Consider the following 112,651-nt stretch of genomic DNA (forward strand, 5'->3'; position numbering starts at 1 on the left):
AGTGCCTGGACGATGGCGGAGGCGCTGTTCGGTGCGTCTCGTGGTGCGCGGGACGTGATTCAGGTAGTGATCGACCATAACGTAGGGGCCGGGGTGATCACCGATGGCCGCCTGCTGCACGCGGGCAGCAGCAGCCTGGTGGAGATTGGCCACACCCAGGTCGATCCCTACGGCAAGCGCTGCTACTGCGGTAATCATGGCTGTCTGGAGACCATCGCCAGCGTCGACAGCGTGCTCGAACTGGCACAGCTCAGGCTCGGCCAGTCGATGAGCTCAATGCTGCACGGACAACCCCTGACGGTAGAGTCGCTCTGCGCGGCTGCACAGCAGGGCGATCTGCTGGCAAAAGATATCATTACCGGCGTCGGCACCAACGTCGGACGCATTATTGCCATTATGGTCAACCTCTTTAACCCGCAGAAGATCCTGATTGGCTCGCCCCTGAGCCAGGCCTCTGACGTGCTCTTCCCGGCGATCGCCGACTCGATCCGCCAGCAGTCTTTACCGGCCTACAGCAAGCATATCGTGGTAGAAAGTACCCAGTTTACCAATCAAGGGACGATGGCCGGGGCGGCGCTGGTAAAAGATGCGATGTATAACGGTTCATTATTGATCCGTCTGCTGCAGGGTTAACTGTTTTTTACAGTCTTACCAAAAATTGCGCTATCTCAAACCGGGCAGATAGCGCATGCCTTAGACTTCCTCCACTGAATTATTTCCTTGACTTATATTTTCAGAGCATAACCGTGGAGTAAGTGATGCTTAAGCGTTTCTTTGTAACGGGTACTGACACCTCTGTCGGCAAGACGGTGGTGTCCCGCGCCTTGCTGCAGGCCATGATGGCCAGCGGAAAGCGTGTTGCAGGGTACAAACCGGTAGCCAAAGGGAGTAAAGAGACGCCAGAGGGATTGCGCAATAAAGATGCGCTGGTGCTGCAAAGCGTCTCCTCTCTTGAACTGCCTTATCATGCCATTAACCCTATTGCCCTCAGCGAAGATGAGAGCAGCGTGGCGCACAGTGGGCGGGTGAATTACACCCTGTTGTCCAACGGGCTTGCGAGCCTGAGCGAGAAAGTGGATCACGTGGTGGTAGAAGGCACCGGCGGCTGGCGCAGCCTGATGAACGATCTGCGTCCATTATCAGAATGGGTGGTGCAGGAGCAACTGCCGGTGCTGATGGTAGTGGGCATTCAGGAGGGCTGTATCAATCACGCCCTGCTGACGGCGCAGGCCATCGCCAATGACGGTCTGCCGCTGGTGGGCTGGGTGGCGAACCGCATCAATCCGGGCCTGGCGCACTATGCCGAAATTATTGAGGTACTGAGTAAAAAGCTACCGGCTCCGCTGGTGGGCGAGCTGCCCTATCTGCCGCGTGCCGAACAGCGCGAGCTAGCGCACTATATCGACCTCTCTGCTTTCGGCGGTGTGCTGCCCGTAGATAGAGTCGTGGCGTAACGTCCGCGACAGCACCGAGGCCACCACACAGGCAATCAGCAAACCGGGCAGCAGCTGATACTGCCCGGTCATTTCACAGACCATCAGTGCCGACATGATCGGCGCATGCGTGGTAGCGGCGAGCAGCGTCGCCATTCCTGCCAGTCCCAGCAAAATCGCGATTTCTGAACCGGGCAACCACAGCGAAAAGAGTTGGGCAAACAGCATCCCGGTCGCCATGCCGACAAACAGCGTTGGCGTGAATACCCCACCCGGTGCGCCAGAGCCGCTGCTGGCCAGTACCGCCAGCAGCTTGCAGAGGAGTACGCCCGCAATCACCGACAGCAGCGGCGGCGCCAGCAGAAATCCTTGTACCACGCTGTAACCATTCCCCCACACCTTCGGCGTCAGCAGCGACAGCAGCCCGACAATCAGCCCGCCCAGCGCCAGCTGCCACGGCGGGGAGAGCTTCAGGCGCAGAAAAAGGGTATGACTGAAAGCCATAAGCCACATCAGCGCGGGACCGCAGATCCCCGCCAGCAGACCGATTCCCAAAATCAATGAATAATCCATCGCGGTCAGGGTACCGCTGAGATGCACCTCATACAGCGTACTGGCACCGGGGCTGAGCAGGCGAGTGGTAAGCAGCGCCACCACGGCGGCAATCACCACCGGCCCGAGCGAGGCCAGCATCAGGGTGCCAAATAAGATTTCGGCGATAAAAAGGCTACCGGCTAAAGGGGCATGATAGGCGCTGGCCATCCCGGCGGCGGCACCGCAGGCGATCCACAGTTTCCACTCGGTTTTTGGCGTAAAGCGCTGTGCAAAAAACGAGGCGGCGAGGGCGGCCAGCAGGATCATCGCCCCTTCGCGGCCAATGGCGCTGCCGCTGGCGACCACCAGCAGCGAGGCCAGCGATTTAATCAGGCTGGCGCCGTAGTCAAACTGCCCGTCGCCCGTTTCCAGCGCTTCCATATAGTCGGTGGGCGCATGGGGGCGCTGAGCGGTCATTCGTTGCCATCCCCACAGCAACAGGCCAGCAGCCAGCCCGCCAAGGGTCGGCGTCAGCACGCGTCGCCAGGGCGAGAGGGCGCTGGCGGCATTGACCAGGCTGCCGCTGTCGTTACTCAGAAACAGCCACTCCAGCAAGTAGAGAGCATGACGAAACAGCGCCACGGCCAGCGCCGCCAGCACGCCGGTGACGCTGGCAATCAGCAGCCGGCGAAACATCGCGCGGATGTCAGGGTAAGCATGAAGTCGATGCATGGGCTACGCGTAAATGGGAGAGATACAATATTCTGGCGGGAAAACGCGGGGTTAGCAATGCGAATAGCCGGGCGTGGCCCGGCTCTGTAGATTAACTCTCGCTGTGAATATTCAGTGCCCGGCGCGTGCGCCCGGAACTTAAGTATTCTGCGATATAGTCCTGGGAAATTTCGCCGTTATAGCGTCCGTCCTCATCGACAATCGGCATCCAGCTGGTATTGCTCTCATACAGACGCGAAAGCACCACGCGCAGGTTATCCTCCGCTTTACCGGTCATGCGGAAGGCGTGGAGCAGATCCGCGCAGCTGCCGCTGGCATTACGTGCTTCCCGGCGCTTAACGAAGCCCAGCGGCTTACCCTCTTCATCCACCACGGTGATGGCGCGAATATCGTTATCATCCATAATGGCGAATGCCTCCGGTAGCGGGGTGGCGGGGCGCACGGTAATGGTCGGTTGCCGATCGGTGACATCCCCTGCGGAAACCAGCAGCAGACGCTTCAGGGTGCGGTCCTGGCCGACAAACGAGCCGACAAACTCATTCGCCGGTTTCGCCAGCAGTTCATCCGGGCTGGCGCACTGGACGATGCGGCCCTGGCGGAAGACGGCGATACGGTCGCCCAGCTTCAGCGCTTCGTCGATGTCGTGGCTCACCAGCATTACCGTTTTTTTCAGCTTGCGCTGCATCTCCAGGAACTGGTTCTGGATCACCTCGCGGTTAATCGGGTCCACCGCGCCGAAAGGTTCATCCATCAGCAGTACCGGAGGATCCGCCGCCAGGGCGCGGATCACGCCGATACGCTGCTGCTGGCCGCCGGACATTTCGCGCGGATAGCGATTGAGAAACTTATGCGGATCCATCGCTACCATATCCATCAGCTCTTCGGCGCGGGTTTTACAGCGGGCTTTATCCCAGCCCAGCATGCGTGGCACCACGGTGATGTTCTCTTCGATGGTCATGTTGGGGAACAGACCAATCTGCTGGATCACGTAGCCTATGTTGCGGCGCAGGGTCACGGTGTCCATATCGCTGGTGTCCTGGCCGTTAATCTGAATAGTGCCGCTGCTCGGGGCGATCAGACGGTTAATCATCTTCAGGGTGGTGGTTTTACCGCAGCCGGACGGGCCGAGCAGGACGCACATCTCCCCTTCAGGCACGTTCAGGTTAACGTTATCTACGGCTTTAAAAGTCTGGCCGTGCTTCTGTGAAAATTGTTTGGTGAGGTTTTCCAGTTTTATCATTATCGAATCCCCTTTGGAGTCAGTACGATCTGCAGGCGGTGCAGTAACCAGTCGAGCACAATCGCTAACAGACAAATCATCAGCGCGCCCGCAATCAACATACGAATATCGCTTCCGCCGATGCCGTTAAGCAGCAGCAGGCCAAGCCCGCCCGCGCCGATGACGGCGGCAATGGCCATGACGCCGATATTCATCACCACTGCGGTACGGATGCCGCCGAAAATTACCGGCAGCGCCATCGGAATTTCTACCCAGCGCAGGCGCTGCCAGAAGGTCATGCCGATGCCGCGACCCGCTTCGCGCAGGCCGGGTGGCAGGCTGTCCAGCGCGGTGTGGGTGTTACGCACAATCGGCAGCAGCGAGTAAAGGAACACCGCAGTAATGGCCGGCAGGGCGCCAATACCCTGACCGATCAGCGAAAAGAGCGGGATCATCAGGCCGAACAGGGCAATCGACGGGATGGTCAGGACCAGAGTCGCGATTCCCAGCACCGGCGTCGCCAGCCATTTGTGGCGCACGATCAGAATCCCCAGCGGTACGCCGATGATAATGGCAAGGCCCACGGCCAGAGCCACCAGCCATAAATGCTGTAGCGTCAGGCTTAACAGATAGCCCCAGTTATCCATGATGTAGTGAACGGTATCCATAGCGCCTCCTTACAGCAGCTGCTTGCTACGCAGGAAATCACGGGCGACCTGCTGCGGTGACTGATGATCGATATCCACCCTCTTATTCAGTTCGGTGATAACGTCGTTATTGAGCTGGGCGGAGAGGGTGTTCAGCGCCTCTTCCAGACCCGGGTTAGCCTCCAGCGTGTCCTTACGTACCACCGGGGTGACCGCGTAGCTCGGGAAGAAGCCTTTATCGTCTTCCAGCACCTTCAGGTCGAAGCCTTTTACCCGCCCGTCGGTAGTGTAGATAAGACCGGCATCAACGAAGCCGTCGCGCACGGCGTTATAGACCAGACCGGGGTCCATCTGGCGGATCTGCGGGCGATCCAGCTCCAGGTTATAGGCCGCCTGCAGCGGCTTCATGCCGTCGCTGCGCCCGGAAAATTCAAGATCGAGGCCCAGCATCCAGTTGTTATCCGGATCGGTTTTGCGCACCTGCTCAATCTTCGCCACCAGCTCCGACATGGTGTTGATATGCTCCGCTTCGGCGCGCTTGCGCTGCATGGCAAAGGCATAGGTGTTATTCATGTCGGCGGGTTTGAGCCACACCAGACCGTGCTTCGCGTCCAGGCGTTTAACCGTCTCGTAAGACTCCTCGGGCGACATGCGTTTGTTGATATGGTTGAAGATGATTAGCGACGTACCTGTGTACTCCCAGGTCATATCAATCTGCTTGTTGATCATCGCATTACGGGAAATCACGGTCGCGATGTTGGTCTTGGGCTGAACCTGAAACCCTTTCTTTTGCAAATACTGCACGGTCATGGCCGAGAGAATGTGCTGTTCGGTAAAACTTTTGGTCGCCAGGATCAGGGGCGCAGCGAGCGCCTGGCTGGTAAAGAGCGCGGCGGTACATAACGCCGCCAGGCCGGTAAACAGTCTCATACAAGCTCCTTGTTATTGTTATCGCGCAAGATGCGGGCTCATCAGACGACCCAGCGCCGCCAGCAACGTATCCAGGATCAGGGCGAACAGGGCGGTGGCCGCCGCGCCGAGGATCAGGGTCGGGAAGTCGTTCAGGTAGATGCCAGGGAAAATCAGCTCGCCGTAGCTGCTGGCGCCAATCAGGAAGGCCAGCGGTGCGGTACCCACGTTAATGGCGGTGGCAATGCGAATGCCGGAGAGCATCACCGGCCAGGCGTTAGGCAACTCTACCTGGCGAAGACGCTGCCCTTTGGTCATGCCGATGCCATTTGCCGCTTCCAGTAACGATGCCGGGACCGAGCACAACCCGGCATAGGTGTTACGCACAATCGGCAGCAGCGAGGCGAGGAACAGGGCGATGATAGCTGGCGTATCGCCGATGCCAATTACCACCATCGCCAGCGCCAGTACCGCCAGCGGTGGCAGGGTGTTGCCCACGTTAAAGATTTGCATTACGTATTCGGCGATACCGCGGGCGGCGGGGCGGCTCAGTAAAATACCGCTTGGGATCCCCACCAGCAGGGCGAAGAACATAGATGAGAACACCAGAATCAGGTGCTGTTGTCCGAGATAGAGCAGGTCAACCTGGCGCGCTTTGATCGTCTCAGGCCCGATCCCCCATATGAGGAGGGCGATAACCACCAGAATAGCGCCGACAAAAAGCAGCGAGCGTTTGAGTAATGGATGCATTGCGGTGTGTCTCCCTGTGCGCATGCGTTATAGCAACCATCGGTTGCCTGTTGTTATGCCATGTTTTGGCAGGGGTATTTCAGCTATAGCAAGGTATGGGGAAAGGTTCCAGCGAAGCGGTGAAAAACGTAACCCTATGAAAAAAGCGGAAATCCTGGGTTACGCCTTATGGGGTAAGGGCTGGGTACGGTGCAGGCAGAATTATCTTAAAGAGTAATTCTCTAAGTGACACTGTCACTTAGAGAATGGTCGGCGTTCGTTATTTGCTAAGCGCAGTGCGGACTTTTCGCACACGCAGGGAGGTACTGGTGATGGAAAAGAGGGCCACCAAAACCAGCATCAGCCCCAGCGCCAGCATCGTATTAAAGCCAAACGCTCTGAACAGAATAAGCCCCGCTATCCCCCCGCTGATAAACGAAATAAGGGTGGTGAGATGGGTTGTAAGCTGGCTTCGCTGTGCTGACGTATCTTTGGAAAAATCCCGGCGTAGCATCGCCACCATAACGGAGGCCAGCGAAATGCCCGCGTCGGTTAAGGTGCCGGTAATATGGGTGGATCTTACCCGTCCGCCGGAAAGCTGGGTTGAGGTGGAGTTATGGATCCCCATCAGGCCGCAGAGGAACACAATAATTTCACGATTTGTCGTGAGCGTATGAAAAAAAATTTCATACAGGGATACACCGGTCAGTAGTAATCCTTCAATAAACAAAACCTGACAAAAAATTAACCGCACATTATGAATGGTGCCCCATAAAACGATTATCCGCGCAATGATTGCCCCTGTTACAAAGGCCAGAATAATGGTGGCGAAAAAAATGATATCGTTCAGATCCGTTGAGGAGACTTCGCTGGAAAATTGTGAGGTATTGCCTGTCATGTGGGAAGGGAAGAAGCCGAATGCCCCCAGCGCAATGGCATTCAGCAGTCCTGCGGAGGTGGCCAGCCACAGCGCAAGCCGGCGATCCTCCTGATGGGTTCGCGCTTTCTTGAGTTTAATCAGCAAAGAATACCTCCGGTTTGAGCTTTGCCTGAATAATCAGGCTAGCAAAGCGAAATGCTCGATTGTCCAGGATAGCGCTTAATTATTAATTCACCGGAGGAGGCTGTGGATTAAGTAATTAAATAAATTAACCTTGATAACAAAGTGCTTATTTACCTCGACGCGTTATGCTCACAACATGCCATTATTTCCGTGGCGCAAAAATGCCGGGCGCTGGTTTAAGCGTTCAAACCAGGCTTCAATGGCGGGCATCTCCGGATGCTCAAAGGGCGTCATCTTCCAGCGGTTAACCGACAATCCCAGCACCACATCCGCCAGGGTGAAGGTCTCCCCCGCCGCCCAGGCGCCGGTCTTCTGCAGCTGCTGCTCAAGGATGGCGACGCAGTGGTTCCACTCTTTAATTCCCGCGGCAATACGATGCGGATCATTGAAGTCAGGATTTTTGCGCCCCAGCGCAGGAACCACATACCGCCAGGCGTTGTTAAACTCCGAGGCCTGCCAGTCCATCCAGCGTTCAACGTTGGCGCAGGCCTGCGGTTCAACGGGGAGCAGATCTTCACGCCCGGTTTTACGTACCAGATAACGGCAGATAGCGTTGGATTCCCACAGCACGAAATCATCGTCGATTATCACAGGCACCATGGCGTTCGGGTTCAACTGGCGAAACTCATAGGTTTGGGTGGAGGCAAAGCCGCTGCCGTAATCTTCCTGCAAATAGTCCAGGCCCGCTTCTTCGCAGGTCCAGAGCACTTTGCGCACGTTGATGGAGGTGGTTTTGCCGAGGATTTTTAGCATGGTGCAGGTGTCCTTTTTATCAGCGTATAAGAACATTACAGCAGTTATGCAGGAAGTTTGGGGCAAAATTTGGTGGGGGAGTGGGGACATGCGGTCAGTCATTATTTATGTAATAGTGGAAATTCAATAGAAGTATTAAAAGGATTAATGATGAAAAAAGTATCGGGATTGTTATTTGCTTTAATGCTTGTGGGATGTTCCACGCCCGGTAAACCCGCTTTCTATTACCCCTGGACTCAGTACCGTACCGGCATTGATATTAACCTCCCTAAAGAGCCCAAATATGATGATTCCTTTCATGGAACCTTACGGCAGGATGATGATGGCGAATATGCCATGATAGTGATCTATAACGGCGGCAACGTCGTAAGCCAGTTCGGTTATGCCACCAAAAATACCCTTGAAAGCTGGATTAGCCTCTATTCCGGATTCCTGGCATGGGACCCAAAAGATACGGGAGCGAAAACCAGATTCACGGTTCCGGATACAGGGTCGTTGACGCGCAAAGAGTACGATATTGAATATCGCCTCGTTCAGGGGAAAAAACTTTTTGTCATCAACAAGCACAGCTCTGATGCCCTGTTCACCGATTTCTCTGAGATGTCGATGGATGAAGAGAACGTAGCCAGGGCGCTGAATGTCTACGAAAACCTGAGAACAGCGCTCAGATAGTCAGGCTGTTTAGTTTTCCACGTCGTTTTCTCCAGACTGGGCAGCGCTGCATCGGCCAGAGCGGTTTGCGGGATTTGTAGCGTCAGAAGCTCCCGTCCTGATGAAAATTCACGATTCAGGCACTATAACAAAACAGTCAGTGATAAAGTGCCAGACAAAGATCTCAGGAAATTATCAGAATGAAGATTGTTTTTGTGCCCGCTTTAATCGTGGTCCTGATTGATAAAGAGCAGGAGATGGGGCGGGAATTAACCCGGGAAGAGGTCGAGACGATCCGCGATGGCGCTACGGCTATCCGGCTGCCGGACGAGGCGGCCAACGATATGATCAGAGAGCGCGGCTATCGCGATATCAATCCTGAAAATGTCTGGCGCGAGTGGGTGGCGTACAAAGCAGGCTGACTCAATAACGTCAGGTCAGCCTGTCTGAGTGATAAAGCCTATTTCACCAGAGCAAACAGATCGTTTAACGATTCGCTCATGGTGGGGTGGGTAAAGATCTGATCCCGCAGCACCCTGTATGGCAGCCCGGCATCCATGACCGTTTTTACAATATTGATCACTTCATGCGAATCTGCGGCCAGTAACGATACGCCCAGTATCTGCTGAGTGTCATTATCGACCACGGCCTTCAGCATCCCCCGGGTATCGTTGATAACGCGCGCGCGCGGAATAGCCGCCACCGGCAGTGAGACCACCTGGATATTTTTCCCCAGCTCCCGCGCCTGTGCTTCCGTTAAGCCGATGCGGGACAGCGTTGGGGTCATAAATACCGAATAAGGGATGTTCACCCGATCATCCGTGGTACGCCTATCCTTACCCAACAGCTGATCGTGCACAATGCGGTAATCATCGAGGGAGACATAGGTAAACTGCGGCCCGCCAGTGACATCGCCCATCGCCCAGATGTGGTCTGTCGAGGTTTTTAGTCTCTTATCAACCCGGATGGCGCCACGCGCGTCCGTTAACACCCCGGCATTTTCCAGCTTCAGCTCCCCGGTTGCCGGGCGGCGTCCGGTGGCGACCAGCAGGACATCCATCGGACGATCCCCCTGCGGGGTGTGCAGGGTCACGCTGTCTCTGCTGCTGGTAACGGACTGCACTGACGCGTTCAGCTCTATGGTTACACCCTGATCCTGCAGGATAGTGGCGACGGCCGCGCTGATATCATCATCTTCACGGGCCAGAAATTTTGGTGCAGTTTCAAAGAGGGTGACCTTGCTACCAAACCGGGCAAACATGGAGGCGAACTCGACGCCGATATAGCCGCCACCAAGAATACCCAGACGTTCAGGCAGGCGGGTCAAATCCAGGATGCCGGTGCTGTCAACAATGCGCGGCCCGGCGATCAGACCCTCAATTTCCGGAAAACGGGCTTCAGCGCCGGTATTAATGAATATGCGGTCTGCGCTGAGTGTGCGGATCTCCTCCTGTGAGGTGATTTTTAACCTATGGGGATCGAGGAATTCCGCCTGCCCGTCAATAACGTCAACTGTCTCCAGAGTAGCCAGATTGAGATAGTTTTTTTCCCGCAGGAATTCAACCACTGACGCTTTACGCTGCGCGGCTTCACTGAAGTCAGTGGCCGTTTGCGCATCATGGACCAGCGCCTTAGTGGGTATACAGCCGATGTTAATGCAGGTGCCGCCATACATGGTTTTCGATTTTTCAACAATCGCCACACGCCAGCCCGCGCGGCCCAGCGCCGCTGCCAGCGTTTTGCCTGCTTTGCCAAAGCCAATAATGGCCGCCTGATAATGGTTCATGGTGTTCTCCGCTGTAGAGGCGTTAAAACGGTGCCCGCCTTCACTTACCATTCAACTGTGATTTTCCCGAAGTGCTTTCCGCCCGCAAGGTGGCTGAATGCTTCGCTGACAGAGGCCAGCCCTTCAAACCTGTCGGAGATGACGGGGCGGATCCCGGTCTGATTCAGCGCTCTGACAAACTCCTGCTGCATACGATTGCTGCCGACCACCAGCCCCTGGAGACGAGCCTGTTTCGCCATCAGCGCGGCGGTGGGGACAACGCCTTCCATACCCGTCAGGACGCCAATCAAGGCAATATGGCCGCCAATACGTACCGCTTGTATCGACTGCGCCAGCGTTCCCGGCCCGCCGAGCTCAATGACCACATCCGCCCCTCGGCCACCGGTGATCTCCTGGACCTTTTCACCCCACTGCGGCGTTGAGCGGTAATTGATAACGTGATCGGCGCCCAGCGCTTTCACCCGCGCCAGCTTTTCATCAGAAGAGGAGGTGACAATCACGTTCGCCCCCATACTTTTCGCTATCTGCAGGGCCGTAATGGAGACCCCGCCGGTCCCGAGGGTCAAAACCGTATCGCCCGCCTTTAATCCTGCATCCACCACCAGCGCGCGCCATGCCGTCAGACCAGAGGTGGTGAGCGTGGCGGCTTCAGCGTGACTCCAGCCGGCAGGCGCAAGGGTGAAATGCGAGGCAGGACGAACAACGTATTCCGCGGCAAACCCCTCGGCCCCATCCCCGGGCGTCTGCCCGAAATCACCGACGGCCTCCATGGCTGTCCCCTCTGTCCACTGGGGGAAAAAGGTGGATACAACCCTGTCGCCGGGCCTGAACTCAGTGACACCCTCGCCAGTCGCTTCAACCACACCTGCGCCGTCAGCCATCAGGATGCGCCGATCGGCGGTCGGAACTTTTCCGCTGGCGACGAGTAAGTCGTGGAAGTTTAAAGATGTGGCATGGATGGCCACGCGAATCTGACCGGGGCCAGGTTGTCCGGGGTCTGGCAGATCTTTCAACGCAATGTGATCGAGTCCACCGGGGGAATTCAGCACTATTGCCTTCATGGGTTATCGCTCCGGGTGAAAGACGGTTCAGCAACCGTCATGGTCATTAATGAAGGCCAGCATTCCAGGCTGGCCGCCGGGGTTACTGCAGATGGCTTCTGAGCTGGGAGGCCGCCTGGTTGATTGCCGTTCTTACTGCAGGCTCCTCGCTCAGGGCGTTTAACAGACCATAGTCATGGATTAAACCGTTATAGCGCGTGACGGTAACCGGCACGCCAGCCTTATCGAGCCTGCGTCCGAATGCTTCACCTTCGTCACGCAGCACGTCCAGCTCTGCGGTCTGAATAAGGGTGGGCGGCAGCCCCTGGAGTTCTTCAATCGTCGCGCGTAAAGGCGAGGCCAGAATAGAGCTTCGGTCTTTTTCGGAAGTGGTGTAGTTGTTCCAGAACCACTTCATCATGTTCCGGGTAAGAAAATAACCTTCAGCGAACTCATTATAGGAGGCGGTTTCGAAGTGCGCGTCCGTTACCGGCCACAGCATGACGTTATAACGAATCGCTGGGGTGTTAAATTGTTTTGCCTGCAGCGCGACGGCAGCGACCATATTGCCACCGACGCTATTTCCAGCTAGCGCCAGGCGTTTTCCGTCAACTCCGATTTCTGCGCCGTGTTCAGCCACCCATTTCGTGGCCTCATAAGCCTGCGTGATGGCAACAGGATAGTGCGATTCAGGCGATGGATCGTAATTGACGAAAACAGCCGCCGCGCCCGAAGCGTTTACCATATCCCGGACCAGCCGCTCGTGTGTTGGATAGTCTCCCAGCACCCAGCCACCCCCGTGAAAGAACATAAACACCGGCAGCGTTTGCCCCGCGGCATGTTCAGGTTTGACCACCGTCAGAGTCAGGGGCTTGCCCAGAACGGTAATCGTTTTTTCGCTGACCTGCGCCGGAGGAAGTTTTGCGCCTTGCTGGGCTGAAACCAGTACCTGACGCGCTTCCTGCGGGGTCAGGGCTTCCATCGGTTTTCCGCCGCTGCTGTTCAGCACCTTGAGAAATGCCGCAACCCCCTCAGTAGGCTCCGGTCTGTTCTGCACGGGGGCGCCCGATGCGGCGGTGATCTGCGTCGCTAATAACAAGGCACTGACGCTCAGTTTCGTTTTCATTATTTTTCCTGAGTTAAAGGTTGAAGGTGAATTTCCGATGAAACCTGTTGGTAACTCTGTTTCCTTTGGCATTACCCCTGAGAAGAGGAGGCGCGATAGCGCGCCGCCGGCACGTTGTGAGAAAAGTCGGCCATGATCGCCTGACGGGCCTGCTCCCACTGCTGGAGACGGCTTTCGTCATGCAGCGACGGGATGGTAATAAGCTCACCCCGCTGAAACCCGACCAGCGCCGCATTAACCATCTCTTCTGCCTGCATCACGATGCCCGGATCGAGCTGACTCAGCGGCAGGCCGCCGTTATCCCAGAACGGCGTGGCTGTTGCGCCGGGCAGTACGGCCTGAACCTGAATACCTTTGTCGGCTAATTCACGATGAAGAGAGCGGGTGAATGCCAGGACATAGGCTTTACTGCCGCCGTACACGCCATTCAGCACTTCAGGTGCGATACCTACGATAGAGGCAATATTGATGATGGCTCCCCGGCCACGCTTAACGAAGCCCGGCACCACCGCGTAGGTCAGCCGGGTAAGGGCGACAACGTTCAGGTTGATCATGCTGGTCATCTGCTCAACGTTACTGTCAACGAGCTGAGTATGCGTGCCCATTCCGGCGTTATTCACCAGCAGCGTGATGCTCGCGTCACTGCGAAGCCGCTCCTCAAGGGCCGCCAGTTGCTGAGTATCGTTCAGGTCGGCCGCCATAACCTCCACGTTACGGGCGCTGTCGGCGGTGATATGGCTTGCCATCTGATTAAGCCGGTTATGATTGCGGGCAACAATGATCAGGTCGTAACCCATTCTTGCAAGCCGGGCTGCATACAGCGCGCCCATTCCGGTTGATGCGCCCGTGACGACTGCCGTTCCTTTCGCTGAATCACTCATTTAATTAACCTCGATAGGGTGTATGGGATGCATTGAGATTACGTGAAGTCGCCAGAGAGAAAATGACGTAAAGGGGCACGATTTCGGACATCGTTGAAGGTGCGTTGATAAATCGGACAAACGCCGGTTGGATGTCAAAAATTAACGTCTTGCCTGATGATTCATTTTTTTGGTAAATCTTTTGCGTAAGAAAATAATGACAACCGGCGTCGACACAGAGGTGCTATTAACCCGCAATTGATAAGGGTTATTAAGACGTTACTGATAGAGGATTAATTACATGCATCGGGTCGGGCTCCTTATTACCGAACAGTTTCAGTCCCTGGCGTTATCGACGCTGACTATTTTTGAGTTTGCTAACCTGGTGTTAGGCGAACCCTTCTATCAGTGCACCGTCTATTCAGAAAAGGGGGGAGAAGTTGCGTCTTCTTACGGAATAAGCGTCATCAGCCAGCCTCTGTCAGAAGAGACCCCGGTAGATACCTGGCTTGTAGGGGGCGTACTGACGCCCGTGACCTTACCCGCCACAGCGGGCGTGGTACATTTTTTACAAACTCACGCCAGCTGCGCGCGCCGTATCGCCGGTATTTGTACCGGCGCCTTCGTGCTGGCGCAGGCCGGGCTGCTGCAGGAGAAGCGCGCCACCACGCACTGGGCTTATACGCATAGTCTGAAGGTTCTGCACCCGACCATAAGAACAGAAGACGACCTGATCTACATTATCGACGATCGGATCTGGACGTCTGCGGGCATGACCGCCGGGTTTGATATGGTCCTGGCCATGGTTGAAAAAGATCATGGTACCGAAATCGCACGTAATATCGCGCACCGTATGGTCATGAACCAGCGCCGGACAGGTGGGCAGCGCCAGCATTCGGAACTGCTGGCGCTCTCTCCTAAAAGCGACCGCCTGCAGATGGCGATTGAGTATGTCCGGCAAAATCTGAGCAAAACGCTGACCGTTGAACACCTTGCACATGCCGTACATTTGAGCGCCCGTCAGCTCAATCGCCTGTTTTTAAACGAGACGGGTAAATCCCCGGCGCGCGTTATAGAACGATTACGGCTTGAGGCTGCACGGCTGATGATTGAGAAGAGCCGCCTTCCGCTGGAGGTAATCGCCCGTGAATCTGGCTTCCGGGACCGGCGTCATATGCGCAATGTCTTTATGCGCGGATATGGTATCCCCCCTCAATCACTCCGTACAGGCAAGAGCGCGTTGCTATCCTGATGTTCGGCCATGCCGGCTACTTTCCGTAGCAGCGGCGACGCACCGAACCTGGTTAAAGGCGGCTGCTCCTGTGTTTTCCCTGCGCGCACTGTGCCACGCCAGCAGCGCCAGCCCAAGGGCTATCACCGACAGCAGCGCACCCGCCCAGTTAGGGGAGGCCAGACCAAACCCGGCGGCAATGGTGGCCCCACCGGCCCAGGCGCCCAGCGCATTCCCCAGGTTAAACATACCGATATTGACTGAGGCTGCCATGGTGGGGGCGCCCGCATGACTGGCGCGATCCATTACCAGTTTCTGAATGGGTGACACCGTAGCAAACCCAAACGCTGCCATCAGGAATACGCAGGCCGCAGCGATAATCTGATTGTCCACGCTGAACCAAAAGACCAGCAGAACCACGGCCTGCGCCGCAAGGGTGATGAACAGGGTGCCAAACAGCGAACGGTCCGCGAAGCGCCCGCCGATCCCGTTTCCGACGGCCAGCCCAAGACCAAACAGCACCATCAGCCACGCCACGCCGCTGGCGGAAAAGCCCGCTTCCTCGACCATCATCGGCGCGATATAGGTAATAGAGGTGAAAAACGCTGCCGGACCAAAGACGGTGATGCCCATCACCAGCAGCACCTGCGGATCAACAAAGGCGCGCAGTTCCGTTTTCAGGGCGATGGCTTGTCCTTTCTCAATGCGAGGCACCAGCAGAGCAATACTGACCATCGTCAGCAGGCCGATCCCGGCGATAATCCAGAACACCAGTCGCCAGCTAAAGGTCTGCGCAAGCCAGGTACCCACCGGCACGCCCAGCAGATTCGCCAGCGTCAGCCCGGAAAACATAAAGGCGATGGCGCTGGCCTGGCGTCCGGGCGCCACCAGCGAGGCGGCGATGATTGAGCCAATGCCAAAAAATGCGCCGTGATTGAACGAGGTGATCACTCTGCCCACGACCGCCAGCGCCAGCGTGGGGGCAACCGCCGTCAAAATGTTACCGAGGGTGAAGACCATTGCCAGCACGATCAGCATGGTTTTGCGCGGCACTTTCGCTCCGAGCACGGTCATCAGTGGCGCACCGACAAAAACCCCCAGCGCGTAAGAGGTGGCCATCAACCCGGCTGAGGGAATAGTGACGTCAAATTCAGCGGCGATTTGCGGCAGGATCCCGGCGATGACAAATTCGGTGAGACCGATCCCGAATGCGCCGACGGCGAGGGCGAAAAGTGCGATGGGCATAGCAACTCCATTAATGGTTGTATGGTTAATTTTATTAAGTAGAATCGAGTATATTCGTACTTTTATTCTGTTATCGAGGCTGTATGAGCGAGTTTGATAAAGAAAAAGATGGTGTTAAGCCGATGAGGCATAAACCTGCGGAACTGGATGCGATTGACCGAAAAATATTAAGCGCGCTGGCCGAGGATGCCGGGCGGAGTTACGTCGAGTTGAGCGAGATCGTACATCTTTCGGCCCCGGCGGTGCACGACCGGGTGAAGCGGCTGAAGCGTGACGGGGTGATTAAAGGCACCGTGGCGGTACTGGATGGTTGCAAACTCGGCCGGACGCTGTTGACGTTTCTGGTCATTGATACCAGCAGCTATCAGGCAACCCGGGCGCTGCTGCAGTTCACCAGCCGCAAAGAGGTGGAGGAGCTGCATACCGTTGCGGGCGATGGCTGCGTGCTGATTAAGGTGAGGGCGGCAGACACCGAATCGCTGGAAGACTTCCTGATGGAAATTCAGAGTGTGGAAGGTGTCCGCTCCGTGCGCAGCTATATAGCGCTGTCCACCTTCCTTGAGCGGGGGCCGTCTCCGGACTGAACAGGGTGGATCTACCGTGACCTGTTTCAGCCCGTAGCGGTGGCGATCAGCGATGACTTTAATTTATCAATAAACATACTGACCCGCAGAGGAAGGTAACGTGTTGTTGGCAGTACGGCCCAGACCGATAGCGCCTGCGGCCTGACATCAGAAAAATTAATCTCAACAAGCGTGCCTTCGCGGAGCTCTTTCATGACATCCCAGCGGGTAAGCTGCGCAATGCCCAGTCCGTGAGAACACAGTTCTCTTATTCCTTCGACGTTGTCGGAGCTGAAACGCCCATCAACACCGATCCTGATAACGTCACCATCACGTTCAAACAGCCATTGAGGCACGCTGCTGAGCCTGAGACAGCTGTGCTTCAGTAAATCTTCAACAAAATGAGGTACGCCATTCGCCTGCAGGTAATCGGGTGAAGCGCAGACGATCCGCGGATTATCAGTAATTTTGCGGGCGATGAGCGTTGAGTCTTTTAATGGCGCGATGCGGATGGCAACATCGAACCCTTTCCCAACAATATCAACTACATTCTCGCTGAGTTGAAGGTCAATATTCAGCTTTGGATTGTCCGCTAACAGTTCAGAAACAAGAGGCAAAATATTTCGTCTTCCGAATCCTGATGGGGCAGTGATCCTCAATAATCCAGCCGCGCCCTGGGTTGAGGGAGAGAATAGCGCCCGGGCCCCCGACTCTGCATCAATAAGCGCCCGGGCGTAAGGCAGAAATTCCATTCCTTCCTGAGTTAAAGAAACAGAGCGCGTCGTTCGCTGTAAAAGGCGCGTTCCCAGCTCGTGTTCAAGGGAGGCGAGGCGTCTTGAAACTGCCATGGCGGAAACGCCCTGTTGTTTCGCTGCCTGAGTCAGACTGCGCGTTTCGGTGATAACGAGAAAGAGTGAAACATCCTGCAAATTCATAGCGGCTCCGGTATCAGAATCAGCGCAAATGTTATCCATCGGCCATCGGGATTATAACGATAATCGTTATGCAACCTTATCATTTTGCCCCGTTTAAGCCCGGTTAAACAATGATTATAGTGCGCTCACGATTTAATTAATCAGGAGTAACTTATGAACAGATCATCCCTTTTTACCCCGGGGCATATTGGAAAGGTTGTCTTAAAAAACCGTCTGGTCGTGGCGCCCATGACCCGTGTCACCGCCTCAGAGGAGGGTATCGCCAGCGAACGTATGAAGTTTTACTACGAAGACTTCGCCCGGGGTGGATTCGGCCTGGTGATATCAGAAGGTATTTACATTGATAAGAAATGGTCACAGACCTATGCCTTTCAGGCTGGCTTAACCAGCCCGGAACAGATTGCGGGATGGCGCAACGTCACCGACGCAGTCCACAAGCAGAAAGGCCGTATTTTTGCCCAAATCCAGCACGCTGGCGCATTGTCGCAGGGGAACTACTTCAGGACGGGAACAGTGGCACCAGGCGCCGTGCGTCCATCGGGCCAACAGATGTCATTTTATCGTGGGGAAGGTCAGTATCCTGTACCACGTGAACTCAGTGAAGAGGAGATCCAGGAGATTATTAAAAGCTTTGCCGATGCGGCTGCCTATGCCGTGTTCGACGCTGGCTTTGATGGTGTGGAGATCCATGGCGCAAATGGCTATCTCCTCGATCAGTTCTTCACGGATTACACCAACCCGCGATCTGACCGCTGGGGCGGTAACATCGCTGGTCGCCTTCAACTCAGCCTTGAGGTCATCGGGTCTGTCAGAGATCGGGTAGGCAGGGATACTCCGATCGGGATCCGTATCTCTCAGGGAAAAGTGAACGACTTCTTCCATAAATGGGCTAACGGGGAAGACGATGCCCGGGTGGTATTTTCGCTGCTTGCGCAATCCGGTATCGATTATCTGCACCTGACGGAGTATGAAGCCTGGCAGCCAGCATTTGCTGATAACCCGCTCTCACTGGTCGAACTGGCCCGTAAATATGCGCCACAGCTGACGATTATGGCTAATGGCAGTCTCCACGATGAGGCGCGGGCAATACAGGTCATGGAGACGGGAGCCGATTTCATTGCCCTTGGGCGCGGCGCGCTGGCAAATCACGACTGGCCTGAGCGTGTTGCCGCAGGCCGAACCTTACGCGAATTTGATAGTGCGATCCTGGGCCCCATTGCCAATATTAAAGATTCTGAGCTTTCTCTCTGAACCTCCAGCCCCGGCGCGCGTTCCGGGGTATTTTCGTGATTCTATTTATTTTTAGATGCCGTCAAAAACGTCAGCGCCCCCGCGCTCAGCAGTAAAATGCTGCTCATGCCAAAGGTGCTCTGCCAGCCCAGGCGATCAAATACCATGCCGCCCATCGTGGAGCCCAGGGCAATGGAGAGCTGAATGACCGCCACCATCAGCCCGCCGCCGGCCTCTGCATCGTCGGGCAGGGTACGGGCAATCCACGACCACCATCCGGTTGGCGCTGCCGTTGCCAGCAGCCCCCATAATCCCAGCAGCAGGGCGACGATCCACAGGCTGTGCCCGGTCAGGATTAGCATTCCGGCGATGGCGGCCATCAGCAGCGGGATAGCAATTAACGTCAGGTAAAATCGCGCATTTAACAAGGGGGCAATAATCAGCGTGCCGACAAAACCCGCGATACCGATGGTGAGAAGCGTCAGCGATAAGCCGGAGGCGCTCACGTGGGTGACGCTCTCCAGAAACGGGCGCACGTAAGTGAATAATGCAAACTGCCCCATAAAGAACAGACCGCAGGCAAAGAGCCCAACGGAAATAACCGGCTGACGGAATAACCGTAATACCGTCCCGCGCGATGGCTGATTATTCTCCATCCCCGGCAGGCTAATGCATTGCCAGATGAACGCCACAACCGCAACCGGAACCAGGCACAGGAAGGCGCCGCGCCAGCCGATGGTTGCTCCGAGATAGCTGCCGAGCGGGGCGGCCACCACCGTCGCCAGCGCGTTTCCGCCGTTGAAAATCGCCAGCGCGCGGGAGACCCGATGCGGCGGCACAAGGCGCATGGCCGTTGCCGCAGACAGCGACCAGAACCCGCCGATCGCGATCCCAATCAGGGCCCGCCCGGCCATGTAGACCAGGTAGCTGGAGGCGAGGGCGATAACGAGCCCCGACACCGCCATCAGTGTCGTCATGCCCAGCAGGAGCGTTTTACGGTTGATCCGCCCGGCAAGCTGAGCGAGGCTCAGGCTGGTCAGTACCGCCAGCGCGCCAGAAATGGCAATGCCCTGGCCTGCCAGCCCTTCGGTTACGCCCAGGTCGTGGGCAATGGGGGTAAGCAGGCTGACCGGCATAAATTCCGAGGCGATCAGGAGAAAGACGCACAGGGTCATGGCAAAAATACCGCCCCAGTACGCACGCTCGTTACTTTGTGTGGTTTGGCTCAGTGCAGACATATTCAGATTCACGAAGGGGAGACGTAAAGCCACCCGTCAGGGACGGGCGGCCTCGGGGGTTATTTCAGGCTGGTTTTAAAGAACTGCTCAAACTGAGCAAAGGGGATCTTACCGGCAGCGTTGTCGTATAAGTCCACGTGGTTGGCGCCTGGCACCACCACCAGCTCTTTTTGTTTACTGCCGACGGCTTTGAACGCGTCTTCAGCAAAGTAGCGTGAATGCGCCTTTTCACCGGTGACGATGAGCGTCGGAATAGTGATTTCGCTGGCGTAACTCAGCAGCGGCATATTCATAAACGACAACGGCATGGTCGCAGTCCAGGCGCCGGTAGAGTTCACGGAACGCTCATGGAAACCACGCGGCATCCGGTAGTAATCAAAGAACTCCTTCAGCACCGGATGCGGGTCCGCCGGTAATGCCTCCGGCAGAATGCGCTCAGCCGCGGTCGCTTTGCCGTTCTCGACAGAAATATCGTGCCCGGCATGCGCAAAGGTGCCACTCTCCGCGTCCTTCCAGCGCTGTTCGTTCAGATACTGCAGCACGGCATGGCGATCGGCGGCAGAGTAACGATCTTTGCCATCACCCACGCCGTGGCCCATCGCCCGGCTCATGTCATACATCACGCTGGTGGCGACCGCTTTCACGCGGGTATCCATAGAGGCGGCATTCAACGCCATGCCGCCCCAGCCGCAGATGCCGAGGATGCCGATCCGGTTACGATCCACCTCTTTTTGTAACCCGAGGAAATCCACTGCCGCGCTAAAGTCCTCGGTGTTGATATCAGGGGAGGCGACATTACGCGGCTGGCCGCCGCTTTCACCGGTGTACGAGGGGTCGAAGGCCAGAGTCACAAAGCCATTCTCCGCCAGGGTCTGCGCGTAAAGACCGCTGGACTGCTCTTTCACCGCGCCAAACGGACCGCTAACCGCAATTGCTGCCAGCTTGCGGTCTCCACGGTCTTTCGGTAGATAGAGATCGCCCACCAGGGTGATGCCATAGCGGGTCTGGAAGGTCACCTTTCGGTGATCGACCTTGTTGCTCTCGGCAAAGGTTTTGTCCCATTTTGTCACCATCGATACGGGGGCGTTAGGATTGGTGGTCTCTGCATAACTCATTGTCGTAACTCCACTTAAAGATGCGCATAGCAGCATTGCAGGTATAGCCGCTGCCAGTTTTCCAGTGAACGTTTTCATATAAGAGGTACCGTGCTGTGTTGTGGTGAGGCCAGTATAGTCAGCAGAAATAGTGCTGATTAGGGGGCCAAAGCTGCTAGGATTCATACCATATTGTTATAAATTGGACGGGGCGTAATGGCGAAGCGAGAAAACTACAACGAGCTGTATCTGTTTATGCAGGTGGTGCGGGAGGGGAGCTTCACCGCCGCAGCCCAACGGCTTGCGCTGGCTCAGTCGGGGATCAGCCGCTCGGTACGCGAACTGGAGGAGAGGCTGGGCGTGCAGCTGCTGGTGCGCACCACCCGCAGGCTCTCCCTGACCCAGGCGGGGGAGCAACTCTACCAGGCGACAGAATCTGCCTTTGATGCGCTGGATAGCGGGCTTGCTACCCTCGCGCATTATCGCGAGACCCCCTCCGGTACGGTGCGCATCAATGCCAGCCAGCATGCCATTGATAAATGCCTGCTGCCGAAGCTGGCGGTGTTTAAACAGCGCTACCCGGATATCCGGCTGGAGCTGATGAACGAGAGCCGCTTCGTCGATATCATCGCCGAGCGGTTCGATGCCGGTGTCCGGCTGGGGCCGGAAGTTGGGCCGGGGATGATCGCCACGCGTATTACCCCCGATATGGAGATGGCGGTGGTGGGTACGCCCGATCATTTCCGCCGTTACGGTTTTCCCCAGACCCCCGCTGATTTAGCCGCTCACCCCTGCATTGCCTATCAGTTTGCCGACGGTAGTCTCTACCAGTGGGAACTCGTTCAGGACGGTAAGAGCATCAGGCATCGCCCCGAGGGGCAGTGGGCTTTGTCCGACAGCTATATGGAGGCCGAAGCCGCCCGGCTCGGTCTGGGGCTGGCCTACGTGCCGGTAGAGCTGGTGGCGGATGATTTAGAGCGCGGCCTGTTGATCAGAGTGCTACAGCGCTACAGCCTGCGTATGGACGGATTGTTCCTTTATTATCCCCATCGTAAGGTGTCGCCCGCCCTGAGAGTGGTGATCGATACGCTGAGAATATAGCGTTGCGGTCGGGCACGCGAGGTGCCTTCCACGCTCCTTTCTGGAAGGCGCCTCGCAAACCTTAAAGTAACCCTGTGTAATTAAGGGCAAAGTCTTTCGTTAAGGTTATCAGGATCGTAAAGTGACGGCGTTGCGGCACGTCTGCAATCGGGCGTAGGAACCCGTATTCTACATAGCGATATTTATGTCGCGGCAGCGTCTGTCTCTTCAAACTCACGGTGGCGCTGGCGGAGCAGCCGTAAGGCTGGCCGTTTTCTATGTGGCGGTATTCCTACCTCCGTCAGCGCTACCCCCCGAGCGTAGGAACTTACGGGGTGGTTAACAAACTACATGTAGAGGATGTTTATTATGACTACTGTCCCAACCCTGACTTACCTCCAGTCTGACGAAAGCGTTATTCAGCAACTTATTGCCCAGCCGGTTCCGGCTGAGGCGAACCTTTTCGAAACCGCCGATCGTAGCGCCGCGCTGGTCAGCGTGCTGCTGGAAACCGGAGATACCGCAACGCACGGTGTACTCTGTGAACGCCTGCTGCAAAGCCTCCGCCAGCTGCGGACACTCTGCGATGCCGACCTTCCGCCGCACCTGATTGAGCAATTAATCGTGGGGGAAAAACTTACTTCCTGCGTACCGGACTGCTGGCAGGACACAGCCATTCAGGTGGACCATGCCCTGGCCCTGACGCAGGCGATTATGGGGGGGACACTACCTGCCAGCGTGGCGAAAGAGCTGACCGGGCTGCTGCACGATCTGGTCTGGCTGCTGGCCGAGTTTGTGAAGGAGCCCTGTATTACGGCGCACTGATTGCAGGCAATGTCATTAAGGGGCGCTGAGCCCCTTTGCGTTATTTACGCGAATAAGGGATGCACAACTTCCACCAACGCGTGCGCGGCCAAACGATTCGGGGCCCCCCAGGCTTGCTTAATTTATGAAAAAGATTAGGCTAACACCTGATATTTAATTCCTGATGAAAGGTTAAAAAATGACAAAAATAAATCCTGAATATTCAGTTGTTGACTTATCTGGTTGGCCAAGGAAGGAGCATTTTCAAGTATTTCAGTCGTTTGCTGAATGCACAATTAACCAAACTGTTCTGATAGACATTACCGCGCTGCGAAAACATATAAAAGAAGTCGGCTGGAAGTTTTACCCGACGATAATTTTCCTGCTTACTAAAGTTGTTAACAGGCATGCTGAATTCCGTATGGCCGTCAAGAACAATGAGCTTGTCGTATGGAATGAAGTTCATCCCAGCTATACTATTTTCCATAATGAAACGGAGACTTTTTCATCATTATGGAGTCCCTGTGATGACAATATTGAACGCTTCCAGAAGGTTTATTCAGAAGACGCTGCCCGCTACGGTAATAACCTTGCTTACTGGCCTAAGGGAGAGTCGCCGGAAAACATATTTTTCGTCTCCTCTATTCCCTGGGTAACTTTTACCAATTTCAATATGAACGTGGCCCACATGAAGAACTTTTTTTCTCCTATGTTCACCTTTGGGAAATACTACGCCCAGGAGGGAAAAATATTATTACCTCTCGCCGTTCAGGTACATCACTCCGTGTGCGACGGTTTCCATGTGGCAAGGATGTTCAACGAGTTTCAGGCGCTGTGTAATGACTTACCGCACCATGCAGAGGAACATAATGCCTAACTAGATTCATTTCTCCTCTGAGCTAATAAAAAGATATAGCATAGTCGGCTGAGGTATACGTTAGTGGATAAAAAACCCGCCGAAGCGGGTTTATAAATTTATGATCTTTTCAGGCAGCCATCTTTCTGCATTGTTCGGCGCAGTGATGACAAGCTCTGGAGCAATGCTGACAATGCTCATGTTCATGTTTTGCACACTCATCGCCGCACTTCTGACAAACATCAGCGCATACCTGGCAGAGTTCCCGGGCAGATTCGCTATTGAGTGTCATGAACTGAGCAGCCAGGCGACAGATATTTGCACACTGCATATCCAGCTTTATGCATTCGCGCATCATCTCCAGGTTCTCTTCTTCGAGACATGACGCCGCACAATTATCGCAGGCAGCAGCACACAGATAGCAGGATTCGATGCATTTTTTAAATTCGTCTGTCATTATCCCTCCTTAACTAAGATTACCTGTTAAGCCTGGAAGAGATAAAAGATTATGCAATATGGAATGAGTTAATAACTTTTTCAGCGTTTCACGTCGTTGATTTACAGTGCGTTCTGGTAATTACCTAACGCGTAAACGTCCGCTCCCGGCACAAAGCATACACCCAGGCGCTTTGCGGACCTGAACCTCAATCCGAAACCAGCCACATGTCGGCCTCTTCAAACATCTCCTCCAGCATGCGATTCAGCTTTTCCCGGTCGCTTTTACTGGCATCGCTATTCAGACCGTTCGCCTGCATCGGCTTAACCCTTACGTCTGCCTCCGGAAAGATCCGGTGCACACGCCGTGTTAACTCCGCCAGGATGATCTCCCTTGCACCTGCGAGCCCCTCGACATTTCGCTTGTCGTAAACCAGTTCAACGAACATAACAGAACTCCATAAATACTGTTTTAATGTACAGCATTCTCACCAGAGTGATGAGATCTGTCAAGGCTGAAGGTGAGGGCGCGTTTATAGTACTTTGATTGCGCTTTCTAACCAGCCAGGAAGATGTTCCTGGTACCATTTCTGATACAGATGAAATGCGCTTTTTTGTCGCGCATCAAGTAGCACGATGACTTCGGTAACAATCCATGCTTTGGCAATGGCTATTTCTCGCGCCAGGCCATTAACATTATGTTGGCAGGATAGCAGGCAATAGCGTTCAGCAAGGTCCATAAACGCTTGCGTTGTTCCCATCCCCTTTATAAGCGGCGCCAGGTCGATAGCAGGGCTCCCTTTGCCAAACCTTTCCCAGTCGAAAAGCACTAACTCGCCGTTGTCTCTTCTTCCCCAGTTACCCGCGTTGCTGTCGCCTGAAACCAACCCGGCGTAACCAAACAATGCATCACTATACTGCTGAAATCGCCGTAGCTGCCGTGCGCTTGTTTCAGGTAATGCCAGCAGCATCAGCGCTTTTTCAAGGGCTCTTTCTGACCATGAGTGAGTGTGGTAGCGCCATGCAGCATTGCCAGGATAACGATGCAGGCGTCCCAGCATCGTTATGGCGTCATCACTGGCGACGGCCGACTGTTCAACCGGATGAGGAATATATTCCATGCTTAACTTGCGCAGGGAGGCATCAGCAGACACGAGCTTTGGCGTCGCAATGCCTGCCTGATTAAGCGCCGTCGCAGCGGAGTGATAAAAACCGTACTCCACATCTCCAACAGGACACTTTTCAATAACGAAATGTCCGCTACTACTGACCCTTATCGCCACCTTAGCGGTGCCCATTCTGGATAAATCCCTGGCAGGCATCTCTTTTCCCTTCAGAATTCGCGGGTGGGTTGTTATGGTTTTAAAGTGTAATGCATACGGATAGTTGCGCTAACAGGAGTGAAAAATGAAACAAGAGGGCAGTCTCTTTGACACGATAATTAACAGGGCAGATTCGCCTTCTGTTAAGTGGGGAAGATATCAGCAATCCGGGATCCTTTCCTTCGGTACCGCGGATATGGATTTTACGTCTCCGCCCTGTGTACGGGATGCGCTTATTAAGAAAGCGGAGAGCGGGCTGTATGCCTACGAGTATAAAACGGATGAGTACTACCACGCGATCGCAGAGTGGTTTCGTGAACGCCACGACTGGCATATTGAGAACGAATGGCTGACCAACTGCCCCGGTATGTGGGCCATGCTCTCTCTGTGTCTGCGTGCCTTTACCAGGCCGAACGACAACGTTCTCATTCATGTGCCTCATTTTCATCCTGCCGTCAGCGTGATTCTGGGGGCTGAGCGTAACGTCGTTACCCAGGCTCTGACGTATGACGGGGAGCAATATCATTTCGATCCCGTGAGTTTCGAAGAAATTATTGTCAGAAAAAAGGTCAGATTGTTTTTTCTGGTCAATCCACATAACCCCACCGGGCTGTTATTTACCCGGGAGACGCTGTCTCTCATCGCGGATATCTGCGAAAGACAGGGGGTGCTGGTTGTGTCTGATGAGATCAACAGCTACATCACCTACGATGACGCTGCCTTTGTGCCCTACGGCAGCGTATCTCCCCGCAGCAGCCTCAACTCAGTGACCTTAACCTCGCCTTCAAAAGCGTTTAATCTTCAGGGGCTGACCTATGCCATCGGCATAATTCCGGACAAGGAAAAGTGGGCGCAGCTGGAGAGGGTGCGCGTCAGTATGGACTTTGATTTTGCCACCAATATTTTCAGCGTTGCCGCCACCACGGCTGCCTACCAGCAAGGCGCGGCGTGGCTCGCACAACTGAACCGCTATCTGCAGTGCAATCTGGATTATATGGACGCGTATTTAAAGGCCAACCTGCCGCAGGTTACCCTTATCAGGCCTGGCGGCGGTTATATCGCCTGGCTGGATTTCCGGGCTTTTGGGTTCACGCCTGACGAGCTCAGAGAGATTATCCTCAACAAGGCCAGGATTGGGCTGACATGGGGAGAAACGTTTGGCCAGGAAGGCGAGGGCTTTGAGCGGTTTAACTTTGCCTGTCCGCGAGCGATGCTGCATCAGGGACTTGAGCAATTGAAAGCGGCGTTTTCCTGAGGATCGCACTGCTAAAAACTGCCGCCCGCGTAGCAGGCGGCAGCGACTGTCAGAACAGGACCGAGTAGTTCAGGCCGAAGGTACGGCCTCGGCCTTTGTAGGTATACAGGTTTTCAGCACCGTAGGTTGGACTGTACAGACCCGGTGCGCGCTGTCCCCATGTGGTGGTGTAGTCTTCATCCAGCAGGTTTTCTACGCTGAAGCTCAGCTTGCCCACAGGCAGAAGATAGCTCCCCAGGAAATCAACGGTGTTATAGCCATCAATCTTCTTGCCGGCTTCATCAGACAGATCGAACGTCTGCGTACTCTGCACGCGCAACGTCCAGTCGCCCGGCGCCCAGGTGACCCATGCGCTCATTTTGGACGGGCTGGCGCTGTCTACCGTCAGCTTTTCCCACTTCCCGTCGACGCGTGTTTCCGATTTGATGACGTTGAAGTTTGTGCCGGTGCTCCACTCGCTGTCGGTGAAGAAATAGTCGATCTGGCCTTCAACCCCGTAGATGCGACGCTCGTCATCTTCGACGTTGATGGTCATGTCGCTTTTGTTGATGTTGATGGTTTTGTCAGAGAGCGAGTAGTAACCGGCAACCTGCGTGCGCAAATTATCCCCGGTGTAGCGCCAGCCCAGCTCGTAGGCATCAACCTTAATCCCGTCGAGTTTGGAGTCGTTCACGTTCACGCTGTTAACCAGGCGATAATGGCCGTTCACCAGCTGATAGGTGCCGGAACCGTAATACTTCGCCAGATCCGGGATCTCAAAGCCCTGGGAGAAGTTAAACCACAGCTGCTGGCGTTCGGTCAGATGGCCCAGAATACCGGCGTTAAACAGCAGGTTATTGTAATCGGTTTTCCCGCCCGGTACCGCGTCTGCCGAGGTGGCTCTGCCCGTGGCGATCGCCTGTTGTTGGGCATACCCCACAAAATCATCGACCTTGTTTTCCGTGTACTGGTAACGCACGCCGCCGCTCAGCGTAATCGCGGAGAAGTCGTAGCTGCTCTGCAGGAACGGGGCGAGGTTGGTAATGCTGTAGCTCGGGTAGCGTCCCACGTTATAGGCGTTATCCAGCTTCATGCCACCGCTGGCCGCGGCCTTGTTGAGGTCGAAAAATTGCTGGTTGGCGTCAAAGGTTTCATGCTCGGCGTCCACACCCCATGTCAGCGTCAACGCATCCAGCGGCTTGCTGTTGATGGTGAGCTTGCCGCCGTAGAAATCGGTTTTCTGCTGTGACGCGCCGATGCTGGTCACCCGACCGCCCGAAAGCGTAGGGAAGGGGTAATACGTCAGGCTTTCATCACGGTAGTAAATTTGCGCGAGCAGATCCTGGCCCCAGAAATCGGTATTGGAATACTGCAGGTTGATCAGGTGACGCTCGGTGCCGGGAATACGGTCGGCGTCGAGATTATTTTTGTTATAGGCATTGCCGTCACCCGTCACCGCAGAGAAGTTCTCGCCAAGATAGAGGCCGTGCTTACCGTCGGATTGGCTCTTGTAATACTGGGTGGTGAGCTGCAGCTGCTGATGATCGTCGATGTTCAGCGTGCCGGTGCCCATCACGTCCAGACGGTCAGAGTATTGCAGGCCGGTCTGGGTGTTATCGATGATCACCTCGTCGCCGTTGCCGTCATACCAGCCGCCAAAGCGCTGATACGCCACTGACAGGCGGCCCGAGGCGTTGTCGTTACCGCCGCTGACCGCCGCCGCGATGTTCTCATCATTGTCGTTATGGCTGTTAAAGCCGGTTTTCAGGCCGCTCTGGAACTCAACTTCCGTTTCCGGCTGGCCCTTTTTGGTGACGATATTGATTAAGCCGCCGGTACTGCCCCCGCCGTAGAGAGAGGTGGCGCCGGAGATGACCTCAATGCGGGAAATATTAAACGGATCGATAGAATCCAGCTGGCGGCTGTCGCTGCGCGAGGAGTTTAAACGTACGCCGTCGACCATGACCATCATGGAACGACCGCGCATGTTCATACCGTAGTTGGTACGTCCCTGGCTGCTGACGTCCATACCGGGGATCAGCTGCGCCAGCACCTCTTTAAGCTCTTTTCCGCCCTGAACCTGCTGTTCAATTTCAGCCTGATCAACAACCCAGGTGGTCTGTGCCATGTCGGTAATGCTGTGATTAGTACGGCTGGCGGCAACCACCAGCGTGTCATCCTTTTGAGTTTCAGCAGAGGCATTAGAGGCTAATGTTAAAAATAAACAAGAGCTTAGCGCGCGATAGCAATGCGATTTCATTATTATAATCATCCTGAATTTTCGGGGTGTCGGTGGCGTTAATGCCCCGTACCGCAAGAACATCACCCTCTGAGGTGATAGTGATTATCAAGATGATATGAATAATCATTACAAAGTAAACAGGTAGTGTTAAAAAATGTTTCTGCAATGACATGATAACCATAGGGTTTTTTGGTGTTCAGCTATGAGAAAAAAGCGAGCCGTGAAAGAATGCGTCAGTAAAGGGAAGGGAGGGCGTTATGCTCCTGAGACGGGACATCAGGCGGACGATCGTTGTGTCGGCACCCTTTTGGCCACCTCCCTGATCAGGGGGGGAACCTGTCCTCGCGTCAGAAGAGAGCCGAATGTTACCATGGGCCTCGCTTGATTCTCGCCAATGCGGCAGCTTTTCGTGTATTAACAAGTAGTGAAAGCAGGCCCGCAGCAGACAGGTTACGGGTGTGAGTCCCGAGCGGGATAAACCTTGTACGTTTTTGAACATGAGTCACTTTTACAATCCCCGCCTGTTTCCAGGCGGGCAATTCAGAACGGAAATTGCTATGCCTGAACTAAACACAATTCGCATTGCTGCAGCGGTCATGATGGATGAAAAAGGGCGCTTACTCCTGGTCAGGAAAAGAGGCACCGCATTTTTTATGCAGCCCGGCGGAAAGATTGAACCGGGAGAAGACGCTCAGTCAGCGCTGATTCGCGAGCTCAGAGAAGAGCTGAATATTGAACTCACGCCTGAGGAATTGATACCGCTTGGCGAATTTACAGATATAGCCGCCAATGAGCCCGGTCATCAGCTTCATGCCTGTATGTTCAGAACAGAACACCGCATTCAGGACGTTCAACCCGCCGCTGAAATTGAGGAAATCCTCTGGTTATCCCCTTCGGATATCGCCTCTGAACAACTGGCGCCGCTAACGGCAAACAAAATTGTCCCTCGCGTATGGCCATCGGCACTGTAGAAATCCTTCGCCTGGTCGTTTAGCCCTCTCCATTATCTGGAGAGGGATGTTCTGCACCTGTGAAGCCTGAGCGTTATCATGAAGCGCTTAGCCGGTTTTAACCGCCGTTGCCTCTGTCCGGTTTTACTCCGGGCAGGTCTGGTATACAGAAAAAACACGGATCCGGGCACCAGTGACATCGTCGCGCAATTCAGCTTCATCCCCCCAGTTTTTCGCGAGTTGGACCGTCAAAGTAGATGCTACTGATATGGCAACTACGTGGTTGAGCCAGCACAAAGCGAATTGTTTCCCAGACCGAGCGCCCATTCATCAGACGTTCCCCCATTTTGGGTTGGCTATCGACAAACGTATCTAATCCTGTCAGTTCAAAATCCGGGGGATACAGCCCCGTCACGCGTATATTTTCTGCAGACAACTGGTGTGACAGTTTAGTTGTAAACCCGCTAAGCCCGTGTTTGCTGGCAAAAAAAGCGGGGTGCGCAATTGAATCTGTAAAATTCGGAATTCCGCATGAAGATATAATTGAGACGATATCCGCACTTTCTGAACGTCTTAACCCGGGCAGTAATGCCTGAGTCAGTAGAATCGAACCTGTCAGTCCTGAACTGATGGTATTAATGATTTCTGCGTCTGGTTGATCGTCTAAGGTTCCTGACAGCCACTGAGCAGCATTGAGAATTAAAATATCTATGGGCTTGTATGAAGTTAATAACAGTGAGGAGAACTGAGAAAGGGATTCAGGCTGGGTCAAATCACAGATATATCCTTTTGCCATTCCGCCTTCAGCCGTGATGATACTGCAAGTTTTTTGAATATCGTCAGCACGCCTCGCGCAAAAATCCACCTCGACGCCTTCTCGCGCCAACCACACGCTCAGCGCCTGACCAAACCCCGCACCGCCTCCGGTAATCACTGCTCTTTTACCTCTCAGCATCTTCATCCATCCTTTCTTAATGACTCAGTGTGGCTGTAGATATACATGAGGAGACAGACTGGCATCTTTCAGTTAGTGCCATTTTACATGAGAGGGAAGTGCAATCTGTTTAATAGCATGTCAGGGACAGGCAGCGTCCGCTTCTGGCGCAAGAGGCACAACTGCGAGGTCCGCTGTGAGCGAAGAGCGGACGTAACGTCATCGTTCGGCATTAAGGCTGGCGAGCGTATTCATTTTAGCAAGCAACCAGCGTTCAAAACTTTCCAGCGCAGCCTCATTAATTCCCGTTTCCGTCGATTTTATTAAACAGAATTTTTTGCTCAGGCAGTCTGAGGCTGGCCAGGGCGAAACAAGCATGCCACAACTCAATTCATTCTCGACATACATACGTGGAACCAATGCTACGCCTTGTCCCGCGATGACTGCAGCAATGGCCATTTCATGAAGATCGTACCGCACACCCTGAGCCGGATTATCGAGGCGTATTCCATTTTCCCGGGCATAGTGATGCCATGCATCTGGATTCTGTCGACGGTGAATCCGCGGAAGTTCGTTTAGCTGTTTATTGACGTCATTATTTGTTAACAATGCCGGATGGCACACGGGCACCAGATTTTCCTGAAACAGAAATTGCATACGCATGCCTGCCCATGCGGAATGTTCAAAATGAATCACAGCGTCAAAGCCACTTCCGGGCAAAATGAAAGGATCGGTTCTGGCAGCAATATTTAACGTTATGTCCGGGTACAAAGATTTAAAGCCGTTCAGGCGGGGAATAAGCCACCGACTGGAAAAGGTTGGCAGGACGGCGATATCCAGACTTTTACTGCCCTCAGTCATCCCCATTATGTACTGAGTATCTCTTTCGAGCCGATCGAGCGTTTCACGCACGTGATGTGCATAGCGTGCGCCGACAGGGTTAAGCTTTACTCGGCTTCCCATACGGTCAAACAGTTTACAGTTCAGCAACGCTTCGAGACGCGCAATCTGACGGCTAATCGCCCCTTCTGTTAACGATAACTCCTCTGCGGCCCTGGCAAAATTACCGTGCCTTGCGGCGGCATCAAAAGCCTGCATGGACGCACTACTAGGTATTTTTCTGCGCATAAAACCTGTTCCTTGCTCTGTGCCTGTAACGTGCTTTCAATGACTTAATGTCACTAAACCGTGACATATTATCGTTTTTAAGCGACCTAAACAGTCTATAGCATGATGAAAAATCATTGAGAAAATGTATTTATTTGCATTTATAACTCATTTAGAGGTGGGCTTATGTTCTATACCGTGGAATGCTCGTATAACGATCCTGAAACTGAGGCAGAATGGAATGCCTTTTACAGCCAGCAAAAATTACCCGCATTGATATCTGTTGCTGGCTTCACTACATCTCAACGCTTTCGCGCCGTCAAATCTGGATGCCCTGTTTACCTTGCCATTCATACGATTAATGATGCGGATATTCTCAGCAGTGAGGATTACCGTTTAAAAGGAGGCGGTAATTTCTCTCGTTGGCAGGTCTGCATTACTGACTGGCATCGTAATCTCTATGAAAGTGAAGGCCTTGCTCCAGCCATCTCTTCCGATGGAATTCTGCTATTGAGCGCAAAGGCAATAGACTTTTTAGAGACAGAGATGGGATATCGGGGTCTGGAAATGAATGCGGTGGGGCTGGATAAATCCCCTGACTATCGCGTTGCATATGCCTTGCCTGTTGAGATGGCCTCGCTGTTTATAGATATGTCTGGTGTATATCTCTACGAGCCACTGACCCTGCAGTTGCGGAGTGCTGAAAAAGGGAAGCCATAACATCATGCCTAATCTGACTTTTTATATTTCTGAAAATTACTCTGACAAGTTTAAAAAACTTGGTGATTTTACCCATAAATGCAGCGCCCTATGCTGTGAGATCCTCGACGCAGAACCCAAAAACGTTCATATCATTTTTGTCGATGTAAAGCCGGGATGCGGGCAACCGGTCTATGCCGAACTCTTTTATCGCCTGACAACATTGCGAACCCATGAAGTGATGGAGAACTTTATGCGTGAACTGGATTTTGCTACTCAACAGGCCTCTGGTCTGATGCCCCGTATTCGCTGTTTTGGCTCCCCAGCAGAACACCTATTCGCCCGCAACTAACTTCGAGGTAACGATGAGCCATTCCCTTCCGTTCCGTCAGATTGGCGATTTTGAGATAACTGCGCTGAGTGACGGTAATATGTCAGCGAGTCTGGATTTACTGTCAGGCATCGAAAAAGCTGATGCGGACGTTATTCAATACAGTGCCGGAATCGATGAGTCCGGCGATATTCATATAAACTGTTACCTTATCCGCGGTCTGGGTCGAATAATTTTGGTTGACGCTGGCACAGGCCCGCTGAACAACATGGCGGGACAACTCAACGCAAACCTTGCCGCAGCGGGTGTTAACCCTGACGACGTCGATACCGTTTTACTAACGCACTGCCATCCGGATCATATTGGAGGCCTGCTGGATGCTGAGAAACAGCCGGTTTTTAAACACGCTGAAATTATTCTTCATCCTCTCGAAGCACAACACTGGCAGGATGATGAAAAACTCAACATAGCGAATGAGCGCGGGCAACGTAATTTTTGGCTGGTCCGCCAAACGTTAAATGCTTACGCCCGGAAGGTGCGTTTTTTTAACGGCGATAAAATAGCAGAAGGCATTCTGCCGGTATGGCTACCGGGTCATACACCCGGGCATACCGGTTTTCGCATCGATGCAGATGATAACTGCTTATTAATATGGGGAGACGTTGTCCATTATCCTCATATTCAGTCAGCGCAACCGGCTGTTTCTATCTTATTCGACACCGATCCTGCTCTGGCCGAGGAAACAAGAAAGAAAATTATGGAAAAAGCTGTCAGCGAAAAACTGATCATTGCTGGCATGCACTTAAGTCAGGTTGGGTTTGCCAGCGTTCTCAGGGAGGGCAGTGGATACCGCATTTCCTACTCTGAAAAATGATGGGTAGAACTGACGGGTTGTTATTGATTAGCACCGCTCAAGGTCATCAACGTCCGCTCCTGGCACAGAGCGGACTAGCTCACCAGGTTCAAGGTCAGCTATGAGCGAAAAGCGGACCCTGGCGTTCTTTATAAAAATCCGGTTTGTGTTGTTTTGCATTAGTTTAGAGACGAAAAATATTGCGTCGGTGATTTACCCAGTGCTTTTCTGAACATCGTAATAAACGCGCTGACCGAATCATATCCCAGCATTCCGGCGACGCGCTGTACGGACTGACCTTCTGCCAGATGGCTCAGGGCTATCATCAAATGCAGTTGCTGACGCCAGCGACCAAAGCTCATTCCTGTTGCCTCTTTTATCCGTCTGGCCAGAGATCGCTCGCTGATGGCCAGATGAGCAGCCCACTGCTTTAACGTTCGCCGGTCATCAGGCTCATTAAAAAGTGCCTCAGCCATTTTCCGGATTTTAGGATGATCCGATACGGGAAGATGGAGCGCTTTAACCGGCACATCCGGAATATGTTCCAGCAGCACTACTGCGAGCCTGGCTGTTTTACTGTCAGGAGAATAAACCTGTCCCTGCTCTGCAAGATACAGAACAAGCTCGCGGACCAGAGGCGTAATCGCCAGGGTACAGCAGATTTCCGGCATCACCGCCGCGCCGGGTTCGATAAACAGAAAGCAGGTATCTGCATTCTTCGTAATCCGGCAACTATGAGGGATTTCACCCGGAACCCAGACTGCATGTCCCGGTGGAACAAGCCACAGCGCATCCTCAACCTCACAGCTCACTGCACCGCGCAAAGAGAGAATAAGTTGTCCCTTGCGATGAGTGTGCGGACTCTGCCCGGCATACTCGCCTGACGATGATACATGCAGGGCAATAGCAGCCTGACTGAAAGCATCGGCGTTAAACTCCTCCGGCGAGGTCACGGTTTTTTTATTAACTGGCATGATTTAGCTATATGTTGTCAGGTTATCTATATTCTGTAACTCATGCTTTCTTTAAAGTCTTTCTTTTTTCCAGAGAAAGCAAAATTTATGTCCCACACGACGAACAAGTGGTCTTCAGTCATACTTGTGACCGGCACCCTTTTTATCGCCATTAACCTGCGTGTTCCTTTTACCGCTATCGCACCCGTTTTAGAGTCTATTCGCCATGATTTTGGGCTAAGTATCACAGCCGTTGGGTTGCTTAACTCGCTACCTTTACTGGCCTTTGCCGCCTTTTCTCCCCTGAGCGCATCCATCTCCCGCAAGTACGGCCTGGAACGCACCCTTTTTGGTGCTCTGGCCGTGATTTCTGCAGGCATCCTGCTTCGCTCCACAGGCAGCGTCTGGGCGCTTTATGGCGGAACCATATTAATAGGTATCGGGATTGCCCTGGGCAATGTCCTTCTGCCAGGTCTTATCAAACGTGACTTTTCCGGCAACGTGGCTTCCATGACGGGGGCGTATTCCATCACCATGGGTGCCGCGGGTGCCATTGGTTCAGCCATTGTCATTCCTCTGACGCAGAGCTGGGGCTGGAACATCGCGTTAGCCATGCTGGTTATAGCACCGTTCCTTGCGCTGCTTTTATGGTTGCCCCAGTTAACGAACAAGCATCAGCTGCCAGCAGCGGGTGAGAAACAAGCGGCGTCCGTCGCGGTCTGGCGCTCGCCTCTGGCATGGCAGGTCACCCTGTTTATGGGCCTGAATGCGATGCCGTTTTATGTTGCGGTGGGCTGGCTTCCAGCCATTCTTACGGACAGTGGACTCTCCTCAGCTCAGGCTGGCGAGGTACACGGCATCCTTCAGCTGACCACCGCCATTCCCGGCCTGATTCTGGCGGCCACGCTGCGTCTTCTCAACGATCAGAAATTAGCTGCTGCTGGCGTCAGCCTGTTAACCGCAGTGTCCTTTATCGGCATCCTGTATCTGCCGGGTATGGCGATGCTGTGGGCCGCGCTTCTCGGCTTCGGCTCAGGTGCCAGCATGATGCTGGGTCTGACATTCATCGGGCTGCGTACTAAAAACGCGGGTGATGCTGCCGCCTTGTCAGGCATGGCGCAGAGTGTCGGTTATCTGATGGCAGCGATGGGTCCGCTGTTGCTGGGCAAAGTACAGGAGTTGTCCGGAGGCTGGACGGTGCCATTACTGATGACCGCAGCAATCGCAGTCGCAGGCGCCTGCACCGGAATGGCTGCCGGACGAAACGCTCACCTGGAACCTGCACTGCAGCCGGGCTGAATTCACAGACACAGCAGGGGAACGTTCGGTTCCTCTGCTGAGGGGGTTATTAATTGTCGTACTGAAGAGCCGTCCTCTTACCGGAGCCGTCTTTTACCGGAAAGACCTTTCTCACCTGCGCCTTCGTTGAAAAGTCCGGAGATCCAGTCAGCAAAAGCACGCACGGCGGGAGAGAGAAAACGCTGATGCGGATAGAGCATCGTTACCGGCACGGAGGGGGGCTGCCAGTCTGCCAGAACCTCGATCAGTTTGCCTTGCTGCAGATTCTCCGAAATCACATTCTCAGCGAGCTGCGCCAGCCCAAAACCTTCAAGACACAATCTGATGTAGAGTCCCGTTTCGTTAACGGCTGCATCCCCCTCAACCGGAACAGAGAAGGCCTCAGTGCCTCGTGTAAAACGCAGTTCACTAGTGCGTCTTCCAGAACCGGAAAAGTAATGAATCGCCCGATGTTGTGACAACGCTTCAGGCGTCTCAGGGACACCGAACTTCCTGAGATAGTCCGGCGAGGCGCAGGTCACCCAGCGAAACCGGCCAAGCGGACGGGCAACCAGTGTGGAGTCCGTTAATTCACCGGTTCGTATGACGCAATCCACCCCTTCCTGCACAAGATCGACCTGCCGATCGCTCACACCAATCATCAGGTAAATATCCGGATAAAGCCGGTAAAAGTCTTTCAGGTGGGGCATGACGATGAAATGGGCGATCCCACCAGGCATATCAACCCGCAGCCGCCCCTGAGGGCGTCTGAGGGAATCAGTCAGGCTGGATTCACTATGCTCAATCAGCGACAGGATCTCTCGGCACTGCGCCAGATACTGCAAGCCTTCAGGAGTAAGGCTGACCCGTCTTGTCGTGCGGTTCAGCAGGCGCACCTGCAGGTATTTCTCCAGGTTTTTAATCGTGCTGGTAACGGTGGAAGAAGGCAGTGAAAGTGTTTCTGCCGCGCGAACAAAACTCCCGGCTTCAGCAACCCGCGTGAAAACCTGCATAGCCTGAATACGATCCATCGTTCTGCTCCGGGTAAAAGTGAGTCTGATTGTTCGAGAATTATGAATTATGAAAACACTTTACGCATCTTTTTCAGGCTAATGGTGTGGCGTATCGTTTCCCCATTGATCAGGAAAGAGGCAAGTTTATGGCCGGTTACATCAGAAATATTGTTAACAATCAAAATGTCACTTCACAGGCTACGTTGGTTCGTGGCGCGACGATACTGAGCATGGACGAGAACGTCGGTAACATTGAGCGCGGTGATATTCTCATCAACGGCTCAACAATTACCGCCGTGGGCCAGAATCTTGATGTGCCGGGTGCGCATGTCATTGATGCCACCAACATGATTGCCATGCCGGGAATGGTCGATTCTCATCGTCACGCATGGGAAGGACAGCTGCGCCGCATTAACCCAAATGCCACCTGCCTGGACGACTACAGCAATGCCACGCACTTCTCGTTCGCTAAATATTACCGTCCTGCCGATATCTATGTCGGCAACCTGCTGACGGCGCTGGGCGCTGTTGATGCGGGCATCACCACAATGATTGATAACTCGCACAACAGCCGAACTGCAGCGCATGCCGATGCCGCCGTCGAGGCCCTGCTTGATACCGGTATTCGCGCCATTCATGCCTCCGGTGCACCGGTAGCCGGCGAATGGGATAAAGCGCACTGGCCAGGAAACTGGCAGCGTCTGCAGGAGAAGTATTTCACCGACAACCCTGAAAGCCTGGTCACTCTCGCCGTCATGGCCCAGCTGGAGCCAGAGTTGTGGGCCGAGGCCCGCAGGCTGGGGCTGTCGATTGTCACGGAGTTCTTTGGCGCTGAGATGGGGGCTGAACTTGAGTCGCTGCATCAGCAGGGGCTTCTGGGGCCGGACAATATTTTCAATCACTGCACGGCGCTGCCTGACCGGGGATGGGAAATTCTGCGGGAAGCGGGTGTGCGGGTAAACGTCTGCCCACGCTCGGATTCGCACTATGGCATCGAAAGCGGGATGTTTGCCATTGAGGCCGCACAGCGTCATGGCATCAAGCCTGGCCTGAGCGTGGACAATGAAACGTCGTACAGCACCGATATGTTTATGGAGATGCGCGTCGCCTTTTACCTGCAGCGGGTAATGGGCATGCATCAGCAGCAGTGCTGCGATGCTGAACAAACGCTGAAAACGCTTCCGGCGGCGCAACTCCTTAAAGCCGCGACTCTTGATGGTGCGGCCTGTGCAGGGCTGCAGGACAAAGTGGGCAGCCTGACGCCAGGCAAGCAGGCTGACCTGGTGCTGATTAACGCCAGTGATCTCAACCTGTACCCGTCCGGAAATGCCTTTGGCACGGTGGTACATGCCGCCGAGCGCAGCAACATCGATACCGTCATGATCGGCGGGCGCATCGTTAAACAGAACGGTAAGGTGCTGGGCGTAGACAGCGCGCGACTGCGTGCGGCGATTGATGAGTCGCGTGAGCACCTGTTTGCCGCCTCTGGCTACCAGCCTGACATTTTTGCTGACGCCTTCCTGCCGCTGGAGCAGGCAGACTGACCGGGATGAAAAGCATGATTTATTACGTAATCGCGTTTGCCGCAGGTCTGGGGATCACCCTGCAGACAACCCTGAACAGCCAGCTGGCAAGGGGACTGGAAGGTGATCCGGTCACTGCGGCGCTGTTTTCCTTCACGGCGGGCGCGTTCAGTCTGGGGATTTACGCACTGCTCAGGGGCGGGCTAATGACATCGCTGGCGGCGATCCCGTCACAACCTCTCTGGAGTCTTGCGGGCGGCCTGATAGGGGCATGTGCCCTGTTCAGCTATGTCGTGCTGGCGCCGAAAATCGGATTTTCAGCTCTGCTCGGGCTGGCGATTGTCGGACAGTTACTTTCCTCGCAGATGATTGACCATTTTGGCTTGCTGGGCGCTGTGCAGCGCCCGGTTTCGTTAGTCAGGCTGGGGGGAATGGTTGTCATGCTGCTCGGACTTGCTGTCATGCTTTTCGGCGATCGGCTCTCTGCACGTTTTCTGCACTAACTGCGTTATCCACTTTTGCCATCGTGCAGTACGATCTTTTATATCCGGAGGATTAACATGTTTTCAATTGCAGCTGAGGTCAGGAATACGCTGGGAGAGTGCCCACTGTGGTGTGAAAGAACCCACAGGCTCTACTGGACTGACATTGAAGCCAGTGAACTTCTCGTCATAGAAGAAGGTAATGATGTTGTGATGCGCTGGTCGCTGCCTGAACGTCTTGGCTCCTTTGCCCTGACTGAACAGGATCACATTCTGCTGATGGGATTCGCGTCAAGGCTGGCTTTCTATGATCTCAACAGCGGATTAATTACCCCAGTGGCTGCTTCACCGGGAGACACCGGCACCCGCATAGGTGATGGACGGTGTGACCGTGCCGGTAATTTTGTCTTCGGGACGATGGATGACGGTTATCCCGTTAAAGTCATCGGTAAGTTTCATCGACTCAATGCGGCAACGCTGACTGTTGAGACGCTTGCATTGCCCGATGTCACTATACCGAACAGCATCTGTTTCAGCCCCGATGGTGGCACGCTCTATTACTGTGACTCGATGCAGGGTCGGATAATGTGCTGCGATTACCCCTCGCTGCAAAACCAGCGCGTGTTCACCAAAATCGAAGGCGGCGGCGCGCCTGATGGTTCCTGCATTGATGCGCAGGGCTATCTGTGGAACGCAGAATGGGGCGGCAGTCGGGTTGTCCGATACAGTCCGGGGGGAGAAATACACAGCATTCTTTCTGCTCCAGCCCTCCAGACAACCTGCCCGAAGCTTGGTGGTTCGTCACTCAACACACTTTATTGTACCAGTGCCCGGGTAGGTCTCGCAGAGCCAACCGCTTATGACGGTGCGCTTTTCAGCATTCGGTCACCTTTTTTTACCGGATTACCAGAAAGCCGTTTTGCAGCGCACAAAATATAACCTTTGGCATTTGATCAGATTCAGGCTGAGAGAAACCGTCCGCTTCTGGCACACAGCGGACCGCCTGCAGTGTTGCGAGGACTGCTATGAGCAGGAGCGGACATCTTGAAGGCAAATTCAATTTTTTGCCAGGCTGGTTTTTATCCCAACTAACCATTCGTTAGGCATGCCACATCAGTTTTGTTAACCTTTAAAACTTATAACCAGAATGGATTTTAGGAAATGAGTGAGCAGTTAAAGATTGATATTCCAGCACAGGAAGGCCGGGGCTTTTGGGTTACTAAAGGTCAAACGTTCCGTGTTATTGATCCAGAAGGTCAGCAGGTTGCTGACTTGTGGGCGATTTCCGTTGATGCTGGAGAAAAAGACTGGATCAGCACATCACAGACACGGGACATAACTGAGCGATTATTTCCCGCCACCGGGGAATCTTTTTATAGCGAGAAAGGCAGGCCCCTCCTCACCTTTATACAGGATAATTCACCGTGCCCGCATGATATGCTTTTCCCGGCGTGTAACCCAGGCCTTTACGAACGTGCAGGCCTGCTCGATCATCCCAACTGTCGCGACAACATGCTTTCAGCTCTCCTGAAGGTGGACATCTCACTTCCTGTTGTCCCGGACCCGGTTAATTTCTTCCAGCGTTCAGAACCGCAGGCAGACGGTAAGCTTGAGGTACTGGCTTCTGACAATCCCCCTGGAGGGAATGTAATATTGCTGGCAGAAACGGATCTGTATGTCGTGGTTACAGCCTGTTCTGTTGACTTCCATCCGACCAACGGGGGCCATTGCACTGGTATCCAGATTATTGTCGGTTGAGCTCCAGACAGTTCATTACAGAGCATTTACCTGCTTTAATATTATGCAGCCAGGGTGTAAATATCCTTAAAGGCGCAATCAGTGAGGTCAACAGTGGAATTAATTCCTTATTTTCTGTTTGCCGGTGCTCTCTTTTTAAATGCAGGAGTACCTGGCCCCAGCATCGCAGCCCTTGTTTCCAGGGTGATTACGAATGGCTGGCGCAATGTAATACCTTTTATCGCTGCAATGTGGATAGGTGAGGTTATCTGGCTCTCTATGGCTATGGCTGGCCTTACAACCCTCGCACAAACATTCCAGACAGGCTTTTATATTCTGAAATGGGTCAGCATCGTATATCTCTGCTGGCTTGCGTTTAAAATGTGGCGTAAGCCCGTAAATGAAAAAGCAGACGAACTACCGCAACGGACATCTTCATGGTCAATGTTTAGCGCTGGCATGGCATTAACTTTGGGCAACCCTAAGATCATGGTTTTCTACCTTGCGCTTCTTCCATCATTTATCGATTTGCCAAAAGCAGGTGTAAGTGAATGGGCAATTCTGGCAAGCATTACACTGGCTACATTAGCGGCAATCGATCTTACCTGGACTTTCATGGCACACAGGGCCCGAGTTTTATTACGTACTCCTAAAGCTGTGAAAATGGCTAACCGTCTTGGCGCGGTTGCTATGGGCGGTGCCGCTGCGGTTATTGCAGCGCGTAACTAATATCCTAAAAAATCTGCTGGCCATTGGCTGGCAGATTTCTGAAGCCGGAACGTCCGCTTCTGGCACAGAGCGGACCATTACTGAGTTCAGACCCTGCACCGGATCGTTTGACTGAGCAGATTTTGCTGGAAGCCTGCCGCATAGTGCTTTACGGCTCAGGCGCTCTCCTGCAGAGAGGATTTCAAGGGTAGGCTGACCCAGCGTTTACTGCTGAGAGGGCAGCGAGGCACGGGCAATATAACCCACCGCGGCGGAAGTGGTTTGTTGGTTGAACGCAGTCTGATGATATAGGGTTTAAAATAAGTTCAGCGTTATTCCTTTAGGAAATAATAAATGGAGAAAAAATATTAATACCAGAGCTATATTATTTGTAATAAGCAGGAGTGAGGGTAAATAAGGGCGCATAATAGAAAGCCCGTGATAAAAGCGCTAATTATTCGACTTAAGTCAAATTAACGCCGGTTAACTGATCCACAGGCGCAACGTAGTATAAGTGGTTGTTAAGACTAATCTTAGAATTAACGGAAATAAGGACGAATAATTAGGGATGCCGAATGTTTTGCCGTAAATTAATCCGCAAAAATTATGTTACAAATCCTGCGAATTTATTCACAACCAAGGACGTTTAGCGTATGGGGATCTTAAAACCTGGTTTATTACTGACCGCTTTTGTGCTGACTGCATGTGGTGGTGGCGGTGGCGGTGGTGGTGGTGGCGACAGCACGCCCCCGGTAACCACTGCGCCTGTGCAAACGGATAACGGCAATACGGATACCACACCGGAAACCCCTGCCACGGCACCGGTCAGCCTGACCACCGGCGGTACTATTTCTGGTTGGACCTACACCACCCCTGAGGGCCGTGAATATGTTATGCGCGGCACCGGGATCTCTGCGGGCCTGGTGCAAACCCAGCGGCTCACCCGCGACGACCATACCCCGGTCTCTTCAACAGCATGGTGCTGTGGCCGAATGAGTTACACCACGTTCGGTACCTGGACACAGTTTGAAACAGGTCAGCATGACGTCTTCTACACCGGGGATGCCACGCTCGCAGCTAACGTGCCAACCCAGGGAACGGCGACCTATGTGGGCCACGGAATGCGTGAAAGTACCCTGAGTGATGCGCGCTTTGACATTGATTTCGCGGCGAAAACCATCAACGGCACCATTAGCGGAAATGATACCTTTGGTAGCGAAGTTGCGATGCAGGGCAACATTGCCAACGGTGGTTTCACCGGTAATGCGCAATCCGGCGGGCAGGCGGGGACGTTCACCGGACATTTCAATGGTCCCGCGGCTGAAGAGTTAGGCGGTCTGGCGCAGTTTGCAGACACGACTAAAAACGCTTCCTTTGGCGCGACGCGTCAATAAATCGTTTTCCGGTCAGCCTGGCTGACCGGACCTTCAGATGGTAAGCCATTCTATGAATATTTTGCGTACTGGCGCACTGAGTTTGCTGTGCCCGCTCAGCATTGCGTTTGCTGCGCCGCCGGAAATCGACTCGATTCCGGCTGCTCCCCACTTTGAACGACTGACCACGCCGGACAAGCGCGCCGGGCCTGGCGAAAAAACGCTGCATGTTACCAATGCTCAACTGGCGGAACAGCCACAGCTGGCGATGGCGCTGCTCGATCAGGCCATTCGTGAAGAAAAGTGGCCGATGGTTCGTGCCATTTTGCCTGTCTATGCGGCGTCACCCGATCCGGATCCTACCCTGATTCATTTTGCAAAAGCCGGTCTGGCGCGCAGTCAGGGGGATTATGCAGAGGCGATTGAATACTATCGCGCTATTCTGAGCAGGCATCCTGAGTTTGCTGCGGTGCGTCTGGATTTAGCGCGTGCCATGTTTGAGAATCGTCAGTTTGACGCGGCTGATTATCAATTTCGTCGTGTATTACAAAGCAATCCGCCTGAGAATATTCAGCAGGTCATTGCACAATATCTTGAGCGCATTCAGAAAGGCAGCGCACTAACGGGATCATTCAGCGTGAGTTATCTGAATGACAGCAATGTGAATAATGCGTCATCGGGTAAAACCATTCGGGTTGGCGATCGTCTGTTTATTCGAAATAAGGATAGTTTCCCTCAGCGCGGAGAAGGTTTCTGGTTCAATGGCGCTTTACAAAAAGATGTTCAACTCTACGACCAGCATGGCTTGCGATTTCTTGGTACGGTAAACGGAAAGAGTTACTGGAATAACCATGATTTTGATGATATTACCACCCGTGCATATGCTGGATATCAATGGCGTAATTTCCGCCAACAATTTGCCCTGTTGCCTTTTTATGAAAAAAGATGGTATGGCACCGAGGCGTATTCTTCTGGTCCTGGCGTCCGCGCCGAATACAGTTATTTACTCACGCCCACCTGGCAGGTGAGTCAGGCGCTGGAATACCAGAAACTGGATTATGATGATGAAGATTATCGATTCTTGCGCGGGCAAAATCGTTACTCTTCCACGACCCTGTCCCATGCCTTCAGTAACCGGGTGTCAGGATTTGCCGGCTTCGATCTGCTCGATCAGCAGACCTTCACTCGCAGTGAATCTAACCATCGGGTAGGTTTGCGCAGCGGGGTGCAGGTTGATATGCCCTGGCAACTCTCTTTTGCCGCCACCACGGCCATTGCCAGACGCAATTACCAGGCCGACAGCGACATCTTCTCGACGCGACGCAAAGATAACGAACAGATCTATAACCTCTCGCTCTGGCATCGTAACCTCTATTTCTTTGGGGTTATGCCGAAACTGAATTTCACCTGGAAGCAGGTCGACAGCAATATCGATTTCTATGATTATCGACAGAGGAATGTCACGCTTTCTCTGGATAAGAATTTTTGACAGACGTTTGCCAGGCCATTTTACTTAGTATGCAGAAAAGATCTAATACGAAAGAATGAAATTAGCATGAAAAGCACGCTGCGGCGTGTTTTTTTATTTTTATGTGTTGGTAAAAGGTAAGCGTGGCTGCTAAATTTTTTGAGCGGTATTCAGGTGTTTTTGTAAATATACAGTGCTTGCCTGGATAAAAATAAATACGAAAAAGCATGACATTTTAAATTTACCTGTACTTTTTTGTTCCTTGTTTAGCTATTGAATTTTCGTCATCTTTTAGCCATGAATAAATGAAAAGCTCACGTTAAAACAGAGATAAAGGCATAGCTATGCTCAGAGTTTTCTGCTCCTCTTGCGTTATTAAACCCTTGCGTTCAGGACGATACTTATTAATGGTGAGCATGTTATTCCCGACATGGGTATACGCCCAGACGTCAGATTACGACGAACTTATTATTCAGGCACGGGATGGCGACCGCCAGCCTTTATTGCAATATCTTGCCGTGCGGGAAAAGCAAACCCAGTTAACGGCGGGCGAGATTGCTGACTGGCTTCAGGTTTCCTCATGGGCCAATAATGACGTTGAGACGCTGGCGGTGTGGGATCGTTATCGCCAAAACATGGCTATACCTGCCAGAGGGCAAGTCGCTGCCGCCCGCGCGCTGCGTAACCAGAAGCAGTGGAATGCCTCGCTGGCCGTCTGGGAAACCGTTCTGCATGATGATCCCGGCAATAGCGACGCCCGCACCGGCTGGATAATGACGCTCGCAGATGCCCATCGCAACGAGCAGGCCGTTACCGAAGCCCGGCGCTGGGTAGAAGAGGAGCCGGGGCCAGAGAGAGAGGCACTGCTGGCGTATGTTTATCATGCTCAGGGGAAAAACTGGGATTCAGTACTGGCGGCCAGCCACCTCGATACCGATTCAGACCACAACAAAAACGTGGTGCCCACGCTGTTGGCTGCTATGTCCGCCAGCCGCATTGCCGGCCCCGCGCTGACCCTTTCTGAGCGCTTCCCGCAGTCTGATGCCATTGCACGTCAACTTGAACTGGATGCGGCGGCGCAAACCGTCCGCGCTGCGTTCACCCCCACCCGCAATGAAGACGAACGATTTCTGGTGGCAGATAAAGCTCTGGCTCGCTATGACGCGCTGATTGCCGCATGGAAAGAAAATCCCGAGGCGCAAGCTGATGTGCGACGCGCCAGAACTGACCGGCTGGGGGCGCTGGTGATCCGTAAACGCACGGATGAAGCGGTCGCCGAATTTGAATCGCTCGAGGCGGAAGGAACGCCTGTTCCTGACTACGCCAGAAGATGGGCTGCTTCTGCATACCTTGCGCAGAAGCAGCCGGACAAAGCCGAATCGCTGCTTGAAAGCATCTATTTTCCGCGTGGCTCAACCCTGGCATCAACGCCGCTGACCATGGACGATCAACAGGAACTGCTGTATGCCCGGCTCGATAACAATCATTTCGACGAAGCGAAGCAGCAACTGGATGCATTCAGTAACGAGAGCCCTTACTTGCGACGGTTCTATGGTTCTCCCACGCCGCAGCCCAATGACAGCTGGCTGCTGGCCAGAACCTTACAAACCGATTATCTGGTGGCCATTAATAATTTGCCGGCAGCCGAGAAGCATGCGGAGCGATTGGCGCGTACTGGATCGGGTAACCAGGCACTGCGTATTGCCTATGCGTCAGTGCTGCTGGCGAGAGGATTACCTCGTGCCGCAGAACGCGAACTTAAGCTTGCCGAAGTCATTGAACCCAGCAACCTGGCGCTGGAAAGGCAACAAGCATGGGCAGCCATGGAGCTACAGGAGTGGCAGCAGGCCGACGAACTAACGAAAGATGTGGTCACCCGCAGCCCGGATGACGTCGCCACGTTACAGCTTGAACGACTGATGGCGGTGCATAACAAAGCTGAACTGCGGATAGCCGGGTCTCAGGGCATCGCATCCGATAACCCGGTCAGTGGCAAACATGATTTTACCCTCAACACTGCGCTTTACAGCCCGCCTGTTAACCAAAACTGGCGACTGTTTACCGGCTACAACTTTGCCCGCGGCGAGTTTGAGGAGGGGAAGGGAATAAGCCGGGATCTGCTGGCGGGCGCGGAATGGACGTCAAGGGATATCTGGGCCGAAATGGAGATCTCAGGGCGCAACGATGGCTCCGATCAGAAAATCGGCGGACGCCTCTCCGGCTGGTACGATTTCAGTGACAGCTGGCGGGTCGGAGGCTCGGCGGAGCGGTTATCCCGTAACACGCCGCTGCGTGCCCTGCGCAATGGGGTCAACGCCAACGGTGGCGATCTGTGGCTACGCTGGTATCAGAACGAACGACGAGAATATCAACTTTCGCTTTTCGGCGCCCATTTCACCGACGGCAACGATCGACTGGAGTACGGCCTCAGCGGTAAAGAACGCCTCTGGACGCTGCCACGCTTTACGCTCGATTTTATCCCTGGCATCAGCGGCAGCCATAACAGCAAAGAAAATGTGCCTTATTACAACCCCAAACGTGATGTTTCGGCGGTTGCAGGGCTGCGCGCCGAGCAGGTGCTGTACCGCCATTACGACACGGTCTGGAAGCAGCAATTTGAAGCGGGAGCGGGCGGTTACTGGCAAAAAGGGTACAGCGCTGGGGCCATCAATCAGTTTGGTTACGGGCAGCGTATTCAATGGAATAACGTAGTGGATGCCGGGGTGAAACTGACCTGGGATAAGCGTCCTTACGACGGGAAGCGGGAGCGCAATATTGCCCTCGCATTTGATCTGAATGTCAGGTTTTAAGGGCGCTTCATGATGAAACGATGGCTTCTCGCCGCGAGGGTAATCGTCGGGTGGATGATGATGAGCATGTGTGCATTGGCCGCGGCACCGCGTTACCTTCCTCCCGCCGAGCGTCCGGCGCTGTATGCGGACCAACGCTGGCCCACAAACAGCTTTCTGGTGCTGGGCTGGCATGACGTGGAGGACGGTGCCGCCGATCAGCGTTATCTGTCCGTACGCACCAGCGCCCTGAACGACCAGTTTGCCTGGTTGCATGACAACGGCTACCACCCGATTAGCGTGCAGCAGGTGCTGGATGCCCATGCCGGAAAAATCACCTTGCCTGAAAAGGCGGTGATGCTGACCTTTGATGATGGATACAGCAGCTTCTCGACGCGCGTTCTGCCGCTGCTTCGGTTGTTCAAATGGCCTGCTCTGTGGGCGCCTGTCGGCAGTTGGGTGGATGCACCGGAACATTCGCGGGTGGATTTTGGCGGACTACAGACGCCGCGGGAAAAATTTGCCACCTGGAAGATGGTACGCGAGGCCAGCGAGTCGGGGCTCGTGGAAGTGGGTGCGCACACCTGGGCATCCCATTACGGCCTTCAGGCCAATCCGCAAGGCAGTAAGGAGCCCGCAGTCGCTAACCGTTTATACAATAAAACCAGCGGACAGTACGAAACGGATGCACAGTTTGAAAAGCGTATAAATGCCGACCTGTCGCGCATTACGGGCAAAATCAAAGAGGTCACCGGGAAAGCACCGCGAGCCTGGGTCTGGCCCTACGGTGCGGCGAGCGGGACAACGCTGAAGCTCGCGCATCAGCATGGCTACCAGATGGCTTTCACCCTGAATCAGGGGCTGGCGAATGCCGCCAGGCTGGAAGACATTCCCCGGGTGCTGATTTCCAACAACCCTTCGCTGCGTAGCTTCGCCAGCCAGATAGCTCAGGTCAGAGAACCTGAAACCATGCGGGTTATGCATGTCGATCTCGACTATGTGTATGACAAAAATCAGGCTCAACAGCGTAAAAATATCGATCTGCTCATCCAGCGTGTTTTCGATATGAAGATAACCCATGTCTTTTTACAGGCCTATGCCGATCCGAAAGGAGACGGCAACGTCAATGCACTCTATTTCCCCAGTCGCTGGCTCCCTATGCGGGCGGATCTGTTTAACTTCGTCTCCTGGCAGTTGCAGACCCGCGCCGGGGTGAAGGTTTACGCCTGGATGCCGGTCCTGGCGTTTGGGTTAGACCCTTCGGTGCCTCGCGTCGCGGCGTGGTCGGAAGAAAACGGACGCATTGCGCCAGATAATCGCCATTATTTGCGCTTATCACCCTGGAATGCGGTTGCCCGGCAGAGAATCAACGACATCTACGAGGACCTGGCGCGCCATGCCAACTTCAGCGGCATCCTGTTCCATGATGACGCTTTTTTGACCGACTTTGAGGATGCCTCCCCGGATGCGCTCAAAGCCTATCGTGCAGCAGGCTTCCCGGATAACCTCGCGCAGATCCGCGCCAACCCGCAACTGCTGGCGCGCTGGACGCGCTTTAAAAGTCGCGCCCTGATTGATTTTACCCGGGAACTCACGCAAACCGTGCGTGCCGTGCGCGGCCCACAGATCAAAACCGCCCGCAATATTTACGCCATGCCGGTACTGGATCCGCAGAGCGAAACCTGGTTCGCGCAGAACCTGAATGATTTTCTCGGCACCTACGACTGGACAGCCCCGATGGCGATGCCGCTGATGGAAAATGTCCCGGTCAACGATGCCAACGCCTGGCTGGACAGACTCGTTGGGCAGGTAGCCCGTTTCCCTGGCGCGCTGGATAAAACGGTTTTTGAACTTCAGGCACGTGACTGGCGTAAGGGGGCAGGGCAGGACGATATTAGCGGTGAAATACTTAACGGGTGGATGCGGCAGCTCAAGCTGAGTGGTGCCAGAAACTATGGCTACTACCCGGACGATTTCATTAACGATCAACCCCGGATGGCAGAGATCCGTTCTGCTTTTTCCTCCTACTGGTATCCGCAAAAATGACCGATCGTCTCATCGCCTTCCTGATCCTTTGCCTGATGTTCAGTTTTCCGCTCGGCGTGGCGGTGATTTTTACCGGTGAAGTGATCCTTGATTTCGTCTTTTTCTGGCCGTTATTTATGTCGGCCCTCTGGATAAGCGGTGGACTTTACTTCTGGCTTCACCGCGAGCGCCACTGGCCATGGGGGCCGGGCACACCGCCACCTGTGCTCGCAGGCAATCCGCTGATTTCCATTCTGGTGCCGTGCTTTAACGAAGGGCTGAATGCACGTGAGACTATCGAAGCGGCACTGGCGCAACGTTATGAAAATATAGAAGTGATTGCTATCAATGACGGTTCTATAGACAACACCGCGTCCGTGCTGGACAAGTTAGCGAGTGAATATACGCGGCTGCGGGTGATTCATCTGGCAGAAAATCAGGGCAAAGCGGTAGCCCTGCAGGCGGGTGCCGCGGCGGCGCGCAGTGACTTCCTGGTGTGTATTGATGGTGATGCGCTGCTGGATAAGGATGCGGCGGTTTATATGGTCGCACCGCTGCTCAATCACCCTCGCGTGGGGGCCGTTACCGGTAATCCGCGTATCCGCACGCGCTCAACGCTGATTGGACGAGTCCAGGTGGGGGAATTTTCATCTATCATCGGCCTCATCAAGCGTACTCAGCGCGTCTATGGTCAGGTCTTTACCGTTTCCGGTGTCATTGCTGCTTTTCGCCGTCGCGCCCTGGCGGAGGTGGGGTACTGGAGCCCGGATATGATCACGGAAGATATTGATATCAGCTGGAAGTTACAGCTGCGCCACTGGTCAATTTTCTTCGAACCGCGTGCGCTGTGTTGGATTTTGATGCCCGAGACGCTGAAAGGGCTCTGGAAGCAGCGTCTGCGCTGGGCGCAGGGGGGGGCGGAGGTGTTTATTGTCAATATGCGTCGCTTGTGGAACTGGGAGTACCGGCGCATGTGGCCTCTGTTTCTTGAGTTTTGTATGTCAACCGCATGGGCCTTTGCCTATGCCGTCAGCATCCTGTTGTTTCTCATCGGGCTGCTTATTCCGATGCCCGATTCTTTATATGTTCAGCACCTTTTCCCACCGGCTTTTACTGGCCTGATGCTGGGCGTGATCTGTCTGTTGCAGTTCGCGGTCAGTCTGTTTATTGAAAGACGCTACGAGAAAGGTATTGCGGCGTCCCTGTTCTGGGTTATCTGGTTTCCGGTGGTGTACTGGATGCTGAGCCTGTTCACTACGCTTGTGGCTTTCCCGAAAGTCATGCTGCGCCGCAAACGCAGCAGAGCTCGTTGGGTGAGTCCCGATCGCGGTATTGGGAGATTAAAACCATGATCCAACCATTAATTTTTACTGAACAACGGCTGTTTCCACGCGTTCTGGATTACCTGTTAACGATTGTTGCCTGGCTGGGGTTTAGCTGGCTGATTTACAGTGGTCTGATAACCGCGATTGGACATGATCCTTTTATGGGGACCAGGCCGTTCTACACCACGCTGAGTACGTTGAGTATCTACCTGCTGGTGGCCTGCCTTATAGATCTGGCGCTGATCGCCTGGGCAAAATACAACCAGCTGCGCTTTCGTATTGAACGTCGTAAGCGTCGGCCTGAACTTGAGCGCCATGAAGTTGCGGCGAGTTTCAATATCACCCCCGAACTGGCGCTCATGATGAGTCAGGCCCAGGTCTTTACTCTCGCCCATTATGATACGGGAGCAATTGGCCGCGTGTGGATGGTGAAAACCCGTCACGGACGTGCAGAGCGAGTAACGAAAAACCTGCCCAGGGTGTTGATGAAACAGGAAAGCGCATGGAGTAAGAAGCAGCAGAATGGATAATCTGGCTGTGGAAGCGTTTATTTAGCTTAAACAGGATACAAAAAAAGAGTCCATGTATTTCATGGACTCGTTCTGAGATGCCTTGATTATTCTGTCCAACTTTTGGTGAGTAGATCAGGATCAGGCTTCATTTTTACAGGGCTCCGCGAGCATCACGGGTTATCTGAGCTTTTCCGACCGCCGCAGGCTGGCCAGCGCCAGCAAAATAAAGGCTACAGACATACCTGCCAGCCCGTAAAACCCCGCGACCGGATAAACCCAGGACGCTGCCGCCCTGCCAAATCTAATCCCGCCAAACATAAAGGCACTGGTCAGCGCCAGAGCAATACCGCGATGTCGGACAGACGACAGTTCGACGATCCTCCGCAGCAGGCGGGGGCAGAATATAAAATCACCGAAAGCTATAGCGGCAATCAGGTTCATATGACCGCAACTCTGTCAAAATAAGTCCGGGAAGGCCGTTTCACTGAAATGGCCTTTACTTATGCGTTCTGGTTTGCGGGTTGGGCGTTCTGAGCGTCTGGTACAAAAGCAGGATGCGTATGCATCAGCGCCGTTACCGCTTTCAGTTGTTCACGCAGCTGCGCGTGCAGTTCGCGTATGGCAGGCGAGAACTGCTTACGGTGAGGACAGATTAAGTTGAGCGGTACCCCCTCTCCGGGCTGTTCCGGCAGCAGGATCTCAAGCCGGCCTGCCACCACGTCCGCGCTGACATCGATCCATGATTTATACGCAATCCCCATCCCCGCCACGGCCCAGCGTCGGGCAAGATCCGCATCGTCACACAGCATGCGGCTGCTCACTGTCAGCTGGCGTCTGACGCCATTTTCCGGGAAGGTCCATTTGTCATAAACGTGGCCGTTCAGCGTGTAAAGCAGACAGTGATGCAGAACCAGATCGTCGAGCTGCCGGGGGCGGCCATGCTTATTCAGATAGGACGGAGAGGCAACCAGCACGCGCCGGTTATCCTCAGCCAGAGGCAGAGCAACGTAGCTGCTGTTTTCCAATACGCCGTAGCGAATGGCCACGTCCACCGGATCGCGGAACACATCGCTGACGTTATCGGACATGAAGATGCGCAGCGATACCCCAGGATGTTTTTCACAGAACGCGGTGATCACGGGCAATAAAACATTACGTCCGAGATCTGACGGAACGGAAATTTTCAGCTCACCCTGGATTTCATTTTCGCCGCCCTGAAGTCGTTCAGTGCCCGCCTGCAGGATATTCAGCATCTCCTGCGCATAGGGCAGCCAGGCTTCGCCCTCGGCGGTGAGACGAAGGCTGCGGGTTGAGCGTGCAAACAGCCTTTTGTTCAGATCCCGCTCAAGGCGGTTGACCGCGGCGCTGACCTGGCCGGGGAGGATATCGGCTTCACGGGCCGCGCTGGAAAAACTGCCCAGCGCGGCGGAACGGACGAACAACGTAACATCTTCAAGACGTATCATGCAGGCTCCAGAGTACTGACGTTTTCAGTTCCGCACGGACAGAGGGCTTATCGCTAGCGGGCAGGCTTAAGAAATTGCAGAAGACGAGCGACACGCTGTTGCCATGCCTCTCTGTCGAGAACATCGTTCGCCTCAAGGCAGGCTTCAGCCAGGGTAGACCAGATAATATCAGCCATCACGTCGCGGTTCTCGCCGGCGTCCTCCTCAGGAACGTTCAACCCTATCTGCGCCACGACCGCGTCGCGGAAGTTGCGCACAATGGTCAGCGCTTCGGCAGGGAGCGCACCCACCTCACGGGAAGAGTTGACCAGAAAACAGCCGTCAACGGCGGGGTTGTTGAAGGGCGCAGCCAGCAGGAAGGCTTCAATGTTGTCCCAGCCATACGGTTGTTTTTGTAGTAGAAACTGCGCCGGCGCGCGACTGACATAATGTTGGAGCGCGCTCACGAACAGCTGTTCCTTACTGCAGAAGGTCGCATACAGGCTGGAGCGGTTGATATCCGTAGCGTCCTCAAGCTGCCCGAGGCTGGTGCCCGCCAGGCCGCTTTTCCAGAAGACCGGGATCACCCGATTCAGGACGTCTTCATTGCTTATCTTTTTGGGTCGGGCCATCAGCCATCTCCATTTTAAACCAATCGTTTTAATATGCGCCCCGATCGTGGGAAAAACCAGACCGTCGAAAATAAAAAACCGATCGGTTTAAAGCGAACGATTTAAAACGAGGATACCCAATAAAGTCTGCCCGGTACGCTTCTGGATCGGCGCCGCCGTTGTGGCGCATACGCTCTGGACGAGCGCGGCGCCCTCCATGATTTATCCGCTCTACGCTGCGCAGTGGAAGCTGACGATGACGGTGCTGGCGGCGATCTTTGGCCTTTATGCTGTACAACGCCATCTCAAACCCGGACACCCGCGTCTCCGATAGTTCAGCCTGTAGCCTTATCTGAAGGCCCTGCGGGTCTTGGTGTCCGCTTTTTTCTCCTTTCCCCTGTAACACCAATTTTCACTCCGCGAGTGAAAGTGACGCCTCTGTCGTCCCATAAACAAACAAGGGCCCGACGCTTTACGCACCGGGCCCGTTAAAAGGTAACAAATTCGCAGGAGAGGGGGGTGGTTACGCACGCCTGCGTCGCTAACGTTGTGAATAATCAGCTCACTTTGGGAAAATCGACGACGGTATCGTTCACGCGGTTCACCATATTGGTGAACAGAATGGCGCTGACGGCACCGATCGTCTCCACGACCTGTCGATCGTTGAAACCCGCCTGACGGAAGGCCTCAACGCGCTCAGCCGCCACGGTACCGCGGGATGAAACCAGGTACTGAACGAACCTCACCAGCGCATCAATGTGTTCATCATCACTGAAGCGGGCTTCACGTAATTCACGCGTCTGATCGTCAGTGTAACCCGCTTTTTTTGCCATCAGCGTATGGGCGGCAAGGCAATAATCACAGCCAGACGCTTCGCTTACCGCCAGGTTAATGGCTTCCAGTTCACGCGCGCTGAGACTTCCTTTATGCAGTGCGGCGTTCAGCTGCAGCATCTGGCCCAGGATTTCCGGGGACTGCGTGCCAATGGTCAGATAGGCGTTCGGCACTTTACCCATACTGCCTTTAATGGCGCTGAACAGCTGTGCGGTTTTACCGGTTGCTTCACCTTCGGTGAGGGTATGTAAACGACTCATCATTTGCTCCTGATTTCATAGCGTTAATTGTCGGCAGACAGAATATGCGTTGTTTTGTCACGCCGGGTTCAGAAGCACGGTACTGCGTCAGGAGAAGAGGAAAAAGTGAGCGGACGAGTCAGGACTTTCTCTCGGAGAAGTAAAATAGAAGTGATTAAAGCGTCAAAAGGTCAGGTCACAGGATGTGAAGCGCTGCCTCCATAAAGGGGCGGGGGCTTTGATGTTTTCGCCAATGACCTCCACACCATCAGGATGAACAAGAGCGATCCACTATACTGACAACTGCAGTTGTCATTTATACAGGAGGCGACGCGCGGTTAACTACCTGAAACAACCTTACCCATACCCTCAGGAGAACAATATGCAAAAGCGTAACACCCTGAAAACACTGCTGACCGCATCGGCAGTCGCAGTAATGTTCTGTAGCGTCGGCATACAGGCGCAGACGACGAGCCCCGCGCAGTCCAGTGCCGCAAAACCGTCCGCTTCGGGCGAAAAGCTCAGCTCCGGCGATGAAAAAGCGTTAAAGGATATGGCACAGGCCAATATCAATGAAGTTGCCGCCGGGAAGCTCGCGCTGAGCAAGGCCGGGAGCGGCGACGTCAAAGCCTTCGCCCAAAAGATGGTTGACGACCACGGCGCGGCACTGACCAAAGTACAGGCCGTTGCTGAGAAAAAGGGCGTGACCCTGCCGACGGAGCCGGACGCAAATCATAAGGCGATGGCCGATAAGCTGGAAAAAGCGAGCGGCGACGAATTCGATAAGATGTATATGGAAAACGCAGGTACCAAGGACCACCAGATGGTGCTGTCGAAACTGCAGAGTGATGCCAAAAACATCAAGGATCCTGAGGTGAAGGCCCTGGCCGACGCGCACATCCCCGTGGTGGAGCAGCACCTCAAGTCAGCCGAACAGATGACGATGAACTCAGACAAGAAAGAGAACATGTAACACGGTTGTCAAAAGGGCGCTGGTTCCGCCAACGCCCTCACTGTCCTCACGGGCACCACTGCAGTGCATCATTCCCGCACACCCTCCCCAAAACGGTGAAAACAAACCCTCGCCAAAATACAAGTTACTAATAAACCTGTTAAAAAATTTCTGGCACATCCTTTGCTTTAACTAATGTGAAAGGGCAGTGCACCACACAATCTGAAAAATAGCTGGCTAGGGTTCCGGTTCACGTTAGTGAATGGCTGGTCCAAGAGCTGGCGACCTCTGAGAGGTTACACGGCGGGACAAAAGCCCGGGAGACAGCAGCACCCACGGTGTCGCGCTGCCCCCCTAATTTTGTGCCACTCAGAGGTCAAGCATGAAGAAAACGCCATTACTCCGCACCCTTGTTCTGTCGCTGGCGATGCTGGTCAGTCTCCCCACCTTTGCCGCCGTCAAAAAAGAGTTCAACGTCTGCTGGACCATCTACGCCGGGTGGATGCCCTGGGGCACCATCAGCACCGGTAAAATCATCGATAAGTGGGCCGACAAGTACGGCATCAAGATCAATGTGGTGCAGCTCAACGACTACATCGAATCCATCAACCAGTATACCGCCGGCCAGTTTGACGGTTGCACCATGACCAATATGGACGCGCTGACTATCCCGGCTGCGGGCGGCGTGGACACCACGGCGCTGATCCTCGGCAGCTACTCGGAAGGCAACGACGGCGTAGTGATGAAAGGCGAGGGCAAAACCCTCACCGACCTGAAAGGGATGAAGATCTACCTGCCGGAACTCTCGGTGTCCCATTATCTGCTGGTACGTGGCCTTGAGAAGGCCGGGCTTGCAGAAAAAGATGTCACCGTGGTCAACACCTCCGATGCGGATATCGTCTCCGCCTTCGGCACCGACAGCGTGCAGGCTGCCGTGGCCTGGAACCCGCAGCTGTCGGTGATTAAAGCCACGCCGAAAACTACCGAGGTGTTCAGCTCCTCGCAGGTGCCGGGGGAGTTGATCGACATGATGGTGGTCAACAGCGAAACCCTGAAGGACAACCCGGCGCTGGGCAAAGCGCTCACCGGCGCCTGGTACGAGATGATGGGCCTGATGAAAGCCCAGGACGCCAGCGCCCTGAATGCGATGGCGGCGGCGTCGGGCACCGATCTGGCGGGCTATCAGGCGCAGCTGAAAACCACCCATCTGTTCTATACCCCACAGGACAACCTGGCCTTTGTCACCTCACCGGAGCTGGCAAAAACCATGCAGCGCGTGGCGGCGTTCTCCTTTGATAAGGGGCTGCTGGGCGAGGGGGCGCAGAGCGCCGATTTTATCGGCATGCGCTTCCCGGGTGACGTCACTCAGGGCGACGCCGGTAACGTGAAGCTGCGCTTTGACGACAGCTTCGTGAAAATGGCCGCCGCGGGCCAGCTGTGATGACTGACGGAGTCGCCATGCGCCAGATTAACCGCCATCCCACCTCCGGCATGCGGCTGATGCTTGTGATGTTGCCGTTTGTCCTGCTGCTGGCCGCTTACTTTTTTGGCTCGGCAGTACGGCTGGATGCCAACCCACATGACAAGCTGCTGCCCGGCCTGCAGCAGATGCTGGATGCCATCTCCCGGATGGCGTTCACCCCGGACAAGCGCAGCGGCGAGTACCTGTTCTGGATCGATACCCTGGTGAGCCTGGCCCGTCTGCTGGTGGGGCTTGCAATTGCGTCGCTCATCGGCCTGTGCATCGGCGTCACCGCCGGGGTGTTCCCGATGTGGCGCGCGTCGCTCTCGCCGCTGATGACGGTGCTGTCGATGATCCCGCCCCTGGCGATCCTGCCGGTGCTGTTTATCGTCTTCGGCCTGGACGAGCTGTCCAAGGTGATGCTGATCGTCATAGGCATCACGCCAATGCTGGCCCGGGATCTGGAGCATCGCGCCTGCGAAATCCCGTCAGAAATTCTGATCAAGGCCCAGACGCTCGGGGCCAACAGCTGGACCCTGGTGCTGCGGGTGGTGCTGCCGCAACTCCTGTCGCGCCTGCTCACCTCGCTGCGCCTGCTGTTGGGTTCAGCGTGGTTATTCCTGATCTCGGCGGAGGCCATCTCTTCTACTGCCGGGCTGGGGTATCGCATTTTCCTCGTGCGCCGCTATATGGCGATGGACGTGATTATTCCTTATGTCCTGTGGATCACCCTGCTGGCCTGGCTGATGGATCTGGCCCTGCGTCAGCTGCACAAGCGCTGTTTCCCGTGGGCAGAAGGAGGCAAAGCATGAGTTTTATCACCATCGACAATATCTGGCAGGAGTACGGCGACCATGTGGTGCTGGAGCGCCTGAACCTGCAGATCAAAGAGGGCGAGTTCTGCTCGATGGTCGGCGCGTCCGGCTGCGGTAAATCGACCTTTCTGCGCCTGCTGCTCGGTCAGGAGAGGCCCAGCCGGGGCGTCATCACTCTGGACGGCAAGCCGCTGGTCGCCGAGCCGGACAGCCGTAGAGGCGTGGTGTTTCAGCGTTACTCCGTCTTCCCGCACCTGAGCGTGCTGGATAACGTGGCGATCGGCCTCGAGCTGCCGCAATCCCCGCTGCTCGGACGACTGTTTGGCGCAAAAAAACGCGCCGCCCGGGAACAGGCCGCGCAGATGCTGGAGAAGGTTGGCCTTGGCCACGCGCTGGATAAATATCCCGCCCAGCTCTCTGGCGGCATGCAGCAGCGCCTGGCCATCGCCCAGGCTTTTGTCATGCAGCCGCGCGTCCTGCTGCTGGACGAGCCCTTTGGCGCACTTGACCCGGGGATCCGCAAAGACATGCATGCGCTGCTGCTGCAGCTGTGGGGCGAAACCCGGATGACGGTCTTTATGGTCACCCACGATCTCTCCGAAGGCTTTAACCTCGGCACTCGCCTGCTGGTATTCGACAAGGTGCGCCTCGATCCCCAGGCCCCGAACGCCTACGGGGCGCGCATCACCTACGACATTCCGCTCAACGAGACGCGACTCTCCGCGATGAGCGGAGCAGTTTCCGACAACGTTTATGCATTAAGAGGGTAAACCTGTGAACACGACGACTTTACGCGATGAGATCCTGCCGGGCGGCGGCCATCTCTCTTTTGTGCTCAAACGCGGGCAGATCCTGCGCATGACCGACATCGAAGGCGGGGCCAACGTCAGCCTGATGATGCTCAACGCGCATGAGAAAAGTGAGCGCCTGAACCTGCCGGATACCCTGAAGGGCCAGCACACCGCGCGTCTGACCGCCGGGCATTGCTTCTACTCCGATATGGGGCGGGTGCTGGCGGGCATCACCCGGGACACCTGCGGCTGGCACGACCCCTTCGGCGGGGTACTTAATGCCGCCGAAACCACCGAGAAATACGGCCAGGGGCGCTATCAGGAGCTGCGCAACGGCTTCTTCCGTAACGGCACCGACAACCTGCTGGTGGAGATGGGCAAGTGGGATCTCAACCTTGAAGATCTGCTCATGGTGGTCAACTTCTTCAGCAAAGTGACGGTAGATGACCACGGCCAGTTCAGCTTCCACAGCGGACATTCACAGCCGGGAAGCTACGTTGAGCTGTTCGCCCCGATGGATACCCTGGTCGTCATGACCGCGCTGCAACACCCAATGGATCCGTCCCGGGAGTATGCCCCGCGTCCGGTGCAGTTGAGCTGGCGGCAGGCAGAGGATGAACAGGCAGCCATCAACGCGCTGCTGACGCGCCCGGAAAACGAACGCGCTATCACCAATACCCAACTTTTCGCCCTGTAAGGAGACACGTCATGACCGTAGCCAGCGAAAAACTCGCCCAACACGCCAGCTTCCGCCATGTGATCCCGGCGGGGGAGCCATACCTGTTTGAAGTCAGAAAAGGCCAGACCCTGCGCCTGCTGGATCTGGAGGGTAACCAGGCGGTGGATACCCTGTTTTATAACGCCGATAACCCGCGCGAGCGCTACGATGCCCAGCGCACCCTTCGCCGCCAGAACAATGCCTTTCTGACCAGCGGCAGCGTGCTCTGGTCCAACCTCGGCAACCCGCTGCTGACCATCGTGGCCGATACCTGCGGACGGCACGACACCCTCGGCGGCGCCTGCGCTCAGGAGAGCAATACCGTGCGTTATGCCCTCGACAAACGCCATATGCACAGCTGCCGGGACAACTTCCTCTGCGCCTGCCTGCACGATGGCCGCCTGCAAAAGCGCGATATCGGGGCCAACATCAACTTCTTTATGAACGTGCCGGTAACGCCCGAGGGCGGGCTGACCTTTGCCGACGGCATCTCAGCAGCAGGCAAATACGTGGAACTGAAGGCGGAGTGCAACGTTATCGTGCTGATCTCTAACTGTCCGCAACTGAACAACCCCTGCAACGGCTGGAACCCGACCCCGGCGGAGGTGCTGATATGGAACTGACGCCAGGCCGCTGGCAGCGCCTGCGCCAGATGCTCTACCGCCTGTTTGAAGTGCGCGCCGGACGGATCCTGCCGTAAACCCTTTTCCCCGTGGACGACCATGCGGTGAGCCAGTTTCCGGCGGGACGACCCGCCACCATTGAGTCTGAACTATGTTGACGAAACTCCTGATTGCCAACCGCGGGGCGATTGCCTGCCGCATCCTGCGCACGCTGCGCGCCATGAACCTGAGCGGCGTGGCGGTCTATTCCGAGGCGGATATCAGCAGCCTGCATATCCGGGAAGCCGACGAAGCCCTGAGCCTGGGCGATGGCCCGGCGGCGAATACCTATCTGATGAGCGAAAAAATTATCGCCGCAGCGCTTGCGAGCGGCGCAGAGGCTATCCACCCCGGCTACGGTTTTCTGTCTGAGAACGCCGCCTTCGCCGAGGCCTGCGAAGCCGCGGGTATTGCCTTTGTCGGCCCCACACCCGCGCAGCTGCGCCTGTTCGGCCTGAAGCATACCGCCCGGGCGCTGGCAAAAGACCACGGCGTGCCGATGCTCGAAGGCACCGATCTGCTGGCAGACGTGAATGAAGCGCTGGAGGCGGCTGACGCGGTGGGCTATCCGGTGATGCTGAAGAGTACCGCAGGCGGGGGCGGGATCGGTATGCGCGTCTGCTATACCGCCGCGGAACTTAACGACGCCTTCGATGCGGTGGTGCGGCTGGGGAAAAACAACTTCAGCGACGCGGGCGTGTTTATTGAGAAATACATTGAGCGGGCGCGCCATCTGGAGGTGCAGCTGTTTGGCGACGGCAGCGGGGAGGTGATTGCCCTCGGCGTGCGCGACTGCTCCGTACAGCGCCGGAACCAGAAGGTACTCGAAGAAACCCCCGCCCCCAACCTGCCGGAAGGCATGGCGGACGCGCTGTGTGAGGCCGCGATTAAGCTGGGCAAAGCGGTCAACTACCGCAGCGCGGGCACCGTGGAGTTCGTCTATGACAGCGACGCCGCCCGCTTCTACTTCCTCGAGGTGAACACCCGTCTGCAGGTGGAGCACGGTGTCACCGAGCAGGTGTGGGGCGTGGATCTGGTGCGCTGGATGATTGAGCTTGCGGCGGGAACTTTGCCGCCGCTGGCGGCGCTGCATGACGGCCTGACCCCTGCGGGGCATGCCATTCAGGCGCGGGTCTATGCCGAAGATCCGGGCCGTCAGTTCCAGCCTTCGCCCGGCCTGCTCACCGACGTGGCGTTCCCGGCGGATGACCGCCGCACGCTGCGCATTGACAGCTGGGTAGAGTCCGGCTGCGAGGTGCCGCCGTTTTTTGATCCGATGCTGGCAAAAATTATCGCCTGGCAGCCAACGCGCGAGGCGGCCATTGAGCGTCTGCATGCCGCGCTGGGCGATACCCGGCTGTACGGCGTGGAGAACAACCGCAGCTATCTGCAGCAGATTTTGACCTTTAAACCCTTCGCCAGCGGCGAGCCCTGGACCCGCTGCCTGGAAGGACTGATCTATCAGGCTGCCACGCTTGAGGTGATCAGCGCCGGGACGCAAACCACGGTGCAGGACTATCCGGGACGCACGGGATACTGGGCGGTCGGGGTGCCGCCTTCAGGGCCGATGGACAGCCGCGCGCTGCGCCTCGGCAACCGGCTGCTCGGCAACGACGAGGGCGCCGCCGCGCTGGAGATAACTCTCAGCGGCCCGACCCTCAAATTTAACTGCGAGGCCCAGCTGGTGGTGACCGGGGCGGAGATTGCCCTCACCCTGGACGGCGAACCGCTGGAGAATAACCGGGTCTACCGGGTGCAGAGCGGCATGACCCTGCGGATGGGCGAAATTGGCGGCGAGGGTGTGCGCAGCTATCTGTGCCTGCGCGGTGGCTTCAACGTGCCGGATTATCTCGGCAGCAAAAGCACCTTTACCCTGGGGCAGTTTGGCGGCCATGCCGGGCGCGCGCTGCGTACCGGCGACGTGCTGCATATCACGCCGTTAACATCCTTATGCCCGGCGCAGTCGCTCCCTCAGGCTCTGCGCACCAGGCTGGACGCCGTGCGCACGCTGCGGGTGATCTACGGTCCCCATGGCGCGCCGGAATACTTCACGCCGGATTACATGAACACCTTCTTCGCCACCGAGTGGGAGGTGCATTTTAACTCCAGCCGTACCGGCGTGCGGCTGATTGGCCCCAAACCCGAGTGGGTGCGCGAGAGCGGCGGCGAGGCGGGGCTGCATCCGTCGAACATTCACGACAACCCCTATGCCATCGGCGCGGTGGATTTTACCGGTGATATGCCGGTGATCCTCGGCCCGGATGGCCCAAGCCTGGGTGGGTTTGTCTGTCCGGTCACCATCATTGAGGCCGATCTGCACGCGGTCGGACAACTGAAAGCAGGGGACAAAGTGCGCTTTGTGCCCGTGGATATTGCCACCGCCCGGCAGCTGGCCCAGGCGCAGACTGAGCAAATCGCCAGCCTGCATCCGCTGCAGGTTACGTGGCAGCCAGCACAACCGGCCTCGCCGGTGGTGCTGGAGCAGGGGCAAGGTGATAAACGCCTGGTGGCGCGGCTCTCCGGCGACACCCACCTGCTGCTGGAGATTGGCGACCCGGAGCTGGATCTGGTGCTGCGTTTCCGCGCCCATGCCCTGATGCAGGCCCTGGAGGCGCGGGCGCTGGACGGGGTTATCGACCTGACGCCGGGGATCCGCTCCCTGCAAATTCATTACCAGCCGGAGGCGCTGAGCCTGGCAAGCCTGCTGGATACCCTTGCCGGGCTGTGGCAGGCGGTCTGCGCGCAGGACGCCCTTGAGGTGCCTTCGCGCATCGTCTGGCTGCCGCTCTCGTGGGACGATCCGGCCTGCCAGAAAGCCATCGACAAATATATGACCACCGTGCGCCGGGATGCGCCCTGGTGTCCGAGCAACCTGGAGTTTATCCGCCGCATTAACGATCTGGCGAATATCGATGAAGTCTATAAAACGGTGTTTAACGCCAGCTATCTGGTGATGGGCCTGGGGGATGTCTATCTCGGCGCGCCGGTGGCCACACCGCTCGATCCGCGTCACCGTCTGGTTACCACCAAGTACAACCCGGCCCGCACCTGGACGGCGGAGAACTCGGTGGGCATCGGCGGGGCGTACCTGTGCGTCTACGGCATGGAGGGACCCGGTGGGTATCAGTTCGTCGGGCGCACGTTACAGATGTGGAGCCGCTATCACGCGGTGGAGGACTTTGGCGGCAAGCCCTGGCTGCTGCGCTTCTTCGATCAGATCCGCTTCTACCCGGTCTCAGCGGACGAACTGCTCACCATTCGTCGGGATTTCCCGCTGGGGCGCTATCCGCTGCGCATTGAGCACACCTCCCTGAAGCTGGCTGAGTATCAGCAGTTTCTCACCGACGAAGCGCCGGAGATAGAGGCATTCCGCGCCCATCAGCAGGGGGCGTTTAACGCCGAGCGCGAGCGCTGGATCGCCAACGGCCAGGCGCATTTCGACAGCAGCGATGTGCTGGCGGATGAGGGCGAGGACGCGCCGCTGCAGCCAGGACAGGCGGGCATCGACAGCCCGGTCTCCGGCAACCTCTGGCAGGTGAGCGTGGAGGTGGGCAGCACCGTGCGCGAGGGCGATGTGCTGGTGGTGCTGGAGTCAATGAAGATGGAGATCCCGCTGCTGGCCACGCGGGACGGTATTGTCAGTCAGGTGCGTGTCCAGCCGGGCTCCCCGGTACGCGCGGGTCAGTGTGTCGTGGTCCTGGAGAAAACAGCATGAAGCATCCCTTTGATTTACGCCTTGATGCGCTGGGGCAGGCCTACCGCGAAGGCCGCCTCACGCCGCGGGAGGTGATCGTCACCCTGCGCGAACGGGCGCTGGCGCTTAACCCGGAGTTCAACGCCTTTATTTATCTGCTTTCCCTTGAGGAGCTGGAGCCGTATCTGGCGGCGCTCGAAAGCCAGGCTCCGCAGACGCTGCCGCTTTACGGCGTGCCCTTTGCCATTAAAGACAATATCGATCTGGCGGGTATTGTCACCACCGCCGCTTGTCCAGCGTTTGCCTACCGGGCAGAGCAGGATGCCACCGTCGTCCGGCAGCTCATCGCCCTGGGGGCGATTCCGCTGGGCAAAACCAATCTCGACCAGTTCGCTACCGGCTTAAACGGTACCCGTTCGCCATATGGCGCGTGCCGCAACAGCGTGCTGGCGGAGTATCCGTCAGGCGGCTCCAGCGCGGGGTCATCGCTGGCGGTGGCGCTGGGGCTGGCAAGCTTTGCCCTTGGCACCGACACCGCCGGGAGCGGTAGGGTGCCCGCCGCACTGAACAACCTCGTCGGGCTGAAGGCCACCAGAGGGTTAATCTCTACCGCCGGGGTGGTGCCCGCCTGCCGCACGCTCGACTGCGTGACCTTTTTCACCGCCACCGCGGAGGAGGCCAGCAGGCTGCTGGCCCTGACGGCGGTGAAAGATCCGCGGGACGACTACAGCCGCGCTAACCCGGCGTGGAACGGCGCCCAGGCATTTGGTGTGCCTGCGTCAGGTTTCCGCTTTGGCGTGCCGGATCGGCTGGAATTTCTTGGCTGTACGGAGAGCGAAGCGCTGTATCATGCCGCGAAAGCGCGGTTAATCGCCCTCGGCGGCGTGCCGGTGACCATCGACTTTGCACCGTTTCTGGCGGCGGCGACGCTGCTCTATAACGGCCCGTGGGTGGCGGAGCGCTATCACGTGGCGGGGGCGCTTATTGAGCAGCAGCCGGATGCGGTCCTGCCGGTTATTCGCGATGTGCTGAGCAAAGCCCCCGACACCGACGCGGTCGCGGCCTTTGATGCGCAGTACCAGCTTCAGCGCTGCAAGCGTGAGTGCGATGAGATTATGGCGGATCTGCACTGCGTGCTCACGCCCACTTACCCGCGTCCGGTGACTCTGGCGGAGCTGGCGGACGAGCCGGTTAAACGTAACTCGGAGTTGGGGATCTATACCAACTTTATGAACCTGCTGGACTATGCCGCCGTGGCGGTGCCCGCGGGACATATGGCGAACGGGCTGCCCTCGGGCGTAACGCTGTTTGGCCGGGCGTTCACTGACCAGTATCTGCTGAGCCTGGCGGGGGCGTTACAACGTCACCAGAATCTCAGGCTGCCGGGGGATCGCGCGTTGCAGACGGCTGCGCCTTTGACCGCGGCCAGCCACGATCGCCTGCCGGTGGTGGTCTGCGGGGCGCATCTCGACGGGCTGGCGCTTAACCACCAGCTGCGCCAGCGGGGCGCAACCTTGCGCGAGACCACCCGCAGCGCGCCGCACTACTGCCTGTATGCGCTGGCCGACGGGAAACGGCCAGGCATGGTGCGCGACAGCGAGCGGGGAGAGGCCATTGCCGTTGAAGTGTGGGAATTGCCCCACGCCGAAGTGGGATCGTTTCTGGCGGGCATTCCTGCTCCGCTGGGGCTCGGGAAAGTGGAGCTGGAGGACGGGCGCTGGTTAACCGGGTTTATCTGCGAGGAGTATGGGCTCCAGGGGGCGAAGGATATTACAGCGTTTGGCGGCTGGCGCGCCTGGCTTGCCCATCAGAACTGAGCAAGCCAGGAGAGCGTTAACGGTAGAGCGGCTTTTCGGGCACGGGGATCGGCAAGCCGGATTGCCACTCTGCCAGCGTCAGCTGCGCCAGCTTGCCCAGCGCGCGGTAGAACGGGTGGCCGGCGTTTTCGACGAATACCGCAAGAAAACGCGGGCTCCACGGCAGCAGATGCCAGGCCAGCAGCTGGTCGCGCTCGGCGCCACGGTCTGACTCAGCCAGCCAGGCCGCCATCAGCAACAGGGAGCCGAAGTGATCTTCCGGCTCGTTGTGTGCCATCTCAAACACAATGCCGTTATCCCGCATCCACTGGCGCAGGGCCAGCGTGGAATCCCCGAACAGCACGCTTTCGCGATCCAGCCATACCGACCCCCACGGCGGCGCCGGAAGCGCCCACGGGCCGAGAAAAAGCCGCTGCCAGGCGCTACGCAGGGGCTCGTCTGCTGGCTGGCGAAGCTCGTCGGCGATGGGGGCCAGCAGTCCGGCATCCAGCGGCCAGTCCTGCTGCCAGCCGCTGTGGGTTAAGGCGGTGACCAGCGGCGCGGCCTCAGGGCTATCCGGCGCGTAGTAAAACAGGGCGCCCAGCACCCGGGCAGTTACGGCAAACGACTCTCTCATGACTTCATCCTTCCAGTGCGCGGGTTGCCCCGCGCTGATACCTAAATTGGCTACGCCTTTTCGATCTGCACCAGATTGGTGTGCTGCGGATTACCCTTCGCCAGCGGCGACGGGCGGTGGGTGGTCAGCGTATTGATGCAGGAGCCGTGGTCGATGCGATCCCCGGTCATGTTGGCATCGTGCCACGCCCCCTGGCCCATGGCGCTGACGCCCGGCATAATGCGCGGCGTGACCTTCGCCGGAATACGCAGCTCACCGCGGGCATTATAAACCCGCACCATGTCGCCGTTATTGATCCCGCGCGCTGCGGCATCTACCGGGTTGAGCCACACCTCCTGACGGCAGGCCGCCTGCAATACGTCGACGTTGCCATAGCTGGAGTGGGTGCGGGCCTTGAAGTGGAATCCGAACAGCTGCAACGGGAACTGGCTGCGTCCGGGATCGTCCCACCCCTCAAAGGTAGAGGCATACACCGGCAGCGGGCTGATGGTTTCGTCTTTCTCCAGCTGCCAGGTATCTGCTATGTCGGCCAGCCTGCTGGAGTAGATTTCGATTTTACCCGACGGGGTTTTCAGCGGGTTAGCCTCCGGATCGTCACGGAATTTTTTATAGGCGACAAAATGACCGTTCGGATCTTTGCGTTTGTAGATGCCCATCTCTTTTAGCGCCTCGTATGAGGGGAGCTGAGGATCCCGGGCCACCATCTTAGCGTACAGATACTGCAGCCACTCGGCCTGGGTCCGGCCCTCGGTAAAGCGCTGGTGAACGTCCGGGCCAAGGCGCTTCGCTACCTCGCTCATGATCCAGTAGATGGGCTTGCGTTCGAATTTAGGGGCGGTCACCGGCTGGAGGAAGATCAGATAACCCATGTTCCCGGCGTAGTCGTTGGGAATGATGTCCTCCTGTTCGACGGTCATCAGATCCGGCAGCAGCAGATCGGCGTATTTCGCCGACGAGGTCATAAAGTTATCGATAACCACAATCATTTCGCATTTGCTCTCGTCCTGCAAAATGTCGTGGGTTTTATTGATATCGGAATGCTGGTTAATGATGGTGTTACCGGCATAGTTCCAGATGAACTTGATCGGCACGTCGAGCTTGTCCTTGCCGCGTACCCCGTCGCGGGTAGCGGTCATCTCCGGCCCGCGGGCGATAGCGTCGGTCCAGCTGAAGCAGGAGATTTGCGTTTTGACCGGATTCTCCGGCAGCGGCATCCGCTCAATGGTAATGGTGTAGGTGGATTCACGCGCGCCGCTGTTGCCGCCGTTAATGCCAACGTTGCCGGTGAGGATCGGCAGCATGGCGATAGCGCGGGAAGTCAGCTCGCCATTGGCCTGACGCTGCGGGCCCCAGCCCTGGCAAATATAGGCCGGTTTAGCGGTGCCGATTTCACGGGCCAGCTTAATGATGCGATCGGCGGGAATACCGGTGATGCGCGAAGCCCACTCCGGCGTTTTGGCGGTGGCGTCTTCGCCCTGGCCCAGAATATAGGCTTTGTAATGACCGTTAGCCGGGGCACCTTCCGGCAGGGTGGTTTCGTCATAACCGACACAGTATTTGTCGAGGAACGGCTGGTCGACGAGGTTTTCGTTTATCAACACCCAGGCAATGCCGGCTACCAGAGCGGCATCGGTACCCGGTCGAATCGGGATCCACTCATCTTCACGCCCGGCGGCGGTATCGGTGTAGCGCGGATCGATGACGATCATCCGCGCATTCGAGCGTTCCCGCGCCTGTTCAAGGTAGTAAGTGATGCCGCCGCCGCTCATGCGCGTTTCCGCCGGGTTATTGCCGAACATCACCACCAGTTTGCTGTTTTCAATATCCGAGGTGCTGTTGCCCTCGTTGCTGCCGTAGGTATAGGGCATGGCGCAGGCGATCTGCGCGGTGCTGTAAGTACCGTAATGGCTAAGAAACCCGCCATAGCAGTTCATCAACCGGGCCACCAGAGAGGCGTAGGGCGAGGAACGGGTGATGTTGCCGCCAACAATACCGGAAGAGTAATTAATGTAGACCGCTTCGTTGCCGTATTTCGTCACCACGTCGCGCAGGCTGTTGGTAAGCAGCGTAAGGGCTTCATCCCAGCTGATACGTTCGAACTTGCCTTCTCCGCGTTTGCCCACGCGCTTCATAGGGTAGTTCAGGCGATCGGGATGGTTAATGCGCCGACGGATCGAGCGTCCGCGCAGGCAGGCGCGAACCTGATGATTACCGTAGATATCGTCGCCGGTGTTGTCCGTTTCGACCCAGTAAACTTCGTCATCACGCACGTGCAGCCGCAGCGCGCAGCGGCTGCCACAGTTTACTGAACAGGCGCCCCAGACCACTTTATCCGCGCGCGCCTGTTCCATTGCGGCAGCGGCGGGGCGTAAACCAAAAGGCAATGACAGGCCGCCAGCGGCAAGCGCAAGGGAACCGATGGCGGTAGATTTTACGAGGGTGCGGCGGCTGATCCCGCCGCTTTGCTCATTATCAGACATGACTCACTCCATTACGTTCGTCGTTGGTGAACTGATTTCAGCCGTAATGACGATCCGGCTAACGAAGTGGAGTGTTACCCATTAAGGGGGAGATAATATTAATGTATATCAAAACAAAGGAGATTCCCCCGCGTTAACGGGGGGAATACTTACTGCGGTTCGCGTGGCGCAGGAGCCTGAGTGCCGCCTCCGCTTACCGGATAGTTGCCGCTGCTGGTGCGGGTATAGAGAATTTTAAGGGTATCATTGGCGCAGTGGCCTACCACTTTGGCGTCGGGTTTGTCAGCCTGATCGTTAGGCACGATGTTCAACATAAAGCTGCTCTCCGGCACGCCATTATTGATGATCCGTTGTTGAATATCGCTTTTGATCTGCTCGCAGTTGTCGGGCGCCGCCAGCGCGGCCGGGGCAATACCCGCCAGCAAAAGTGCAGTAATCCAGGGTAACCGTTTCATATCTGCCTCCTTACGACTGTGTGTGACTATAATAGTAGCAGGGTTAATGTAAACGTTTGTATTTGCTACACTGCCCGGGATCCTCTTCTGCTACTGGTAGGTCAAGTGAATAAACACGCGCTTATGCTTTTTTTGACAGCTCTGTTGACCGGGTGTGACAACACTGCCGCGCCGCTGTCGTTTACGCCAGAAATGGCCAGCTTCTCTAACGAATTTGATTTTGATCCCCTGCGCGGACCGGTGAAAGACTTCAGCCAGACGCTGTTCAATGAAAAAGGGGAAGTGGCCAAGCGCGTCAGCGGCACGCTCTCGACGGAAGGCTGTTTCGATAGCCTGGAGCTGCACGACCTTGAGGCAAACACCGGCATCGCCCTGGTGCTGGACGCCAACTACTATCTGGATGCGCAAACCCAGCAGAAAAAGCTGCGGCTGCAGGGTAAATGTCAGCTGGCGGAACTGCCGGCGTCAGGGATTTCATGGGATACCGATGACAACGGTTTTATCGTCAGCGCCCACGGCAAAGATATGGAAGTGAACTATCGCTACGATGCCGACGGCTACCCGCTGGGCAAAACCACCGTCTCCGGAGAGCAGCATCTCTCCATCACGGCGATACCGGCAGCAGACAAGCGTAAGAAACTGGACTACACCTCGGTCAGCCAGCTGAACGATAAGCCGCTGGGCAATGTGAAACAGACCTGTGATTATGACCGCCATGACAACCCGGTGGAGTGTGAGCTGACGATTGTTGATCAAAGCGTGAAGCCAGCGGTGTCGCGTAAGTACACCATTAAAAACACCATTGAGTACTATTAAGCACCGAGCAGCGCGCTGCTCGGTGCGTACAAGTAGCAATCAGGGCGCCAGCGCGCGGCCGGTGCGGCGGTCGAGACAGCGCAGGGTGTTGGGCTCCCAGTAGGCGTTCACATTGGCGCTCTGCTGGCATTTATCCCGTACGTCAAAGGCCACATCCTCTTTATCCCACTCTTTCTCCGCGCGGGTATTTACCTTCTGGCGCAGGCTCCGGGTGTCGTTCCATTGCTCTTTATCCATGGCGGCATTTTGACGGCTCTGGGCGCTGTCGCCGGATTCAATAATCAGTTTGCTGGTGTTGGCGGATGCTGGGGCGATAAAAACCGCGGCCAGCAGGGCTGCCAGACAGAGGCGAGTGCTCAATTTACGCATAGCGATTTCCTTATAGACGGTGGACATTCAAATACTTCACCGGGGTTCTACAACAGTCCATTTTGAGGGCATACCCACATCAGATGTGTGGAAGGGATCCTTTCACATTCGGCTATGATAACCCATCACTCATCAGACAACGTTAAATATGTTTAAAACAACACTGCTCTTTTTTGCCACCGCGCTGTGCGAAATTCTCGGCTGTTTTTTGCCCTGGCTTTGGCTGAAGAAAAACGCGTCGGTGCTGCTGTTAATTCCCGCTGGCGTCGCGCTGGCACTGTTCGTCTGGCTGCTGACGCTGCATCCCGCAGCAAGCGGGCGCGTTTATGCCGCCTATGGCGGGGTGTACGTCTGCACCGCGCTGCTCTGGCTGCGGGTGGTGGATGGGGTGAAATTAAGCGTCTATGACTGGGCCGGGGCATTGGTGGCCTTGTGCGGCATGCTGATCATCGTGGCAGGCTGGGGGCGCGCATGAGCGCCCAATCTGTGATCCAGCGACCGTTTTTTGATCTTCATACTTGTATGGTAGTAGGCTAATTGCGTAGATTTCCTGCATCACAACAAAAGATGTAAGGAACCGGAACATGAAGATTGTTGGGGCTGAAGTATTTGTCACCTGTCCAGGGCGTAATTTTGTCACGCTGAAAATCACCACCGACGAAGGTATTGTCGGCCTGGGGGATGCCACCCTGAATGGCCGTGAGCTCTCCGTCGCGTCATACCTGAAAGATCATCTCTGCCCGCAGTTAATTGGCCGTGATGCCCACCGTATCGAAGATATCTGGCAGTTCTTCTATAAAGGTGCCTACTGGCGTCGCGGGCCGGTCACCATGTCAGCGATTTCCGCCATCGACATGGCGCTGTGGGACATCAAAGCAAAAGCCGCCAATATGCCGCTGTACCAGCTGCTGGGTGGCGCCTCCCGTGAAGGGGTGATGGTCTACTGCCACACCACCGGCCATACCATTGACGATGTGCTGGAGGATTATGCCCGCCATAAAGAGATGGGATTCAAAGCCATCCGCGTACAGTGCGGCGTGCCGGGAATGAAAACCACCTACGGCATGTCTAAAGGGAAAGGACTGGCGTATGAGCCTGCCACTAAAGGTAACTGGCCGGAAGAGCAGCTGTGGTCAACTGAAAAATACCTCGATTTTACGCCGAAATTGTTTGACGCCGTGCGCAACAAGTATGGCTTTAATGAACACCTGCTGCACGATATGCATCACCGCCTGACGCCGATCGAAGCGGCGCGTTTTGGTAAGAGCATCGAGCAGTACCGGATGTTCTGGATGGAAGATCCGACGCCTGCTGAAAACCAGGAGTGCTTCCGCCTGATCCGCCAGCATACCGTCACCCCGATTGCGGTGGGCGAAGTGTTCAACAGCATCTGGGACTGCAAGCAACTGATTGAAGAGCAGCTGATCGACTATATCCGCACCACCATCACCCATGCGGGTGGCATTACCGGAATGCGTCGGATTGCCGATTTCGCCTCGCTCTACCAGGTACGCACCGGTTCGCACGGTCCGTCGGATTTGTCGCCAATTTGCCACGCCGCGGCGCTGCATTTTGACCTGTGGGTTCCGAACTTTGGCGTGCAAGAGTACATGGGCTATTCCGAGCAGATGCTGGAGGTCTTCAACACCAACTGGACCTTTGAAGACGGTTATATGCATCCGGGCGAGAAACCGGGCCTGGGCATCGAGTTTGATGAAAAACTGGCGGCGAAATATCCCTACGATCCCGCTTACCTGCCGGTTGCGCGTCTTGAAGACGGCACGCTGTGGAACTGGTAAAGGAGCTGAAGATGAAAAGTATCGTTATTCAACAACCGAACGCGCTGGTTCTCGAAGAGCGTCCGTTACCGACGCCAGCCGCAGGCGAAGTGCGCGTCAAAGTGAAGCTGGCCGGGATCTGCGGTTCCGACAGCCATATTTATCGCGGCCACAACCCGTTTGCGAAATATCCTCGCGTCATCGGTCATGAGTTCTTTGGCGTGATCGACGCCGTAGGCGAGGGCGTTGACGCTGCGCGCCTGGGCCAGCGCGTCTCGGTGGATCCGGTGATCAGCTGCGGCCACTGCTACCCGTGCTCGGTGGGCAAACCGAACGTCTGCACCTCGCTGGTGGTGCTGGGCGTACATCGCGACGGTGGCTTTAGCGAATATGCGGTAGTGCCGGCTAAAAATGCCTGGGTCATCCCGGACAGCATCAGCGACAAACACGCGGTGATGGTGGAGCCATTTACCATCGCGGCCAACGTTACCGGCCACGCCAGTCCGACGGAGCAGGATGTGGCGCTCATTTATGGCGCAGGTCCGATGGGGCTGGTCACCGTTCAGGCGCTGAAAGGCGTCTATAAGGTGAAACAGGTGATTGTGGTCGATCGCATCGACGAGCGCCTGGCGATGGCGCAGCGCAGCGGCGCGGACTGGGTCATCAACAACGGCAACCAGTCCTTGCAGTTGTTGCTGGAAGAGAAGGGCATCAAACCGACGCTGATTATCGATGCGGCCTGTCATCCGTCCATTTTGCAGGAGGCGGTCAACCTGGCTTCCCCGGCGGCGCGGATTGTGCTGATGGGCTTCTCCAGCGAACCGAGTCAGGTGGCGCAGCAGGGGATCACCGGTAAAGAGCTTTCCATTTTCTCCTCACGGCTGAATGCCAATAAATTCCCGGTGGTCATCGACTGGCTGGAGAAAGGGCTTATCGATCCCGACAAACTGATTACTCACGCCTTTGAGTACCAACACGTTAAAGACGCCATTGAACTGTTTGAGAAAGACCAGCGGCAGTGCTGCAAGGTATTACTGACTTTCTCTAAATAATAATTGAATGCGGTTAAGTGGTACGCATCTTACCCTGTTGAGATAGCCAATATGACTCAAGTACAACATGAAAGATCCACATCTGACCTGATCAAAGCCGCCGTTTCAGGGTGGCTTGGCACCGCGTTAGAATTCATGGACTTCCAGCTTTATTCGCTGGGCGCAGCATTAGTCTTTCACGAGATCTTCTTCCCGGAACAGTCGGCCGCGATGGCGCTGATTCTGGCAATGGGTACCTATGGCGCGGGCTATATTGCCCGTATCGTCGGCGCCTTTATTTTCGGCAAAATGGGCGACCGCGTAGGGCGCAAAAAAGTGCTGTTTATCACCATCACCATGATGGGGATCTGTACTACCCTGATCGGTGTTCTGCCGACCTACGCGCAAATTGGTATTTTCGCACCGGTACTGCTGGTTACCCTGCGTATCATCCAGGGGCTGGGGGCAGGCGCGGAGATCTCCGGTGCGGGCACCATGCTGGCGGAATATGCGCCAAAAGGTAAGCGCGGCATCATCTCCTCGCTGGTGGCGATGGGTACCAACTGCGGTACGCTGAGCGCGACGGCGATCTGGGCTGTGATGTTCTTCGCTCTCGACCGTGAAGAGCTGGTGGCCTGGGGCTGGCGTGTACCGTTCCTCGCAAGCGTGGTGGTGATGATCTTTGCCATCTGGCTGCGTATGAACCTCAAAGAGAGCCCGGTATTCGAGCAGGTCAACACCGACGACGCCCCTGCTGTACAGGCTGCGGCTGAAGAGAATACGCTGGGTGCGATGCTGAAGAGCAAGTCGTTCTGGCTGGCCACCGGCCTGCGTTTCGGCCAGGCAGGTAACTCCGGCCTGATCCAGACCTTCCTCGCCGGCTACCTGGTACAGACGCTGCTGTTTGATAAAGCCATCCCGACTGATGCCTTAATGATCAGCTCTATCCTCGGCTTTATCACTATCCCGCTGCTGGGCTGGCTGTCGGATAAATTTGGTCGTCGCCTGCCTTATATTTTGCTGAGCATTTCCGCCATCATTCTGGCGTATCCGATGCTGTCGATCATCGTCGATAAGTCGTACAGCCCGGGCGTGATCATGACCTCGATTATTGTGATCCATAACTTTGCGGTGCTCGGTCTGTTCGCGCTGGAAAACATCACCATGGCCGAGATGTTTGGCTCCCGTAACCGCTTTACCCGGATGGCAATCTCTAAAGAGGCAGGCGGTCTGGTGGCGGTGGGCTTTGGTCCGGTGCTGGCAGGTATTTTCTGTAACATGACCGGTTCCTGGTGGCCTATCGTGGCGATGGTAGTGGTCTATTCCCTTATCGGCCTGATCTCAGCTCTGCTGATGCCTGAGGTTTGTGACCGAGACCTGAGCGCGCTGGACGATGCCGCGGATGAGAAATCCGCCGCGCTGGGAATTAACAGTAAACATCGCGCCATCTCCTGATACCTGAAAACTCTCCTGCAAAAGCAGGGGAGTTTTTTTTATCCCTTTCAAAAAAACGTAAATACGCACCATCTTCAGGGAAGCATCAGAAATCAACTGGATTTTTTTCAGGTAAGGAAACTGTATGTCTCGTGCAAAGAAAAACATCACTATTCCGGTGAGTATCGGTTACGGCCTGACCGATATTATGGGCGGCGGCGCCTTCACCGTTATTGGCGCCTGGTTGTTATTTTTTTACACCACTTTTGTAGGTCTCTCGCCGATGGAAGCGGCGTCAATTGTCGCCATCGCCCGTATTGTCGATGCGGTGGTCAGCCTGTTTATGGGCAGCTTAACGGACCACTTTTATAAGAACTATTTTGGTAAGAAGTTTGGCCGCAGGCGATTTTTCCTGCTGATCGGCGCGCCGCTGATGCTGGTGTATGCCTTGTTGTGGCTCGACGGCATGAGTTACGCGTTTTATCTGGCAGTCTATCTGGCGTTCGAGATCATTGCCGCGATGGTGCTGATTCCGTGGGAAACCCTGCCTTCGGAGATGACAAAAGAGTTTAATGGTCGCACCAAACTTTCCACCTGCCGCATGTTTTTGTCGGCTTCCGGCACCTTTCTGGCGACCTTTATTCCGGGACTATTGATTGGCTATTTTGGCGAGCAGAGCGCCAGTGCCTATCTGATTAATGGCGTGATTTTCGCCGTATTGTTTATGATCTGCGTCTTTATCTCGTGGAAAGTAACCTGGGAGCGGGAACTCACCCCGCAGATGCAGGCGGAACTGGATAAGTCAGCCATGCCCGGCGGTCTGTCTGACAAGCTACGCACTTTTTTCGACCTGTTTAAATCTTACGTCTCGACGCTGAAAATCCGCGCCTTCAGAAAACATCTTGCCATTTATCTGCTGTCATTCACCGGCAAAGATGTTTACAACACGGTGTTCGTCTTCTTCTGCGTTTATTGCCTGAACGTCTCGTCATCCCTGGCGGGCAGCCTGTTGTCGATGAGTATTGTTGGCCTGCCGGTAACGCTTATTGCCGGACTTGGGATCATCAAATACGGTCCGGCCCGGCTCTATGTCTTTGCCTATATCCTCATGATGCTCTGTCTGGCCGGTTTCCTGGCGGTGTATCAGATCCCGGCGCTGAATACCGTTGCCACGCTTTTCATTCTTGCCGGTCTGTATCAGGTGGGCCGCTGCGTGCTGGAGTTCACCCCATGGAATGTCTTCCCGTTCATTCCAGACATTGACGAAATGGTCAGCCGCCAGCGCCGGGAAGGGCTCTTTGCCGCTGTTATGACCTTTACCCGCAAAACCACCGTGGCTATCGCCACCTTTGTGGTCGGGTTTTTGCTGCAAAGCGGTGGCTTCGTGAAGGGCAGCCAGGTTCAGCCGCCGGAAGCGATTCATACCATTGCCATGCTGATGTTTATCGGTACCGCTGGCCTGTTAATGCTGGCTCTCTGGCAGGCGTTGACCTTCCGTCTGAATAAACAGACGCACCAGATCTTCGTGGAAGAGGTCGAACGCCTTCGCGCCAACGGCTCCAAAGCGGCGGTTGAACCCCATGTGCGGCGTATCGTGGAGGATCTGACAGGCCATGATTATGACAGTCTCTGGACGGAAGCGACGGCCGCGTCAGTTCAGCCGCAGGAGCGGGCCACAACAGCAAGATGAATGGTTCATAACCTTGCGGATAATATCCAATGCTGTCACACAACTTTTAATTGATGTCACACCAGATGGTGAAAAGTTAACGTAAATCAATATCGACGTATCAACAATCAGTATGGTAACGGCAGAGAATTTTTTATGCCTTCTACCATTCTAGTTGGGTTAGTAAGCTGGGCCAGAGGAGATACGCCGGCCCGGTTTCATCGCTTAATCACATTAACGAGTACTATCATGAAAAATCCATTACTACAGGCGCAAGCCACGCTTCCTCACTATAACCGCGATAACCTGCAGTCGCGCATCGTGCATCTGGGTTTTGGCGCCTTCCATCGTGCGCACCAGGCGCTCTATACCGATATTCTGGCAGCCGAACACGGCAGTGACTGGGGATATTGCGAGGTTAATTTGATCGGCGGCGAGCAGCAGATCGCCGATCTTAAGGCCCAGGATAATCTCTACACCGTCGCCGAAATGTCCGCTGATGCCTGGACGGCGCGGGTAGTGGGCGTGGTTAAAAAGGCGCTGCATGCCCAGGTGGATGGTCTGGAAGCGGTGCTGTCTGCCCTGTGTGAGCCACAGGTGGCGATCGTCTCGTTAACTATTACCGAAAAAGGCTACTGCCACGCCCCGGCCACCGGCCAGTTGATGCTGGATCACCCGCTGATCGCCGCCGATCTGCAGAACCCGCATCAGCCCGTTTCCGCCGTGGGTGTGGTGGTTGAAGCGCTGGCGCGACGTAAAAACGCCGGGCTTCCCGTCTTCACCGTAATGTCCTGCGATAATATGCCGGAGAACGGCCATGTGATGCGCAATGTCACCTGCGCCTATGCCCGGGCGGTTAACGCTGAGCTGGCCGACTGGATCGAAACCAACGTCACTTTCCCGTCAACCATGGTGGACCGTATTGTGCCCGCCGTAACCGCCGATACGCTGACCAAAATTGAACAGATTACCGGCGTGCGCGATCCGGCAGGTGTGGCCTGCGAGCCGTTCCGCCAGTGGGTGATTGAAGACAACTTTGTCGCGGGGCGTCCGGCATGGGAGAAAGCCGGTGCCGAGCTGGTGGCCGACGTCATTCCATTTGAAGAAATGAAGCTGCGCATGCTTAATGGCAGCCACTCCTTCCTGGCGTATCTGGGGTATCTGGCGGGGTATCAGCACATTAACGACTGCATGGAAGACGCGAACTACAAGCGCGCCGCCCGTGCGCTGATGTTAAACGAGCAGGCGCCAACGCTGAAAGTCAACGGGGTGGACCTGGGGCGTTATGCCGATCAGCTGATCGAACGCTACAGCAACCCGGCGCTGCGCCATCGTACCTGGCAGATCGCCATGGATGGTAGCCAGAAGCTGCCTCAGCGTATGCTGGACTCCGTGCGCTGGCATCGGGTGCATCAGAAGCCATTCCCGCTGCTGGCGCTGGGCATTGCGGGCTGGATGCGTTACGTCGGCGGCGTGGATGAGCGCGGTGAAGCCATTGAGGTGTGCGATCCGCTGCTGCCGGTGATTCAGGCGGCGGTGAAGGGCAGTGCGGAAGGTGAAAGCCGCGTGAAAGCTCTGCTGGACATTGAAACTATTTTCGGCAAGGAGTTACCGCAGGACACTGTATTTGTTGACGCGGTAATGAATGCTTACGTTGCATTAGTAAAAGACGGGGCGAAAGCTACCGTTGCGCAATTCGCTTCAGATATTTAACGCCTCTTTATGCCGCCGTTCGCGGCGGCATAATTTAAACACTTCTTTACTTATCCCGCTTATTTCCTGACCGAGTCGTTTAGGGTTCGTTTGATGTACGTATGTCACGCTGAATATCGTTAAAAAGTACATTATCGATATAAGGAGAAAGGCGTATGTATAAGAAAATATTGATGCCTGTCGATGTATTTGAAATGGATTTGAGTGATAAGGCCGTGCGTCACGCTGCGTTTCTTGCGCGTGCGGATAATGCTGAAATCACGCTGTTAAATGTTCTTCCGGTCAACAGTCGTGCTCTGCTGCGGGGCTTCTCTTCGGATATTGTTAAGTTTGAAGCTTATATGGTCGAAGAATCAAAGAAAAAGATGAACGAATTAAAGCGTCTTTTTGATGTGCCGACGGAGAAAATGCATACCGAAGTGCGTTTTGGTAGCGTACGCGATGAAATTATCGCGATGGGTGCTGAAGGGAAATTCGATATTATCGTTATCGGCTCGAAAAAACCCGGCGTTACGACGCATCTGCTCGGCTCTAACGCAGAATCAGTATTACGCTATGCCAAAATTCCGGTATTAGTGGTGCGCTAAATAGTTTCCGCATCCTGGCCATATATCGGGATGCGGAATGGTTACTCTTCGCTAAACCAGTCGCTATTTTCCTGACGAATTAATTGCACTGACTCGCCAATTTCCTGCAGATGCAGGGTCATCGCTCTTTCTACCCCATCGGCGTCACGCTTTTCCAGCGCGTTGAAAATATCCAGATGCTGGCGCAGCAGCATCTCCGGCGGTGAAACGTGGTCAAGACTCATGTAACGCACCCGGTCCATGGTCGCCTTGATATTCTCAATGGTATCCCAGGCCAGCTGACAGCCAGCAATCTGCGCCAGCTTCTGGTGAAACTCATCGTCGAGCAGGAAAAAATCATTCAGCTGCTTACGCTCAATGGCGATGCGTTGCTGATGCAGGTTCTGTTCCAGCTGATAGCACTGGTGGTCGTCGACCAGGCTTGCCGCACGACGGACCACGGCGCACTCGATAGCCTGGCGGACAAAACAGCCGTTCTGCACCTGAGACAGCGAGATTTTATTCACGTAGCTGCCGCGCTGAGGACGGATTTGAATCAGGCCATTTTCGGCCAGCTTAATAAAGGCTTCGCGAACCGGCTGGCGGGAGACATCAAAACGTACCGACACCTCTTTTTCTGACAGGGGCGTTCCCGGCGGGATCAGGCAATGCACAATGTCGCTGCGCAAAATACGATAAATTTGCTGATTTACGGGTTGGGTCGGATTGAGTTGCGATTCAGCGGCCATTCGATGTGATTTCTCAGAGAGTTAACCTGGAAATACTACCATTCTTTTGCCTGGTATCCCAGTCCCGGCCCGCAGGCCGGGCAGAGAAATCTTATCCGCGATAAACGCTCAGGCCCGCAAAGCTCTGAGTTACCGGCATCATTTCAACGGTGTTGATGTTGACATGCTTCGGCAGCGTCGCCACCCACCAGACGGCTTCGGTAACGTCATCCGGGGTCAGGGCAGTGGTATTCTCGTAGGTTTTATCCGCTTTAGCGTCATCGCCTTTGAAGCGCACGTTTGAGAACTCCGTTCCGCCGACCAGACCCGGTTCGATATCCGTTACGCGGATGGCGGTGCCGTGCAGATCGGTGCGCAGGTTCAGGCTGAACTGGCGTACAAAAGCTTTGGTTGCGCCATAGACGTTGCCGCCCGCGTAAGGCCAGCTCCCGGCAGTTGAGCCGATGTTAATCACATGGCCACGGTTGCGCTCGACCATGCCCGGCAGCACGGCGCGGGTCATATACACCAGGCCTTTATTATTGGTGTCGATCATCGTTTCCCAGTCTTCCACGCTGGCTTTGTGCGCAGGCTCAAGCCCCAGCGCCAGCCCGGCATTGTTGACCAGTACGTCGATGTCACGCCATTCAGCCGGCAGGTGAGCAAGCATCTCTTCAATGGATGCACGGTTACGTACGTCCAGCTGAGCGGTCAGAATGCTGTCGCCAAGCTCGTCTTTCAGCTCCTGCAGACGCTCCTGACGGCGGCCGGTGGCAATCACTTTATGTCCGTTGGCAACAAAACGACGCGTGATGCTTTCACCAAAACCTGCAGTCGCTCCGGTAACTAAAATTATCATCTCACTGTTCCTCAACGCTTTTTGTGTTGTACTACCATAGCATGTGATCTGACGCAGGGTAAGGTTACTTTTCCTGCCCTTAGGCTGACAGGGATTGCAGGGCATGCCGGGCTGGCCTACTCTGGTGAAATTCATCATATTCAGGAGTCTGATATGTCTGGCACCAATCCATTTTTCGCAAGCAGCCTGCTGCCGTACCAGGCGCCGCATTTTGATCTGATCCACGACGAACACTATCGTCCGGCCTTTGACGAAGCTATCCGCCAGAAGCGCAAAGAAATTGCAGCGATTGCCGGCTCTGAAGAGGAGCCCGATTTTGCCAATACCGTGCTGGCGCTGGAGAAAAGCGGCGAGCTGCTGAGCCGGGTGAGCAGCGTCTTCTTCGCCATGACCTCGGCGCACACCAACGATTATCTCCAGCAGCTGGAGGAGGCGATCTCAACCGAACTGGCGGCGCTGGCAAATGATATCTGGCTGAACGACGCGCTCTTTACCCGGGTGGATGCCGTCTATAATGACCGGCAGACAATGGCGCCGGACGCCGAGTCCCTGCGCCTGATTGAGGAGCTGCACCAGCGCTTTATTCTGGCCGGTGCCCGGCTGGGTGAGGCGGAAAAGCAGGCGTTAAAAGCGCTCAATACTGAATCCGCTGCGCTCACCAGTCAGTTTAACCAGCGACTGCTGGCGGCAGACAAGGCGGGCGGGCTGGTGGTGGATTATCTGCATCAGCTGGACGGCCTGAGTCAGGCTGAACAGGCGGCAGCGGCTCAGGCCGCAGCGGAGAAGGAGCTTAGCGATCGCTGGTTAATTCCACTGCTCAACACCACTCAACAGCCGGCCCTGCAACAGTTGCGCGATCGTCAGACCCGGGAAAATCTCTTCAACGCGGGCTGGCTGCGCACGCAAAAAAACGATGCGAACGATACCCGCGAAATAGTTGCGCGTCTGGTGGCGCTGCGGGCGCGTCAGGCTGAACTGCTGGGCTACAGCAGCTATGCCAGCTGGAAGATTGCCGATCAGATGGCGAAAACTCCCGACGCCGCGCTGCAGTTTATGCGCGGCATCGTCCCGGCTGCTCGCACTCGCGCCCTGCAGGAGCAGGCCGACATCCAGAAGGTCATTGACGATGAGCAGGGCGGGTTCCGGGTGCAGGCCTGGGACTGGGCGTTTTACGCAGAACGTGTGCGGCTGGCGAAATACGCCCTGGATGAGTCGCAGGTTAAACCCTACTTTGCCCTCGACAGGGTGCTGACCGATGGCGTGTTCTGGGCTGCGACCCGGCTGTTTGGCATTACCTTTGCCGAGCGCAGTGATATCCCTGTCTACCATCCTGATGTGCGCGTCTGGGAGATCTTTGATCAGCATGGAGAAGGAATGGCACTGTTTTACGGTGACTTCTTTGCCCGGGACTCGAAAGGCGGCGGGGCGTGGATGGGTAACTTTGTTGAGCAATCCCATGAAGCCGGCACGCGGCCGGTGATCTATAACGTCTGCAACTATCAAAAACCGGCGAAAGGCCAGCCAGCGCTGATCTCCTGGGATGATGTGATCACGCTGTTCCACGAATTTGGTCATACCCTGCACGGGCTTTTTGCCAGCCAGCGCTACGCCACGCTTTCCGGCACCAATACGCCACGCGATTTCGTGGAGTTCCCGTCGCAAATCAACGAACACTGGGCCAGCCATCCCGAGGTCTTTGCCCACTATGCCCGCCACTATGAAACCGGGGAGCCGATGCCCGATGCCCTGCGCGAGAAAATGCTCAGCGCGACCCAGTTTAATAAAGGCTATGACATGACAGAACTGCTCAGCGCCGCGCTGCTGGATATGAACTGGCATGGGTTCGCCGCCAGCGAGGCGCCAGCAGACGTCGAGGCCTTCGAAACCGCAGCGCTGAAACGCGAGCAACTGGATCTTCCCGCCATACCACCGCGCTATCGCAGCAGCTACTTTGCCCATATCTTCGGCGGCGGCTATGCAGCAGGCTATTATGCCTATCTGTGGACACAAATGCTGGCCGACGACGGCTACCAGTGGTTCGTGGAAGAGGGCGGATTGACCCGTGAAAACGGGCAAAAATTCCGCGAGGCGATTTTGTCCCGCGGGAACAGCACTGATTTAGCGGAACTTTATCGCGCGTGGCGCGGGCACGATCCGAAGATTGAACCGATGCTGGTGAATCGCGGATTGAGTGTATAAGGGCCTTTTCAGGCTGGAAACAGAACCGGGCGCAATGCCCGGTTTTTTGTCCGATTTTTTCTTCCTCATAACGCATCCAAAATTTCTCCCCAACAACGACGAGCTGGTACCCACCCTCGGCGCGCGGGTCATCGATCGTCTGCGGATGGACTCTGGCGTCTGGGTCAATTTCGACTGGGAAAGTTTTCGCGGCAACGTATCGCACCTGCGGTCCGTGAAGTGAGAAGGAGGTGAGCATGCCAGGACCAAAACGCATAGCTAGCACACCCTGTTCATTGCCTGGATTATCGAGCTTGTGAAAAAGCACGGCCGCCCCACAACAAAAGATGTCGCTGCCATGTTCGGTCTGCATCGCCACACAGCTGAGAAATACATCCGGGCTGCCGTTGAACAGGGCCAACTTATCCGCCACGGTCGCAGCGGCGTCTTCCGCGACAAGCGCGATCAGCTGGCTGCTGAGAATGCGGCGCTGAAGGCGGCATTCAATCCCGAAGAAATTCCAGAAGATGCAGTCGAGGCATTCACGGAAACTGCAATCATGGATCACGACTGGGATGATACCTGTTCATGGCCATGGGTTGAGAATGACACCGATGTTATTCGCGCGGTACTGGCTGTAATGGCTGCGCCCGCAACCCCGGCCACCGACGCCTTCCTGGCTAAAGTGCGGGCCAGTACGTTGGAAGATCTGGCGAAGACAAAGCGGATTGCCATTACGCACCCAGGATTCGCCAATAAATTCGTTTATTGCCCGCTCTGCGGGAGCAAGGTTGAGGGGGATATGCTGAGGTAAACCATTTTTCACATGTGCTGAGGCGGCTGCATGTTTTGGTTCAAAATCAGCTTGTGATTTAGAGCAATATCGGTAAGTTGCAGAGGAGTGGTTGAGCCACTATAATTTTTGAGTAATGAATAAGCTACCGCAAGGTAGCTTATTCATAGTTACAAATCCATCGGAAAATTTTTATGCTGATTTATTAAAGTAGTGGGTGACTTAAATTTTTGTTTTGCTATCCATTAAAAATATTTGAGTGCAATTGCTTCCTGTTTGAGTATACATTTTTAATATCCCTCCTTTGTTTTTAGACCAAAGGACGCCTGCACTGTCTGCCACGTATTTAAAATGACTATCCTGATTTAGCAGGCCGGCGCAATTACCCTCCTGTGTGATAATGGATGTAGAGGTTGCATAACAATAACCACCGCTTTGGGAAAAGTGTACGGACTGAATAATTGTATCACCAACACTACCGTAAGTTATATCAATATCAATATTATCTTTTGCTTTTTCAGGAAAATATCGGACGTTTGTGCGACTCTCTTTAGCAGAGAGAGAATTATCAAAAGTATCCTTTATTAATACATTGCACTTAGTAAATCCAACGTCGTTTGCCATTTTTACGGCATCTAAATTCACAGCTGCGTGGGTAGAGAAGGATGCCAGAAAAACTGATGAGATGATTAGCCTATACAATTTTAAGTCCTTTTTTATAAATGGTCTCAATCTTATCGGCAGTAAATACAGAAACTTAAGCATAATTTGCATCATTACTGATTGTTACCTTAATGCTCACAGCGGCTTTAAGGGTTCGAAAAACCAGCTTTTCAACGTTCGCCGAGGTGGGGGCAAACCTGCCGGAGATGTGCGGGCAACGGGAGGGGCTGCCTGACTTACCTTACAAGCGGATAGAGCGGTATCAGGATTTCTTTGTCGACAAGGCACCTGACCACAGCGAAAACAGGTTGTGGATGCTCCGCAACATGGGGAGAGTACTGTAATGGGTTTACCATCTCCAGCCGGCGACTACGTAGAGCAGCGGTTAACACCGGAACGTATCTGCAGCGTGGTAATCGACAGCCGCATTCTTGAAACCTCGTCAGGGTTTGCGGTGATCGAACCTGTCAGCCAGCTGGTAAACAAGCCGGTATTGCTGATCCTCAGCGGCGGACGCACCCAGTTTGCTCGCGTCATGGGAAAGTCACTTATTTATGACGACGGCGAAACAATAGAAGGTTCTGCTGATGAGGAGGTGGATGTGCTCGGGCGTGTGACGTACTTCATCAACAGCGCAGACGCTGATGATCCTCCTGTATGAGATGCCGCTCATACCTGTCCGCTCAAGGGCCAACTGATAAATCTTCATACGAAGCAGCGACTATTTTTCTTATTTAATATGACTTTCACAGAATAGTTCGAGACCTATGTCTTCAAAGCTTAAACTGAATGATGATATTGTGATTAAGTTATTTTCGACAATGGTATCTGCGGACCGGTAGGACTTAACCTAAATTAAAATGTGTCAATGAACAGGTCCGCGTTAACCTTTTAAACGACGATTGATAGCATACCGCACATCTCAGAGGGTTGTTACAGAAATGGAAGAACTTAAATCAAATTCAGTTTCAGACCGCGATTATAATCCCGTCTACGCATCTGCCTCTTCGGGCGATGTTGACGCCCAAATTAAACTCGGAAAAATGTACCGTGACGGCGACGGAGTTGAAAAGGACGGTAAAAAGGCCGTTGAGTGGCTGACAAGAGCTGCAGAACAGGGTAGGTCAGATGCCCATTACTTTTTGGCTGTCATATATGCAACGGGAAACGGAGTCCCTCTGAGCTATTCAAAAGCCCTGGAGTGGTTCAAATTTCCGTTAGATCAGGGCGACTCGGATACTCAGGTTTACGTGGGGTGGCTACACGAAAATGGATTTGGGGTTCCTAAAGATAATTCAAAAGCTGCGGAATATTACGCACTTGCGGCAGAACAGTGTAATAGCTCTGCCCAATATTATCTAGGCACCTTTTACGAGCATGGATTAGGGGTGCCCAAAGATGAAAATAAGGCATTCGAATACTATACATTGTCTGCGCAACAAGGGGATAGCGATGCCCAGGCGAATTTAGGGGCAATGTACATTGCCCGTCATGACTATGAAAAAGGCAAAGACTATCTTCGCATGGCTGGTGAGAATGGCAACCAAAGGGCTCTTGAAACGCTAAAGAAAATTGAAGCAGTTCAAGAAAAACACAGAATCGAAGACAGTGTCAGGAAAATCACTTGTCCTTTCTGCGGGAAAAAAAGTGTTTGGAAGGCAAAGTATTGCCACGGTTGCACCGCTCGGATTTTGTACTCACCTGCAAGAAAATATGAATGGATGGGTATAGGTATCGCTATTTTTTCCGCTGTAGTTGGTGTTGCAATGGACCCGAATCATTTAGGTAGGGTACTATTTTTTTCCTTCCTTATTTGGCCTTTATCTTTAATCCTCAGTAGATTGTTCGGTGAACAACAGGCTTTTTTCCGCAAAGACTAAGTCTTCAACCTTACAAACCGATTTTTATTTTCATATGGTTTGGGCAGTGAGTTGCAGACTGGCAAAATTTCTGAAGTAAAATTTGTTGCTCTAAGACAACAAGTAAAAACTTACTGAGCGTACACGTGCGCCACGTTTTTCGTCGTCACTGCCCCAGCGAGAAAAGATCCCTGCCGTGAAGATTCCCCCTTCGCGGCTTCTTTTCAGCAAAATGTCGAGACGCCCGAACAAAGAAAATTTCTTGAATAGTCGCTCGCCCTCATGGTCAAAATGGAGCGAGACAAGCCTTTTCTTGCTGACGTGTATCTTGTGTCCACTTCTGGCACAAAACGTCCCACCATTGGCGCTACAGTCAAAGACCTAATCCGCAACCATCCACATATCGATCTCTTCAAACATCATTTCTAAAATGCGATTCAGCTTTTCAAGGTGGCTTTTGCTGGCATCTCTGTTTAATCCATTCGCTTGCATTAATTTGTCCGGCGGGCGGAAGCAGTTTGCAAAGTTCATAGGAAAAGCGTTAATCATGGAAGGTGGCGAAGCGATATAGGGTACCGCAGCCGAAGAAGTCGAAGTAATGGGCAGGGTGACTTACTTTATCATTCGCAAGAACGCAGAGAATGAATGTCCGATGTAAAAGCGGTGCGTACTTTAAATCGCATAGGGGATCGATATCCGCCGTTTAAATAGATTTTTGAGTGAAATTTGAGCTAAATTAACCAGGGATAAACCGCTTTTCAGCAAAATTCTTCCCCAAAACGATATGCAACCTACTGAATAGCATGGAGTTGTATTGGTAGCGGAAATGGTGCAAATCAACACTTCAATTGCAGATTATCCCTTTGTTTTCAATTAATAAAAATGCCATTTGAATAGTATGCTTCGCCCATATCTTCGGCGGCGGCTACGCGGCAGGCTATTATGCCTATCTCTGGACCCAAATGCTGGCCGACGACGGCTATCAGTGGTTCGTGGAAGAGGGCGGTCTGACCCGCGAAAATGGGCAGAAATTCCGCGAGGCGATTTTGTCGCGCGGGAATAGCACTGATTTAGCTGAGCTTTATCGCGCGTGGCGCGGGCACGATCCGAAGATTGAACCGATGCTGGTGAATCGCGGGTTGAGTGCATAAGGGCTTTTTCAGGCTGGAAACAGAACCGGGCGCAATGCCCGGTTTTTTGTGTGATTTTTCTTCCCCAAATGGATCTTTAAATTCTGGGAAAATTTCGCTTTCACGGTTCAGTGGAAATTTAGTTTTAGACATATACGCATTTCTTTTCAACGTCATAATATTTTGCGTAGTAATAACGGAAAAATTTTGGTCAGGATATAGTCAGATACGTTCTGGTCATTGAAGCCTGTACTGTATAATCAACACTAAGGATAATCTTAAAATCAAGCCTTTTTCCCAATTCAGGCCCGGGCCTCGTTCAAACTCCGTTACATTGTCGCGAATAATTCTTTGAAAATTCTGACAAATTATTGTATTAAATAGGGAGAATAAATATGGCATTAAAGGATGATATGAAATTGAATAAAACCCTGACATTAGCAATTATCGCTTTTGGGCTTACCGGGTGTGCCAAAGTATTACCTCTGGATTATGATGATTACAATGGAAGTGATGCTGCGACGTTGTATGTTCTTAACCGTGCGGGAAATGTTGGAACCATCTATCTGGCTTCTTACGCAATGAATAGCAAAGATAATTGCTACGATATGTCAGATCGCTATGAGCTTGACTCAAATGTTTTTCAGGCAAAAGGGAACATAATAACAAGTAAAGTAAAGCCGGATGTCCTCTACTCTGTATCACAGATCAACAGTTCCGGACAATTTATTAAAAGTACTGACTCCGCAGTTATTCCAGAAGCGGGGAAATATTACTATATAGTCTCGGGAAATAAGGCTGTCCAGGTCCCTTCAGATTTTATTCCTGACGCGTCAGTCAACTCAGATGAAATAGTCAACAAATATAGCAAAAACCAGGTCAGGTACTGGAATGTTAAAAAAATCTGCAGCCGACCCTTCTGGAAGATTGGCTGATGTGAAAACCGTTGCTTATCAATAACGAATTTTTCGTTTTATAGCGCGATAACTACCTTGAGATCGCGCACTATTTTGTCTGGAGCATGTGATCAACGGTACTGACCTACTTGCCCGGCAATCAACAGGCCATAGCTGATCTGCTCTCCGCTTCTGGCACAGGGCTTTCCAGTCCGGAAACTGAACCGGGCGGAATGCCCCATTTTTTCGTTCTATGGCTTAAGTTTACGTTAGCTATCTCTTTGAACATACAACAAATAAACTCATCGCATACCTCTTTATGTTCCCGCCTCGCTCGATATAACTATAAGCATGTCTTATATTTTAGAGGTGGCGATTTGCCGCATATGCCAACAGGAGTTCAAAATGAAATCCAACGAGCAAGGTTCTAACAAAGATCAGTCTAAGCAGTCACAAAAGAACCCGAAAGACGACCAGTCCAAACAGAAACCGGGTAAAGCGAAGTAGACTCTCATAACTAAGTTCGACGGAGGTTTTTATGACTGATCGTCCAGATTACGTTGATCCTCTTCCTGATGATGAACCGCTTCCTGATGATGATATTCCTGACACACCAGATGTGAACGACCCACCGCTCGTTGACGATCCTGATGTTACCAGGAAACCGCTCTAAATATTTTATAACCGCCTTCGGGCGGTTTTTTTATATCTGTGGAAAATGAATATTCATTAAATACAGGCGGATAGCTGTTGACACAAAAGGAAAAAACAGAGTTACGCAATAAAAAAGCAGGATTTGCATCCTGCTTAGTGTATTTAGCTCTCGCTAAATTACTTTCCAGATAGGTTTCGCCAGATACTCTGGCTAATACCAAATGCCATGGCTAAACAAAATCCTCCGGCAGACCATCTCTCGATCCCTTCTGCCATAATAAATATGGCAATTCCTATGACTGCCAGCGGTAGCGCAGCGATAAAAAAGAGAGCGATATTACAGAAAATTTGGCCTGTAGTAAGTTCTTGCGACATGTTAATACCCTTAATGAACGAAACCGTCGACTGCTTTTATTGTTATTCTGAAATGGTTATTTCATTAAAAGGGGCCGCTACTATCCCATTAATGGCATTGTCCGACAATCCTTAATTTTTGTAGGGCCAGAATCGCCATACTGCCGCTGTCGCCGTGTTTGCTGACCATGCTCGCAAAACCCTTCACCCGAGCCGCTTTTACCCGTATGTTGCTGTGCTCATGTAGAACTAAAGACGTAATCGTCAGGTAAAGTAATGGACCTTTCTCCTTTTATGCACGCATTAGCGGCAGTCTCAGTTCAGTGCCTGTGCGGCCTGAAATGGGCCCGTTGGGGCACGGGCGGGGCGCTGGGTTCGCTGTGGTTTATCGCCCGGGAACAGACCCAGGCTGAATATCGCTGGATTGCGCTGTTTGGTCACGGCAAGCGCGCCAACATGCCCTGGTGGGGCGGGTTTGACTGGCAGGTGTGGAACATGGCCAGCCTGCTCGACTGGCTGGTGCCGGTGGTTGCCTGCATGCTGGTCTGGCTGTTAGCGCAGGTATTGCGTCAAAGATGCGCGGACCAGCAGCGAGCCTAGCCTTAGCCTGCGCACATTGTTTAGCCTTCATTTATCTTCGACATGCTAGCTTAGTCAGGATCCGCAGCCCGGTAGGGATTACCGGGACGTAGATAACTAAATACAAATCTATCCATGCAAGCATTTACCGCCAGTCTCTGGCGGTTTTTTTTGCTCTCCTGCTGCAACATGAATTTTTTTCAACACCGATGAATTTTTCTCGTTTGCCGTAAGTCCGGCGCTGTGACATCTTTTTTAGACATTTAGCCATCCAGAAGGCTAAATCTTCAAATGATGAATTATCACTGTCGGCAATTACCTGGCGGCAGAAAAAGGAGATGACCATGCAGCGACAACACGCCCCGTACCGTGCCGATGTGGTAGGCAGTTTTTTACGTCCCGACGCCATTAAGCAGGCGCGAGTGAAATTTGCCACCGGTGAGATTGACGCCCGGCAGCTGCGTGCGGTAGAAGACGAGGCGATCCGCCACGTGGTTGAACAACAGTGCGCCTGTGGCCTGAAGGTGGTAACGGACGGCGAATTTCGTCGCGCCTGGTGGCACTTTGATTTCTTCGACGGCCTGCAGGGCGTGGAGCGTTACGAATCGGAGCAGGGGATCCAGTTTAACGGCGTACAGACCAAAGCCCACGGCGTGCGCGTCACCGGCAAACTGGGGTTCGGCAGCCATCCGATGCTCGACGACTTCCGCTATCTGCAAAGCGTCAGCGGTCACGCCCAGCCGAAGATGACTATTCCCAGCCCGAGCGTGCTGCATTTTCGCGGTGGCCGTAAAGTTATCGACGCCACGGTTTATCCGGATCTGGAGGTCTACTTCAACGACCTGGCGCAAACCTGGCGCGACGCCATCCACGCGTTCTACGCCGCGGGCTGCCGTAACCTGCAGCTGGACGATACCGTCTGGGCCTACCTCTGCTCGGACGACCAGCGCCGTCAGATCCGCGAGCGGGGCGATGACCCGGACCAGCTGGCCCGCACCTACGCCCGCGTACTGAACAAAGCGCTGGAAGGCAAGCCGGACGATCTGACCATCGGACTGCACGTCTGCCGCGGCAACTTCCGCTCGACCTGGATTTCTGAAGGGGGCTACGAGCCGGTGGCCGAGATCCTGTTTGGCTCCGTGAATGTCGATGCGTTCTTCCTTGAATACGACAACGATCGCAGCGGCGACTTCGCCCCGTTACGCTTTATCCGTCCGGGCAAGCAGCAGGTGGTGCTGGGGCTGATCACCACCAAAAGCGGCGAGCTGGAGAACCCGGAAGGGGTGAAGGCGCGTCTGGAAGAGGCGGCGAAGTATGTCGCGAAGGATCAGATCTGCCTCAGCCCGCAGTGCGGCTTTGCCTCCACCGAAGAGGGTAATGCCCTGACCGAAGCACAGCAGTGGGACAAGGTCCGCCTTGTCACCCAAATCGCCAGCGAAGTCTGGTAAATGCTTATCCACAGCGTTGCATTAATAAAGTGCAACGCTGTGCCATCCTGATCCGCATCTGCCGTTAACATCCCCTCCAGCCCGCTTATTCTGCTGACTTATCTTTCTGGCATCCTTTTTGCTAAATCCAATCCTGAATGCTTTTTCTGCGTCCACGCCGTAACGGACGATTTCGCACAGCGTTTCTTTTCAGGAGTGAAAATTATGCATCGTCGTACCTTGTTAAAAGCCTTTGCTTTATCGGCCTCCGTCGTGGCCATGGGGATGAGTTTCAGCGTGCAGGCCGCCGACACCATTAAAATTGGTATCATGCACTCCCTCTCGGGGACGATGGCGATCTCTGAAACGCCGTTGAAAGACGTGGCGCTGATGACCATCGATGAAATTAACGCCAAAGGCGGGGTACTGGGTAAAAAGCTGGAGCCGGTGGTGGTGGATCCCGCCTCAAACTGGCCGCTGTTTGCCGAGAAAGCCCGACAGCTGTTAAGCCAGGATAAGGTGGCGGCGGTGTTTGGCTGCTGGACTTCGGTATCGCGCAAATCGGTCCTGCCGGTATTTGAGGAGCTGAACGGCCTGCTGTTCTACCCGGTGCAGTACGAAGGGGAAGAGATGTCGCCAAATGTCTTCTACACCGGGGCGGCGCCGAACCAGCAGGCCATTCCGGCGGTGGAGTACCTGATGAGCGAGGACGGCGGGGCGGCGAAGCGCTTCTTCCTGCTGGGCACCGACTACGTTTATCCGCGCACCACCAACAAAATCCTGCGCGCCTTCCTGCATTCAAAAGGGGTACAGGATAAAGACATCGAAGAGGTCTACACCCCCTTCGGCCACAGCGATTACCAGACCATCGTCGCAAGCATTAAGAAATTCTCCGCCGCAGGCAAAACCGCAGTGGTCTCCACCATCAACGGCGACTCCAACGTACCGTTCTACAAAGAGCTGGCTAACCAGGGCGTAAAAGCCACAGAAGTACCGGTGGTCGCCTTCTCTGTGGGAGAAGAGGAGCTGCGCGGTATTGATACCAAACCGCTGGTGGGCAATCTGGCGGCATGGAACTACTTCGAATCGGTAGATAACCCGGCTAACCAGACCTTCGTCGCGGCCTACAAAAACTGGGCGAAAGCGCAGAAGCTGCCGAACGCCGATACGGTGGTGACTAACGATCCGATGGAAGCCACCTATGTGGGGATCCACATGTGGGCGCAGGCGGTGGAAAAAGCCGGCACCACCGACGTGGATAAAGTGCGTGCAGCCATGGCGGGCCAGTCCTTTAAAGCCCCGTCGGGCTTCACCCTGACCATGGATGCCACTAACCACCATCTGCATAAGCCGGTGATGATTGGCGAAATCGAAGGCAACGGCCAGTTCAACGTCGTGTGGCAGACCGAATCCCCGGTACGCGCCCAGCCGTGGAGCCCGTACATCGCCGGAAACGACAAAAAGCCCGAAACGCCAATTAAAACCGCCAGCAACTGAACCCGGATCATAAAGGGGTAAAGCCATGAACGTCATGCGCACGATCTTCGCTCTCGTATGGCTTGCCGGACTGCTGCCAGGGATGGCGCAGGCAACGGACGCCGATAACTTTGTTGCCGCCAGCCGCAGTCAGCAGGCTGCGCTGCTGGAACAGTGGGCCGCCGAGCCGGATCCGGCCAGGCTCCCGCTGCTGCAGGCACTTCAGCAGGAGAACCTCGTTGTTGATGGCAACAAGCAGGCCTTCACCCGCCTGAACGGCGGGTTCGTCGCGCTTGGGGACGCGGCCCAACCGCAGGGGACGACCAAACAGGTTCGCCTCACCAACCGCCTCAGGGTGCTGGCTGCTACGGCACTCGCCACCCATCAACTTACAGGTGACAGTGTCACCGAAAGGCGGTCAGCGGCGCGTCAGTTACAGCGCGACCCCCAACCGCAGATGCTCCCCTTTTTACAGCGCCAGCTGACGAGTGAGAGTGACGACGGGGTTCGCCAGGTGCTGGGTCTGGCCGTCGCCAGCCTGCAGCTGACCAGCCAGCAGGCTGCGGTGCGCAAGCAGGCCGTAACGCTGTTGGGCGAATCGAGCGATCCGGAGGTGCAGGCCCGGCTGCTGCCTTATACCCGTGCGCAGACCGAGCCGGATGCCGGCGTGCGTGAAGCCGCGGCGGAAAGCCTGCGCCAGATCCAGCATCGCCAGACGATAAGCGACCTGCTGGGCCAGGCGTTTATGGGCCTGTCGCTGGGCTCCATTCTGCTGCTGGCGGCGCTCGGACTGGCCATCACCTACGGGCTGTTGGGGGTGATCAATATGGCCCACGGGGAGATGCTGATGCTCGGGGCCTACGCCACCTGGCTGGTGCAGCAGGCGATGGCGCAGTTTACCCCGCAGTGGCTCACCTTTTACCCGCTGGTGGCGCTGCCGGTGGCGTTCATGCTGACGGCGACGGTGGGTATGGCCCTGGAGCGCACGGTGATCCGCCATCTCTATGGCCGCCCGCTGGAGACGCTGCTCGCCACCTGGGGCATCAGCCTGATGCTGATCCAGCTGGTACGCATGCTGTTTGGCGCACAAAACCTCGAAGTCGCCAACCCGGCGTGGCTCTCCGGCGGCGTGCAGGTCTACGCCAGCCTGATCCTGCCGTGGAACCGGCTGGTGGTGCTGGGCTTTGTGCTGCTGGTGCTGTTTTTCACCTGGCTCATCCTCAACAAAACCCGGCTGGGGCTGAACGTGCGGGCGGTCACCCAGAACCGCAGCATGGCGGCCTGCTGCGGGGTGCCCACCGGGCGCGTGGATATGCTGGCCTTTGGGCTGGGATCGGGCATCGCGGGGCTCGGCGGCGTGGCGCTGTCGCAGCTGGGCAACGTCGGGCCAGAGCTGGGTCAGGGCTACATCATCGACTCGTTCCTGGTGGTGGTGCTCGGCGGCGTCGGCCAGCTGGCCGGTAGCGTGGCGGCGGCATTTGGTCTGGGGATTTTCAATAAAATCCTTGAACCGCAGATGGGCGCCGTGCTCGGCAAAATCGTGATTCTGGTGGCGATTATTCTGTTTATTCAGAAGCGTCCGCAGGGGTTATTTGCACTGAAAGGGAGGGTGATCGACTGATGAGCCAGCCACTGACCTTAACGCTGGCGCGCAAAGCGCCGCGCAGCGTACCAATACTTGGCGCTCTGATCCTGGCGGCACTGCTGGTGCTGCCGTTTCTGGCGCTGCTGCCTGCCAGCCATCCGCTGGCGGTCTCCACCTGGATGCTGACCCTGGTGGGGAAAATCCTCTGCTACGCGATTGTCGCCGTGGCGCTGGATCTGGTGTGGGGCTACGCCGGGATGCTCTCTCTGGGCCATGGCCTGTTTTTCGCCCTCGGCGGTTACGCGATGGGCATGTACCTGATGCGCCAGGCGGCAGGCGATGGATTACCGGCTTTTATGTCGTTCCTCTCCTGGAGCGAGCTGCCCTGGTTCTGGTGGGGGACTCAGCATTTTGCCTGGGCGATGGTGCTGATTGTGCTGGTGCCCGGCCTGCTGGCGCTGCTGTTCGGCTGGTTTGCTTTCCGTTCTAAGATCAAGGGGGTCTATTTCTCGATCATGACCCAGGCCTTGACCTTTGCCGGGATGCTGCTCTTCTTCCGCAATGAAACCGGCTTTGGCGGCAACAACGGCTTTACCGGCTTCACCACGCTGCTGGGCTTTTCCGTGACCGCCACCTCAACGCGTATCGGGCTGTTTATTGCCACCGTGCTGCTGCTGGCGGCGTCGCTGGCGGTGGGCTATGCGCTGGCGAAAAGCAAGTTTGGCCGCATTCTGACCGCGGTGCGCGATGCGGAAAACCGGCTCACTTTCTGCGGCTACGACCCCCGCGGTTTCAAGCTGCTGGTGTGGACGCTCTCCGCGGTGCTGTGCGGGCTGGCCGGGGCGCTCTACGTCCCGCAGGTCGGGATTATCAACCCTGGTGAGATGTCGCCCACCAACTCCATCGAAGCAGCCATCTGGGTGGCGCTCGGCGGGCGCGGAACCCTGATCGGCCCGGTGATTGGCGCGGCGCTGGTGAACGGGGCGAAAAGCGTCTTTACCGTGGCGATGCCGGAGTACTGGCAGCTGTTCCTCGGCCTGATCTTTATCGCGGTCACGCTGTTTTTACCACGGGGTGTCACGGGCCTGTTTCGCAAAGGAGATCACTGATGCAGCCAGCAGAAGAGCTATTTACCCGCCAGCTTCCCGGGGATCGCTATCGCGACCAGACCGACCCGGTGTTGCAGCTGGAGGGGATCAACGTCAGCTTTGACGGTTTTAAGGCGCTCACCGACCTGTCGCTTAATATTGGCGTGGGTGAACTGCGCTGCGTGATTGGCCCAAACGGTGCGGGGAAAACCACGCTGATGGACGTTATCACCGGTAAAACACGGCCCCAGAGCGGGCGGGCGCTGTACGATCAGTCCACGGACCTCACTACCCTGGACCCGATTGCCATTGCCCGGCAGGGCATCGGGCGCAAGTTCCAGAAGCCGACGGTGTTTGAGGCGCTGACGGTGTGGGAGAACCTTGAGCTGGCGATGAAGGGCGATAAGTCGGTGTGGGCCAGCCTGCGCGCGCGCCTGAGCAGCGAGCAGGGCGATCGGATCAACGAGATGCTGAGCCTGCTGCGCCTCGGCGGGGAGCGTCATCGCCGGGCGGGGCTATTGTCCCACGGCCAGAAGCAGTTTCTCGAGATTGGCATGCTGCTGGTGCAGGACCCCCATCTGTTGCTGCTGGACGAACCGGCAGCCGGTATGACCGATGCCGAAACCGACTACACCGCCGAGCTGTTTCGCACCCTGGCGGGGAAACACTCGCTGATGGTGGTGGAGCATGACATGGGCTTTGTCGAAACCATTGCCGACCACGTGACCGTATTACATCAGGGCCGGGTGCTGGCGGAGGGCTCGCTGCGCGACGTGCAGGCTAACGAGCAGGTGATTGAAGTCTATCTTGGACGCTAAGGAGCGCGGATGCTTAAGGTCAACGAACTGAATCAGTATTACAGCGGGAGCCACATTCTGCGCGGGGTCAGCTTTGAAGCCGTTACCGGTGAAGTCACCTGTCTGCTGGGGCGCAACGGTGTAGGTAAAACCACCCTGCTTAAATGCCTGATGGGGCTGATTCCGGCGCGCAACGGTGAGATCCTCTGGCAGGGCAAAAATATCACGCAGGCAAAACCGCATCAGCGGGTGCAGGCGGGTGTCGCTTATGTGCCGCAGGGGCGGGACATTTTTCCCCGACTCACGGTGGAAGAGAATTTGCTGCTCGGGTTATCGCGCTTTCCGGCCCGCGCGGCGAAGCAGGTACCGGACGAGATCTGGCAGCTATTTCCGGTGCTGCAGGAGATGAAGCAGCGCCGGGGCGGTGACCTCTCTGGCGGCCAACAGCAGCAGCTGGCGATAGGCAGGGCGCTGGCCAGCCGCCCGCAACTGCTGATCCTGGACGAGCCGACTGAGGGGATCCAGCCGTCGGTGATCAAAGAGATTGGGCAGGTGATCCGCCAGCTCGCGAACCGGGGCGATATGGCGATCCTGCTGGTGGAGCAGTTCTACGACTTTGCCGCCGAGCTTGCCGACAGCTATCTGCTGATGTCCCGGGGAAGTATTATCCAGCGCGGCCGCGGAGAAAATATGGAACAGGAGGGGGTTCGCGGGTTAGTCGCCATTTAACAGGGTTGTCTTACGCAATGTTATATTATAACATCCTCACTCTTTAAAACGGAGTGAGGACAGGACCTTGGCAGGACATATTGGTAAAATTGCAATGACTCTGGGGGCATTACTGGTCAGCGGCCAGCTTTATGCCCATTCGCACGGCCATCAGCTGACCGAGGCGGAACAAAAGGCGGCAAACGGCGTGTTTGAAGATAAAGACGTGAAGGATCGCCCGCTGTCCAACTGGGACGGCGTCTGGCAGTCGGTCTACCCGTTTTTGCTGAGTGGCGATCTCGATCCGGTATTCAAAAAGAAGGCTGAGAAAGACAAGAGCAAAACCTTTGAGGAGGTCAAAGCCTATTACCGCACCGGTTACGCCACGGATGTGGATACCATTGGGATCGAAAATAACGTGATGGAATTCCACGTCGGTAAAACCGTGAGTAGCTGTGAGTACGCCTACAGCGGGTACAAGATCCTGACCTACGCATCCGGTAAAAAAGGGGTGCGCTACCTGTTCGAATGTAAGGATGCCACCAGCAAAGCGCCGAAGTTTGTCCAGTTCAGCGACCACACCATCGGCCCGCGCCAGTCTGCTCACTTCCATATCTTTATGGGCAACACCTCCCACGCGGCGTTGCTAAAAGAGATGGATAACTGGCCAACGTATTATCCTAACGAAATGTATAAAAAGCAGGTCGTCGAGGAGATGTTGCACCATTAATATTCGGGTGCGGCCTGCGTGCCGGGTGGCGGCTTTGCCTTACCCGGCCGACAGAACCGCTTACCGTGGGTCGGGTAAGCTAAGCCACCACCCGGCGTTAATGTGAGACTAAACCCGGCGTCTCAACCCCCCCCTTCACCCGCATCCCACGCAAAATCATCAGCCACGCCAGCACAATCGCCACCATCATGATCACAAACAGCGACCAGTGCGGGAGATGGGTCAGGATCAGCCCGGTGATCATCGGGTTAAAGGCCGCACCCAGCCAGCCGAGCGCCTGGGCGGAGAAGTAGCTCGCTTTCATGCCCGGCGGGGCGATGTTGTCGATCAACATATATTCACCCGGCGCATAGATTATCTCGCCAATGGTAAACACCGCTGCGGCGATCCCCCAGTAAACCAGATTCTCCCCGGAGAACATAAACCCGACCAGACCGAGTACAAAAAACAGCGTCCCCAACGTCATCAGCGGGCGAATGTTACGCGCCGTCAGTTTGCGACCGATGATGTACTGCAGCGACACCACCATCGCGGCATTTACCGGCAGTACCACGGCCACCACGTTCTGGGCAAAATCGCTGTCGTAATCGGCCGTCAGCACGTACTGGGAGATGCAGCTGGCAAACGAGCCGCCCACATAAGAGGCGAGCAGCCCGGAGAGGGTATACCAGAACAGCGCCCGGTCACGAAGCAGTACCGACGGCTGCCACGCCACGGGGGTCTGTTCACTCCCGGCGGCAATACCTTTCTGTACATAGCTTTGAATCAACACCAGTGGCAGGGCGGCGCAGAAGGCGGCGACCCAGAACGGCAGTTGCAGGCTGTACATCACCAGCAGCGTGCTCAGCGGCGGCCCAATGGTCCAGCCAATGTTCAGAAAGCTGTAGTTAAGCGAAAAGACCCGCGCTTTTTCCGCCGGGCTCAGCACGTCGGCAAACCAGGCCTTCAGCACCGTGGAAAAGACCGAATAGGCGCAGTTGATGAGCGAGAAGGCCAGCACCACCAGCACGACGTTATCCACCAGCGGGATCGCCAGGAAGCCCAGCGCCACCGCGACTATGGCGATCAGCATGTAGCGGTTTTTATCGAATTTGTCAGCCAGTATGCCGAACCCCAGGCTGAAGACCACGCCAATCGTCAGGGCCACCGTCAGGGCATAACCAATATTCTCCACGCTCATACTGAAGACGCGGGTCAGATAGATGGTCATAAACGGCAGCGTGGCGCCGCGTCCAATGGTGAGTAACAGCGATGACGCCAGCAGCGCTGCGGTTGAGCGCCTGAGTGATCTGTTCATGTTCCTGCCCGACAATTGCGTGTAAATTTTTGTAATGTCTAACAGGATTAACATGCTATAAGCGTCTTGTATAGCACCTGATTTATCCCTAAGCGCTTCGCCTGCCTGTCAAAATTAATGATCTGTTCCTCATCGCTTTTTTTCGTTACCTTGATAAGTGTTTACAAAAATTTAATAAACAGGGGCAGGGTATGACGCGCAAAGACGGGCTGCTGGCATTGCTGGTGGTGGTGGTTTGGGGGCTAAATTTTGTGGTGATCAAAGTCGGGCTGCACAATATGCCTCCGCTGATGCTGGCCGGTTTACGCTTTCTGCTGGTGGCCTTCCCGGCGCTGTTTTTTGTCGCCCGCCCTAAAATCCCGTTTCGTCTGCTGCTGGGCTACGGCCTGACCATCAGCTTTGGCCAGTTTGCCTTTCTGTTTTGCGCTATCAACTTCGGCATGCCCGCCGGGCTGGCCTCGCTGGTGCTCCAGGCGCAGGCGTTCTTTACCATCATTCTGGGGGGGATGGTGTTTGGCGAACGGCTGCAGGGTAAACAGCTGGCGGGGATAGCCCTCGCAGTGGTCGGAGTGCTGGTGCTGGCAGAAGCCAGCCTCAACGGGCAACACGTGGCGCTGCTGGGCTTTTTACTGACCCTGGCAGCGGCGTTCAGCTGGGCCTGCGGCAATATCTTCAACAAAAAGATCATGCAGCTGGAGACGCGTCCGGCGGTGATGTCGCTGGTGGTGTGGAGTGCGCTGATCCCGATAGTGCCGTTTATGGTGGCGTCCTGGCTGCTGGATGGTCCGACGGTCATGCGCAACAGCCTGGTCAATATCGATCTCACCACCATTTTGTCGCTTCTCTATCTGGCGTTTGTCGCCACCATTGTCGGCTACGGTATCTGGGGGGCGCTGCTCGGACGTTACGAAACCTGGCGGGTGGCGCCGCTGTCGCTGTTAGTGCCGGTCGTGGGGATCGCCAGTGCGGCGCTGCTGCTGGGTGAAAAGCTCGGGGCGTTGCAGCTGGCCGGTGCCGTTCTGGTGATGGCTGGTCTTTACATCAACGTCTTTGGCTTTCGCTTGCGCCGGACGGCGCGGCTGAGAGGCTAAAAAAAAGCCCCGCGCGGGCGGGGCAAAACGAATTAATTGTGCTGATTGTAGTACGGCACCCCTAACTCGTCGGATTTGTCGCTGCCTGCGCCCATATGGTTAAAATCGTGGGGCGACTGACCGTTCGCGGTCGGCAGGATCATTGTGTCGCGGCTGTTTGGCTGCGGCACAGAAGGGGTTTGCTCCGCAAAACTCTGGCCAGAGACCAGCACCAACAGGGTGAGGGCGGCGGAAGCGAATAGTTTCATGATTTCCTCGATACGTCTTAGAGCCTACTGGGCCAGGCTCTTAATACAGGCGATTAGCAGTTACAGTGATTGATCGGAAGCAGATACCGTGATTCCCCGTGCATATTGGTAATACGGTATTTATGCGGCGGCACATCGAAGTAGTTCTTGAACGTGCGGGTCAGAGTCTGCTGCGATTCAAACCCGTAACGCTCAGCCAGATACAGGATCGGCTCGTTACTTTCCTTCAGCTTCTGTGCGATTTCCGTTAATTTGCGGCTGCGGATGTACTGGCCTAATGAGTGGCCGGTCTCTTTTTTGAACATCCGTTGCAGGTGCCATTTTGAGTAACCTGAACGCTCAGACACTTTCTCAAGCGAGAGCGGTGACTCCAGGTTATCTTCGATCCAGCCCAAAATGCTATGAATAGTGATGGCGTCAGTATTGCGTCTGGACATCGTCATACCTCTTTCTGTTTACGGCAGGATTTTCTTAAGCAAGAGCTCAAGAGTTGCCACTTCGTCCGCCGTTAAGTTTTTTGTTAGTTCCTGGTGCAGTTCTTGCCCTACTAATTGATGACATTGTTCACACATTGCCGCGCCGTCGCTGGTCAATTGCACCAGCACGCCGCGTTTGTCATTCGGATTTGGGCGGCGTTCAATCCACCCTTTGCAGACCAGCCGATCGATCATTCGCGTCAGCGCGCCGAGGTCCACAGATAAGACTTTTTTCAACTCAACCGGCGTAATACACCCTTCGCAGCGCACAGAACAGAGCACTTTGAACTGCGTAGCGGTGATATCCAGCGGTGAGAGATAGTCATTGAGCAAACGGTCTTTCTTCTGGTTAACCATATAGATAAGGCGACCCAGCGGAATGATTTCGTTGAAGAGGTCACTGGTGCTTTTCACAATGGTTGCCCTGGCAAGTAGTTTAATCACGGCAGATATTATTGCTCAGGCAACTATAAGTCAACTGAATGCATTTACTTATGACACGATTTGCTAAAGCGATTCAGATCACTTTTTTGCCCGTTTTCCCTAACGTCATATCACCAGGATAAATTAATTACGTAGAGAAAATATTACATGCCCGGCGCGCATGGCTTAAACAGGTGTTTTCACCGTATACTTGCCTGGTTAATTTTTGATAAGGACAACTCGGTAAAATGGTTGATTTAATTAAAGCTATTGGCCTTGGGCTGGTGGTACTGCTACCGCTGGCGAACCCGTTGACCACCGTTGCGCTGTTTCTGGGGCTGGCGGGCGACATGAACCGTGAACAACGTAATCATCAGTCGCTTATGGCGTCCGTTTACGTCTTCGCGATCATGATGGTGGCGTACTATGCCGGGCAACTGGTGATGAACACCTTCGGGATTTCCATCCCTGGTCTGCGTATCGCAGGGGGCCTGATCGTTGCCTTTATCGGTTTCCGAATGCTGTTCCCGGCGCAGAAAGCGACGGATACCACCGACGCGCAGGACGCTCTCGAGGACAGGCCGGGTAAAGAGGCGCCAAATATTGCCTTCGTGCCGCTGGCGATGCCAAGCACCGCCGGGCCGGGTACGATTGCGATGATCATCAGCTCCGCCTCAACGGTGCGCAGCGGCACGGCCTTCCCGGAGTGGGTGATAATGGTTGCACCGCCGCTGATCTTCGCCCTTATCGGCGTGATCCTGTGGGGCTGTTTGCGTAGCTCAGGCGCGATTATGCGCTGGGTGGGCAAAGACGGTATCGAAGCGATCTCCCGTCTGATGGGCTTCCTGCTGGTCTGTATGGGCGTGCAGTTTATTATCAACGGCGTGCTGGAAATTATTGAAACCTATCCGTGATAACCAAACCGGGTGGCGTTCTGCCACCCGGCGATCGCTTTAACCGCGATGCGGCTGCTCTTCGAGCTTGACGGGCCATTTGCGAAAGATCAGCATCGACCAGATCAACGCCGCAAGCGCCGGTATCGCCCCCAGATAGCCAATTGACGCCATCGACAGATGGAGGCTTATCTGATTTCCGACCAGCGCACCTGCGCCAATTCCCAGATTGAAAATGCCGGAAAAAAGCGCCATTGCCACGTCGGTGGCATCCGGCGCCAGCGCCAGCACTTTGACCTGCATCCCCAGGCCGATAATCATGATCGCCACACCCCAGACAATGCTCAGCAGCGCCAGATTCACTTCACTCCCCGATGCGGGGCGCAGCAGCAGCAGACACGCCAGCAGCAGGGCAATCGCGCTGCTTACCAGCGCAGAGGCGTGACGGTTGCCGAGCCTGCCGAACAGCAGGCTGCCGATAATGCCTGCGCCACCCAGCAGCAACAGCAGTACAGTGGCGAAACGGGCGCTGAACCCGGCGACCGTCTGTACAAAAGGCTCGATATAGCTATAAGCGGTGTAGTGGGCGGTAACCACCACGACCGTCAGCAGATAGAGGCTCATTAACGCCGGGCGACGCACCAGCAGCGGCAGGCTTTTCAGCGAGCCGGAGTGTTCGCTCGGCAGTTTTGGCAGCAGTTTGATCAGGCACAGCAGGGTGAACAGCGCCCCGAGACCGATGATGAAAAAGGTGGTGCGCCAGCCGAAATACTGCCCGACGATGCGCCCGAGCGGCAGCCCGAGTACCATCGCCAGCGCGGTGCCGGTCGCCAGCAGGCTCAGCGCCTGGGCGCGCTTCCCGGCCGGGGCCAGACGGATAGCCAGCGAGGCGGTAATCGACCAGAAAATCGCGTGCGCAAAGGCGATGCCAATCCGGCTTATCACCAGTACCGTGAAATTCCACGCCAGGAACGACAGCACATGGCTGGCGATAAACAGCACAAACAGCCCGATCAGCAGCCTTCGGCGCTCAATCTGGTTGGTGAGCAGCATAAAGGGCAACGACATCAGCGCGACGACCCAGGCGTAGATGGTCAGCATGATCCCCACCTGCGCGGTCTCCATGCCGAAGCTGTCGGCGATATCCGAGAGCAGGCCGACGGGGACAAATTCCGTGGTGTTGAAGATAAATGCGGCAACGGCGAGCGTCACCACCCGCAGCCATGCGACCCGGCGGGAAACAGTATTGGTTGTCATAGGGATATCTGGGATCGATTGCGAAAATGAAGTGTGGCGATCTTAAAACCATCGCTGATGAAAATACAATCATTTTGTGATGCAGGTCTCACTACACCGCCGCAGTAATCGCTGGTGAAATGGGTTATTTTCCATGAATATAGGATGCAACATCATGTTAACAGTGGGTTAAGCGATGCAGGACATTGAGTTTTATCTGGTTGATGCGTTCAGTGATAGCGCATTTGGCGGTAATCCGGCGGCGGTTTGTCCGCTGCCGGAGTGGTTGCCGGACGAGACGCTGCTGAAGATGACGCAGGAGCATAACCAGTCGGAGACCGCCTTTTTCGTGCGCCATAAAGGGGGGATTGAACTGCGCTGGTTTACCACCCACGGCGAGGTCAACCTGTGTGGTCATGCGACGCTTGCCACCGCCTGGGTGTTGTTCAACGAGATGGATTATCCCGATGCCCGGATCCATTTTGATACCGCATCCGGCAGGCTCACCGTCAGCCGCGACGGCGACTGGTTAACCCTCGATTTTCCCGCCTGTCCGACCGGGGCGCAGACCCCACCGCCAGAGATGCTTTGCGCGCTGGGGATCGAACGCTACGTCGAGGCCCGCAAAGGACGCGCCTGGCTGCTGGTGCTGGAAAACCGTCAGCAGGTTGAGGCCGTCACGCCCGATATTCACGCCATGACGCCGGGGGAGCATAAAGTGTCGATTACCGCCCGGGGCGAGGGCAAATACGATTTTATCAGCCGCTTTTTCTCGCCGGGCGTAGCGCTGTGGGAGGACCCGGTCACCGGCTCGGCGCACACCATGCTGATCCCGTACTGGAGTGAAAAGCTCGGCAAAACGTCGCTCTTTGCCCGGCAGGTTTCAGCCCGGGGCGGCGATATGCGTTGTGAACTGAAGGGCGACCGGGTGCTGATGAGCGGCAAGGCGTCGCTGTACATGAAAGGTCATCTGTTTTTGCGCTAAAAAAGGGTTAACCCAATGAAAGAGATTGCATTCTATCTGGTCGATGCGTTTAGCGACCGCGCGTTTGGTGGGAATCCCGCAGCCGTTTGCCCTCTGGAGGCATGGCTGCCGGATGATGTCCTGTTAAAGATGGCCCAACAGCATAACCAGTCGGAAACCGCCTTTTTCGTGCGCACCGATACCGGCTTTGAGCTGCGCTGGTTTACCACCCAGTACGAAATTAACCTCTGCGGTCACGCCACGCTTGCCAGCGCGCACGTGATTTTTGAGTATCTTGACTACCCGCACACCGAGATCGTCTTCTCCACCCGCTTTGTCGGCGATCTGAAGGTTAAGCGCAGCGGCGACTGGCTGACGCTGGACTTCCCGGCGTGGGGCTGCGAGCCGGTGGCGAATCCGCCAGCGCTGCTGTTCAGCACCCTGGGTATCCGTGAGGCGAAAGAGGTGCGGGCAGGGCGCGATTACCTGGTGGTGCTGGAAAACCAGCAGCAGGTCGAGGCGTTAACCCCCGATATCGACGGCATGATGCCGCTGGGTAAGATGGTCTGCGTCACCGCCCCGGGGGATAAGTATGATTTTGTCAGCCGCTTCTTCTGCCCGGGTGAAGGGGTGGCAGAAGATCCGGTCACTGGCTCTGCCCACAGCATGCTGATCCCTTACTGGAGCGAGAAGCTCGGTAAAACCACGATGGAGGCACGTCAGGTTTCCGCCCGCGGCGGCGATCTGCGCTGCGAGCTGAAGGGCGACCGGGTGCTGATTGGCGGACAGGCGGCGCTGTATCTCAGGGGTACCGTGTTCCTGCGTTAGCATTAAAATCCTTTGTTGTGCCTGAGCCACTCCACCTCTTCCGGGGTGGAGTGACGATTAAGCAGGCTGTTGCGGTGCGGATAGCGGCCAAAGCGCTCAATAATGGCCCGGTGTTTACGCTCTGCGCTCAAAAAGCCCGGCTCGTTCAGGGCGGCGAACAGCCGCTCTGCCTCCTGATGAATTACCCGTGATTCCGCATGCATCATCGGCAGCAGCGAGACTCCTTTTTCGTTGTTGTTGAGTTCATTCCAGATCGGTTGATACACCAGCTCCTGGGAGAGGATCAGCGCCATGCCATCCTGCTGCCAGGCCCGGCCATCGTTGCGGTTAAGGTTGCGGGATAGCTGATCGAGCAGGATGATTTCAGCCAGCCGCCCATGGGCCGTGGCGCGCCAGTGAAACAACTCTCCCCGGCAGGCGGCCTGCCACTGCGCATAGAAGCGATGTTTACACTGGGCGTCAAAGGCATCGTTGCGGGTGAACCAGAGGGGTTGATGCTGGTCATGAAACCAGAATTCAAGCAGAGGGGCGTAGTCCATGAGGTATCCGGCGTTTGGGTTTCGGTTGTTAAACCGTAGCACAACATGGCCCGGCGGCGCTGCGCTTGCACGGGCCTAGAGGACTGTAGGCCGGGTAAGGCGCAGCCGCCACCCGGCAAACAGGCCACACAACTCATCCCAGCGACGCACCTCCGCACAGCACCAGCTCCTGCCCGGTGATCGGCGCGGCCTCGGCGCTCAGCAGATAGCTCACCATCGCCGCCACCTCTTCCGGGGCGATGAGCCTTCCCATTGGCGGCACTTTGGGTGGCGACGTCTCACGCCCTGGCGCACTCAGCATCGGGGTCCGGGTCGCCCCGGGGGCCACCACGTTGGCGGTGATCCCCCGCGGGGCCAGCTCCGCAGCCCAGCTGCGCACCATGCCCACCAGCGCCGCTTTGGTCGCCACGTACTGCGAACGCCCCGCCGCGCCGCGGGAGGTACGGCTGCCGATGGCTACCAGCCGTCCACCCGCGCTCATCCGAGGTGCAAAGTGGTTAAACAAAACTTCGGCGGCGTGAATATGCAGCCCCCAAAGACGGCTACTGACCGCTGGATCCAGCTCGCCGAGCGGGGCGGCGGCCATCATGCCGGCGGCATGGACAATCGCCTGGGGTACCGCAAGGTTACTGAGCGCGGCGCCAAACGTGACGGTGTCACTTAAATCCACGCTCAGGCTGGTAAAATTGGGATGGGTATTCTCCACACCGCGCCGACTTAAGCCGGTAACCTGCCAGCCCTCGGCCAGCAGGCGTTTCACGATGGCTTCGCCGATACCGGAGCTGGCCCCGGTGACGATGGCTGATCGCATATCATCCCTCCAGCAGCGTGCGCGGCACTTTAAACACCGCCTTGCGCACGGTCATCGGGGCATCAACCGCGCACAGCGCCTGGTGCGGCTCCCCGGGTAGAAACACGGCGAAGTCTCCACTACGCAGCGTCATGCTCACCGGATGCACCGCCCCGGGGGCGATATACAGATCCGGTTTGCGCTCTTCATCGCCCGCCTGCGCCAGCGACTGCATACCGGCGTTGATGATTTCTTCCCCCGCCAGCACCACCTGAATATCGGCCCACTGATGATGATATTCCGTATGGCGCTGCCCCTGCGGCTGGGTCTGCGCCGGACCGATATGGCAGAACCACGGGCAGCCCTCCGGCTGCCAGCGTCCGTCATCCCGGGCGGCGAGCGCCGCCAGGGTGCAGTCAGGGCGCGCAAGGATCTCGCGCAGAACCGGCGGGAGCCCGGCCAGCGGCAGGGCGTTAAGGTGACCGATAATCACTGTTGCGCCTCCTTTACCCACTCCGGCGATATGCGCACGTATTTGATCGCCTGGCGGAAGTAGGTATAGGCGATATGCAGCGTGCCGTCGGCGCTCTGCTTGATGCTCGGGTAGGAGAACTCTCGGTTCAGTTTCTCCAGCGAGTTATTGGTCATGCAGTAGCCGTCACCCTCGTCAAGATTGCGCCGCCAGGCCCAGCTTTTTCCGCCGTCGGCGGAGATCGCTACCGTCATCGGCGCGCGCGGTGCCCCCCAGAAGGCGGCGCGTCCGTTAGTCACCTCCGGCTCTTTCCGTCCGTCGCCATCGTCAATCTCGTCATACAGCGAGGCACGACGCTCCAGAGCACCCGCCGCGCTCATGTGGTTGAACACCAGCGCCAGCTCACCGCTCTTAAGGGTGGTGACCTGAATCGACGAGTTATTGTTTGGCAGTTCGGTCGGCTCCGGTACTGACCAGCTTTCGCCATTATCCAGCGACTGGCTGATATAGATGTTGTCTGCCCAGCGGCTGCGATAGAGCGCCACCAGCGTGCCGTTGTTAAGGGCGGTAATGTTCATATGCACGCAGCCGAGACTCTCCGGTACCTCGACATCGCGCCAGCTCTGGCCCTGGTCTTCAGAGATTTTCACCGCGCTGATGTCGTCGTTACCCACCCATTTCTCGCCAGGCCGGGTGCGGCAGTAGAAGACCGGCAGCAGCCAGTTGCCGTTGTCCAGCACCACGATTGGCTGGCGAATAAAGGTGCCGGGCTTATCCAGCAGGGTGGCGATGTCGCCCCAGCTGTTGCCCAGATCCTCAGACTTGCGGTAGCGCACGATCGCGGTGTCCTGATTGCCGGAGAGCTGGGCGGTCCACAGCAGCCACAGCACGTTGTCAGGCGCGAGGAACAGAACCGGATTCTGCTCCGAGCGGGTGACGTCGTCTGAAAGCTTCACCGCCTCGCTCCACTGGTTGCTGCCGGGGGCCAGGCGCGACCCCCACACTGAGATATCAGCGATCCCTTCCTGGGTGCCGCCGAACCAGACGCACATCAGGGTGCCATCCGGCAGCGGCAGCAGGTTTGCTGCGTGATTTTGCGGGCAGGAGGAGGGCAACATCGCCGTCTTCACGCGGGCATCCTCTGGCTGCGGGCGAACAATCCCGTCACGGGTTACGGTTACAGACATATCAGACTCCATTATGTTGAACAGGGGCAGGCGCTTTACGATCCGCTTTATTTGGGATGATGCGGTCGAGAACCATAATCACCGCCGGGGTGATCAGCGCAATGTACATATTGTTAATACCAAAGGGATCGCCCAGCAGATACCACAGCGAGGTCATCACGCAGGCACCAATCAGCCCGGCGTTGGCACCGCGGGTGCTCTTAAAGAACGGGGCGTAGAAGGCGATCACCGCTACCACCGAAATCGACAGACGAATGGCGCGGGTAAAGAATGACAGCTTCAGTACCTCCGGCACCAGCAGGACGAAAATCAGCGGCAGGAAACCAATCAACAGGGAGAGCCAGCGGGTCGCTTTAAACTCCTGCTCCGGGGTAGGGTTGCGGTACGGGACATAGAAATCTTTTACCACCAGCGAAGCAATAGCGAGGGCCACGGTGCTGACGCTGACGAAAATTGAGGCCACAAGTGACGTTGTCACCAGGCCGGCCAGCCACGGATTCATGTCCTGCAGGAAGATCGGCATGGCGTACAGGCTGTCGATCTCCGGGTGCAGATATTTCGCCGCCACGCCAATCACCGCAATGGCCAGGGCAATCGGCAGGCAGAAGAAGAAGGCCACCCAGGTGGAGCGTTTGGCCGACTTCACATCTTTAGTGGAGGAAATCGCCTGAATCACAAACTGGGTGCAGAAGATGGAGCCGATGGTGCCAATCAGCCATGCAAAGATAGTGCTGGCGCCGATGTTGCCGTCCCAGGTCCAGTAGTAAGAAGGCATCTGCTCAATCATTGGCGTAAAGCCGCCGGTTTTGGAGAGCGCGAAGCCCATGATCACCAGTATGCCGAAATACTTCAGGGCGCTGTGCAGCAGCGTCACCCAGGCCACCCCCTTCATGCCGCCAAAGGCGAAGTAGAAGGTACTGACCACCGCAGTAATAAATGCAGCCACCGGCAGGTTCACCTTCAGCACGGTGGAGATCGCCGCCGCGCCGGAGACGTAGTTACCGACGTTCACCAGCAGCAGGGCGTAGATCATAATAATTGAGATGATGTTTTTGGTGCTGTTGCCGTACTTCTCGGCAATCGCTCCGGAGATGGTGATTTTGCCGGTGTTATAGATGCGCTTCACCAGCAGCAGGCCGAACAGCGGGAAGCCAATCGCCGCGCCAATAACCGACCAGGAGGCGGCAAAACCATCCTCGAACGCCGCCTGGGCGGTACCGATGGTGGATTTGGCCCCGATGTATTCCGACATCAGCAAGATCCCAACGATAAAGGCCGGCATCGCGCGGGAACCTTCCATAAAATCACCGGTGTTTTTACTGCGCAACCGGAAGGTCAGCCAGGTGGTAAACAGAATGTAGACAATCACAATGCCTACGATGATCAGGGTATCTTCAGCGGTAAAATTGTTCATCTTTGCCTCTCTTCAGGGCGTAGGAAACCTGGGCACACGCGGTGCCCGGTATTCTTATGGACGAAATCAAACGCCGGTTACTGCAGTGACTTCGTCACTATCTGGCGGATCTGTTCAGTCTGTTGCGCATCGAAAGCCACGGCGTAGCGGCTTTCACCTACCTCTTCGCCCATCACCTGCAGCGCTTTTTTCACCGCCGCCGGAGAGAAGGCCACTTTATACAGATTTGTACGCAGTTCAGTCACGCCATCCTGCGCCTGACGCGAGCCGTCAATATCGCCCGCATGGAAACGCGTCCAGATGGCGTTGATGGCCTCCGGCGCCACGTTCGCCAGGCCGGAAATACAGGCGGAACAACCGTCGACAAAGCCCTGATGGATCAGGGAGTCCGGGCCGTTAAGCACGTCGAAATCGTCGATGTCCTGTGCCGCCTTCAGGAATCCGCTCAGGCTCTCGTAACTGCCCGCGCTGTCCTTGATCCCGATAATATTCGGATGGGAGGCCAGCACCCGGGCGGTCTGCGGCTCGATAGCATTGCCGGTACGCGCCGGGATGTTATAGAGAAATACCGGCACGGAGAGGGCATCGGCGATGGCGGTGTAGTGGGCGATCAATTCCGCCTGGGTCAGCGGCACAAACCACGGGGTGATCGCCGAGACGGCGTCAACGCCCAGGGTTTCAACCTGCTTACCGAGACGGATGGTGGCGCGAGTGGAGATCTCCCCGATATGGGCTACCACAGGCGCACGTCCGGCGACCTCTTCCACACAGGTGCGGGTGACGGCCACTTTTTCCTCTTCGGTCAGCACAAAAAACTCGCCGTTGGTGCCGCCGCAGAAGATGCCGTTACCGGCTGCTAACTGCCGCTGGATCTGGCGCTTCAGCCCCGGCAGATGCAGGGCGCCATCCGCCGTAAAGGGGGTGACGATCGCCGTCAGCACGCCTTCAATCTTGTTACGCATGATTCACTCCTTCGATATTAAATTTTGGGGAACAGGGTCTGGTAGATCCCCTGTACCTCGGCATGGCTGACCTGACGCGGGGCATTGTTCATCAGGCGTTTTACGTTCAGCGCGGCATCGCTCAGCGAGGCGATATCATCCCGCGGGACGCCCAGCGTCTCGAGGTTGTCCGGCAAATTGAGGCGACGCACCAGCGCGGCAAACCAGTCCACCAGCGCGTGGGATTTTTCCTCCACCGACAGAGTGGTATCGGCACCAGGCACCAGATCCCACACCTGCGCAAATTTTTCCACCGCGTCCGGGCGCACCACGCGCATGCAGGGGGCCAGCAGAATGGCGTTGGCCACCCCGTGCGGCAGGTGATATTTGCCCCCCAGCGGATAGGAAAGGGCATGCACCAGATGGGTTCCGGCATGGGCAATCGCCACGCCGCCGTAGTACGACGCCCACAGCATCTCCAGCTTCGCCGCCAGGTTTTGCGGCTCGGCACAGGCGGTTTCGATATTGTTCAGCAGTTTACGCAGGCCAATCAGCGCCGCGTTATCGCTTACCGGGTTGGCGACGGTGGCGGTGAAGCACTCGATCAGATGGCACAGGGCATCGATTCCGGTGGAGGAGGCAATGTGCGGCGGCATGCTGGTGGTCAGTTCCGGCAACAGCGCCACGTAATCCGGCAGCAGGACCGGGGAGATAATACCGATTTTGGTGCTCTGCTCAGGAATGGCGAGGATCGCGTTCGGCGTGGCTTCGGAGCCGGTACCGGCGCTGGCCGGGATCAGCAGTGACGCGAGGCGCACGGTCGGCTTTTCGCCCGCCATCAGGGCGTCCAGCCCGGGCGTTGCCGGATGGCACAGCACGGAGAGCAGTTTCGCCACATCCAGCACGCTGCCACCGCCCACGCCCACCACCAGATCAAAAGCGGTGCCGTCGAGCTCAGCCAGCAGAGCGCGAACGTCATGGTTGGTTGGCTCCGGCGGCACGCTGTCAATCACGCTGACGCTGCGGTTGTCAGCTTCCAGCAGGGCGCGGATGGCGCGGGCGGCGTCCAGACGGGCGATATTACCGTCGGTGACCAGTAAAAGGCGCGATTTGCCTGCCAGCAGTGGCGCGAGGGCCGGGATAGCACCCGCACCGCTGATAATCGTACTGTTAATGGTTAACACATTGCTCTCCTGTTGCTGTGTCTGTGATTGATTTCGCTCAAAACAGGCAATCACAGTCATCGTGTGTCTAAATTTATAATTTATTCGCAAACCGAATAACTTGATCTTGCTCACATATAATCAATCATGATTGAATATAATCATTAACAGGAAATGCCAACCCGGAGTGGGGATGAAAGAGAACAACCTGAACAGAGACGTCGTGGTGATTGCTGACGACTTTACCGGTGCCAACGATGCCGGGGTAAGCCTGGCCTTAAGCGGCAAAAAGGTCAGCGTGGCTTTTAAGACGCCCTTTACCGACCCTACCGATGCGCTGGTTATTAATAGCGACAGTCGGGCAATGGGGGCATCAGAGGCCGCTGAAAAACTGGCGCAGTACGCCACCGATATTCATGCCGCGCAATGGCTGATTAAAAAAATCGACTCGACGCTGCGCGGCAATCCGGGCGCGGAGATCGAGGCGCTGCTGACCCTCAGCGGTAAACGCCAGGCGATTATCGCCCCGGCGTTCCCGGCCGCCGGGCGCACCACCGAGAACGGCCTCTGCCTGGTAAAGGGGGTACCGGTGACGGAGACCGAGTTTGCCAGCGATCCGAAAACCCCGGTGCGCCACGCTCAGATAGCAAAAGTACTGGCGGAGCAAACCGCGCTTGAGAGCCGGGTGGTGACCCCGGCGCAGCTTGCCACGACATTACAGAGTGATGCACGTCTGGTGATTGTGGATGCGCAAACCGACGAGGCGCTGGATCAGATTATCCAGGCGGTCTTTGCCTGCGATGAGCGTCCGCTGCTGGTGGGCTCCGCCGGGCTGTGCGACGCCCTTGCGCGCCGTCTTGCCACCCCGCGCCAGCTGCTGGCGGTGATCGGTTCGATGAGTGAAATTGCTCAGCAGCAGATCCAGCGCGTGCGCGGTCAGCACAATGTCAGCACTGTATTAATAGATATCAATGATGTGTTTAACGAGGCGATGGCGGACTACCAGCAGCAGATCGCCGCGGCGCTGGCCGCGGGGCAGCACTGTGTGGTGCACACCTGCGCCGATACCCAGGCCCGGCATCAAATTGACGCCCTGTGCCAGCAGCGCGGATTAAGCCGCGCGGCGCTGGGGGAGACCATCAGCGCCTTTCTGGGTGAGCTGACGCGTAACGCACTGGAAACCAGCCGCCCGGCGGCGCTGTATGTCTCCGGGGGCGATGTGGCGATGGCGGTGGCCAGCACGCTTAATGCGCAAGGTTTTGCCATAACCGGACAGGTGGCGCAGTGCGTGCCGTTCGGTCGATTTTTGGGTTGTCGCTGGCAGGGGCCAGTCATGACTAAAGCGGGCGGTTTTGGTACTGAAACCACGCTGCTTGAGGTTTTGCATTTTATCGAGGAGAAGATGAGTGACTAATATCATTGCTGTAACGATGGGTGACCCGGCGGGCATCGGCCCGGAAATCATTATCAAATCCCTGACCGAGAGCGAGCTGTCCGGCGCGCCAGTGGTAGTTGTGGGCTGTGCCAGAACCCTGCAACGTGTGCTGGAGAAAGGCATCACCGCTCCGGCGGAGTTACGCGTGATTACCCGCGTCAGCGATGCACAGTTCGGCCCGGCCATCATCAACGTGCTGGATGAACCGCTGGCGGAGCCCGACAGCTTACAGCCCGGCGTGGTGCAGGCGCAGGCGGGCGATCTGGCCTACCGCTGCGTGCGTCGCGCCACCGAGCTGGCGATGGCGGGGGAGGTGAAAGCCATCGCCACGGCGCCGCTGAACAAAGAGGCGCTGCATCTGGCGGGCCACCACTATCCCGGCCACACCGAGCTTTTGGCACACCTGACCGACAGCAAAGATTACGCCATGGTGCTCTATACCGACCAGCTGAAGGTGATCCACATCACCACCCATATCGCGTTGCGCAAATTCCTTGATACCCTCAACCAGGATCGGGTAAAAACCGTGATTGGTATTGCGGATACCTTCCTCAAACGCGTGGGCTACAGTAATCCGCGCATCGCCGTGGCCGGGGTGAACCCGCACGCCGGGGAAAACGGTCTGTTTGGCGACGAAGAGATTAAAATTGTAGGCCCGGCGGTTGAAGCGATGAAGGCCCGGGGACTGAATGTTTTTGGGCCGTGCCCGCCGGACACGGTGTTTATGCAGTG

At 55.7% G+C, this 112,651-nt stretch carries 110 protein-coding genes, 3 pseudogenes and 1 riboswitch (2 of these 114 only partly in view); of the genes and pseudogenes, 65 read left to right on the plus strand and 48 right to left on the minus strand.

The window, feature by feature from the left end:
- Both mlc and bioD read left to right on the plus strand, forming a co-directional pair.
- A protein-coding gene (gene mlc / locus MXM41_RS00835) for a sugar metabolism global transcriptional regulator Mlc (RefSeq protein ID WP_325929323.1) crosses the window boundary here: on the plus strand, positions 1-633 show its 3' portion. The gene continues 588 nt to the left of window position 1, outside the view; 633 of the gene's 1,221 nt are visible here — the last part of the coding sequence; its start codon lies beyond the left edge, outside the window; its stop codon occupies positions 631-633.
- A 125-nt stretch (positions 634-758) separates the two neighbouring features.
- Positions 759-1,454 carry a dethiobiotin synthase gene (gene bioD / locus MXM41_RS00840; RefSeq protein ID WP_325929324.1) on the plus strand — a complete coding sequence of 232 codons (696 nt, stop codon included), beginning with the start codon at positions 759-761 and terminating at the stop codon, positions 1,452-1,454.
- On the opposite strand, the gene clcB is transcribed toward bioD, so the two are convergent.
- The 7 genes from clcB to MXM41_RS00875 all read right to left on the minus strand — a co-directional run bounded on the left by clcB (position 1,389) and on the right by MXM41_RS00875 (position 8,019).
- Complete coding sequence (gene clcB, locus MXM41_RS00845; RefSeq protein WP_325929325.1) at positions 1,389-2,699, minus strand: voltage-gated ClC-type chloride channel ClcB; 1,311 nt, start codon at positions 2,697-2,699, stop codon at positions 1,389-1,391. The genes bioD and clcB overlap by 66 nt on opposite strands.
- Positions 2,700-2,790: 91 nt before the next feature.
- Positions 2,791-3,939 (minus strand): osmoprotectant ABC transporter ATP-binding protein OsmV, encoded by a 1,149-nt coding sequence (gene osmV / locus MXM41_RS00850; protein WP_325929326.1) that lies wholly within the window; start codon positions 3,937-3,939, stop codon positions 2,791-2,793.
- Positions 3,939-4,586: an osmoprotectant ABC transporter permease OsmW gene (osmW, locus tag MXM41_RS00855; protein ID WP_325929327.1), complete on the minus strand. Its 648-nt coding sequence runs from the start codon at positions 4,584-4,586 to the stop codon at positions 3,939-3,941. The genes osmV and osmW overlap by 1 nt, the downstream gene beginning before the upstream one ends.
- A gap of 9 nt (positions 4,587-4,595) precedes the next feature.
- Positions 4,596-5,495, minus strand: coding sequence for an osmoprotectant ABC transporter substrate-binding protein OsmX (gene osmX, locus MXM41_RS00860; protein WP_325929328.1), 900 nt, complete (start codon positions 5,493-5,495; stop codon positions 4,596-4,598).
- 18 nt (positions 5,496-5,513) lie between these two features.
- Positions 5,514-6,224, minus strand: a complete 711-nt coding sequence (gene osmY, locus MXM41_RS00865; RefSeq protein WP_325929329.1) for an osmoprotectant ABC transporter permease OsmY — start codon at positions 6,222-6,224, stop codon at positions 5,514-5,516.
- A gap of 259 nt (positions 6,225-6,483) precedes the next feature.
- Entirely contained in the window at positions 6,484-7,227 is a 744-nt protein-coding gene (locus MXM41_RS00870) for a YoaK family protein (RefSeq protein ID WP_325929331.1), read from the minus strand.
- A 168-nt stretch (positions 7,228-7,395) separates the two neighbouring features.
- The gene (locus MXM41_RS00875; protein WP_325929332.1) at positions 7,396-8,019 is read right to left on the minus strand and encodes a glutathione S-transferase family protein; all 624 of its coding nucleotides are present in this window, start codon (positions 8,017-8,019) and stop codon (positions 7,396-7,398) included.
- Positions 8,020-8,169: 150 nt separating this feature from the next.
- Between MXM41_RS00875 and MXM41_RS00880 the strand changes: the two genes are divergently transcribed.
- Both MXM41_RS00880 and MXM41_RS00885 read left to right on the plus strand, forming a co-directional pair.
- Positions 8,170-8,691 carry a hypothetical protein gene (locus MXM41_RS00880; RefSeq protein ID WP_325929333.1) on the plus strand — a complete coding sequence of 174 codons (522 nt, stop codon included), beginning with the start codon at positions 8,170-8,172 and terminating at the stop codon, positions 8,689-8,691.
- A gap of 179 nt (positions 8,692-8,870) precedes the next feature.
- Complete coding sequence (locus tag MXM41_RS00885; protein ID WP_325929334.1) at positions 8,871-9,092, plus strand: hypothetical protein; 222 nt, start codon at positions 8,871-8,873, stop codon at positions 9,090-9,092.
- Positions 9,093-9,130: 38 nt separating this feature from the next.
- On the opposite strand, the gene rclA is transcribed toward MXM41_RS00885, so the two are convergent.
- The 4 genes from rclA to MXM41_RS00905 form a co-directional block, all read right to left on the minus strand.
- Complete coding sequence (gene rclA, locus MXM41_RS00890; protein ID WP_325929335.1) at positions 9,131-10,456, minus strand: reactive chlorine resistance oxidoreductase RclA; 1,326 nt, start codon at positions 10,454-10,456, stop codon at positions 9,131-9,133.
- Positions 10,457-10,500: 44 nt separating this feature from the next.
- Positions 10,501-11,517, minus strand: coding sequence for an NAD(P)-dependent alcohol dehydrogenase (locus MXM41_RS00895; RefSeq protein ID WP_325929336.1), 1,017 nt, complete (start codon positions 11,515-11,517; stop codon positions 10,501-10,503).
- Positions 11,518-11,599: 82 nt separating this feature from the next.
- Positions 11,600-12,622 carry an alpha/beta hydrolase gene (locus tag MXM41_RS00900; RefSeq protein ID WP_325929337.1) on the minus strand — a complete coding sequence of 341 codons (1,023 nt, stop codon included), beginning with the start codon at positions 12,620-12,622 and terminating at the stop codon, positions 11,600-11,602.
- A 71-nt stretch (positions 12,623-12,693) separates the two neighbouring features.
- Entirely contained in the window at positions 12,694-13,503 is an 810-nt protein-coding gene (locus tag MXM41_RS00905; RefSeq protein ID WP_325929338.1) for an SDR family oxidoreductase, read from the minus strand.
- Positions 13,504-13,783: 280 nt separating this feature from the next.
- Here MXM41_RS00905 and MXM41_RS00910 point away from each other — a divergent pair, with 280 nt between their 5' ends.
- Complete coding sequence (locus MXM41_RS00910) at positions 13,784-14,734, plus strand: GlxA family transcriptional regulator (protein ID WP_325929339.1); 951 nt, start codon at positions 13,784-13,786, stop codon at positions 14,732-14,734.
- Here MXM41_RS00910 and MXM41_RS00915 read toward each other — a convergent pair.
- On the minus strand, positions 14,726-15,958 hold the full coding sequence (locus tag MXM41_RS00915; RefSeq protein WP_325929340.1) for an MFS transporter: 1,233 nt from the start codon (positions 15,956-15,958) through the stop codon (positions 14,726-14,728). The two genes, MXM41_RS00910 and MXM41_RS00915, sit on opposite strands and share 9 nt — an antisense overlap.
- Before the next feature lie 83 nt (positions 15,959-16,041).
- Here MXM41_RS00915 and MXM41_RS00920 point away from each other — a divergent pair, with 83 nt between their 5' ends.
- The gene (locus MXM41_RS00920; protein WP_325929341.1) at positions 16,042-16,542 is read left to right on the plus strand and encodes an Lrp/AsnC family transcriptional regulator; all 501 of its coding nucleotides are present in this window, start codon (positions 16,042-16,044) and stop codon (positions 16,540-16,542) included.
- Between the two features lie 26 nt (positions 16,543-16,568).
- On the opposite strand, the gene MXM41_RS00925 is transcribed toward MXM41_RS00920, so the two are convergent.
- Entirely contained in the window at positions 16,569-17,456 is an 888-nt protein-coding gene (locus MXM41_RS00925; RefSeq protein ID WP_325929342.1) for a LysR family transcriptional regulator, read from the minus strand.
- Between the two features lie 153 nt (positions 17,457-17,609).
- Between MXM41_RS00925 and MXM41_RS00930 the strand changes: the two genes are divergently transcribed.
- Positions 17,610-18,707 carry an NADH:flavin oxidoreductase gene (locus MXM41_RS00930; protein ID WP_325929343.1) on the plus strand — a complete coding sequence of 366 codons (1,098 nt, stop codon included), beginning with the start codon at positions 17,610-17,612 and terminating at the stop codon, positions 18,705-18,707.
- A gap of 41 nt (positions 18,708-18,748) precedes the next feature.
- Here MXM41_RS00930 and MXM41_RS00935 read toward each other — a convergent pair whose 3' ends face one another.
- Positions 18,749-19,924 (minus strand): MFS transporter, encoded by a 1,176-nt coding sequence (locus MXM41_RS00935; protein WP_325929344.1) that lies wholly within the window; start codon positions 19,922-19,924, stop codon positions 18,749-18,751.
- Between the two features lie 59 nt (positions 19,925-19,983).
- The gene (locus MXM41_RS00940) at positions 19,984-21,117 is read right to left on the minus strand and encodes an alpha/beta hydrolase (RefSeq protein WP_325929345.1); all 1,134 of its coding nucleotides are present in this window, start codon (positions 21,115-21,117) and stop codon (positions 19,984-19,986) included.
- A gap of 117 nt (positions 21,118-21,234) precedes the next feature.
- Between MXM41_RS00940 and MXM41_RS00945 the strand changes: the two genes are divergently transcribed.
- The 3 genes from MXM41_RS00945 (at position 21,235) to catA (ending at position 23,779) form a co-directional block, all read left to right on the plus strand.
- Positions 21,235-22,119, plus strand: a complete 885-nt coding sequence (locus MXM41_RS00945) for a LysR family transcriptional regulator (RefSeq protein WP_325929346.1) — start codon at positions 21,235-21,237, stop codon at positions 22,117-22,119.
- A 348-nt stretch (positions 22,120-22,467) separates the two neighbouring features.
- Positions 22,468-22,923 carry a hypothetical protein gene (locus MXM41_RS00950; RefSeq protein WP_325929348.1) on the plus strand — a complete coding sequence of 152 codons (456 nt, stop codon included), beginning with the start codon at positions 22,468-22,470 and terminating at the stop codon, positions 22,921-22,923.
- Positions 22,924-23,101: 178 nt separating this feature from the next.
- Positions 23,102-23,779: a type A chloramphenicol O-acetyltransferase gene (gene catA, locus MXM41_RS00955; RefSeq protein WP_325929349.1), complete on the plus strand. Its 678-nt coding sequence runs from the start codon at positions 23,102-23,104 to the stop codon at positions 23,777-23,779.
- Between the two features lie 109 nt (positions 23,780-23,888).
- Here catA and MXM41_RS00960 read toward each other — a convergent pair whose 3' ends face one another.
- The 3 genes from MXM41_RS00960 to MXM41_RS00970 form a co-directional block, all read right to left on the minus strand.
- Positions 23,889-24,215, minus strand: a complete 327-nt coding sequence (locus MXM41_RS00960) for a four-helix bundle copper-binding protein (RefSeq protein WP_325929350.1) — start codon at positions 24,213-24,215, stop codon at positions 23,889-23,891.
- Between the two features lie 187 nt (positions 24,216-24,402).
- Positions 24,403-24,642 carry a DinI family protein gene (locus MXM41_RS00965; RefSeq protein WP_325929352.1) on the minus strand — a complete coding sequence of 80 codons (240 nt, stop codon included), beginning with the start codon at positions 24,640-24,642 and terminating at the stop codon, positions 24,403-24,405.
- An 84-nt stretch (positions 24,643-24,726) separates the two neighbouring features.
- Positions 24,727-25,515, minus strand: coding sequence for a phosphotransferase family protein (locus tag MXM41_RS00970; protein ID WP_325929353.1), 789 nt, complete (start codon positions 25,513-25,515; stop codon positions 24,727-24,729).
- A gap of 85 nt (positions 25,516-25,600) precedes the next feature.
- Between MXM41_RS00970 and MXM41_RS00975 the strand changes: the two genes are divergently transcribed.
- Positions 25,601-26,770, plus strand: coding sequence for a PatB family C-S lyase (locus tag MXM41_RS00975; protein WP_325929354.1), 1,170 nt, complete (start codon positions 25,601-25,603; stop codon positions 26,768-26,770).
- A gap of 49 nt (positions 26,771-26,819) precedes the next feature.
- On the opposite strand, the gene MXM41_RS00980 is transcribed toward MXM41_RS00975, so the two are convergent.
- Positions 26,820-29,009 carry a TonB-dependent siderophore receptor gene (locus MXM41_RS00980; protein WP_325929355.1) on the minus strand — a complete coding sequence of 730 codons (2,190 nt, stop codon included), beginning with the start codon at positions 29,007-29,009 and terminating at the stop codon, positions 26,820-26,822.
- A gap of 539 nt (positions 29,010-29,548) precedes the next feature.
- On the opposite strand from MXM41_RS00980, the gene MXM41_RS00985 reads away from it, so the two are divergent.
- Positions 29,549-29,962 (plus strand): NUDIX domain-containing protein, encoded by a 414-nt coding sequence (locus MXM41_RS00985; RefSeq protein WP_325929356.1) that lies wholly within the window; start codon positions 29,549-29,551, stop codon positions 29,960-29,962.
- Positions 29,963-30,158: 196 nt separating this feature from the next.
- Here MXM41_RS00985 and MXM41_RS00990 read toward each other — a convergent pair whose 3' ends face one another.
- Positions 30,159-30,896, minus strand: coding sequence for an SDR family oxidoreductase (locus MXM41_RS00990; protein WP_325929357.1), 738 nt, complete (start codon positions 30,894-30,896; stop codon positions 30,159-30,161).
- Positions 30,897-31,094: 198 nt separating this feature from the next.
- Entirely contained in the window at positions 31,095-32,003 is a 909-nt protein-coding gene (locus MXM41_RS00995; RefSeq protein ID WP_325929359.1) for a LysR substrate-binding domain-containing protein, read from the minus strand.
- 165 nt (positions 32,004-32,168) lie between these two features.
- Between MXM41_RS00995 and MXM41_RS01000 the strand changes: the two genes are divergently transcribed.
- Genes MXM41_RS01000 through MXM41_RS01010 form a run of 3 tightly spaced genes read left to right on the plus strand, consistent with a single transcriptional unit; the run spans position 32,169 to position 33,886 of the window.
- Positions 32,169-32,702 carry a sugar ABC transporter gene (locus tag MXM41_RS01000; protein WP_325929361.1) on the plus strand — a complete coding sequence of 178 codons (534 nt, stop codon included), beginning with the start codon at positions 32,169-32,171 and terminating at the stop codon, positions 32,700-32,702.
- A gap of 4 nt (positions 32,703-32,706) precedes the next feature.
- Entirely contained in the window at positions 32,707-33,033 is a 327-nt protein-coding gene (locus MXM41_RS01005) for a hypothetical protein (protein WP_325929362.1), read from the plus strand.
- A gap of 13 nt (positions 33,034-33,046) precedes the next feature.
- On the plus strand, positions 33,047-33,886 hold the full coding sequence (locus MXM41_RS01010) for an MBL fold metallo-hydrolase (RefSeq protein ID WP_325929363.1): 840 nt from the start codon (positions 33,047-33,049) through the stop codon (positions 33,884-33,886).
- Positions 33,887-34,044: 158 nt separating this feature from the next.
- On the opposite strand, the gene MXM41_RS01015 is transcribed toward MXM41_RS01010, so the two are convergent.
- Positions 34,045-34,839, minus strand: a complete 795-nt coding sequence (locus tag MXM41_RS01015; RefSeq protein ID WP_325929364.1) for a helix-turn-helix transcriptional regulator — start codon at positions 34,837-34,839, stop codon at positions 34,045-34,047.
- Positions 34,840-34,926: 87 nt separating this feature from the next.
- Between MXM41_RS01015 and MXM41_RS01020 the strand changes: the two genes are divergently transcribed.
- The gene (locus tag MXM41_RS01020; RefSeq protein WP_325929365.1) at positions 34,927-36,117 is read left to right on the plus strand and encodes an MFS transporter; all 1,191 of its coding nucleotides are present in this window, start codon (positions 34,927-34,929) and stop codon (positions 36,115-36,117) included.
- Between the two features lie 77 nt (positions 36,118-36,194).
- Here the strand turns inward: MXM41_RS01020 and MXM41_RS01025 are convergent, their stop codons facing one another.
- Positions 36,195-37,127 (minus strand): LysR family transcriptional regulator, encoded by a 933-nt coding sequence (locus MXM41_RS01025; RefSeq protein ID WP_325929366.1) that lies wholly within the window; start codon positions 37,125-37,127, stop codon positions 36,195-36,197.
- A gap of 128 nt (positions 37,128-37,255) precedes the next feature.
- Between MXM41_RS01025 and MXM41_RS01030 the strand changes: the two genes are divergently transcribed.
- From MXM41_RS01030 to pgaD, 11 genes are all read left to right on the plus strand, one after another.
- On the plus strand, positions 37,256-38,653 hold the full coding sequence (locus MXM41_RS01030) for an amidohydrolase family protein (protein WP_325930811.1): 1,398 nt from the start codon (positions 37,256-37,258) through the stop codon (positions 38,651-38,653).
- Positions 38,654-38,667: 14 nt separating this feature from the next.
- Complete coding sequence (locus MXM41_RS01035) at positions 38,668-39,135, plus strand: DMT family transporter (RefSeq protein ID WP_325929367.1); 468 nt, start codon at positions 38,668-38,670, stop codon at positions 39,133-39,135.
- A 57-nt stretch (positions 39,136-39,192) separates the two neighbouring features.
- Positions 39,193-40,053 carry an SMP-30/gluconolactonase/LRE family protein gene (locus tag MXM41_RS01040; protein ID WP_325929368.1) on the plus strand — a complete coding sequence of 287 codons (861 nt, stop codon included), beginning with the start codon at positions 39,193-39,195 and terminating at the stop codon, positions 40,051-40,053.
- Positions 40,054-40,275: 222 nt separating this feature from the next.
- The gene (locus MXM41_RS01045) at positions 40,276-40,872 is read left to right on the plus strand and encodes an urea carboxylase-associated family protein (protein ID WP_325929369.1); all 597 of its coding nucleotides are present in this window, start codon (positions 40,276-40,278) and stop codon (positions 40,870-40,872) included.
- 93 nt (positions 40,873-40,965) lie between these two features.
- Positions 40,966-41,580: a LysE family translocator gene (locus MXM41_RS01050; protein ID WP_325929370.1), complete on the plus strand. Its 615-nt coding sequence runs from the start codon at positions 40,966-40,968 to the stop codon at positions 41,578-41,580.
- A gap of 632 nt (positions 41,581-42,212) precedes the next feature.
- Positions 42,213-42,953: a Slam-dependent surface lipoprotein gene (locus tag MXM41_RS01055; protein ID WP_325929371.1), complete on the plus strand. Its 741-nt coding sequence runs from the start codon at positions 42,213-42,215 to the stop codon at positions 42,951-42,953.
- Between the two features lie 52 nt (positions 42,954-43,005).
- On the plus strand, positions 43,006-44,421 hold the full coding sequence (locus tag MXM41_RS01060; RefSeq protein ID WP_325929372.1) for a porin family protein: 1,416 nt from the start codon (positions 43,006-43,008) through the stop codon (positions 44,419-44,421).
- A gap of 386 nt (positions 44,422-44,807) precedes the next feature.
- On the plus strand, positions 44,808-47,210 hold the full coding sequence (pgaA, locus tag MXM41_RS01065; RefSeq protein WP_325929373.1) for a poly-beta-1,6 N-acetyl-D-glucosamine export porin PgaA: 2,403 nt from the start codon (positions 44,808-44,810) through the stop codon (positions 47,208-47,210).
- A 9-nt stretch (positions 47,211-47,219) separates the two neighbouring features.
- Positions 47,220-49,235, plus strand: a complete 2,016-nt coding sequence (pgaB, locus tag MXM41_RS01070) for a poly-beta-1,6-N-acetyl-D-glucosamine N-deacetylase PgaB (protein WP_325929374.1) — start codon at positions 47,220-47,222, stop codon at positions 49,233-49,235.
- Positions 49,232-50,566: a poly-beta-1,6-N-acetyl-D-glucosamine synthase gene (gene pgaC, locus MXM41_RS01075; protein ID WP_325929375.1), complete on the plus strand. Its 1,335-nt coding sequence runs from the start codon at positions 49,232-49,234 to the stop codon at positions 50,564-50,566. Before pgaB ends, pgaC begins: the two co-directional genes overlap by 4 nt.
- Positions 50,563-51,069, plus strand: coding sequence for a poly-beta-1,6-N-acetyl-D-glucosamine biosynthesis protein PgaD (pgaD, locus tag MXM41_RS01080; RefSeq protein WP_325929376.1), 507 nt, complete (start codon positions 50,563-50,565; stop codon positions 51,067-51,069). The genes pgaC and pgaD overlap by 4 nt, the downstream gene beginning before the upstream one ends.
- A 159-nt stretch (positions 51,070-51,228) precedes the next feature.
- Here the strand turns inward: pgaD and MXM41_RS01085 are convergent, their stop codons facing one another.
- The 4 genes from MXM41_RS01085 to MXM41_RS01100 form a co-directional block, all read right to left on the minus strand.
- A complete protein-coding gene (locus MXM41_RS01085; RefSeq protein WP_325929378.1) occupies positions 51,229-51,492 on the minus strand; it encodes a hypothetical protein in 264 nt (87 codons plus the stop codon).
- 59 nt (positions 51,493-51,551) lie between these two features.
- Positions 51,552-52,517, minus strand: a complete 966-nt coding sequence (locus MXM41_RS01090) for a LysR family transcriptional regulator (protein ID WP_325929379.1) — start codon at positions 52,515-52,517, stop codon at positions 51,552-51,554.
- A 53-nt stretch (positions 52,518-52,570) separates the two neighbouring features.
- A complete protein-coding gene (locus tag MXM41_RS01095; protein ID WP_325929380.1) occupies positions 52,571-53,128 on the minus strand; it encodes a TetR/AcrR family transcriptional regulator in 558 nt (185 codons plus the stop codon).
- A 536-nt stretch (positions 53,129-53,664) separates the two neighbouring features.
- Positions 53,665-54,201, minus strand: coding sequence for a carboxymuconolactone decarboxylase family protein (locus MXM41_RS01100; protein WP_325929382.1), 537 nt, complete (start codon positions 54,199-54,201; stop codon positions 53,665-53,667).
- A 361-nt stretch (positions 54,202-54,562) separates the two neighbouring features.
- Between MXM41_RS01100 and MXM41_RS01105 the strand changes: the two genes are divergently transcribed.
- The 8 genes from MXM41_RS01105 to atzF all read left to right on the plus strand — a co-directional run bounded on the left by MXM41_RS01105 (position 54,563) and on the right by atzF (position 65,091).
- Positions 54,563-55,153 carry a DUF4142 domain-containing protein gene (locus MXM41_RS01105; RefSeq protein ID WP_325929383.1) on the plus strand — a complete coding sequence of 197 codons (591 nt, stop codon included), beginning with the start codon at positions 54,563-54,565 and terminating at the stop codon, positions 55,151-55,153.
- Positions 55,154-55,358: 205 nt separating this feature from the next.
- Positions 55,359-55,457: riboswitch (guanidine-I (ykkC/yxkD leader) on the plus strand.
- Between the two features lie 57 nt (positions 55,458-55,514).
- Complete coding sequence (locus MXM41_RS01110; protein ID WP_325929384.1) at positions 55,515-56,573, plus strand: putative urea ABC transporter substrate-binding protein; 1,059 nt, start codon at positions 55,515-55,517, stop codon at positions 56,571-56,573.
- A 17-nt stretch (positions 56,574-56,590) separates the two neighbouring features.
- Positions 56,591-57,406, plus strand: coding sequence for an ABC transporter permease (locus tag MXM41_RS01115; protein ID WP_325929385.1), 816 nt, complete (start codon positions 56,591-56,593; stop codon positions 57,404-57,406).
- Positions 57,403-58,179, plus strand: coding sequence for an ABC transporter ATP-binding protein (locus tag MXM41_RS01120; RefSeq protein WP_325929386.1), 777 nt, complete (start codon positions 57,403-57,405; stop codon positions 58,177-58,179). Before MXM41_RS01115 ends, MXM41_RS01120 begins: the two co-directional genes overlap by 4 nt.
- 4 nt (positions 58,180-58,183) lie before the next feature.
- Positions 58,184-58,897, plus strand: a complete 714-nt coding sequence (locus tag MXM41_RS01125; RefSeq protein WP_325929387.1) for an urea amidolyase associated protein UAAP1 — start codon at positions 58,184-58,186, stop codon at positions 58,895-58,897.
- Between the two features lie 11 nt (positions 58,898-58,908).
- The gene (locus MXM41_RS01130) at positions 58,909-59,541 is read left to right on the plus strand and encodes an urea amidolyase associated protein UAAP2 (RefSeq protein ID WP_325929388.1); all 633 of its coding nucleotides are present in this window, start codon (positions 58,909-58,911) and stop codon (positions 59,539-59,541) included.
- A gap of 151 nt (positions 59,542-59,692) precedes the next feature.
- The gene (uca, locus tag MXM41_RS01135) at positions 59,693-63,295 is read left to right on the plus strand and encodes an urea carboxylase (protein WP_325929389.1); all 3,603 of its coding nucleotides are present in this window, start codon (positions 59,693-59,695) and stop codon (positions 63,293-63,295) included.
- Positions 63,292-65,091, plus strand: coding sequence for an allophanate hydrolase (atzF, locus tag MXM41_RS01140; protein WP_325929390.1), 1,800 nt, complete (start codon positions 63,292-63,294; stop codon positions 65,089-65,091). Before uca ends, atzF begins: the two co-directional genes overlap by 4 nt.
- A 16-nt stretch (positions 65,092-65,107) precedes the next feature.
- Here the strand turns inward: atzF and dmsD are convergent, their stop codons facing one another.
- From dmsD to MXM41_RS01155, 3 genes are all read right to left on the minus strand, one after another.
- A complete protein-coding gene (dmsD, locus tag MXM41_RS01145; RefSeq protein ID WP_325929391.1) occupies positions 65,108-65,707 on the minus strand; it encodes a Tat proofreading chaperone DmsD in 600 nt (199 codons plus the stop codon).
- Between the two features lie 50 nt (positions 65,708-65,757).
- A complete protein-coding gene (ynfE, locus tag MXM41_RS01150) occupies positions 65,758-68,187 on the minus strand; it encodes a selenate/tellurate reductase subunit YnfE (protein ID WP_325929392.1) in 2,430 nt (809 codons plus the stop codon).
- Between the two features lie 149 nt (positions 68,188-68,336).
- Positions 68,337-68,642: a DUF1161 domain-containing protein gene (locus MXM41_RS01155; RefSeq protein ID WP_325929393.1), complete on the minus strand. Its 306-nt coding sequence runs from the start codon at positions 68,640-68,642 to the stop codon at positions 68,337-68,339.
- A 105-nt stretch (positions 68,643-68,747) separates the two neighbouring features.
- Between MXM41_RS01155 and MXM41_RS01160 the strand changes: the two genes are divergently transcribed.
- Positions 68,748-69,458 (plus strand): YnfC family lipoprotein, encoded by a 711-nt coding sequence (locus tag MXM41_RS01160; protein ID WP_325929395.1) that lies wholly within the window; start codon positions 68,748-68,750, stop codon positions 69,456-69,458.
- Positions 69,459-69,497: 39 nt separating this feature from the next.
- On the opposite strand, the gene MXM41_RS01165 is transcribed toward MXM41_RS01160, so the two are convergent.
- On the minus strand, positions 69,498-69,827 hold the full coding sequence (locus tag MXM41_RS01165; RefSeq protein ID WP_325929397.1) for a DUF1283 family protein: 330 nt from the start codon (positions 69,825-69,827) through the stop codon (positions 69,498-69,500).
- Positions 69,828-69,975: 148 nt separating this feature from the next.
- On the opposite strand from MXM41_RS01165, the gene MXM41_RS01170 reads away from it, so the two are divergent.
- From MXM41_RS01170 to MXM41_RS01200, 7 genes are all read left to right on the plus strand, one after another.
- Positions 69,976-70,302 carry a YnfA family protein gene (locus tag MXM41_RS01170; protein WP_325929399.1) on the plus strand — a complete coding sequence of 109 codons (327 nt, stop codon included), beginning with the start codon at positions 69,976-69,978 and terminating at the stop codon, positions 70,300-70,302.
- A 109-nt stretch (positions 70,303-70,411) separates the two neighbouring features.
- Entirely contained in the window at positions 70,412-71,626 is a 1,215-nt protein-coding gene (gene manD / locus MXM41_RS01175; protein ID WP_325929401.1) for a D-mannonate dehydratase ManD, read from the plus strand.
- Between the two features lie 11 nt (positions 71,627-71,637).
- Positions 71,638-72,657: a Zn-dependent oxidoreductase gene (locus tag MXM41_RS01180; protein WP_325929403.1), complete on the plus strand. Its 1,020-nt coding sequence runs from the start codon at positions 71,638-71,640 to the stop codon at positions 72,655-72,657.
- Between the two features lie 51 nt (positions 72,658-72,708).
- Positions 72,709-74,091 (plus strand): MFS transporter, encoded by a 1,383-nt coding sequence (locus tag MXM41_RS01185; protein ID WP_325929405.1) that lies wholly within the window; start codon positions 72,709-72,711, stop codon positions 74,089-74,091.
- Positions 74,092-74,215: 124 nt separating this feature from the next.
- Positions 74,216-75,760 (plus strand): MFS transporter, encoded by a 1,545-nt coding sequence (locus MXM41_RS01190; protein WP_325929406.1) that lies wholly within the window; start codon positions 74,216-74,218, stop codon positions 75,758-75,760.
- A 228-nt stretch (positions 75,761-75,988) separates the two neighbouring features.
- Positions 75,989-77,452 carry a fructuronate reductase gene (locus tag MXM41_RS01195; RefSeq protein WP_325929407.1) on the plus strand — a complete coding sequence of 488 codons (1,464 nt, stop codon included), beginning with the start codon at positions 75,989-75,991 and terminating at the stop codon, positions 77,450-77,452.
- A 155-nt stretch (positions 77,453-77,607) separates the two neighbouring features.
- Positions 77,608-78,039, plus strand: a complete 432-nt coding sequence (locus MXM41_RS01200) for a universal stress protein (protein WP_325929408.1) — start codon at positions 77,608-77,610, stop codon at positions 78,037-78,039.
- A gap of 41 nt (positions 78,040-78,080) precedes the next feature.
- Here MXM41_RS01200 and MXM41_RS01205 read toward each other — a convergent pair whose 3' ends face one another.
- On the minus strand, positions 78,081-78,767 hold the full coding sequence (locus MXM41_RS01205) for a GntR family transcriptional regulator (protein WP_325929409.1): 687 nt from the start codon (positions 78,765-78,767) through the stop codon (positions 78,081-78,083).
- A gap of 91 nt (positions 78,768-78,858) precedes the next feature.
- Positions 78,859-79,605, minus strand: coding sequence for a bifunctional NADP-dependent 3-hydroxy acid dehydrogenase/3-hydroxypropionate dehydrogenase YdfG (gene ydfG, locus MXM41_RS01210; protein ID WP_325929410.1), 747 nt, complete (start codon positions 79,603-79,605; stop codon positions 78,859-78,861).
- 153 nt (positions 79,606-79,758) lie between these two features.
- Between ydfG and dcp the strand changes: the two genes are divergently transcribed.
- The 3 genes and pseudogenes from dcp (at position 79,759) to MXM41_RS01225 (ending at position 82,597) form a co-directional block, all read left to right on the plus strand.
- Positions 79,759-81,804 carry a peptidyl-dipeptidase Dcp gene (gene dcp, locus MXM41_RS01215; RefSeq protein WP_325929411.1) on the plus strand — a complete coding sequence of 682 codons (2,046 nt, stop codon included), beginning with the start codon at positions 79,759-79,761 and terminating at the stop codon, positions 81,802-81,804.
- A gap of 109 nt (positions 81,805-81,913) precedes the next feature.
- A pseudogene (locus MXM41_RS01220) lies at positions 81,914-82,027 on the plus strand (DNA replication protein DnaC); the annotation flags it as partial.
- 63 nt (positions 82,028-82,090) lie between these two features.
- Positions 82,091-82,597, plus strand: coding sequence for a DUF977 family protein (locus tag MXM41_RS01225; protein ID WP_418936768.1), 507 nt, complete (start codon positions 82,091-82,093; stop codon positions 82,595-82,597).
- Positions 82,598-82,798: 201 nt separating this feature from the next.
- On the opposite strand, the gene MXM41_RS01230 is transcribed toward MXM41_RS01225, so the two are convergent.
- Positions 82,799-83,353 carry a hypothetical protein gene (locus tag MXM41_RS01230; protein WP_325929412.1) on the minus strand — a complete coding sequence of 185 codons (555 nt, stop codon included), beginning with the start codon at positions 83,351-83,353 and terminating at the stop codon, positions 82,799-82,801.
- A gap of 229 nt (positions 83,354-83,582) precedes the next feature.
- On the opposite strand from MXM41_RS01230, the gene MXM41_RS01235 reads away from it, so the two are divergent.
- Entirely contained in the window at positions 83,583-83,900 is a 318-nt protein-coding gene (locus MXM41_RS01235; protein WP_325929413.1) for a hypothetical protein, read from the plus strand.
- Positions 83,901-84,180: 280 nt separating this feature from the next.
- Positions 84,181-85,119, plus strand: coding sequence for a hypothetical protein (locus MXM41_RS01240; RefSeq protein WP_325929415.1), 939 nt, complete (start codon positions 84,181-84,183; stop codon positions 85,117-85,119).
- Positions 85,120-85,479: 360 nt separating this feature from the next.
- Here MXM41_RS01240 and MXM41_RS01245 read toward each other — a convergent pair.
- Positions 85,480-85,596 (minus strand): annotated as a pseudogene (locus MXM41_RS01245) (DinI-like family protein); the annotation flags it as partial.
- A gap of 404 nt (positions 85,597-86,000) precedes the next feature.
- On the opposite strand from MXM41_RS01245, the pseudogene MXM41_RS01250 reads away from it, so the two are divergent.
- The 3 genes and pseudogenes from MXM41_RS01250 to MXM41_RS01260 all read left to right on the plus strand — a co-directional run.
- A pseudogene (locus MXM41_RS01250) lies at positions 86,001-86,249 on the plus strand (M3 family metallopeptidase); the annotation flags it as partial.
- Between the two features lie 374 nt (positions 86,250-86,623).
- Positions 86,624-87,163 (plus strand): hypothetical protein, encoded by a 540-nt coding sequence (locus tag MXM41_RS01255; RefSeq protein WP_325929416.1) that lies wholly within the window; start codon positions 86,624-86,626, stop codon positions 87,161-87,163.
- A gap of 499 nt (positions 87,164-87,662) precedes the next feature.
- Positions 87,663-87,797: a hypothetical protein gene (locus MXM41_RS01260; protein WP_325929417.1), complete on the plus strand. Its 135-nt coding sequence runs from the start codon at positions 87,663-87,665 to the stop codon at positions 87,795-87,797.
- A 158-nt stretch (positions 87,798-87,955) separates the two neighbouring features.
- On the opposite strand, the gene MXM41_RS01265 is transcribed toward MXM41_RS01260, so the two are convergent.
- The gene (locus MXM41_RS01265; protein ID WP_325929418.1) at positions 87,956-88,153 is read right to left on the minus strand and encodes a hypothetical protein; all 198 of its coding nucleotides are present in this window, start codon (positions 88,151-88,153) and stop codon (positions 87,956-87,958) included.
- A 255-nt stretch (positions 88,154-88,408) separates the two neighbouring features.
- On the opposite strand from MXM41_RS01265, the gene MXM41_RS01270 reads away from it, so the two are divergent.
- The 8 genes from MXM41_RS01270 to zinT all read left to right on the plus strand — a co-directional run bounded on the left by MXM41_RS01270 (position 88,409) and on the right by zinT (position 96,522).
- Positions 88,409-88,732 (plus strand): hypothetical protein, encoded by a 324-nt coding sequence (locus MXM41_RS01270; RefSeq protein WP_325929419.1) that lies wholly within the window; start codon positions 88,409-88,411, stop codon positions 88,730-88,732.
- A gap of 323 nt (positions 88,733-89,055) precedes the next feature.
- Positions 89,056-90,159, plus strand: coding sequence for a cobalamin-independent methionine synthase II family protein (locus tag MXM41_RS01275; protein ID WP_325929420.1), 1,104 nt, complete (start codon positions 89,056-89,058; stop codon positions 90,157-90,159).
- A 204-nt stretch (positions 90,160-90,363) separates the two neighbouring features.
- A complete protein-coding gene (gene urtA / locus MXM41_RS01280) occupies positions 90,364-91,635 on the plus strand; it encodes an urea ABC transporter substrate-binding protein (protein ID WP_325929421.1) in 1,272 nt (423 codons plus the stop codon).
- 25 nt (positions 91,636-91,660) lie between these two features.
- Entirely contained in the window at positions 91,661-93,235 is a 1,575-nt protein-coding gene (urtB, locus tag MXM41_RS01285; RefSeq protein ID WP_325929422.1) for an urea ABC transporter permease subunit UrtB, read from the plus strand.
- A complete protein-coding gene (gene urtC, locus MXM41_RS01290; RefSeq protein WP_325929423.1) occupies positions 93,235-94,308 on the plus strand; it encodes an urea ABC transporter permease subunit UrtC in 1,074 nt (357 codons plus the stop codon). Before urtB ends, urtC begins: the two co-directional genes overlap by 1 nt.
- Positions 94,308-95,105, plus strand: coding sequence for an urea ABC transporter ATP-binding protein UrtD (gene urtD / locus MXM41_RS01295; protein ID WP_325929424.1), 798 nt, complete (start codon positions 94,308-94,310; stop codon positions 95,103-95,105). Before urtC ends, urtD begins: the two co-directional genes overlap by 1 nt.
- 9 nt (positions 95,106-95,114) lie before the next feature.
- Positions 95,115-95,813 (plus strand): urea ABC transporter ATP-binding subunit UrtE, encoded by a 699-nt coding sequence (gene urtE / locus MXM41_RS01300; protein WP_325929425.1) that lies wholly within the window; start codon positions 95,115-95,117, stop codon positions 95,811-95,813.
- Between the two features lie 67 nt (positions 95,814-95,880).
- Complete coding sequence (gene zinT, locus MXM41_RS01305) at positions 95,881-96,522, plus strand: metal-binding protein ZinT (protein ID WP_325929426.1); 642 nt, start codon at positions 95,881-95,883, stop codon at positions 96,520-96,522.
- 97 nt (positions 96,523-96,619) lie between these two features.
- On the opposite strand, the gene ydeE is transcribed toward zinT, so the two are convergent.
- Positions 96,620-97,819: an efflux MFS transporter YdeE gene (gene ydeE, locus MXM41_RS01310; protein ID WP_325929427.1), complete on the minus strand. Its 1,200-nt coding sequence runs from the start codon at positions 97,817-97,819 to the stop codon at positions 96,620-96,622.
- 191 nt (positions 97,820-98,010) lie between these two features.
- Between ydeE and eamA the strand changes: the two genes are divergently transcribed.
- Positions 98,011-98,910, plus strand: coding sequence for an O-acetylserine/cysteine exporter (eamA, locus tag MXM41_RS01315; protein WP_325929428.1), 900 nt, complete (start codon positions 98,011-98,013; stop codon positions 98,908-98,910).
- A 32-nt stretch (positions 98,911-98,942) separates the two neighbouring features.
- On the opposite strand, the gene marB is transcribed toward eamA, so the two are convergent.
- Genes marB through marR form a run of 3 tightly spaced genes read right to left on the minus strand, consistent with a single transcriptional unit; the run spans position 98,943 to position 100,048 of the window.
- On the minus strand, positions 98,943-99,158 hold the full coding sequence (gene marB / locus MXM41_RS01320; protein ID WP_325929429.1) for a multiple antibiotic resistance protein MarB: 216 nt from the start codon (positions 99,156-99,158) through the stop codon (positions 98,943-98,945).
- 53 nt (positions 99,159-99,211) lie between these two features.
- Positions 99,212-99,595 (minus strand): MDR efflux pump AcrAB transcriptional activator MarA, encoded by a 384-nt coding sequence (marA, locus tag MXM41_RS01325; protein WP_138369239.1) that lies wholly within the window; start codon positions 99,593-99,595, stop codon positions 99,212-99,214.
- Between the two features lie 18 nt (positions 99,596-99,613).
- Positions 99,614-100,048, minus strand: a complete 435-nt coding sequence (gene marR, locus MXM41_RS01330; protein WP_325929430.1) for a multiple antibiotic resistance transcriptional regulator MarR — start codon at positions 100,046-100,048, stop codon at positions 99,614-99,616.
- A gap of 257 nt (positions 100,049-100,305) precedes the next feature.
- Here marR and MXM41_RS01335 point away from each other — a divergent pair, with 257 nt between their 5' ends.
- Positions 100,306-100,971, plus strand: a complete 666-nt coding sequence (locus tag MXM41_RS01335) for a MarC family NAAT transporter (protein WP_325929431.1) — start codon at positions 100,306-100,308, stop codon at positions 100,969-100,971.
- Positions 100,972-101,010: 39 nt separating this feature from the next.
- Here the strand turns inward: MXM41_RS01335 and MXM41_RS01340 are convergent, their stop codons facing one another.
- A complete protein-coding gene (locus MXM41_RS01340) occupies positions 101,011-102,207 on the minus strand; it encodes a sugar transporter (RefSeq protein WP_325929432.1) in 1,197 nt (398 codons plus the stop codon).
- A 175-nt stretch (positions 102,208-102,382) separates the two neighbouring features.
- On the opposite strand from MXM41_RS01340, the gene MXM41_RS01345 reads away from it, so the two are divergent.
- Together MXM41_RS01345 and MXM41_RS01350 are read left to right on the plus strand one after the other, a co-directional pair.
- Complete coding sequence (locus tag MXM41_RS01345) at positions 102,383-103,171, plus strand: PhzF family phenazine biosynthesis protein (protein WP_325929433.1); 789 nt, start codon at positions 102,383-102,385, stop codon at positions 103,169-103,171.
- Between the two features lie 15 nt (positions 103,172-103,186).
- Positions 103,187-103,978 (plus strand): PhzF family phenazine biosynthesis protein, encoded by a 792-nt coding sequence (locus MXM41_RS01350; protein ID WP_325929434.1) that lies wholly within the window; start codon positions 103,187-103,189, stop codon positions 103,976-103,978.
- Positions 103,979-103,980: 2 nt separating this feature from the next.
- Here the strand turns inward: MXM41_RS01350 and MXM41_RS01355 are convergent, their stop codons facing one another.
- From MXM41_RS01355 to MXM41_RS01385, 7 genes are all read right to left on the minus strand, one after another.
- Complete coding sequence (locus MXM41_RS01355) at positions 103,981-104,517, minus strand: DUF924 family protein (RefSeq protein WP_325929435.1); 537 nt, start codon at positions 104,515-104,517, stop codon at positions 103,981-103,983.
- Positions 104,518-104,650: 133 nt separating this feature from the next.
- Positions 104,651-105,328: an SDR family oxidoreductase gene (locus MXM41_RS01360; protein ID WP_325929436.1), complete on the minus strand. Its 678-nt coding sequence runs from the start codon at positions 105,326-105,328 to the stop codon at positions 104,651-104,653.
- 1 nt (position 105,329) lies between these two features.
- Complete coding sequence (locus MXM41_RS01365; RefSeq protein ID WP_325929437.1) at positions 105,330-105,800, minus strand: YhcH/YjgK/YiaL family protein; 471 nt, start codon at positions 105,798-105,800, stop codon at positions 105,330-105,332.
- A complete protein-coding gene (locus tag MXM41_RS01370; RefSeq protein ID WP_325929438.1) occupies positions 105,797-106,966 on the minus strand; it encodes a sialidase family protein in 1,170 nt (389 codons plus the stop codon). The genes MXM41_RS01365 and MXM41_RS01370 overlap by 4 nt, the downstream gene beginning before the upstream one ends.
- A gap of 1 nt (position 106,967) precedes the next feature.
- Positions 106,968-108,380: a sodium:solute symporter family protein gene (locus tag MXM41_RS01375; protein WP_325929439.1), complete on the minus strand. Its 1,413-nt coding sequence runs from the start codon at positions 108,378-108,380 to the stop codon at positions 106,968-106,970.
- Positions 108,381-108,457: 77 nt separating this feature from the next.
- Entirely contained in the window at positions 108,458-109,342 is an 885-nt protein-coding gene (locus tag MXM41_RS01380; protein ID WP_325929440.1) for a dihydrodipicolinate synthase family protein, read from the minus strand.
- Positions 109,343-109,359: 17 nt separating this feature from the next.
- Complete coding sequence (locus MXM41_RS01385; protein WP_325929441.1) at positions 109,360-110,505, minus strand: iron-containing alcohol dehydrogenase; 1,146 nt, start codon at positions 110,503-110,505, stop codon at positions 109,360-109,362.
- Positions 110,506-110,677: 172 nt separating this feature from the next.
- Here MXM41_RS01385 and dtnK point away from each other — a divergent pair, with 172 nt between their 5' ends.
- Both dtnK and MXM41_RS01395 read left to right on the plus strand, forming a co-directional pair.
- Positions 110,678-111,898, plus strand: a complete 1,221-nt coding sequence (dtnK, locus tag MXM41_RS01390) for a D-threonate kinase (RefSeq protein WP_325929442.1) — start codon at positions 110,678-110,680, stop codon at positions 111,896-111,898.
- Positions 111,891-112,651 carry the 5' portion of a D-threonate 4-phosphate dehydrogenase gene (locus MXM41_RS01395; RefSeq protein WP_325929443.1) on the plus strand. 226 nt of this gene lie beyond the right edge of the window, so the window shows 761 of its 987 coding nt (coding positions 1-761); its start codon is at positions 111,891-111,893; its stop codon lies beyond the right edge, outside the window. Before dtnK ends, MXM41_RS01395 begins: the two co-directional genes overlap by 8 nt.

The organism is Leclercia adecarboxylata (assembly GCF_035787115.1).
GTDB classification, from domain to species: Bacteria; Pseudomonadota; Gammaproteobacteria; order Enterobacterales; family Enterobacteriaceae; genus Enterobacter; species Enterobacter adecarboxylatus_E.

What these genes read in the sequence shown, in the direction of transcription:
- bioD (WP_325929324.1), top strand. Translation starts at nt 759, where the DNA reads ATGCTTAAGCGTTTCTTTGTAACGGGTACTGACACCTCTGTCGGCAAG.
- clcB (WP_325929325.1), bottom strand. Translation starts at nt 2,699, where the DNA reads ATGCATCGACTTCATGCTTACCCTGACATCCGCGCGATGTTTCGCCGG.
- osmV (WP_325929326.1), bottom strand. Translation starts at nt 3,939, where the DNA reads ATGATAAAACTGGAAAACCTCACCAAACAATTTTCACAGAAGCACGGC.
- osmW (WP_325929327.1), bottom strand. Translation starts at nt 4,586, where the DNA reads ATGGATACCGTTCACTACATCATGGATAACTGGGGCTATCTGTTAAGC.
- osmX (WP_325929328.1), bottom strand. Translation starts at nt 5,495, where the DNA reads ATGAGACTGTTTACCGGCCTGGCGGCGTTATGTACCGCCGCGCTCTTT.
- osmY (WP_325929329.1), bottom strand. Translation starts at nt 6,224, where the DNA reads ATGCATCCATTACTCAAACGCTCGCTGCTTTTTGTCGGCGCTATTCTG.
- MXM41_RS00875 (WP_325929332.1), bottom strand. Translation starts at nt 8,019, where the DNA reads ATGCTAAAAATCCTCGGCAAAACCACCTCCATCAACGTGCGCAAAGTG.
- MXM41_RS00880 (WP_325929333.1), top strand. Translation starts at nt 8,170, where the DNA reads ATGAAAAAAGTATCGGGATTGTTATTTGCTTTAATGCTTGTGGGATGT.
- MXM41_RS00885 (WP_325929334.1), top strand. Translation starts at nt 8,871, where the DNA reads ATGAAGATTGTTTTTGTGCCCGCTTTAATCGTGGTCCTGATTGATAAA.
- rclA (WP_325929335.1), bottom strand. Translation starts at nt 10,456, where the DNA reads ATGAACCATTATCAGGCGGCCATTATTGGCTTTGGCAAAGCAGGCAAA.
- MXM41_RS00895 (WP_325929336.1), bottom strand. Translation starts at nt 11,517, where the DNA reads ATGAAGGCAATAGTGCTGAATTCCCCCGGTGGACTCGATCACATTGCG.
- MXM41_RS00900 (WP_325929337.1), bottom strand. Translation starts at nt 12,622, where the DNA reads ATGAAAACGAAACTGAGCGTCAGTGCCTTGTTATTAGCGACGCAGATC.
- MXM41_RS00905 (WP_325929338.1), bottom strand. Translation starts at nt 13,503, where the DNA reads ATGAGTGATTCAGCGAAAGGAACGGCAGTCGTCACGGGCGCATCAACC.
- MXM41_RS00910 (WP_325929339.1), top strand. Translation starts at nt 13,784, where the DNA reads ATGCATCGGGTCGGGCTCCTTATTACCGAACAGTTTCAGTCCCTGGCG.
- MXM41_RS00915 (WP_325929340.1), bottom strand. Translation starts at nt 15,958, where the DNA reads ATGCCCATCGCACTTTTCGCCCTCGCCGTCGGCGCATTCGGGATCGGT.
- MXM41_RS00920 (WP_325929341.1), top strand. Translation starts at nt 16,042, where the DNA reads ATGAGCGAGTTTGATAAAGAAAAAGATGGTGTTAAGCCGATGAGGCAT.
- MXM41_RS00925 (WP_325929342.1), bottom strand. Translation starts at nt 17,456, where the DNA reads ATGAATTTGCAGGATGTTTCACTCTTTCTCGTTATCACCGAAACGCGC.
- MXM41_RS00930 (WP_325929343.1), top strand. Translation starts at nt 17,610, where the DNA reads ATGAACAGATCATCCCTTTTTACCCCGGGGCATATTGGAAAGGTTGTC.
- MXM41_RS00935 (WP_325929344.1), bottom strand. Translation starts at nt 19,924, where the DNA reads ATGTCTGCACTGAGCCAAACCACACAAAGTAACGAGCGTGCGTACTGG.
- MXM41_RS00940 (WP_325929345.1), bottom strand. Translation starts at nt 21,117, where the DNA reads ATGAAAACGTTCACTGGAAAACTGGCAGCGGCTATACCTGCAATGCTG.
- MXM41_RS00945 (WP_325929346.1), top strand. Translation starts at nt 21,235, where the DNA reads ATGGCGAAGCGAGAAAACTACAACGAGCTGTATCTGTTTATGCAGGTG.
- MXM41_RS00950 (WP_325929348.1), top strand. Translation starts at nt 22,468, where the DNA reads ATGACTACTGTCCCAACCCTGACTTACCTCCAGTCTGACGAAAGCGTT.
- catA (WP_325929349.1), top strand. Translation starts at nt 23,102, where the DNA reads ATGACAAAAATAAATCCTGAATATTCAGTTGTTGACTTATCTGGTTGG.
- MXM41_RS00960 (WP_325929350.1), bottom strand. Translation starts at nt 24,215, where the DNA reads ATGACAGACGAATTTAAAAAATGCATCGAATCCTGCTATCTGTGTGCT.
- MXM41_RS00965 (WP_325929352.1), bottom strand. Translation starts at nt 24,642, where the DNA reads ATGTTCGTTGAACTGGTTTACGACAAGCGAAATGTCGAGGGGCTCGCA.
- MXM41_RS00970 (WP_325929353.1), bottom strand. Translation starts at nt 25,515, where the DNA reads ATGCCTGCCAGGGATTTATCCAGAATGGGCACCGCTAAGGTGGCGATA.
- MXM41_RS00975 (WP_325929354.1), top strand. Translation starts at nt 25,601, where the DNA reads ATGAAACAAGAGGGCAGTCTCTTTGACACGATAATTAACAGGGCAGAT.
- MXM41_RS00980 (WP_325929355.1), bottom strand. Translation starts at nt 29,009, where the DNA reads ATGAAATCGCATTGCTATCGCGCGCTAAGCTCTTGTTTATTTTTAACA.
- MXM41_RS00985 (WP_325929356.1), top strand. Translation starts at nt 29,549, where the DNA reads ATGCCTGAACTAAACACAATTCGCATTGCTGCAGCGGTCATGATGGAT.
- MXM41_RS00990 (WP_325929357.1), bottom strand. Translation starts at nt 30,896, where the DNA reads ATGCTGAGAGGTAAAAGAGCAGTGATTACCGGAGGCGGTGCGGGGTTT.
- MXM41_RS00995 (WP_325929359.1), bottom strand. Translation starts at nt 32,003, where the DNA reads ATGCGCAGAAAAATACCTAGTAGTGCGTCCATGCAGGCTTTTGATGCC.
- MXM41_RS01000 (WP_325929361.1), top strand. Translation starts at nt 32,169, where the DNA reads ATGTTCTATACCGTGGAATGCTCGTATAACGATCCTGAAACTGAGGCA.
- MXM41_RS01005 (WP_325929362.1), top strand. Translation starts at nt 32,707, where the DNA reads ATGCCTAATCTGACTTTTTATATTTCTGAAAATTACTCTGACAAGTTT.
- MXM41_RS01010 (WP_325929363.1), top strand. Translation starts at nt 33,047, where the DNA reads ATGAGCCATTCCCTTCCGTTCCGTCAGATTGGCGATTTTGAGATAACT.
- MXM41_RS01015 (WP_325929364.1), bottom strand. Translation starts at nt 34,839, where the DNA reads ATGCCAGTTAATAAAAAAACCGTGACCTCGCCGGAGGAGTTTAACGCC.
- MXM41_RS01020 (WP_325929365.1), top strand. Translation starts at nt 34,927, where the DNA reads ATGTCCCACACGACGAACAAGTGGTCTTCAGTCATACTTGTGACCGGC.
- MXM41_RS01025 (WP_325929366.1), bottom strand. Translation starts at nt 37,127, where the DNA reads ATGGATCGTATTCAGGCTATGCAGGTTTTCACGCGGGTTGCTGAAGCC.
- MXM41_RS01030 (WP_325930811.1), top strand. Translation starts at nt 37,256, where the DNA reads ATGGCCGGTTACATCAGAAATATTGTTAACAATCAAAATGTCACTTCA.
- MXM41_RS01035 (WP_325929367.1), top strand. Translation starts at nt 38,668, where the DNA reads ATGATTTATTACGTAATCGCGTTTGCCGCAGGTCTGGGGATCACCCTG.
- MXM41_RS01040 (WP_325929368.1), top strand. Translation starts at nt 39,193, where the DNA reads ATGTTTTCAATTGCAGCTGAGGTCAGGAATACGCTGGGAGAGTGCCCA.
- MXM41_RS01045 (WP_325929369.1), top strand. Translation starts at nt 40,276, where the DNA reads ATGAGTGAGCAGTTAAAGATTGATATTCCAGCACAGGAAGGCCGGGGC.
- MXM41_RS01055 (WP_325929371.1), top strand. Translation starts at nt 42,213, where the DNA reads ATGGGGATCTTAAAACCTGGTTTATTACTGACCGCTTTTGTGCTGACT.
- MXM41_RS01060 (WP_325929372.1), top strand. Translation starts at nt 43,006, where the DNA reads ATGAATATTTTGCGTACTGGCGCACTGAGTTTGCTGTGCCCGCTCAGC.
- pgaA (WP_325929373.1), top strand. Translation starts at nt 44,808, where the DNA reads ATGGTGAGCATGTTATTCCCGACATGGGTATACGCCCAGACGTCAGAT.
- pgaB (WP_325929374.1), top strand. Translation starts at nt 47,220, where the DNA reads ATGATGAAACGATGGCTTCTCGCCGCGAGGGTAATCGTCGGGTGGATG.
- pgaC (WP_325929375.1), top strand. Translation starts at nt 49,232, where the DNA reads ATGACCGATCGTCTCATCGCCTTCCTGATCCTTTGCCTGATGTTCAGT.
- pgaD (WP_325929376.1), top strand. Translation starts at nt 50,563, where the DNA reads ATGATCCAACCATTAATTTTTACTGAACAACGGCTGTTTCCACGCGTT.
- MXM41_RS01085 (WP_325929378.1), bottom strand. Translation starts at nt 51,492, where the DNA reads ATGAACCTGATTGCCGCTATAGCTTTCGGTGATTTTATATTCTGCCCC.
- MXM41_RS01090 (WP_325929379.1), bottom strand. Translation starts at nt 52,517, where the DNA reads ATGATACGTCTTGAAGATGTTACGTTGTTCGTCCGTTCCGCCGCGCTG.
- MXM41_RS01095 (WP_325929380.1), bottom strand. Translation starts at nt 53,128, where the DNA reads ATGGCCCGACCCAAAAAGATAAGCAATGAAGACGTCCTGAATCGGGTG.
- MXM41_RS01100 (WP_325929382.1), bottom strand. Translation starts at nt 54,201, where the DNA reads ATGAGTCGTTTACATACCCTCACCGAAGGTGAAGCAACCGGTAAAACC.
- MXM41_RS01105 (WP_325929383.1), top strand. Translation starts at nt 54,563, where the DNA reads ATGCAAAAGCGTAACACCCTGAAAACACTGCTGACCGCATCGGCAGTC.
- MXM41_RS01110 (WP_325929384.1), top strand. Translation starts at nt 55,515, where the DNA reads ATGAAGAAAACGCCATTACTCCGCACCCTTGTTCTGTCGCTGGCGATG.
- MXM41_RS01115 (WP_325929385.1), top strand. Translation starts at nt 56,591, where the DNA reads ATGCGCCAGATTAACCGCCATCCCACCTCCGGCATGCGGCTGATGCTT.
- MXM41_RS01120 (WP_325929386.1), top strand. Translation starts at nt 57,403, where the DNA reads ATGAGTTTTATCACCATCGACAATATCTGGCAGGAGTACGGCGACCAT.
- MXM41_RS01130 (WP_325929388.1), top strand. Translation starts at nt 58,909, where the DNA reads ATGACCGTAGCCAGCGAAAAACTCGCCCAACACGCCAGCTTCCGCCAT.
- uca (WP_325929389.1), top strand. Translation starts at nt 59,693, where the DNA reads ATGTTGACGAAACTCCTGATTGCCAACCGCGGGGCGATTGCCTGCCGC.
- atzF (WP_325929390.1), top strand. Translation starts at nt 63,292, where the DNA reads ATGAAGCATCCCTTTGATTTACGCCTTGATGCGCTGGGGCAGGCCTAC.
- dmsD (WP_325929391.1), bottom strand. Translation starts at nt 65,707, where the DNA reads ATGAGAGAGTCGTTTGCCGTAACTGCCCGGGTGCTGGGCGCCCTGTTT.
- ynfE (WP_325929392.1), bottom strand. Translation starts at nt 68,187, where the DNA reads ATGTCTGATAATGAGCAAAGCGGCGGGATCAGCCGCCGCACCCTCGTA.
- MXM41_RS01155 (WP_325929393.1), bottom strand. Translation starts at nt 68,642, where the DNA reads ATGAAACGGTTACCCTGGATTACTGCACTTTTGCTGGCGGGTATTGCC.
- MXM41_RS01165 (WP_325929397.1), bottom strand. Translation starts at nt 69,827, where the DNA reads ATGCGTAAATTGAGCACTCGCCTCTGTCTGGCAGCCCTGCTGGCCGCG.
- MXM41_RS01170 (WP_325929399.1), top strand. Translation starts at nt 69,976, where the DNA reads ATGTTTAAAACAACACTGCTCTTTTTTGCCACCGCGCTGTGCGAAATT.
- manD (WP_325929401.1), top strand. Translation starts at nt 70,412, where the DNA reads ATGAAGATTGTTGGGGCTGAAGTATTTGTCACCTGTCCAGGGCGTAAT.
- MXM41_RS01180 (WP_325929403.1), top strand. Translation starts at nt 71,638, where the DNA reads ATGAAAAGTATCGTTATTCAACAACCGAACGCGCTGGTTCTCGAAGAG.
- MXM41_RS01185 (WP_325929405.1), top strand. Translation starts at nt 72,709, where the DNA reads ATGACTCAAGTACAACATGAAAGATCCACATCTGACCTGATCAAAGCC.
- MXM41_RS01190 (WP_325929406.1), top strand. Translation starts at nt 74,216, where the DNA reads ATGTCTCGTGCAAAGAAAAACATCACTATTCCGGTGAGTATCGGTTAC.
- MXM41_RS01195 (WP_325929407.1), top strand. Translation starts at nt 75,989, where the DNA reads ATGAAAAATCCATTACTACAGGCGCAAGCCACGCTTCCTCACTATAAC.
- MXM41_RS01200 (WP_325929408.1), top strand. Translation starts at nt 77,608, where the DNA reads ATGTATAAGAAAATATTGATGCCTGTCGATGTATTTGAAATGGATTTG.
- MXM41_RS01205 (WP_325929409.1), bottom strand. Translation starts at nt 78,767, where the DNA reads ATGGCCGCTGAATCGCAACTCAATCCGACCCAACCCGTAAATCAGCAA.
- ydfG (WP_325929410.1), bottom strand. Translation starts at nt 79,605, where the DNA reads ATGATAATTTTAGTTACCGGAGCGACTGCAGGTTTTGGTGAAAGCATC.
- dcp (WP_325929411.1), top strand. Translation starts at nt 79,759, where the DNA reads ATGTCTGGCACCAATCCATTTTTCGCAAGCAGCCTGCTGCCGTACCAG.
- MXM41_RS01230 (WP_325929412.1), bottom strand. Translation starts at nt 83,353, where the DNA reads ATGATGCAAATTATGCTTAAGTTTCTGTATTTACTGCCGATAAGATTG.
- MXM41_RS01235 (WP_325929413.1), top strand. Translation starts at nt 83,583, where the DNA reads ATGGGTTTACCATCTCCAGCCGGCGACTACGTAGAGCAGCGGTTAACA.
- MXM41_RS01240 (WP_325929415.1), top strand. Translation starts at nt 84,181, where the DNA reads ATGGAAGAACTTAAATCAAATTCAGTTTCAGACCGCGATTATAATCCC.
- MXM41_RS01255 (WP_325929416.1), top strand. Translation starts at nt 86,624, where the DNA reads ATGGCATTAAAGGATGATATGAAATTGAATAAAACCCTGACATTAGCA.
- MXM41_RS01260 (WP_325929417.1), top strand. Translation starts at nt 87,663, where the DNA reads ATGACTGATCGTCCAGATTACGTTGATCCTCTTCCTGATGATGAACCG.
- MXM41_RS01265 (WP_325929418.1), bottom strand. Translation starts at nt 88,153, where the DNA reads ATGTCGCAAGAACTTACTACAGGCCAAATTTTCTGTAATATCGCTCTC.
- MXM41_RS01270 (WP_325929419.1), top strand. Translation starts at nt 88,409, where the DNA reads ATGGACCTTTCTCCTTTTATGCACGCATTAGCGGCAGTCTCAGTTCAG.
- MXM41_RS01275 (WP_325929420.1), top strand. Translation starts at nt 89,056, where the DNA reads ATGCAGCGACAACACGCCCCGTACCGTGCCGATGTGGTAGGCAGTTTT.
- urtA (WP_325929421.1), top strand. Translation starts at nt 90,364, where the DNA reads ATGCATCGTCGTACCTTGTTAAAAGCCTTTGCTTTATCGGCCTCCGTC.
- urtB (WP_325929422.1), top strand. Translation starts at nt 91,661, where the DNA reads ATGAACGTCATGCGCACGATCTTCGCTCTCGTATGGCTTGCCGGACTG.
- urtC (WP_325929423.1), top strand. Translation starts at nt 93,235, where the DNA reads ATGAGCCAGCCACTGACCTTAACGCTGGCGCGCAAAGCGCCGCGCAGC.
- urtD (WP_325929424.1), top strand. Translation starts at nt 94,308, where the DNA reads ATGCAGCCAGCAGAAGAGCTATTTACCCGCCAGCTTCCCGGGGATCGC.
- urtE (WP_325929425.1), top strand. Translation starts at nt 95,115, where the DNA reads ATGCTTAAGGTCAACGAACTGAATCAGTATTACAGCGGGAGCCACATT.
- ydeE (WP_325929427.1), bottom strand. Translation starts at nt 97,819, where the DNA reads ATGAACAGATCACTCAGGCGCTCAACCGCAGCGCTGCTGGCGTCATCG.
- eamA (WP_325929428.1), top strand. Translation starts at nt 98,011, where the DNA reads ATGACGCGCAAAGACGGGCTGCTGGCATTGCTGGTGGTGGTGGTTTGG.
- marB (WP_325929429.1), bottom strand. Translation starts at nt 99,158, where the DNA reads ATGAAACTATTCGCTTCCGCCGCCCTCACCCTGTTGGTGCTGGTCTCT.
- marA (WP_138369239.1), bottom strand. Translation starts at nt 99,595, where the DNA reads ATGTCCAGACGCAATACTGACGCCATCACTATTCATAGCATTTTGGGC.
- MXM41_RS01335 (WP_325929431.1), top strand. Translation starts at nt 100,306, where the DNA reads ATGGTTGATTTAATTAAAGCTATTGGCCTTGGGCTGGTGGTACTGCTA.
- MXM41_RS01340 (WP_325929432.1), bottom strand. Translation starts at nt 102,207, where the DNA reads ATGACAACCAATACTGTTTCCCGCCGGGTCGCATGGCTGCGGGTGGTG.
- MXM41_RS01345 (WP_325929433.1), top strand. Translation starts at nt 102,383, where the DNA reads ATGCAGGACATTGAGTTTTATCTGGTTGATGCGTTCAGTGATAGCGCA.
- MXM41_RS01350 (WP_325929434.1), top strand. Translation starts at nt 103,187, where the DNA reads ATGAAAGAGATTGCATTCTATCTGGTCGATGCGTTTAGCGACCGCGCG.
- MXM41_RS01355 (WP_325929435.1), bottom strand. Translation starts at nt 104,517, where the DNA reads ATGGACTACGCCCCTCTGCTTGAATTCTGGTTTCATGACCAGCATCAA.
- MXM41_RS01360 (WP_325929436.1), bottom strand. Translation starts at nt 105,328, where the DNA reads ATGCGATCAGCCATCGTCACCGGGGCCAGCTCCGGTATCGGCGAAGCC.
- MXM41_RS01370 (WP_325929438.1), bottom strand. Translation starts at nt 106,966, where the DNA reads ATGTCTGTAACCGTAACCCGTGACGGGATTGTTCGCCCGCAGCCAGAG.
- MXM41_RS01375 (WP_325929439.1), bottom strand. Translation starts at nt 108,380, where the DNA reads ATGAACAATTTTACCGCTGAAGATACCCTGATCATCGTAGGCATTGTG.
- MXM41_RS01380 (WP_325929440.1), bottom strand. Translation starts at nt 109,342, where the DNA reads ATGCGTAACAAGATTGAAGGCGTGCTGACGGCGATCGTCACCCCCTTT.
- dtnK (WP_325929442.1), top strand. Translation starts at nt 110,678, where the DNA reads ATGAAAGAGAACAACCTGAACAGAGACGTCGTGGTGATTGCTGACGAC.